The following is a 115,343-nucleotide window of genomic DNA, read 5'->3' on the forward strand; positions in this document are numbered from 1 at the left end:
CAGAAGCTCCTTTAAATTTAAGCTTGTCACTACCTGCTTTTTTCTTGAATTCTTTAATCAGCTGTGCAGGAACTTTACCTGACTCCGGGTGAAACATTACTCCGGAAAAACCTTTCAAAACTGTGTCGAAAGAAGAATAATCCGTATCTAGTGTTTCTAATGCTTTCTTAATCAGAGTATTCTTTACAACACGATACTCGATACCGCGCTCGAAGCACAGGCTTCTAAGTACGTTAACCTCACTTACAGTCATTCCTGCAGCACTGGTGATATAGAAGTATGGCGTGTTCGAGAATTTCTGACTTAGCTCGTCAATAATTACTGCTTTCTCTTCCCGTGTCATATTATAATCCTGGAATCGTGTTTTTGTCAATAGTCACACCCGGGCTCATCGTAGACGACAAGTGAATGCTTTTTACGTAAGTACCTTTTGCCGATGAAGGCTTAAGGCGGATCAAGGTATTAATAACCTCAGTCGCGTTCTGTGCAAGTTGGTCTGGTCCAAAAGAAACCTTTCCTACGCTTGTATGAATAATTCCCGATTTGTCAACCTTGAAATCAATCTTACCTGCTTTAACTTCTTTCACAGCTTTAGCTACATCTGGTGTAACTGTACCTGATTTAGGGTTTGGCATCAGACCACGAGGACCCAATACTTTACCTAACTTACCAACTTTTGCCATTACACTAGGCATTGTGATAATCACGTCGATGTCAGTCCAGCCTTGTTCTATCTTTGTGATAAACTCGTCAAGACCAACGAAATCTGCTCCTGCTTCTTTCGCTTCGGCTTCCTTATCAGGAGTACACAAAACCAATACACGAACATCCTTTCCGGTTCCGTGTGGCAATGTTACCACGCCACGTACCATTTGATCAGCTTTACGAGGATCAACGCCCAAACGAACGTCAATATCAACAGATGAATCAAATTTAGTATAAGAAATCGTCTTTAGGACCTCCGCTGCTTGTTCCAAGGTATAAGCCTGGGTTGCGTCGTATTTCGAAAGAGCGTCTTTTTGCTTTTTGGTCAATTTTCCCATGTTCTTTGTTTCTTTAGCGTATTTAAACTACGCTTAGTTGTTTTCTTCCCACGGGGCTTTGCCAGCTACGGTAATACCCATACTACGAGCCGTTCCCGCGATCATTTTCATAGCAGAATCAATTGTAAAGCAGTTTAGATCAGGCATTTTAGTCTCAGCGATCGTACGAACCTGATCCCAAGTAACTGAACCAACTTTAAGACGGTTTGGCTGAGCCGAACCAACTTTTACTTTTGATGCTTCCAGAAGAAGATTTGCGGCCGGGGGAGTCTTAATGACGAAGTCAAAAGACTTATCCTTGTAGTACGTAATAACTACCGGCAATACCACACCAGGTTTATCCTGAGTACGGCCATTGAATTGCTTACAAAACTCCATGATATTCAAACCTTTCGAACCTAATGCAGGCCCGATTGGAGGTGAAGGGTTGGCTGAGCCACCTTTTACCTGTAGTTTGACGTATCCACCTATTTCTTTTGCCATTGTTTTGGAATTTGTTCGGTTTACTGATCAATTAAACGGTTTACATGCAAGTGGAAGCTTACCCTGCCCGTTCTTTCAATCAATTATCCTTTTCTACTTGTGCGTAACTTAATTCAACGGGTGTATTACGCCCGAATATTTTTACAACTACATTGAGTTTTTTCTTCTCATCGAATACTTCTTCAACCAAACCGATAAATCCGCTGAACGGTCCATCTACCACCTTTACGGTTTCGCCTTTCATGAAAGACATGTTTGGTGCTTCTTCGTGGTGTTCTGCTTCGTCAACTCTACCAAGAATCCGGTTGATTTCTGACTGGCGCAAAGGCACCGGTACTTTTGAATTCCCTTCTGCGTTCCCTAAAAAACCGATCACTCCGGGAATACTTGTAATAATGTGTAAAACCTCACCTTTTGACAGATCAGCGGAAATGATAATGTATCCCGGGAAAAAGTTTTTTTCCCTAACCCGCTTTTTTCCATTACGCATTTCATATATCTTCTCAGAAGGAATAAGAATCTGCGGAACGAATTCTGTGAGTTTCTGCCGTGTTATTTCATTCTCGATGTAGGACTTGATCTTTTTCTCTTGTCCTGACACAGCACGTAATACAAACCAATTTAATCCACTCATACCATTCAGGGGGTGTCGCTAAAAAATAACCTTAGAAAGACTGATAAAACAGTCTGAGTGCGTTTTCAAAAACAAAGTCCATTACTCCTACCACAAAGGCAAAAATAAGTGATCCAACAAGCACTAATGTTGTGTTCGCCTGAAGCTCGTTAAAGGGAGGCCACGTAACATGCTCGGTCATTTCTTCCCAAGACGCTTTTAGAAACGAAGTAAATTTATCCATTTTTGCTTTTTGCTTATGCACGGGTGGAGAGATTCGAACTCCCATCAACGGTTTTGGAGACCGCTATTCTACCCTTGAACTACACCCGTATTTCGTGCTACCCAATCTTTCGGGCTGCAAAGATACAAATTTAATGTTATAAAAAACAAGTGCATTTCAAAAGAAATGCACTTGTTTTAAATCATTTATCTTGATTAGTCAAGAATTTCAGTTACCTGACCTGCACCTACGGTACGTCCACCTTCACGAATCGCGAAACGAAGACCTTTTTCCATAGCAATCTTGCTGATCAATTTCACTTCGATTGTGATGTTGTCACCTGGCATAACCATTTCAACACCAGCTGGAAGCGTGATTTCACCAGTTACGTCCGTGGTACGGAAGTAGAACTGAGGACGGTATTTGTTAAAGAATGGAGTGTGACGTCCACCTTCTTCTTTTGAAAGTACATAAACTTCACCTTTGAAAGATGCGTGAGGTTTTACTGAACCTGGCTTACAAATTACCATACCACGACGGATATCTTCTTTGTTAATACCACGAAGCAATAGACCTACGTTATCACCAGCTTCTCCACGGTCAAGGATTTTACGGAACATCTCAACACCAGTTACGGTTGATTTAAGACCTTCTGCACCCATACCTAAGATATCAACAGGCTCACCAGAGTTGATTACTCCTCTTTCGATACGACCAGTTGCAACAGTACCACGACCAGTGATCGAGAATACGTCTTCAACAGGCATAAGGAAAGGAAGATCAGTCATACGTGGAGGAATTGGAATGTAGCTGTCAACAGCGTCCATCAATTCTTCGATTGTTTTAACCCATTTGTCTTCGCCATTCAATCCACCCAAAGCAGAACCCTGGATTACAGGAATGTTGTCTCCATCGTAATCGTAGAAGCTAAGAAGCTCACGGATTTCCATTTCAACAAGTTCAAGTAGTTCTGGATCATCAACCATATCCACTTTGTTCATGAATACTACTAGTTGAGGAACACCTACCTGACGAGCCAAAAGAATGTGCTCGCGAGTTTGTGGCATAGGTCCATCAGTTGCAGCAACTACAATGATAGCTCCATCCATCTGAGCAGCACCAGTAACCATGTTCTTCACATAATCCGCGTGACCTGGACAGTCAACGTGAGCATAGTGACGGTTTGCTGTTGCGTATTCTACGTGCGATGTATTAATTGTGATACCACGTTCTTTCTCTTCAGGTGCATTATCAATTGATGAGAAATCACGCAATACTGCTAAACCCTTTTTTGCCAATACAGTTGTAATTGCCGCTGTAAGAGTAGTTTTACCGTGGTCAACGTGCCCGATAGTACCAATATTCACGTGGGGTTTCGAGCGGTCATACGTCTCTTTTGCCATGTCCTAAGTACGCTTAAAATTTGAAGTTATTACGAATTTATTAAACACTATTGATTGATCCCTTTTAGCTTACATTTACCAAGCCCTTCAAAATCAAAAAAACTAAATGCAAGGATCAAAATCTTTACGGATCATCTGAGAATTTCATTTCAAATCTATCCGATCAAATGCTATTTCTAAGCATTCTCCGAGCTATTGAGGGGATTTGAACCCCTGACCTCTTCCTTACCAAGGAAGTGCTCTACCCCTGAGCTACAACAGCAAAATTTCAATTTTTTCGAAATGCTACGTTTAGCACATTCGCGTGAGAAATTAATCTCAGTTTAAACCACAGCCAAAAGCGACCAGCGAAAGGGCTTCAAAATGAATGTTTTCGCTAGTCGCTTGACGTGTCTTAAAAATGAGCGAAAGACGAGGTTCGAACTCGCGACCTATAGCTTGGAAGGCTATCGCTCTACCAGCTGAGCTACTTTCGCATTTGTTATAAACCTATCTTTATACTGGTAAACATAAAGAAAACCCTGGTTTAAACTGTGGGGGCGGATGGATTCGAACCACCGTAGGCGTACACCAGCAGATTTACAGTCTGCCCCATTTGGCCACTCTGGTACACCCCCTTTCAACATTTCAATACAACCGTGAGAACCTCTTGTCTCACTTTTGGAGCTGCAAAATTATGATCTTTTTAAATCTCCTGCAACTTATTTGGAAAAATATTTTTAAAAAAATTTCGTGCCTGTCAGAAAGTCCATTCTAGCAGGCACGAAATCAATAGGTTAGTATTAAAACAATTTTATACCAAAACTTAACATTTTCACTGCCGGGCCACGATTTGTCTCGTAAAGATTGTTTAAATCATAGTTGACGAACAAATCAGGAAATCTTCGTATACCCAATTCAAAACCCAGACCATACCTGAAATCATTGACAAAAAAATTGGTGCGGTTAAATTTCTTATCCTTGCTACCCTCGGCAATTGTCTTTGAATAACTACCTAGGCGATATCCGCCGTAAGCACCCGCACTCACATGTGAAATGAACGATCTACGAAAACTCAGCGTAGGCATAAAGCTTAGATTGACGTATGGTACGGTGAATTTACTTTTCTTTAAATTAATATAATTTCCTGCGTCTTGTGGTTGTGCAAAATAGGTCATATCCGTAGATTTCTCGATTTTCTTGCTATCCTGAAACATCAGATTGTACCAGGAAAAATCAATTCCAAAATCCAGATGAAGTCTTGCTTTTTGTCCTGTTGCTATGGTGGTAGAAGCCACGTATCCAAGACTTACATATCTTGACCCCCATGGTTTTAAATCCGGCATGGCGTTTTCAGTAGATGGATTGGTACTGCTCATCATCGGCGTATTGCTCCCATAAGCATTTAATCCAAGGCTGACATTGAACCCTTTCCTCGGGCTCGATCCCCAGGATGGCACATACATCTTGGCTGCTCTTCCTATCTTTTCAATACTTCCATTCTCCCCCTCATCAATAACCGTTACCGTACCCTGATCAATGCTTACGCTTTTATTACCATTTTTTATATGTAATCCTCTCCCACCAATTCGGACATAATTTTTATCATCTGCCAAATCAGGCTTGTTTTTCAGATAATCAGTCCCGCTGAATTCCTCAACAATCAGCGTTGTGTCCTGTTGCGAGCTATCAAGCCTCACTTTCAAGTCTTTCAAAAGTGTGTTAAGATCATATTTCAGGATTTTTTCCAATTCCCGTTTATTCTCCCCATAGATCACCATTCTGGTTTTGTTACCAAAACGCACAATAATCGAATCGTTTAAACTTCCCTTATTCAGCGATGGTTTCACATCACTTCCCGCCCATACTCGTGTGAGCGACAGAAGTATCATAAATACTCCGATAAATTTAATTTTCATGGCTAATAGCGTTACCGTTAATTTTTTCTTTCACGTTTACCTGATACTTTTTCATCGTTAGTGTTAGGTCGGTCATCTACTCTTGCAAGAATATTTTTTGGATTAAAACCAACATCGTCCCAATCAACCGGCTCAGCTTCACGAACATTTTTCAGCTGGCGGAAAACTCTGGCCAAACGCGATGGCTTTTTATCTTTAAATTCATTTTTAGGCTCTTCAATTTCAACAACGATTGTACGATCGGCCTTTTTATCTTCCACTTGCGCCACTTCAACAGATTTTGTATTTACCTTTTCGGAAAGTACGGGCTGCTGAATATCAGTTTTGGTTTCTTCCGGTTTTGTCGTTTTAATAACCGTAACCTGTATGATATCCGCATCTTTTTCCCTGATCTCCTTTATTTCCTGATCCTGCGCTTTCCTAACTACCTCACGTATTTTCCGATCCGCAGGTAATTTTGAATTTTGCACAACCTTAACAGAAGATTTATTTAACAAAACTTCTCCTTCCTTATCCGCCCGGGCAATAGTCTTATTCGTCTTGCCAGCCTCAGGTATTTCCGGCAATCCCGTTTCAGGGATAGTTTTCTCCACCATAGCCATTTCTGTCTGATTCGATGGTTTTCCGGAATTCTCAGACTGATTTTGCCAAACAGCATATCCCGAAATCAAAGCCATACTCACACTCGCAGCGGCATACCAAACCCAGGCGGCAATTCGCCGGGATTTATTTTTCTGTCCTTGCTGTATCCGCTCCCACGCTAATTCCGAAGGTTGTTTTTCCAACGAATTAAGTCTCTTCTTAAAAAGATCATCAACTGGATGCTTTTTCATAATTTAGTTTTTTTTTTGAATCATTTTCCCACGCTCCAACCATCTTCTGCAACATTGCACGCGCCCTGTGCAGCTGGGATTTTGATGTACTTTCTGTTATTCCTAATGCTTCTGCTATTTCGCTATGGGCGTAACCCTCGATAGCATACAAATTGAAAACCGTCCGATAACCCACTGGTAATTGTTCGATAAGATCCAGTAATTCCTGTGTATCAAGATGCTGATCTGCATAATTATAATCAGGAATATTGGCCGCCTCATCTGACAAAATATCCTCAGGCATTTTTCTTTTCTTCCTCAACAATCCTAACGCCTCGTTCACCATAATGCGCCTCATCCACCCTTCAAAACTTCCCTCACTGTTAAACTGGTCAATTTTACCAAATACTTTCAAAAAACCTTCCACCATCACATCCTCTGCCGTCATTTCATCACCTACATACCGGAAGCATACGCCCAACATACGCGGACCGTATTTTTCGTACACCTGCCGCTGCGCCTTTGCATCTCCGTGCTTAAGGGCTTTGACGAGCTGTGCCTCCTGATTGAAAAATGATAAAATTCGACCCATTCCTAATGTTGTTTCAATGGTAAGATGTTAAAAGGTATAGCTGAGGTTGCATATATCTTATGGCTTTTGATAAATTTTCTGCTTTTAGTATTATAAATCCACTTCAGCTAAATTCAAATATTTGATAATCAATGTATTATAAATTTATTATTTTTTAAATTTATTGTTCCAAATAATATTCTTTCATTTCAACAGGAATATTTAAACGGTTCATTTAGCTTTATGACATTTTAGTACAAATCTGATTTACCGAATGTTTGACTCATCAGCTCCCATAGGAATATTTGACAGCGGCATTGGCGGTATGACTGTTGCCAGTGCGGTGACACGTCTTCTGCCTAATGAAAATACCATTTATTTTGGAGATACCGCCCATTTGCCATACGGGGATAAATCAACGGCGTCTATTCAGGCATATTCCATCAAAATATGCAATATGCTTTTGCAGCAGAATTGTAAATTAATTCTAATTGCCTGTAATTCTGCCTCGGCGGCAGCTTTTGAACTTGTACGCGAATATGTAGGGAGTAAAGCGAAAGTTTTAAATGTAATTGATCCGGTTGTTGACTATATCAAGGAACATTATGATGGTAAAACGGTTGGGCTTATTGGTACCAAACAAACAGTTTTGTCTAATGTTTATAAAAAGAAGGTTGATGCCCTGGACAAAAATATTCAGTTAAAATCCTTGGCCACGCCATTATTGGCTCCAATGATTGAAGAAGGTTTTTTTGATAATAATATCAGTGAAAGTATTATTGACAGTTATCTTTCGGATCCTTCCCTGGATGGTATTGAAGCATTAATTCTGGGCTGTACGCATTATCCTTTGATCAAAAATCAGATCTGTAAATATTATGAAAATGATGTGGAAATCCTTGATACGTCTGAAATCGTAGCACATTCACTCCGGGCATGGCTTGAACAACATTATCTGGTGAATGAAAAAGGTACAGGAAAACGTCAGTTTTATGTCTCAGATTATACGCTTTCCTTTGAACAGTCAACCAATATATTCTTCGGACAAAAAATTCAACTGGAACATTATCCGCTTTGGGAATAGTTATTGTTGAAATCCAGGAGACTCCGATGGAGTCCTGATTGGTGTTTAGAATTCGATTGCTATAAACAGGATGCTCCAATGGAGCCGGATTTATCTCTTGAAACAATTCTCAGATGTTAAATTAATTTCTTTTTATTTCTCTTGTATTATAGCCACAGCGTGGCTTCCTGTTTATAGCAAGAAACTTGAAATATCAAAAGTGTTAGCTCCATTGGAGCCTCTTGGGTCAATGAAAAACTTGTTTTACCAATCAACCAATATATTCTTCGGACAAAAAATTCAACTGGAACATTACCCGCTTTGGGAATAGTTATCGTTGAAATCCAGGAGACTCCGATGGAGTCCTGATTGCTGTTTAAAATTCGATTTCTATAAACAGGATGCTCCAATGGAGCGGGATTTATCTCTTGAAGCAATTCTCAGATATTAAATTAATTTCTTTCTGTTTCTCTTGAATTATAGCCACAGCGTGGCTTCCTGTTTATAGCAAGAAACTTGAAATATCTAAGGTGCTGGCTCCATTGGAGCCTCCTGCGTCAATGAAAAAACTTGTTTTACCAAAAAAACCAATATATTCTTCGGACAAAAAATTCAACTGGAACCTTATCCGCTTTGAGAATATTTATTGTTGAAATCCAAGAGACTCCCATGAAGTCCTGATTGGTGTTTAGAATTCGATTGCTGTAAACAGGATGCTCCAATGGAGCGGGATTTATCTCTTGAAACAATTCTCATATGTTAAATTAATTTCTTTCTGTTTCTCCTGAATTATAGCCACATCGTGGCTTCCTGTTTATAGCAAGGAACTTGAAATATCAAAAGTGTTAGCTCCATTGGAGCCTCCTGGGTCAATGAAAAAACTTGTTTTACCAATCAACCAATATATTCTTTATACAAAAAATTCAATTGGAACCTTACCCGCTTTGGGAATAGTTATTGTTCAAATCCAGGAGACTCCGATGGTGTCCTGATTGATGTTTAAAATTCGATTGCTGTAAACAGGATGCTCCAATGGAGCGGGATTTATCTCTTGAAACAATTCTCAGATGTTAAAATAATTTCTTTCTGTTTCTCCTGAATTATAGCCACAGCGTGGCTTCCTGTTTGTAGCAAGAAACTTGAAATATCAAAAGTGCTGGCTCCATTGGAGCCTCCTGGAATTCTTGAGAATCTGTCTGTATTTCAATATAAAAATCTAACCGGCCCTAATAGACCCGAAGGCATAGGCTGCCATCCCGCCGCATCGAATTTTTTGTATGTTATATCGACAATGTTGATGTCATAAAATTTCTTCCAGTCTGGTAATTTTTTATCCCTATGCCGCATATAATTCGCAGAAAGATTGGTTACCTCTATTTCCAGCTTATTTCCCCTTTCTTTTAATAACTCCGGGGTAATATTTAATTGAAAAGGAATTGACCAGACAATACCGACCTCTTTTCCATTCAGTTTCACAGCAGCAACTTCTCGAACATCTCCTAAATCCAATGTAATATTTTTTGAATCACGAACTTCAGCTGTCAGATCAAAAGTAACTGAGTAACGAGCAGTTCCCGAGAAATATCGTGCAGTATCGGAAAGCGTCACCCATGAGGCCGGTTTTAGAAGTTTTCCAGAAGCAGGAATGGAAGGACGGCCTTTTAAAAAATCAACTTTCCAGGTTCCTGAAATCTGTTGTTGTTTTGTTGAAATAAATACCGGAACTGCCTCACTTTTGCTAGCCGACTCTCTTAAAAAACAAGACTGCCCGGGTTTAAGTGATAGAAAAATTTCATTGTTATTATTTTCATTACGCTGTGATAAATTGGCGGACATATCTGTAAGTGGATCATATCGTTCCACATTGCCGGCAATTTTGCCCAGACTTATCCAGCCTTCCTGAAAAGTATTTCCAACATTTGCAATGAAATAAACTGGTTTGCCATTCTGAGATTTTCTGATAAAAGTTAAACCAAGTTTAGCCCATTTTTCCTGAACAACGCCTTGTTTAGCCAAAGCAGATTCCCAAGCTTTATCTACCAATACATTTTGTTTCTGATTTGTTAATTCTGCAAGTTTTATATCAAACTCTTTTTGTCTTGCTTCATTTACATTGTAGCCAGTAACCTTAACGGGTACATGATCCGCAAAAACAATTTTTGCCCCTTCCTTGGCTAGTTTCAAAAGCTGAGAAAGTGTTTCATCCGGCATGTAGGTTGACGGCGGAATAACAATAGTTTTATAAGTTGCCGATCCCGAACTAAGATTTCCTTCTTTGTTCACAGATAAGCGCATCAATTGACGATCCGATACGTAGTCAAAAGTGTATCCTTCCTGCCAGAGTTTTGTCGTAAGCTGTCCAAATGGTAATTGTAAAAGCCAACGATCCACATGATGAACTTCTAATAAATGTACACCACCCGCAGATTTGGCCGGCGTTGACCACAAGTCATGGATTGGGAAGTAAACCAGAATATCGTTGTCGGGCTTACTTTCCTGCAACAACGTCTGGCAGCGCTCTACATATTGATTTAATAAATTAAAATGCTCAGCAAAATGTGAAGATGGACCAAAATTGGTAGAAGCATAAAATAACCAGCCGGGATAGATTTCGGCGACTGGTGAATAGGTTGTCCCGTGATAAAAAATGTGATTGATCCCGGCTGTAAAAAGTTCGTCAATCTGTGGCTTTACCTGTGACAAAGAAACTTTGAAATGGTTTGCAAGCCAGGTGCCGGTTTCGGAGCTTACCAGTTTTTTTCCTGAGAAATCAGCTGCGGAAGATGCAAATTTCATTGCCAGTGGATTTGGCGTACCAAATTGTTTCTCGGAATAATCCGGATCCACTCTTAATCCCGGAATGGAAAAACGGCTGGTTCCAAAAGATTCAGTTTCCGGAATGTCCGCTTCGTCATATAAGTCCAACAGATTGCCCGGAGAACCGTGGGCCTGATATCGTGTCAGAAAACCCTGTTCCTTGCTCCACTGCGTCCAGACATGCGCGTATCGTTCACGCAACAATTCAGCCAGGGTTTGATGATAATCTATTTTCACCAAGACAGATTCTGGCTTTCCTGAACTATCTGTTAAAAGCTCAGGAGTATCCTGGAGCGCATAACCTCTTCGCGATTTAAATTCTTTCAAAAAATCATCCGTCCAATTAGCACCATAAGCCTCATATGAATCCATATACATGGATCTTGGTTTCTCCTTGGCATGGACAAAAGCCGCTTCAAATCTTAGAAGATAATTTGACATAGCCGTTGGATGAAACGGATCAAAAACCAATCCTTCTCCCCCGGGCGCAGCACGTTTCACTTCCTGTTTTGTTGGAACAACGACCCATTTATTGTCTTTAAAACTTATTGCTTTGGCCCCCATTTGTTTGCTTACATTAGGCCCGCCAAATGGCCAGCCTGTGCCGGTAGTCATGTCAACACCAAGTCCCAGACGTTTCCCTTCTGAAACGGTATGTTGCATAACATCCAGCCAGTGATCCGTTAAAAATGGAATAAAATCAGATTCATAACCCTTCACTCCATAGATAGGAATGATATGCACACCGCCCAATCCTGATTTAGCAAATTCCTCCAGTTGTGCGGTGATATCCTCTCTGGTTACCGCACTTCCCATCCACCACCAATAAGTCCAGGGTTTGGCTGTGGAAATGATCTGGGCGCTACCGGATAAACTTATAAATATTAAAACTGCTAAGATGAATAACCGCATAAAAGTCTGTTTACCATTAAAAGACTGTAACCTTCATTTCTACACCTACCTGTAAGCACTTTTTAACAAATAATTATTTTCATACACAACAACATAATTGTAATGAAGTCCATAAAAAAAGGCGAAACCGATAACGATTCCGCCTTTTTCAAAATGATATATTCTATTGACGATTCAACGCCTGACTGACTCTTGCATTTATAAACTGACGTTCCTGTTGTGCTTTTTTACTGTGGCGATACCACATATATCCAATCACGGCAACCAATAAATAAGGCATCATGAATAAATACATAATACCGGTATTCAAACCAACGCCAACATTATTCCTGCCATTTCCCATTGAACTTTCAACGGTTCCTCTGCACATAGCACATTGTGCCATCGACGAAGGAATTGTCAGGATAAAAAAAGCTATAAAACATCCAAAAATCACCAGAAACTTTTTCATGTGTAATAAGGACTGATAAGTAAATAAACAATTACACCGCTCACACTGACATATAACCAGATTGGAAACGCCCACTTCACGGCTTTTTTATGTTCTGCAAGCTGATTACTATAACCAAAATACACGGCTCTTAATACAAACCAAACGACCACAACCGATAATACGATATGTGAGATCAAAAGGAAATAATAAATTGGCCGGATAAACCCGGAACCCCCGAAAGGTGTAGATTCATTTGAAATGTGATACAGAATATAACAAACCAAAAAAACAGCACCCAAAACAAATGCAACGGTCATAATTAACCGGTGCGCATTACGGTTATTGACTTTGATAAAATAAAATCCCAGTATTAATAGAATAGCTGTAGCTGTATTCAGCATCCCGATAACATGCGGCAGAACTTTTGTCCATGGACCCAAATCGATTTTCTGACGGATACCGATAAGAACGGCTACTGCAACGGGGATTGCAATAGCCAGGACATTAATTATTTTTCTATACTTTTTATTTTCTTCAAGCAAAACAGTTGCCATAACTATTTGTAGTTTTCCTTTTTCTCGTAATCCAAAATCTTAATTTCAGCCATCAACCTATTGGTCTCTTCCGAATCAGATGCATTGTAATAGCCTCGTATATGTCCTTCGGCATCTATCAGTACTAACTTCGTTTCCAAAGAATTAGTTTTCGAACCAGGGATTTCAGTGAGCAACTTCAATTTAGAATCCCAGGTATCTTTAATTTCCTCCTCCGATCCGGTCAACACTTTCCATCCGTTTGTGCCAAGCTCCTGCGGATAATTTTGTTTCTTTCCTGTCCACTTATCTGCCAGCGTAATTAAATTCAGGTATGGAATGGTTTCTCTTAGCGCGAAAACACGTTCAACCTGACCAAAGACAATTTCGCATCTATCCATACAATGCTCCGGCAAGTATCCAACCACAGTTACCTGTCCCTTACCAAATTCTTCTGAAATTGCTCTGCCATTTGTATCCTTCAGGCTTATAACAGGAACCTTGTAAAAAGCAGTATCACCATCAATTACAATAACTTTCCCTGATAGATCTTTCACTGGAAAGTAGTGCTGAAGATCATAATGATTAGTCGCGAAGAATTTTAAAAATGTAAAAACTAAAGCCGGAATTACTAATGTGACAATCAGTAACCCGGCTTTACGGAAGTTTATCATAACGTTTTATCTACTTGAATACTGCCTCAAAAATAGCATTTCCTTCAAGAAGAAGTGCGAGGATCAACCAGGCAATAAATATTATAGGAACAAGTATCGACCAGATCAGCGTTTTGGTTTCATGCTTAAGGTGCATAAATTCACCTACGATATAAAATGCTTTCACAATTGTCATAATGATGAAAATCGAAACCTTCAAAACTCCATGAGGAACTGTAAAAGCGATAAGGAATTCAAGTGACGTCAGGACTAGAAGAATCCAGAATGTTTTCCAGATTGCTTTGCGTTGTTCTGCACCTGCGTGAGGATCCTGCTCGTGTATATGATGTACTTCTGACATATGATTTAGAATTATATAAGCTCCTGTTGATTAAACCAGATAAAAGAATGTAAATACAAATACCCAAACAAGGTCTACAAAGTGCCAGTAAAGACCAACTTTTTCAACCATTTCATAACTTCCGCGTTTGTCATAAAAACCAGTCGCAGAACGGAAGAAAATAAGAATATTCAATATAACTCCACTAAATACGTGCGTTCCGTGAAACCCGGTGATGAAGAAGAAGAAATCAGCAAATGCGGGAGGACCATACTGGTTTTGTGTAAGATTTGCTCCGTAGATCACTTTCTCCACATATGATCCGTTTTCAAAAACTCTCATCATTGAACCAGCATCTGTTCCATGGATAAAGTGACTCCATTCCCAAGCCTGGCATCCAAGAAATGTGAAACCTCCAAGAATTGTCCAAAGCATATATTTTTCAACATTCGCACGGTCCATACGGTGGCCGGCTTCTACTGCAAGTACCATTGTAACACTACTTGCAATAAGAATAAATGTCATAATCCCTACAAAAACCAATGGCAACGATGTTCCATGCAAGAAAGGAACAGATTCATATACTTTTTCAGGTATAGGCCAGTATAGGTCGGAGAATTTAAAATCTGCTGCTTTTCCGGCAAAGGCAGGAAAACTAAAACGTGCAGTTCCATAAGCCACCAGCAAGGCGGAGAAAGTAAAAGTATCTGAGATGAGGAAAAACCACATCATCAATTTCCCGTAACTTGCTTTCATAGGCTCGATCCCGCCCATCCACATTTTGGGTTCTACCGTGCCAGGTGTTGTTACATGTGCAGCCATTGGTGAAAAATTATCAATTAAAAGTCAATAAAAAAACAAAAAGGTATAACCAAAGTAAATCCAGAAAATGCCAGTAAGTAGCACAGATCTGTATCTGTCTCAAACTCTTGGAATGCACTTTAAAACGGAATACCGCTCTCAATGCATATAGCAGCACAATAAGACCGCTGATAATATGAAATCCGTGTAATCCTGTAAACACATAAAAAAACGAACCAGATGGGTTTCCTACAAAATAAACATTTGCTGCTACCAGATCTTTCCATCCTTCAAACTGCATCCAAAGGAATGCGATTCCAAGTGCAAAAGTAACATAAATTGCTATTTTCAAAGTCTTGAAATCATCTTTTTTTGCAGCAAAATAAGCCCATTGCATAGAAAGACTGCTAACTACCAGAACTGCTGAGCTATACCAGAAAATTTTTGGCATTGCAAATTCCAGCCAATTACCTTCTGCCCTTCTTACAAGGTATGCACTTGTCTGAGACGCGAAGAGCATGATGATACTTACCAGAAACAACCAAAGAATGAACTTCATTGGATCCATGGCAAGCGTTTCCTTCGGCTCTTTATCTACTTTTAACTGCTGAATATTTTCCATTTCACTTAAATACTATATCACAATTTATCCAACAAAAACGCAATCTGAACAATAGGCAAATATACAAAGGAACCAAACATCAATTGGCGGGCCGTTTTATCAGAGCATTTCCTCATCAAATGAAAGGTCTGAGCAAGGAACAAAACGCCAAAAACTGTTGCTATGAAAGCTGAATTGATTCCAGTCATACCCAACTTGTAAGGTAACCAACCTATTGGAAGCAAAAATAACGTGTAAATCATGATTTGCATCGTTGTATCTGCATCTTTCAAACCGTTTGCTGGTAATAATTTAAACCCTGCACGTTTGTAATCGTCATCCAAAACCCAGGCAATAGCCCAAAAATGCGGGAACTGCCAGAAAAATTGGATCGCAAATAAAATCCCTGGTTCAAGACCGAAATGATTTGTAGCTGCTACCCAGCCTATCATTGGAGGAAATGCTCCGGGAAAAGCTCCCACAAAAACAGCAATCGGACCGACGCGTTTCAAAGGAGTGTAGACAAATCCATATAAAACCAGCGATAATAAGGCCAGTAATCCACTTATGAGATTGCAATATATAATGAAAATGAAAAGAGAGGAAATACCAAGAAATACAGCCCAGATGATCGCCTGTTCAACCGTTACCCTGCCACTTGGCAAAGGACGATTCTCTGTTCTTTTCATCATTTTATCCAGATCAATTTCCAGGATCTGGTTAATGATATTCGCAGCACCGGTGATTCCAATAGAAGCAATACAGAAAAGAACGATTTTAACCCAACTAATGCTACTGGCTCCTAAACTATATCCCATCGCACCAGAAAAAGCGATCAAAAATGCCAGTCTGAATTTCAACAATTCAAACAAAGCCTTTACTTTATCTCCAACTTTTAAATTCAAACCTTCCTGTGCTGATGTCATTATTCTGCTCAATTTCCAACTACACTAAATCCTTACTCAATTTAACAATATCTCTGCTCCACGATAACTGATTTGCATTCATCAGCAGCCACATCATGAATTGAAATCCGATCATAATTATTGCCAGCGTCAAGTGAATTGGCTGCGCAAATGCCGGTACTCCAAAATATGCCATTATCACGCCTGTCAATATTTCCAGTCCTAAAATCACCAGACAAACTTTTCCCATTTGTTTGATTCTGGATTCTCCTTCAATCGAGTGATTTATTTTATTCACCCAAAATACATTTGAAACAAGTACCAGTATAGAGAAAGAACGATGAATATAAAAAGGCACTCCCAGTGTTTCGATCCATTGTGCACGCCCGGAGTATCCCAACGCCCGAATAACTTCATCCATTACCTCACGAACCTGGGTCCCTAATAAAATCTGGATAAGTGATAATACAAGAACAATGACAGACAATTTATCAATCAAGCCTTTGTTGGCGATCTGCTTACCATCTTTTTCTGATGAATAGGAAGATCTGATAAACAGGTAAATCAAAATGAAAACAATAACAATTGCTAAAAGCATATGAACTGTAATCATCACAGGATGTAACTCGGAAGATACTACCTTAGATCCTAACCAACCCTGAAACCCTACCAAAACAAAAGCTAACAGACTGAATCCAAACAAGCTTTTTCTGTTTGTTTTTAAGTAAGGAGTGGACGCTACAAGTGTTATGAAAATCATAATACCTGTAAAAGCTCCGAAAAGACGGTTTACATATTCTATCCAGGTTTTTACCGGGTTGAATATTACTTCGCCTTTGAGTTTAGCTCCGTATATCTCCTTATAATCTAATGGTAGCTGTGAGGCCTCCGTTGGAGGAATCCAGCTACCAAAGCATTTAGGCCAATCAGGACATCCCATACCAGCTCCGGTACTTCTTACTACCCCACCAACCATGATAAGGATGTAAAGGACAATAACTGTATTCAGTGTTAACCGCCGAAAACGACGGTTAACACGTGAATCAATGAGCTTGGTTAAACTGGTCATTAAAATTCTGAGCCGCTATTTCTTTTTCGGTCGCAATCAACTCATTCTCATGTGGGAAATTAGATTCCAATGTTTGAGAATAAGGTATATTCTGAGGTATAAAATCCTCCGTTGCACCAGGTTTGCTATAATCATATGACCAACGATACACTGCTGGTATTTCGCCTTCCCAGTTACCATGACCAGGAACAATTGGCGTAGTCCATTCCAGTGTATTAGATCTCCATGGATTTTGAGGAGCTGTTTTGCCTCTGAAAATGCTGCTGAAGAAATTATAAAGGAATATAAACTGAGCAAGGAATGACAGAATCGCTGCTACTGTTATGAACATATTCATGTCCATAAATTTATGCGTAAAGTCGTAGCTTGTGAATTGATAATAACGACGTGGGAAACCTGCGATACCAACATAATGCATTGGAATAAAGATCAGGTAAATTCCTACAAACGTAAACCAGAAGTGAATCTGACCTAATGTCCGGTTCATCATTTTACCGAACATCTTAGGGAACCAGTGATAAACACCTGCAAACAAACCAAAAGCTGAAGCTGCACCCATTACAAGGTGAAAGTGAGCTACTACGAAATAAGTATCATGAAGCTGAATATCCAAAGCACTGTTTCCAAGTATAATACCTGTCAAACCACCTGATACGAATAAGGATACCATACCAATCGCAAACAACATACCTGGTGTAAATACGATGTTACCCTTCCATAAGGTTGTGATGTAGTTAAACCCTTTTACTGCAGATGGTACCGCAATAATCAAAGTAAGGAACATAAATACAGATCCAAGGAACGGATTCATACCTGTTACAAACATATGGTGAGCCCATACAATAAAGGCAAGGAATGCAATACCTAACATGGATGCGATCATCGCACGGTAACCAAAGATTGGCTTACGTGAATTTGTCGCAATAACTTCTGACGTGATACCAAGACCAGGAAGAAGTACAATATATACCTCAGGGTGACCAAGGAACCAGAACAAATGCTGGAAAAGGATTGGGCTACCACCGACATTTGGAAGTGCTTCACCATTAATATAGATCTCAGAAAGATAGAAACTCGTTCCAAAGTGACGATCAAAGATCAAAAGCAATACAGACGAGAACAATACTGGGAAAGATATAAGCCCCAAAATTGCCGTAATCAGGAAAGACCAGATTGTCAAAGGAAGACGGTCAAATGACATACCCCGGGTACGTAAATTAATTACAGTCGTGATATAGTTGATACCTCCTAATAATTGTGACACAATGAAAAGAGCCATACTTACCAACCAAAGCGTCATCCCCATTCCTGAACCTGGATGCGCTTGCGGTAATGCACTCAATGGAGGATAAATTACCCACCCACCCGCAGCAGGACCAGTTTGTAAGAATAAAGAGGCGAACATGATAACGCTGGCCAGGAAGAAGAACCAGTATGATAACATGTTCATAAATCCTGATGCCATATCTCTTGCACCAATTTGCAGAGGGATCAGGAAGTTACTGAAAGTACCACTCAAACCTGCTGTAAGTACAAAGAATACCATAATGGTACCGTGCATTGTAACCAAAGCCAGGTAAAAGTTAGGATCCAGTTTACCAGTTTCGCTAATCCAGTTTCCAAACAAAGGTCTCAACCATGACAAGTTAGAGTCTGGCATACCAAGTTGGATACGGAAGATTACGGACATAGAAATCCCAATCACCGCCCAGAGAATACCCGTGATCAGGTATTGCTTTGCTATAACCTTGTGATCCTCAGAAAATACGTATTTCTGCCAAAAGCTTTGTGCCTCGTGATGGTGCGCATGTTCCTCATGGTGTACAGCGGCTTCCATTCCTTCAATAGCTGACATATGCCTGTTTTGTATTTAAATTAATAAAATTAGCGAAGTGCTGCACTTGTTCCCATTCCACCACCAACCGAAGCTGTTTTAGCAGTATCTGCCGGTGTTGTGGTTTCAGCTGGCAAACCTTTCATTGCCTTGGCTTTCAAGTTATCAGGTACTTTCGCAAGATATTCCGGGTATGTCTGAAGAAAAGTTGTTTGTTCAGCACACCATTTTTTATATGAAGCTTCGTCTTCAACAACAAGGTTCAATTTCATAGAGAAATGGCCTTGACCACAAACCTCTGTACAAGCAATTTCATATTTGAAATTCGGATCATTCAGATCAGCACGCATTTGAGCAGTTGTCTTGTCCGGAACAAACCAAAATTTAGTTGGCATGCCTGGTACTGCATCCATTTTCACACGCATGTGAGGAATGAATACACTATGCAAAACGTCACGCGCACGAATTTTCAAAAGTACGGGTCTGTTAACAGGAATGTGCATTTCCGTAGGGTTAAGGAAATCGTCAAATGAATTTTCATCAGACAGATCTATACCTACTTCATTTTGCGCATCAATCAACTTGTAATTGTAGTTACCAAGTTTATTATCGCTAACACCACCATAACGAACAATCCAGTTAAACTGCTTTCCTGTGATTTCAATAACTTCCGCATCAGCAGGAGCATCTGAGGTAATATCAGACCAAGCTTTCCAACCTGTAAAAACCAACATGGCCATTACAATGGCAGGAATGATCGTCCAGATAAGTTCCAACTTATGGTTATCTGGATAAAAGGATGCTTTATTTCCTTTTTTGTACTGATATTTCCAGGCAAAGAAGAAAATCAAAAAGTTAACAAAGGCAAACGGAATTGTCAGAATACCCATTGAAAACCAAAACAGATCATCCGTTCTTCTACCGTGTACAGACGAAGCAATCGGTAAAAAATGTTCTCTTGCATGCAGGTAAGACCAAGTAATCCCGATTACCGCAGCTACAAGGATAACGATAAACATGGCCCCATTCCAGCTATTACCTTCCGGCACAGCATCAGCAGATTCTGGCTTCTTAACACTTGTGAGAACGCCTTGCAACCTGGAAATCACAACACCGGTGAGAACCACAAAAACTAAGGCAACTATTGCAATGATAAAATACATGATAATAACAGGTTAAGCAAATTAGGCGATATCGTGATGCAATGATTCTTCCAACATTGGGTGGTGCTTTGGAATCAAATTTGCCTTTTCCAACTGAGTCGCCATTGACCAAACAAATCCACAAATGAAGACTAAGAAAAATCCCCATTCCAACGGTCCAAATCCCGCTGTATCCCCGGCGCTACCAGGCATAATGTTCGTGTAAAAATCCATATAATGTCCGATGATTACACTCCAGCATGCCACTTTAAGAATTGAATGCGTAAACTTAGAATCTCTTGTCATCAAAACCAGGAATGGCAAGAAGAAATTAAGGAACAAAGTTATGAAGAATGGAGCTTTGAAAATACTTCCATGTCCTCTGAAACGCTCAATGAAATAAATAATTTCTTCCGGCTGGTTAGCATAATAGATCAAAAGGAACTGAGCAAACCATACATAGGTCCAGAAAATACTAAATGCAAAAACGAATTTCCCTAAATCTCTAAGGTGACTTGAATTTACAGCTTTAAGATATCCTCTTTCTCTCAGCATAACAACTGTCAAAGTGATAACTGCCAATCCGGCTACGTGCCAGCTTGCCAAAGTATACCACCCAAACATCGTACTGAACCAGTGCGGGTCAATTGACATAACAAAGTCCCAGGCAGATGTAGAAGATGTTACTCCAAAAATTACAAGAAATGCTGTTCCTAGACGTATTGATTTATCATATAATTCTGTTCCACCGATTTGATCCTCTTCCAAAGAAAACTGACGTATCTTTCTCCACATGAAATACCATGCAACAAAATAAAATATTAATCTGCCTACAAAAAATGGTGTATTCAGATATCCGTGTTTTCCTGCCAATACTTCATCATATTCGGGACCACCTACTTCATACACTTCGCTGTGTGTCCAGTGAAATAAATCATGACCTCCAAAAATGAATACCAAAAGCATGATAACGCCGGTTATTGGCAAAAATGCAGGCATTGCTTCCGGAACTCTTTTAAATACTGCTGACCATCCTGCTTGTGCAAGATAGTTGTAGGAAATGAAAAACATACCTACAACCGATATACCAGTAAAATATACTGCATTTACCCAAATATTAGCCCAGATACGTGTAAGCCAGCTAACATGATGTTCTTCAACAGCATGACCCGCTGCTTCATGACTAGCCGCCGCAGCATGTCCGGTTATTGCATTAACTGCACCATGTGCCGCTTCTGCTTCATGATGTCCTCCCGGTTGCGCCGCAAGATAAATCCCTACTACCACTAAAGCCGCTCCAATAGCTCCTCCAATGATAAGGTTTCTTTTAGCTCCCGAAGTGAATTCAAACCGTTCTTCAATAGAAGGAATCGAATGTGCTGATGCCATTATTCAAATATTATTTCTCAGTTATCAAAAATAAATTATGCTCCTTTTTGCAGCTTTTGTACATAATGTACAATTTTCCAGCGCTCCTCAGGATTAATTTGTGAACCGTGTGGCCACATCCGTGCTTTACCGTAAGTAATAACATGGAAAATATGTCCTTCGTTTAAGTTCTTGTAAGCATCACTTGCGTAATTCGGAACCCCCTTGTAAACAGCTGCGACTTTACCATCACCTGCTCCCGTAGCTCCATGACAATGCTGGCAATATCTCTCAAATAAAACTTTACCTTCTGCAAGGCTTTTTTCATTAAGAGGTACCGGATTTTTCAATACTCTTTCAGAAATAGAAATACTATCTGCCGGAATGTTGTAAACCATAAGATCTACTTGTGAGGAATCTCCCTTACCAAAAGATGTGTTGTAGTTACGACGCGCTACTGTTCCTTCAACTGGCAAACGCATTGTTAAACCCATCGGGTTAATCGGATTTGCTTTTTCCTGTCTGTATGGTTCGTATCCAACCGGCAGGTACATATTTGGCGCATATTGCTTACCTGGGTTATTTGGGTCACGCGTGCAACTGAATGCAGCGGTCATGATAACAGCCAGGGCCAGGGAATATCTATATAAACTTTTCAATTTCATCGATCCAAGCACATTAAAATTGTTTGATGTTAACCTCTTCTGCACCGCTATCTCTTAGTGCACGGGATATTTCATCTTCACTCATTGAATTTCTACCTACGTTAATCGCCATAATAAATTTGTTGTCCGTAGCACGAACATCAAATCTTTCGTGGTTATGAGCCGCAGGACTCAACCCATTGGATATGAAAAACGTAGTTACCATACCAAATGCTGTAAAAAGAACAGTTAATTCAAACGTTATAGGAATATAGTTAGGCAAAGAAATTGAATCCTTACCACCAACAATCATTGGCCAGTCAATCCCCATCGTCCAGATCATCAGGGTCAACGCAACACAACATCCGGTAACACCAAACATAAATGCCGCAATACCGATTCTTGTACGTGGATGACCCAGTGCGTCATCCATTCCGTGAATTGGAAAAGGAGAATATACTTCCTGTATTTTCACTCCTGCCTTTCTGAGTCTTGGTACTGCATGTAATACAGTATCGTCATCGTCGTAGACTCCAACTAAATATTTACCAGATAATTCTGCCATATTTATACTAATGTTAAATATTATTCTTCGCTCTGAGCGATTTACTTATTCTATATCCTTGTTGAATAACGGAGCAGCAGCTTCGCGTTGTCTTACTTTTGCAACACCTGCAATTTTCTTAGGCAAGTTTGCAGAAGTAGATCTGATTACCGCTTTTACTTCTGCCATGTTTACAACAGGCAAGTATTTAGAGAAAAGCAGGAATAACGTGAAGAACAATCCGAAAGAGAAAATATAATCCCCAATATCATAACGGGTAGGGGAGAACATAGCCCAGCTCGAAGGAATGTAGTCACGGTGAAGTGATGTAACAATAATTACAAAACGTTCGAACCACATACCGATGTTTACAATAACAGAGATAAAGAATGTAAATGTAATGCTGCGACGAAGTTTTCTTGACCAGAACAACTGTGGAGAGATTACGTTACAAGTCATCATCGCCCAGTATGCCCACCAGTAAGGTCCGGTAGCACGGTTGATAAATGCATAACTTTCATATTCCACTCCTGAATACCAGGCAATAAAGAATTCAGTAATATAAGCAACCCCTACAACAGAACCAGTCAAGGTGATTACCTTATTCATGGTTTCAATATGTTCAAGGGTGATATAATCTTCCAATTTGTAAACCACACGTGTGATCAACATCAGGTTCTGCACCATCGCAAATCCGGAGAAAATCGCACCCGCTACGAAGTATGGAGGGAAAATTGTTGTGTGCCATCCCGGAATTACCGAGGTAGCAAAGTCCATACTTACAATCGTGTGTACCGAAAGTACCAGTGGTGTTGATAAACCTGCAAGAATTAAGCTGATATATTCGTAACGAGACCAGGTTTTTGCTGATCCGTCCCATCCCATTGCGAAAGTTCCATACATAAAACGGGACACTTTGCTTGTTGCACGGTCACGAATTGTAGCTAAATCAGGAATAAGACCGATATACCAGAAAACAAGGGATACCGAGAAATAAGTACTGATCGCGAAAACGTCCCAAACCAAAGGAGAGTTGAAGTTAACCCAAAGAGAACCAAATGCGTTAGGTAATGGTAAAGCCCAATATGCCATCCACGGACGACCCATGTGCATCAGGATAAAGGATGCAGCACAAATTACAGCGAAAATTGTCATCGCTTCTGCCGCACGGTTAATGGATGTTCTCCATTTCTGACGGAATAGTAAAAGAATCGCAGAGATCAATGTACCCGCGTGACCAATACCAACCCACCAAACGAAGTTGGTGATATCCCATGCCCAACCTACGGTTTTATTTAATCCCCACACGCCCAGACCTTCCCACCAGGTCCATGCAAGACAACAAGATCCATATGCCAAAACAACAAGAGAAATCCCGAAAGCAATTTTCCATTCCTTTGTAGGCTTTCCTTCGACATGTCGGCAAATATCTTCCGTTACGTCTGCATACGTTTTCCCGCCTTGAATAAGGGGCTCTCTTACGGGTGAAGTAACATGCATACTACTGTAATTTATAATGATTTAATCTTCAAACAAATACAAAACTTTCAACCAGACTTAGGCGTGTTCCTTTTCAGTTTCTGCCTTTGGTGCTGCTGCTACATCCTTATTTCTAACCTTCGTAAGATATGAAATCTGTGGACGTACGTTAATTTCTTCCAGCATGTGGAAAGCACGGCCTTCTTTTTCAACTTCCAGCATTTTAGAAATTCTGCTTTCAGGATCATTCATATCACCAAAAGTGATCGCATCCGTTGGGCATGAAGAAGCACAAGCTACGTTAATTTCTCCGTCGATCACGCGTCTTCTTTCTTTCTTAGCAGTCAACTTACCTTCCTGAATTCTATGAACACACATTGAACATTTCTCAATTACACCACGTGAACGTACTGTAACCTCAGGATTGATAACCATTTTACCCAGATCGTTATTGAAGTGGTAATCAAAGTTATCGTTGTCAAAATATTTGAACCAGTTGAAACGACGTACTTTATATGGGCAGTTATTTGCGCAATAACGAGTACCTACGCAACGGTTATAAGTCATTTGGTTCAAACCCTCAGAACTGTGGGTTGTCGCTAATACCGGACAAACCGTTTCACAAGGTGCATTGTTGCAATGCTGACACAACATCGGCTGGAATGTAACTTCCGGATTTTCCGAAGCAACTTCCATTGCTGTGTAATCACCTACTTCTGCATCACTGCTATAATAACGGTCAATACGCAACCAGTGCATTTCGCGACTGTTAATAACTTCCTGACGTCCTACAACCGGAATGTTATTTTCAGACTGGCAGCTAATTACACAAGATCCGCAACCAAAACATGTATTAAGGTCAATAACCATACCCCATGAGTGGTTTGGATATTTATGTCCATTCCAAAGAGAAAGGTCCGTAGCATCTACTGATCCTTCGGAAGTTTCAATTTTTGGAACAAAACGTCCCGCCAAAGGATCTTTCTGGAAATGAGCTAATACCGTTTCCTGAAGAACCGACTTACGGCCCATTACCGTATTGTGTGTTTGCGTTTGAGCGATTTCGCGGGTTGCTCCTGTTTTAGTAACAGTAACTTCTCCTGGTGCGAAAGTTAAATATCCTGCTGAGAACGAAGCTAATGGATAAACATTTTTACCAACGCCATTTGCAGATTTTCCTGCTTTTTCACGACCATAACCGATTGTGATTGCAACAGTTCCATTTGCCTGACCTGGCTGGATAATAACAGGTACTTCAACAGATTTACCTTTAAGATCCACTTTCACCACATCACCCTGGTCAAGACCAAGATCCTTAGCAGTCTTTTGCGATATACTCGCGTGGTTATCCCAGGTTGCTTTTGTAACCGGATCAGGTAATTCCTGTAACCATGGATTGTTAGCCGCAGATCCATTACCTACGCCAACATTTTCATACAACGCCAGTTCAATGCCTGTCGAAGATGCTTTATATTTTTTACCAATTGCTGATGCTGCTTCGTCAACATTTCCTGTGAAAGTTGCACCTGCGGCAGAAGCAGTACGGTTTGTTTTGAAGAAACCATCATGTAGAGACTGTACCCAGAATTTATCAAAACTGTCTGTACCTCCTTGTGTATAAATGTTTTTTCTCCAGTAAGCTTTTACATATTCATGGTAGTCTGATGGCTGGCCTGCCCATTTCAATAAACTGGCCTGCGCCTGACGAGTACTGAAAATCAAACTGATTGTAGGCTGAGTCAAGCTGTAAAAACCTGCCATCGGCTCTGCGTCATTCCATGATTCAAGGTAATGAGGTGCAGGCGTAATAAATTTCACTAATGATGCAGTTTCATCCGCACGGTCATTAAATGAAATACTCAAAGCTACTTTTGGAAGAGCAGTTGCCAATTCAGAACCACGTGGGTGATCGTAAACCGGGTTAGCTGCATAGAAAATTACTGCTTCAACTTTTCCACCTTTAACTTCGTCAATGAATTCATTCATTGCGATGTCATTTCCCTGACGGTAATTAACAGGTGTATCTAAATCTATTGTTGCGCCGTAACTTCCAAGTAAACTATTTAAAGCATTAACTACAACCTGAACAGAAGGATCATTGATACCAGAAACTACCAAAGCACTTCCTTTTGCAGCTACAAGATCAGCAGCAGCTTTATCAAGGTGTGTTGCATCCAAAGCAGGAGCAGCGATTGACTTTCCACCAAGTTTTGCTGCAACTTTATTGTAAAGCGAAGTAACAACCAGGCCCAATTGAGATGGTTTTACCGCTGAACGATAATCTGCATTTGAACCAGTCATGGAAAGAACTGATTCGAATTGATAATGACGGGACATATCCTTTTTGCCATCTTTCGCACTGCCCAATCTGCGTGTATCAGCATATTGGCGTGAAAAATCTTCCGGCGAAAGCCAGGCACCTAAAAAGTCAGCATCAATAGCAACAATAACTTTTGCCTTATCAAATGCGTATGAAGGAATTACAGCCTTTCCGAAAGAAAGCTCATTTCCTTTTACGATTGCAGAAGAACTGTTTGCGTCATAAACGATGTGACGCGTTGTTGGATATTTTGTGGTGAAATCCGCAATAACGGATTTCGTAGAAGGACTTAAAAGAGTAGAAGAAACAATGCGAATTGCTCCTCCCTTTGCAGCGATCGAAGAAAGCTGACTTGTTATGTCTTTATCAACAGCATCCCAGGTAACTTTTAAATCTTCACCTTTTTTAGGACCTCTTAATTTTTCGTTGTCATAAAGGCCTAGCAAAGAAGCATGTGCTCTTGAACTAACCCCTTTTGTAATACCTGAAAGCGTATTTGGCTCAATTTTAATTGGTCGGCCTTCACGTGTTTTTACAAGAATACTTGCATAATCTCCTCCTTCTGCATAAGTAGAAGCGTACCAGTTAGCAATTGTAGGAAATTCCCCCTCAGGCTTGTTAACGTAAGGAATTGCTTTTTTAACAGGCGTTTCGCAAGCTGCCAAAGAAACAGCAGCCATACCAAATCCTAAAACTTTTAAGAAATCGCGACGGTGTGTACCTGCTCCGTCAACCAGACTTTCATATTGATTTTCTGTTGGTGCATCAGCGAACTCTGAACCTGCGTTTTTAATGAATTTTTCGTCATTACGCAGCTCTTCAAGTCCTCTCCAATATCTTTTATTAGTATTTTCCATAAAACTGTTAATACAATGAGTTGTATTCTAGTATCTATTTGCAGTGATTAGTAATGGCACTTAGAACATTCAAGACCACCGATATCAGCTACTTTTAAAGCTTCTTTACTATCTGATGCGTGTAATTGTACCATTTTGTCGTAATACTCGTTTCCTTTTGTATTTACGTCAGTTTTGCGGTGACAATCGATACACCAACCCATTGTTAATGAAGAGCGCTGCTGGATAACTTCCATTTTAGCGATATCTCCGTGGCAATTTTCACATTCCAATCCAGCAACATTAACATGTTGGGAGTGATTGAAATAAGCAAGATCAGGAAGGTTATGTACACGTACCCATTCAATAGGGGTGTTATTCTCTATTGAAGTGTATATTTTTTGAATTTCAGGTGATTCTTTTTTAATAACACCGTGACAGTTCATACAAATATTCGCAGATGGAATATGTGCAGATTTACCTCTGTTCACACCTGTGTGGCAATAATTACAATCAATTTTATACTCTCCTGCATGAAGTTTGTGCGAGAAAGAAATTGGTTGCTTAGGAGCATATCCCTGCTGAACACCTACACTGTAGGCTCCGTCGATGGTAACTTTCATCACTAAAAGAATGAAAATCCAGATGGTTGCAGAACGAATCGCAGGATCACCGGCAATACCTTTAAGAGAATTACCAAGGCGTGACATGAAGTCTCCTTTTGTCGCAGTTTCTGCATCTCCACCGCTAACGGCTTTCGAAAGGATCGTTACAATGACAAGTAAAACCCCTAATACTAAGAGCATTACAACCACCAATGCAACAAGAACAATCATGAAAAGATCAGAAGGTCCGCCAGATTGTGCAGCACCTGCGGCAGGAGCAGCTCCACCAGCAGCAGCAGCGGCAGGAGCCGGAGCGGCACCCGCTTTATCAACATATGCAAAAATCCCTTTGATGTCATCTGCCGTTAAATTCGGGAAAGCTGTCATCTGAGCTTTGCTGTATTCGTTGTAAATTTTCACAGCGTAAGGATCACCGGAGGCGATAACCGCTTGTGAATTGTGAACCCATTTCGTAATCCACTCAATGCTGTTACGGGTAGTTGCACCTTTCAAACCGGGACCTACAATTCTTTCGTCAGTAGGTGCGTGGCATTGAGCACAATTGTTTTTAAATAACGTTTCACCCTTAGCAGCATCTCCGCCACCAGCAGCGGCCGCGGGGGCAGCACCGGCAGCAGCCGTACTATCCTGAGCCCATGATAAGCTACAGGTACTTAAGAGAATAGCTACAATAATAGCCAGAAACGATTTTGAGCTGGGAAAGAAGGAACAAAACTTAGAGTCTTCTCGGAATGGTATTTTCATAATCAACTATTCATAATACTTCAACAGACAAATCTAGTGTACGATTTTTTATCCACAAAAGTATTTGGGGGATATTTTAAAGTACTCACTTATTTATAATTCTTCTAATTTGATTATTCGTGTCAGAATAACGCAAGTCACTGGTATCCATTGACTTTCAATGTTTTAGCAAAAAAATACCATTTGAAAGAAAGCTAAAAAACGCCTTTTTCAAATGGTATTTTCTCAAGATATTTATGACGAGGTTCCGAGCGGATTCGAACCGCTGTACGAGGTTTTGCAGACCTCTGCCTAGCCGCTCGGCCACGGAACCAGATCGGGTTAGCAGAAGAAATTACCCGCTTACTGCTAACCCGGGTGCAAAAGTATTAAAAAAATTGACTACTCCTCAGTTTCGTCGTCTTTTTTAGTTACTTTTTTTCCTTTTCTTTCAGTTTCTTCAAATTGCTCCTTTAAAGCTGAAAGTACACTTAGGTCACCAAAGGTAGATTTCTCTCCTTCTTTGGCAGAACTTTCTGTGTTATTAGATGTATTTTTTGCGGGGCTTGCAGTTGCAGGCTTAGCAGCTTTTTCTTCTTTTTTCTCCTCAGCAGCAGGTGCAGCAGAAGGTTTCACTTTTGAGTGCGTAAGAACGATTTTCTTTTCGTCTTTCAAGAACTCAAGAACAGTGAAGTCTAGGCTTTCTCCAACTTCAGCAAAAGTACCATCTTCTTTCGTAAGGTTTTTCACAGCTGCGATTCCTTCGATACCGTATGGCAATTCCAAAGTTGCGAATTTGTCTCCTTTTGCTACGATTGTAGAACGGTGAACAGATCCAACAGCAAAGATTGTTTCAAAAGTATCCCATGGATTTTCTTCAAGTTGTTTGTGTCCAAGTGCAAGACGACGGTTGTCAGCGTCAAGTTCAAGAACAACAACTTCAAGTTCGTCGTTAACTTTTACGAAATCCGAAGGATGTTTGATTTTCTTAGTCCATGATAAGTCAGAAACGTGAACCAGTCCGTCAATACCTTCTTCAAGTTCGATAAACAAACCGAAGTTGGTAAGGTTACGTACCACACCTTTGTGACGCGTACCAATTGCATACTTTTCTTTCAATGAACCCTGAGTCCAAGGATCTTCAGTAAGTTGTTTGATACCAAGAGACATTTTGCGTTCCTGACGGTCAAGTGTCAATACAACTGCATTGATCTCATCGTTTACGTTCATAAACTCCTGAGGATTGCGCAGGTGCTGAGACCATGACATTTCAGATACGTGGATCAAACCTTCAACACCTGGCTTGATTTCAAGGAAAGCGCCGTAATCAGCAACGTTAACAATACGTCCTGTAACTTTCGATCCAACCTGAATATCTTCTGACAACGAATCCCATGGGTGAGACTGAAGTTGTTTCAAGCCAAGAGAGATACGTTTTTTCTCTTCGTCAAAATCAAGAACCACAACGTTAAGCTTCTGGTCAAGTGCCAAAAGATCTGACGGGTGGTTGATACGACCCCAGGAAATATCTGTGATGTGCAACAAACCGTCAACACCTCCAAGATCGATGAACACACCGAAGTTTGTCATGTTCTTAATAACACCTTCAAGAACTTGTCCTTTTTCCAGGTTATTAAGAATTTGCTGACGTTGTGCTTCAAGATCTTTTTCGATCAATATTTTATGAGAAACTACAACGTTATCATTTGCGTAGTTAATCTTAACAACTTTCACTTCCATACGTTTTCCAACGAAAATGTCGAAATCACGAATTGGTTTCACGTCAATTTGTGAACCTGGCAAGAAAGCTTCGATACCAAATATATCTACAATAAGACCACCTTTGGTTCTTCTCTTTACGTTAGCATCGATTACTACATCCTCGTCAAACGATTTCTGGATGTTATCCCATGCAGTAATTACTTTTGCTTTTTTACGTGAAAGAACAAGCTGACCTTGTGCGTCTTCCTGGTTTTCTACATAAACTTCCACTTCGTCACCAATTTTCAAAGCTGGCAAGTCACGGAATTCATTGAATGAAACGATACCATCAGATTTGAAACCGATGTTAAGAATCACCTCGCGGTCTGTAATACCTACAACCACACCTTTAACAACTTCTTTTTCCTGAACAGGAGAAATTGTTGTTTCGTACATTTCTTCAAAACGAGTACGGTCAGCAGCTGAATAGCCTGTACCGAATCCTTTGTCTTCTGCTTTTTCCCAATCGAAATCAGGCAATACTTGTGTTTGTTTTTCCTTAGACATAAATAGGAATTAAAGCTCTCGATTACATCAACTGGCGAGCCACGCAGTCGAAAATTAGTTTGACTTGTTATTTAAAAAGAGGACGCAAAGGTAGGTATTTTCTAAATAAAAATCCAGTTCTCTAGGATTTGATTTAGAAAAAAATTATAAGTTGCCAAAACAGGCGAAGTGGGGGAGTTTCAATCAGTTAACTGCTCTTTCTTTTACGCCAAGATAAGGCAGCCATTCTGCATCTGTAAATCCTGAGAAATCGCGGATGAACATTAAAAAAGATGGCCTGAACGGACGCTGTCGTAAATGCATCCCGGCTTCTTCCGGAGTATAATCCCCTTTTTTTGAATTACACCGCTTACAGGCCGTAGCTAAATTATCCCAGGTTGTTTTTCCTCCTCTCGATTTTGGCATAACATGATCCAGCGTCAGATGGTCATGCGTCCCACAGTACTGACATCGGTTTCCGTCCCTTTTAAAAATATTGTGACGGGTCATGACCACACCGCGATAAGGAAGATGAATGTAGCTATTCAGCCGGATGACGACCGGCATTGGATAATTATCCCTTACAGTCCTGAGAAAATGAGTCGGCGACTCAGCCAGCAATTCTGCTTTGTTTAAATAAACTAAGAGAAATGCTTTTGGCACTGTGCAAACGCTAAGCGCGCTATAATCTTGATTAAGAACCAGAACTTTACCCATGAGTCTTTACGGCAATTAATTCCCACAATATAGGAAATTTACCTAAAAAAACGTTTCGTAAAATTCAATTATTGTTAAAAAAGACTTCTCTGTTCCGCCTGAGATTTAAATATACGGAAATTTTCCGGGCAAGTCATTAAATAGCTAACTCTCAGCGGCGAGCGGTTAATAGTCTGAGCGGTCACTTTCCCGTTTCAGATCCTTTTCCTTAATACTATCCCTTTTGTCATAAAGCTTTTTACCTTTTGCTAAAGCAATATGTAATTTGGCAAAACCACGATCGGTTGTGAAAAGCTTAACCGGAACAATCGTTAATCCCTGATCTTTCAGATTTTCACTTAGTTTTCTCATTTCCCGTTTTGTAAGCAAAAGCTTACGATCACGCAAAGGATCATGATTCCAGTGCGTTCCTTCCGTATAAACGGAAATGTGCATGCTGCGAACATACAATTCCCCATCCATAAAAAGACAATATGCATCAGTAAGATTTACTTTACCCTGACGTATTGATTTTATTTCAGTTCCTGTCAGTGACAAGCCTGCTGTAAACTCTTCAAGAAAAAAATATTCGAACGACGCACGTCTGTTTCGGATATCAACTTTTTTTACTAATTTTTCTGACATATTATATTCCTAACACAAAAAGGTCTGCAAAATTACGGTTTTGCTAAAACTATACCAACAAATGAAAAAAACGAGTTATATGCATCGATTTAAATTTCTCCTTTTTGTGGTTGTTTTAATTTTTTCGAAACAAATCGTAAAGGCTCAGTCGCAGGATGCTGCTGTAAGAGCTTCGGTTGATAAATTATTTGATGGAATGCGATCCGGCGATTCTTCTACTGTCAGAAGTGTTTTTATTCCACAATCCACTTTAACTTCTGTTTCAACAAATGCAAAAGATTCGGTGATGACGCATGTTAGCAAAACCGATGATTTTGTTGCTGCGATTGGAAAACCACACACCGAAAAATGGGATGAAAGAATTTATGATGTAAAAATTTCGGTGGACGGACCGATGGCCATTGTCTGGGCGCCTTACAAATTTTACCGCGGCGATACGTTTTCTCATTGTGGTGTTAACGTGTTCACCATGATCAAAACAAAAAACGGCTGGAAAATCAATACGATTACTGATACCAGAAGAAAAACAAATTGCCTGTAACTAGATTTTTAACATTTGCTTCCAGGTGCCTTTGATACGATTATACTTGATCGTACTTGGCAAAGCCTTCCACCAATATTTATTCACTTCAACGGCGAAAGAGGGCTGCATGTAACAATTGATTGCGCAACCTTCGCAAGCAGGCAATTTTCCTTCCAAAGCAACCAGTTTCTGAACCTCGTCAGAATGATAGAGGTCATAAAGATTCCCTTCAATCGGAAAGTCTTTTAAACCAAGATGATAACAGGGAAGAACAAGTTTATTTTCAGGAGAAATAACGATGGTGGTACTGGCGGCTTTGCAGATCGGGTCATCTACGTGATTTCCTCCGTCCAGCCTTAACTGAATAAAAGCTTCGTTAAGATAAATATTTTTCTGTTTTCCCCACCAGAGTAATTCTTTCAAGGTCTGTTCTGAAAGATTACCGCCTACGCCATTGTATTCAAAAACCGGATTTAAAATCAGGATCAGATTATTAGGCAGGCAGATTTCTTCCCACATCCGTTTTATCTGATCAACATTATCTTCAAAAACTGTAAAAATGATATCCGGCCTTTCACCCATCGCCCGCGCAATCTGAATCGACTCCATCACTTTATCGAAACATTTTACATTCCTGGACTTATCATGTTCATCACGATCCGGAGAATCAAGAGAAAAATGAAGCATATCAACCAGTCCACGCAGTTTTTCTGCATATTTTGGATAAAGCAATCCGTTGCTCGTAACGGTGGTAATCATCCCCTGCTCTTTTGCTTCCCGAAGTAAAACATCAAGCTGCCGGTGGAGCAAAGGCTCTCCACCTGTGAAGTCTATAACTTTCACACCCAATCTTTTCAGATCGCGGATATTTTCTCTAAGATTTTCAACCGTAATATAAGGCGAAGGTTTCTCCCATATGTCGCAAAAACCACAGGACGCATTGCAGCGATACGTTACGTAGTAGTTACACAGGACAGGATGGGAGATTAAACGCATATTATTTCAGCATCGTTAACAGACTGCTTAGTTTATCTTTTAAATCTTTACGGTCAACAATAAAATCGAGGAATCCGTGCTCCAAAACAAATTCAGCACTTTGAAATCCTTTTGGAAGATCTTTACCAATTGTTTCACGGATAACACGCGGACCGGCAAAACCGATCAAAGCTTCCGGCTCTGAAATATTAAAATCGCCCAACATGGCATAGGATGCTGTCACACCACCAGTGGTTGGATCTGTTAATAATGATATATAAGGAATTTTCGCTTCGGATAATAAAGCAAGTCTTGCAGAAGTTTTTGCCATTTGCATCAATGAAAAACCAGCTTCCATCATACGCGCACCACCAGATTTGGAAATCATTAAAAATGGCTGCTTGTGTTTGATTGAATAGTTGATTGCACGAGCGATTTTCTCTCCAACCACAGAACCCATTGAACCACCGATGAAATTGAAATCCATACAGGCGATCACAACTTTCACGTCGTTCATTTTTCCGTGACCTGTACGCACGGCATCCTTTAGTCCCGTTTTTGCCTGGGTTGCTTTAATACGGTCAGGGTAAGCTTTGGTATCTACAAAATGCAAAGGATCACCGGAAGTCATATCCGCATCAAGCTCGGTATATTTATTATCATCAAACAATAATTCAAAATAAACATCAGAGCCCACCTTTTCGTGGTAGTTACAATGCGGACAAGTGTAAGCGTTTAATTTGTGCTCTCTTGTAGCAGTAATTTTCTTACAATTTGAACATTGATACCACAACCCATCCGGCGCTTCGCGCTTCATTTCCGTAGGTGTATTGATGCCTTTTTCTTTCCGAATAAACCAGGACATATTTTTAGTGGGTTAATATCTTTTGATGTAGTCTGTAAACAAACTTTTTATCTAACATTCATGATGAAATCAGGGCGCAAATATACTAATAAATGTTTGGTATCATCAAGCAGGGATTGCGCATTGAATTTCAGTGCTTTGATATAACACTTGATATTGGCGGTTGGTTACGAACAAAAAATACTTTTAACTTGTTGCCAATTCAATTCATCAACACTTACAACGACTTAACCAAACGATTTCAATTCGTATATTATAAAGTATGTCAGCGATTCCCCCCATTGTGATTATTGTTGGTACCAACCGGCCAAACTCCAGGTCACGAAGTGTTGCAGAATATTATCAGAAGCTTCTCGCCCAATCCAACACTCCAAGCACAATTCTTGATCTGGTTGATTTACCACATGATTTTACTGTTAGCGCGCTTTATGGTAACAGTGGTAAAAATGACGCTTTCAATAATTTAAAAAGACATATTGACGAAGCTGAGAAGTTCATTTTTATTATACCGGAATATAACGGATCCTATCCGGGCGTGTTAAAGGCTTTTATCGACGGACTTCCTTATCCAAATAGTTTTACAAATAAAAAAGCAGCACTGGTTGGTTTATCCTCTAACATGCATGGAGCGATTCTAGCATTAAGCCATATGAATGATATTTTTAGTTATCTTGGAATGAATACGCTGGCCCTGAGAGTAAAATTAGCCCAGATACAATCTCATTTTGTTGACAACGAAATTACCAATCCATTATACAAAGAATTGCTTGAAATTCAGGCCGAACAAATTATCCGGTTTTAAAAAGAAAAGGAGCCTAATGGCTCCTCTCTTATTTATTTTAACCAATGTTGTTCCATTTCATTTGCAGGAATTGAAGGTCGTTTCCACAATTCAATGTGGCTGCGACGGTAAGCAGGTCCTTCAAGATCTCCCCATTTCACCAAACCTCCCTGGAAAGATTTGATCATGGCTTCCAATTTTGCAGTCTCTTCATTAGACCATTCATTGCTATCTTCCAGATCAACGTAAGAAACATGTGTGTAAGCTCTGTTATCCATAGCGATCACATCAGGATCCACCATGAAATCAATTGAACTCGTGGCTGTGTTTTCTTCAAGTTCCTGTGTAAGAATCATTTCCTGAACGGATTCTTCAACGTACGGAGCTTCAACAACTACTTCCTGAGGTTGCGTTCTACCGGTAAATCCATTTTTTAATTCAATGCCTGGAATTGGTGATTCAATACTGTCAAAACCAGCAGCTACAATCGTAACACGTAATTTATCTCCAAGAGAATCATCCGTGATTGTACCCAGCTTAAACATTCTTGCTTCACCACCTACCTGTGAAAGCACATAACGCCAGATTTCACGCTGTTCTTTCATCGTAGCCTCGCGTTTCTTGCTGGTTGCAAGCGTAACAAGGATACGTTTTGCACCTCGGATATCGCGGTCGTTCAGAAGAGGCGAATCCAATGCTTCTTTAATGGCAAGCTGCGCGCGATCAACACCCGTCGCTTCGGCAGTACCCATTACAGATTGTCCGGCGTTTTTCAGAACTTTCTCAACGTCCTTAAAATCCGTATTTATATTCCCGTTGGTCGTAATGATCTCAGAAATACTTTTTACAGCATTTAGAAGAATTCCATCCGCCTCGGCAAAAGCCTGGGTCAATGTCATGTCTTCGTAAAGCTCTTCCAGTTTATCATTCAATACAACCAGTACAGTATCACTAAATTCTTTCAGCTGCTCAATACCTTCAAGTGCCTGCTCCTTTTTGTCAAGCCCCTCCCAGGTATAAGGTGCGGTTACAACGGCCACTGTAAGTTTACCCATTTCCTTTGCAAGCTGTGCAATCACAGGCGCTGCTCCGGTTCCGGTTCCACCGCCCATACCAGCCGTAATAAAAACCATCTGCGTGGAACCTCCAAGCAAAGCTTTTATTTCTTCGATTGTTTCAAGGGCAGCCTCTTTTCCTTTTGTTGCATCAGTTCCTGCCCCCAGTCCCTGGGTTAAGGTAGCACCAAGTTGTATCTTTACGGGTACCGGGCTATTGGCCAATGCCTGCCTGTCGGTATTACAAACGGCGAATTCCACATCTTTGATTTTCTTTTCAAACATGTAGTTGACTGCATTGCTTCCTCCGCCTCCAACACCTATCACCTTAATGATAGCAGGTTCGGACATGACTCCGTTGGTTTCCTTGACGATTTCGTTCACAATGTAGTCCTGGTCTAAAGAGTGCAACAAATTTTTATTCATAGTCCGGGGTTGTTGATATTAGTGCAATTTCTTCCTTTACTTTCAATAGTCTCCTATACTGTCATCCTTGCGGCCAATGATGCGGTCCCAAAACGAACCATCATCTTTTGGTACTTTTTTCAATTCCTTTGGTTTAGTCTGTGTAATGGGTTCTCTTAACGGGGCACTTAGATTTACAGGAGGTTTACATATTGATTTTATGCGCGGATCAATTGACTTAATACCAGCCCAGGCTAATCCTATCGCAGTGGAGTAGGAGGTATTGCTTACAGCATCGGCTTTGGCAGTATGTGCCAGACGTTCGGGCAATCCAACCCGAACAGGCATATTGGTAACTTTTTCAAATAAAATTTCAATTTCAGGAATATTGGCCGTTCCGCCTGTCAGAACGATTCCGCCAATAAGATTCTCTTCATATCCGGATTTAAGGATTTCAGCATAAACCATCGCTGCAATTTCCTTAAGTCTTTCTTCAATAATCAGAGCAACATTTTTCTTTAAAACCTGCTTAGGTGCACGGCCGGCCAGGAAATTGACCAAAACTTCAATATTCAGCGGAACATCCGCAGAAATTGCTACGCCGTGTTCTTTTTTTAATTTTTCAGCATTGCCTAACTGAATTCCGCAACCGGTACGCAGATCAGCCGTAATATGCCTGCCCGCAATCGGGAAAGATGCGATATGACGAATAATGCCATCATAATAAATAACCAGATCAGTAGTATGGTCACCAATATCGACCATGGCAATACCCGCTTTCATTTCACCCTCATCCAAAACAGCAAGGCTGGTTGCAAGAGGAGCGTATATCATTTTGTCAAATTTCAGATGAGAATCTGCTTCCAAAAGACTTTTCTTCGTACGCTGAATAGATTGATTGTTTGCTGAAACAATAAGAAAATGCCCTCCGAGTTTTATTCCGGTTCTGCCCACAGGCTGACGGACACCCATCGAACTATCTACTACAAATTCCATAGGTAAAACATGAAGCACGTCATAATTTGCTTCTGTTTTTGCCCGGTACATATCATCAACCAACTGATCTACATCCTTTTGGGTAACTTCATCACCTGTGGATGATGTAGGCCTTATAACGCCATCACTCTGTGCAGAAACCCTGACATGTGATCCGCTGAAACTTACATTAACAACTCCTATATCCAAATCAGAACGCGACGACGCTTCATGTAATGCTTCACGAATTGCGTCACCAACCTGCATTATATTTTCAACCGAACCATTAATCACGGCTCCTTCAGGCACAAGAACCTCACTAAATCCCAAAATCTCAATATTGTCAAAACGAGATCCCGTTGATGTGCCTTGCGCTGCTACTACGGTAATTTTCGTGCTTCCAATATCTACTCCTACTACAATATTATCCTGTGCCATGCTGATGGTGAATTATTATTCACAAACTATTTGATCTTGAAACTTAACACTAATTTTTGAATATCTACTCCAGTCTTTACTAAGTACTTTATCATAAAAAATACTAAGTTTACTGAATTTCGATTCAAAATCTTCTGCCATACCCAACTCCACCCGCTGATCACCTAAAACTGTGGTTAACAGGACTTCCCCGTCTTTGTCCACATACATTTCAGCAACCTGCGCTTTCCAAAATTCATTTGTATTCAAAAAACGAATCAAATCCATTACCATCATTCCCTTTTTTGTTTTCATTTCTTTCGAACTGGTAAAAAAAGGTCCTGAAACCAACAGCGTTCTCGCTGAAAAACTTTCTGATAAAGGAAAAAAAACGCCTTCATCATTAATATAGTATCCCGAGGTATTACGCCACTCTCCACTTTTGGAAGTATTGATCCATCTTGCAAGTGGTTTTTCCTGCTCAACTTCTACGACGACATTACCCTTTAGGTCACGAAAAACCTGACATTTTTTTACAAGTTTATTCTTTCGCACCCTGTTTTCCAGGTCCGAAAGATGAACATCTCTTAATCTGCTACCCAATAATGGGTCTCCTCCATTTTCGGTAAGCAGCATCTGAATATCTGTTTTATCCAGAAAACGCATTCCCGAATCGCCATCAATTGTGATGACAATGTTGTTACACCGCTGATTACCAAGGCGACTTTCCGCCATTCCAATTCCGGCAATAGGCAAAATGAGCCACAAGCTACGTTTAATCCAATGCCAGGAATTGTCAAATTTACGTAACATCTTAGTAATTTTAAAAATGCGGTGACTAATTATTACTAAATGGGTTTTGTAGTAGAATTTTTATAGGCTCCACAAGTGTGTCAATATCACCTGCGCCAATTGTCACTACAATATCAGTATTTAATTTCGGTAAAAGGTCCAAAACATCTTTTTTGGTTACCAAATTTTTATCTGAGATTGTTATTTTGTCTAATAACATATCGGAATTTACACCTTCAATTGGTAATTCTCTTGCCGGATAAATTTCTAAAAGTAGCAGCCTGTCTACCATTGAAAGACTTTCTGCAAATCCATCAGCAAAATCCCGTGTTCTTGTAAACAAATGTGGTTGAAAAATTCCCGTCACGTGTCTTCCCGGATATAGTGCTTTTATGGATGACAAAAATGCCTCAATCTCTGCCGGATGGTGAGCGTAGTCATCAATGTAAACTTTGGACGGTAATTCAACCTGATACTCAAAACGTCTTTTTACACCTTTATAACTTTCCAGTGCACCTTTTATATTTTCAGAAGAAACACCGAGATACAATGCTACGGCACTGGCCGCAAGTGAATTTTCAATGTTATGATATCCCGGAATTTTCATGGCCACATTTTCAATTATGCCCTCCGGATAAACAATATCAAAAACGAATCGTGCATTCTCAATGCGAATATTATCAGCGTAATAATCACCTTCTGTTAATGAATAAGTGAAAACTTTTGCCTTTGTACTTGACGCCAGATCAAGCCCTTTTTTCATAAATAAGGCTCCGTCTTCATCAATCTGACCCACAAACTCCCTGAAAGATTCCAGCACATTTTCATGTTTTCCGTAAATATCAAGGTGATCTGCATCGGTGGAAGTTACAATTGCGATCTCAGGAAAAAGTGTTAAGAACGAACGATCAAATTCATCAGCCTCCACAACACAGACTACTTCACTAAGATTTTCAGTCGGGGCATTAAGCAACAAATTGGTACCATAATTCTGAGTTATTCCACCCAAAAAAGCAGTTGTATTTACATCTGCATATCGTAAAATGTGGGCAACGATAGAAGAAGTTGTCGTTTTTCCGTGTGTACCGGCCACTCCTACTGTTTTCAAATTCTTTGTAAGCAAACCTAAAACCTGTGATCTTTTCAGGATCATAAAATTTTCCTGCCTGAAGTAATTCATCTGTTTATGCTGAACCGGAACGGCAGGGGTATAAACAATGAGCGTTTGCGAAGGATCGGCAATAAATTCTGCCGGAATGTTTTCAATTTCGTCTTCCAGATTAACAGGAATACCTTCCGAAATCAGCGTTTTTACAAGTGGTGTCAAAGTTTTGTCATATCCCGCCACCTGAAACGAATTGGCTTTGAACCACCGGGCCAAAGCGCTCATCCCAATTCCGCCAATGCCAACAAAATAGATGTATTTCCAGTCATTCATAAAATCCTTGGTAATATTTTATAATTATAATTTTGAAGACTACTTAATTAATTTCAGCACTTCTGCTGCGATATCATAAGCAGCAGTTGGTTTAGCCAATTTTTTAATATTTATTTTCAGCTCCTCCTGACGTTTTTCATCACCCAGCAAGGTCAAAGCTCCTGGTATTAATTCTTCGGCAGCACTGGAATCTTTGATAAAAACAGCCGCATCCTGCTCCACCAGATTCATCGCATTTTTGGTTTGGTGATCTTCCGAAGCGAAAGGAAATGGTATCAAAATCGTTGGTTTTACTGCTAAACACAATTCTGAAACCGATAGGGCTCCTGCACGTGAAACGACAACATCTGCAACAGCATAAGCCAGGTCCATTTCGTATATAAATTCAAAAACCTTTGCCGAATTCGATTTTAAAGCCGAAACTGTTGCCTGTGCGGTACTGATAAATCCTTTTCCAGTTTGCCACAAAACCTGATAGCCGGCTTTTACCAAATCAGCAATACCTGCATTTAAACTTTCATTAATGGATTTTGCACCCAGGCTTCCTCCCATGACAAAAAGCGTTTTACGATCTTCCTGAAAACCGAAATAAGCCAGCGCTTCTGACCTTTTTGAAGTAACGTCAACAATATCGCTTCTGACAGGATTTCCGTAAACCTTTATCTTTTCTTTTGGAAAAAAAGCTTCCATACCCGGATAAGCCACACAAATCCGGCTCGCTCTTTTTGCTAAAAGTTTATTCGTTATTCCTGCATAGGAATTTTGTTCCTGAATAAGCGTCGGTATTCCAAGCAAAGATGCAATCATCAGCAAAGGTCCGCTGGCAAAACCACCAACGCCAATGGCGACGTCCGGTTTAAAATCTTTTATAACGGATCTTGCTTTCCATAAACTGCGGGTCAGCTTCATAGGAAAAGCCAGATTATCGATGGAAATTTCTCTTTTGATTCCTACGATGGGCAAACCAATAATATTATATCCGGCACGGGGGACTTTCTCCATTTCCATCTTGCCCAATGCTCCTACAAACAAAATTTCGATACCTGGTTCAATCTCCTTCAAAGCATTGGCAATCGCGATGGCAGGATAAATATGTCCGCCAGTACCGCCTCCGCTAATAATTACTCTTTTTGACATACAAATTGTTAAATCTTTTGCTCATCCATTTTTTCTCCTCTGCTGACACTTAGGATCATGCCCATGGCAACACCTGTAAATAACAGAGAAGTCCCGCCCTGACTAAAAAATGGCAGTGTCTGACCGGTTACCGGCACTAACCCTACCGTTACCGCCATGGCAGAAAATGCCTGACTTACTACAACAAAGGTTAATCCGGCGGATAACAAGCCACCGAAAGGCCGTTTGGTAGCTTCAATTGCTTTTAAACCGCGGAATAGTAAAATGAGATATAGTATCATGAGGGCAGTTCCACCCAGTGTTCCATATTCCTCAACCACCACGGCAAAAATAAAATCCTTTTGCGGTTCAGGAAGAAACCTTCTTTGCCGGCTTTTTGCAACGCCTTCGCCATACAATCCGCCCCGGGCCATAGCCATATAGGATTGCTGCGATTGATAAACAACCACATCTTTATCCAGAAAAGAACTAATCCTGTTTTGCGCCGTATTTGACCTTTGTGTCGAATTCAGCAAAATCGCAACACCCGCAAAAAATACCAGTCCCAACGCTGTAAAGAGCAAATAGTGAATGGGCACTTTACCAACAAACATTAACAAAAAGCATATACCGGCAAGCATGAAAGCCGTAGAAACATTACTTGTAAAAATCAGCCCGCAGACCACACCGACCAGCGCCAGCGGCTCCATGAATAATTCTCTGGTATTCCATCCGCCTTTGATATGCCTTGCAAGAATCAATGATAAATGCGCGATCAATGCAACCTTCGCCCACTCGGATGGTTGGAAACGCTGACCGATAATGGGTATTTCAATCCAGCGTGAGGCTTCATTAACAGACCGACCAAAAAACATGGCAAAAATGAGCAGCAGTATAGAACTCCAAACTGCCATACGTGTCACGTACACAAATTTGATGTAGGGTATGCGATGTACAAAAAACATAATCAGCAGTGAAAGAAAACACAAAACAGAATGTTTGAATAAATAATATTCAGTATTTCCCTGTTTTACGCTATATGCATCCTTTACACTAGCACTATAAACCACGACGATACTCGAAAGTAACATGCCGATACAAATACCCCAGATCCAGGGATCTCCTTTGAGATTTCTGGAAAACCATGCCTGTGTTTCTTCCCTTACTTTTTGAAAACCATCCATGATGCTTGCGCTAGCTTATTAAGTTCTTAACGGCTTGTTTGAATTTATCGCCACGGTCTTCATAATTTTTGAATAAATCGAAACTGGCGCAGGCAGGTGAAAGTAATACGACATCTCCTGCAACGCTCCATTTCTGAGCCTGACTTACGGCATCCTGAACATCCTCTGTTACGTAAATTTCAGGAACAATTTCGCCAAAATATTCCTGTAATTTTTTAAAATCAGGTGTTAAAATGATCAGTGCTTTCACTTTTTTTCTTACAAGATCTGCTATCTGACTATAATCATTTCCTTTATCAACGCCGCCGGCAATCAGCACGATCGGTTGTTCAAAACTTCCCAAAGCATAAAAAACAGAATCAACATTGGTCGCTTTCGAATCATTTACAAAAGTGACGCCATCCAGCACAGCCACCTGTTCCAAACGATGGGGTGCATTTACAAATGACATCAGGCCACTTTTTATTACATCAGAACTCAGCCCAACCGACTGTGCGACGAGAATTGCCGCCAAAGCATTAACCGCATTATGCGGCCCTTTTATTGGAAGTTCTGAAAAATCCTGTTCGTAATGTTCACCGTCTCTTTGTGAAACGAGTTTTTGGTTGGCCAGATATCCGCCTTTCGAAAGATTATCGTTTAATGAAATGGCCCATTTTCTGGCAAGAACATTTCTTTTCAGAAGTTCAGATGTAATTACCTCACTATCTGAAAAGTATATGAAATCATCATCAGTGGTCTGATTCTGAATGATATTAAATTTCGAATTTACGTAATTCTGAAAATCGTAATTATAACGGTCGAGATGATCTGGTGTGATATTTAGAATTACGGAAATATTAGGATGAAAATCAATGATATTGTCTAACTGAAAACTACTGATTTCCAACACATAATAATCAAAATCCTTTTCCGCCACCTGCAAAGCAAAGCTCTCACCGATATTTCCGGCAAGACCGACATTCAGTTTGGCTTCCCGTAAAAGATGATAAGTAAGTAACGAAGTGGTCGTTTTTCCATTGCTTCCCGTAATCGCTATCAGCTTGGCATTGGTGTACCGGGAAGCAAATTCTATTTCAGAAATAATGGATATTCCCTTATCTACCAATGCTTTAACAATAGGTGCTTTATCAGGGATCCCCGGACTTTTCACTACTTCATCAGCATCAAGAATTAATAATTCTGTATGAAAACCTTCTTCAAAATTTATATTTTCGCGAAGTAACACTTCACGGTATTTATCACTGATTGGACTCCGATCCGATAAAAAAACATCAAATCCCTTTAATTTACCAAGTATTGCCGCTCCTATTCCGCTTTCTCCACCACCTAATACGACGAGTTTTTTCTGCAACATATTTTCAAATTTTAACTAAGAAGTAAAGTACGCAGTTTAATCTCTTTCAATGAAGAATTTTTTACGCTTTCTTTTAAAATAGGTCTCACAAAAAAAGGGGCATGAAATCATACCCCTTAAATTATATGTCGTATCTGAAATTTATTCTGGCTTTTTTTGAGATTCAGATAATCTTAAACGATTTGCGGCTTTTACAATCATAAAAATAACCAATGCAATAATCACAAACTGGATAAGCGTCTGGATGAAATTACCATACTTAATGGAAACTTCCGGTGTTTTGTCAACCGCTTCTTTTAGTACGATTTTTAATTGTGTGAAATCAACACCGCCAATGATTAGCCCCAAAATAGGATTGATGATGTCTTCAACCAGCGAAGTTGTGATTTTCCCGAAAGCTGCGCCGATAACAACACCGACAGCCAGATCAAGCACATTTCCTTGCGCAATAAACGTTTTAAATTCCTTCAGCATATAATAAGTCTTAGGTTAAATGTATGTGGGATAAATCTACTTAAAATGTATATAAAAACCCAATACTCAATCCCTGCGCAAACTGAATATCATCAACCTGCGATTTGTTATAGATTACAATCGCTCCCAGGTTGACGTTAAAGTATTTAGCAATTTTTGCAGTTACCATAGCGTCCAGTCTGTGGTCATTTTTAAATTCCCTTTTATCTGTAATCTGGTTCTTGTTATATGCAGTAAATAATTGATACCTGAATTTCAGATTCAAATCCTTCACAACTTCCTTATCAAAATTGGCTACTAATTGTACTATACCGACTTCATTATGAAATCTTTTTCCAATTTTTACGCCATAATTTAATGGAATATTCAGATATAAATTTTTGTCTGAAACAATAGTCTGCCGTACTGCACCGGGAGCGATATCAATAAAAAAGTAAGGTGCAGGACGATACTCAATACCTATTGCTTCTGTGAGATAGGCAGGTGCAAATAGTCCGGAAACCTTTTTTCTGAATCCAACAGAATCTACTGAATTGGATGATGGATAGGTATATCCGTTTGCGAATTGCGACAAAAGGTTGAAGTTGGCAAACAAACTCCATTTATCAGTTAACTCGTAATTGTATTTGGTGTCAAAAAAGATGCGGTCAAGATTTTTTCGGCTTCCCTGGGATTTATTTTTGACAATACCGTACTGAGACTGAAAATCATTTCTCCATGAATGTCTGCCAGTTCTCTTTTCGCTAAGTGCGTTAAATAATGCACCAAATGCAATGGAGCTAACACCACCGCCTGTCCAGTTTGAGCTAAAAGATCCCTGTGTAAGATTGACTCCAAATTCTACTTTTTTCCAGGTCGTATCACCTTTAACTTTCAGCCTCGTACCGCTCAGAGAATTGGTGAGATCAACTTTTTTTGTGATATCATCCTGTGCAGAAGCGCCCCTGGATGCGATGAATAATAAACAAATAATTAGTGTGCGGAAGGTAATTTTCAAACTCATGCTTATTCAAAATTTAACGATTTAATTAAAAATTTCAACCTGCCGGGTCTGAAAAAACTGTAATGGCAGTATTGTAGTGGTGGTATCGTTCACAATGGTTACCGTAGTATTATCAATCTTGGTGATGACTCCTTTAACATCATCAATTTTGATAACCTGGCCTTCTCTAAAATTTTTACGACTGTAAAATGAAGAAATGATATTTGATAGAACATCTTTTGAGGCAATTCCATAACCCAATGAAAAAGAAAGGATTACACCGCCTATTACAAGAATAAAACTGGATTCAAGCAAGGTGGTTTCTATCCCGATTTGCCCTAACGCACTAATAAACGTGATGATCAGAAAGAAGACAAATGCAATATTTCCAATGAGCTTGGAGGATGGAATATTAAAAGATTTACAGGTAGCAACAACAGCGCCTTTAATGGCATCCGAAATCATAATTCCGATCTGGAGCATAACAGCCGCAGCAATTAATTTCGGAATAAAATTAACTAACGATAGGACCATACTTGTGATGGCATCTACCCCTAATGTTTCGGTAGCAGCAGTAAGGAAAATTAACAGAATGAAGTAGTAAACAACTTTTGCAACGATGTTGCTCAGCCTGATTTCCGTTTTAAGCTGTTTGATCAGTCCAATTTCATTCAATTTATCCCCGATACGATCGAATCCAATTGAACTCAGTACTTTTCTAATGACAATTGTAATGCCCTTCGCTACCAGATAGCCGATTGCTATGATAATAAAACAGCCAATTACCCGCGGGACAAAAATGACAAACTGATTGATTAATGTATTAAAAGTGTTAATTAAAATTTCTGAAATGTTAGGAAGGTTGTTCATATTGAGAGAGTAAAATGTGTGTTCTGAGTGGTAATCCTGATATTACTGGTTTTATTAATCTGTACCGTCAATGGAAAGACTGACAATCAGCGTGTTTATAAAATGCTCTGTAAAGTGTTCAACAACATGCATCGTATCCCTGATTGTGTTGACCTCTGAAACCAAGGCTCTTTTTAGGTAGGCTGGTACTTCCTCAGTAGACTCTAAATCTTTAAAAACTGTATTTCCTGAGGACATAATTTTCAACTGTTTATAAAATACCTGATTAATTCTACCATTTTGACGAAGAATATACCCAGGAAGATAATGGTCTCCAGGTATTTCTTGCGGAGTTTTTCCCGTGATCTGAGAAGGCGCATTTTTACAGCGCTTTCCGTTATTTTAAATATATCTGCAATGTCTCTGATACTAAGATCATCGGTGTATTTCATAAATAAAATACCTTTTTCATCCACTGTGAGATGATCCAGTGCAGTTTTAAGATTTCTCGCTTCGATATCATCCCCATCAAAAAGATTATTAAGATCTATATCATCAGGCACTTCCATGGGCTCATCCTGATATACTTCTCCTCTTTTTTTGTTGGAACGAAGCTGATCCATACAATGGTTGTACGTAATAGAATACAACCAGGTTGAGAATTTGGCGTCTTCTTTGAAGGTACCCAACTTGAATATCAGTTTTAAAAAGATATCATGTGTGAGATCCTCAGCTTTCGCCGAATCTTTGATAAAAGACAGGCACTTATGATAAACCTTATCAGCATACCGCGAGTACAATTTTTCGAAATAGTGGTTACGCTGCGTATCCACAAATAACTTTACCAACTCTTCGTCGGTATAATTATTTTCTTTCAGTTCTTCTTTAAACGTTTTGACTGCCATACATGTAAAAAGTAACAGAGCAAGCCTTATTTAGTGTGTAAAAAATATTTTTATGACGGCAAATAACAAAAACAACGCCTGGTATACAAGTATACGTCAGGCGTTGTTTTAATTTTTTAAATATTTTTTTTACTTATGCTCCAATTGCTACTCTTTTGAATGACTTTACAGTCAAACCCTTAGCAGTTTTCTCAACCAATTGGCGGATTGTAAGTGAAGAATCTTTAACAAATTCCTGGTTCAACAAAGTATTGTCTTTGTAGAATTTCTGCAATTTGCCCTGAGCGATTTTTTCAAGCATAGCTTCTGGCTTGCCTTCTGCACGCGCTTGTTCTTTACCAACTTCGATTTCGCGTTCAACTGTTGCTGAATCAACACCGTCTTTGTCAAGAGCAACCGGCTTCATTGCAGCAATCTGCATAGCAACGTCTTTTCCAAGTTCGCTAACGTCTGTTCCGTTAACGCCTTCGAACGCTACCAGTACACCAAGTTTTCCATTTGAGTGGATGTAAGAAACAACCTGATCAGCCGTTACATTTTCGTAAGCAGCGATAACCAGTTTCTCTCCTAGTTTACCAACAAGGTCAACGATGTTTTCACTTACCGGACGGCCATCAGCCAAAGTCGCAGCAAGTAAAGATTCTTTATCCTGGATATCGTCAGCAACGGCTTTATCCAAAATGCTTTGTGCAAGCGTTTTGAAATCTTCAACGTTAGAAACTGGTTCAGTTTCGCAAGCGAAAGCAACAAGTTTCCCGTTAGTACCGTCAGCGCTGATCGCTACCAATACGGTTCCTTCTGCTACTTCGTTGTCAGCACGTTTTGCAGCAACTTTTTGACCTTGTTTACGTAGAATATCAACAGCATTGTCAAAATCACCATCAGCTTCCTGAAGTGCTTTTTTACAATCCATCATACCTGCACCAGTCATCTGGCGAAGTTTATTTACATCTTGAGCGGTAATTGCCATGACTTATTTCTAAATGGTTAAAAACTTTTTACAAAACAGTTCAATTCCTTTGATTAACAGATTAAGCAAATGTTAACGATAGGAGGTTAACTATTTTTCAATTTGAATTTTAAAAAACTGTAGCCCATAGCAAATGGCTATGGGCTACTTTATCTATCAGAAAGAACAAGAGCAATTAAAAAACCCTGTTCATATCGCCCTGACTATTCTTCGTCACTTTCAATTGCCGGAACTTCCGCACGAGGTGCAGCAGCAGCTTCTTCACCACCTTTGTCAACCTGACGTTTGGCTTCTTCTTCCTCTACAAGACGCTGATCGTCTTTATCCTGCTTGCGTTCCATAAGACCTTCTTCGATTGCCTTACCAATTGCCAAAGTAATCAATGAGATCGCTTTGTAAGCATCATCATTACTTGGAATTGGGAAATCAACCAATTCAGGGTTTGAGTTTGTATCACAGATAGCAAAAATAGGGATGTTCAATCTTTTTGCTTCTGAAACCGCAATATGTTCACGTTTCACATCAACGATGAAAAGTGCAGCAGGAAGGCGCGTTAAGTCAGCTACACCACCTAACACTCTTTCCAATTTGTCCTTTTCACGTGTAAGCATCAGGCGTTCTCTTTTCGCGATATTGCTAACCGTGGTTTCGTCTTTAAGCATCTTCTCAAGAGTCTGCATTTTTTTCAAAGACTTGCGAATTGTGCCAAAGTTTGTAAGCATACCACCTAACCAACGATCAGTTACGTAAGGCATTTTAAGGCGTTTTGCCTCTTCCGTTACGATTTCCTGCGCTTGTTTTTTAGTAGCCACAAACATGATCTTACGTCCTGAACGAACGATCTGTTTCAAAGCAGCTTCAGCTGATTCTACGCAGCTAAGTGTTTTGTTCAGGTCAATGATGTGAATACCGTTTTTTTCCATAAAGATATATGGAGCCATACGGGGATCCCACTTGCGGGTAAGGTGACCAAAATGCACACCTGCATCCAATAGGTCTTTATATTCTATTTGTGCCATTGCCAAATTTGAATTTATAAGATTAATAATTTTTTACGCAGCACAGCACATCGGGCACGATAAGTACTGTCTGGACATCTTTTTGTCAAGGGTTGTCATTTGTTGAAAGGGATTGTCATTTATTGTTGTGCTTCTCAGCCGAAACGATACCTGACTATTTCCTGACTATTCCTGACAAAGAAAGTATTAACGTTTCGAGAACTGGAATCTCTTACGAGCCTTCGCACGACCATATTTCTTACGTTCAACCATACGAGGGTCACGAGTAAGGAATCCTTCTTTCTTCAACGCTCCACGGAATTCTCCGTTGTATTCAACCAATGCACGTGAAATTGCCATACGAACAGCCTCAGCTTGTCCTGAAATTCCACCGCCTCTTACGTTTACTTTCACATCGTAACCATTGTTACCACTGATCGTAGCGAAAGGCATTTGCAAAACGATCTGGTGAACTTCGAAAGGGAAGTACTCCTTAAAATCGCGGCCGTTTACTTTGATTTCTCCTTTACCTGGCGTAAGGTAGATGCGCGCCACAGCTGTTTTTCTTCTACCAATTGTGTTGATAACTTCCATGTATTGCTTTTGCGTTATCAGTTCTAGACCTCAGAGGCTTAAAACTGTATTTCTTTAGGTTGTTGAGCACTATGCGGATGTTCCGCAGCGGCATAAACGAACAAATTAGTAAACAAACGACGTCCCAAACGACTTTTTGGAAGCATACCTCTCACGGCTTTCTCGATCACACGTTCAGGGTGTTTTTCAAGCAATTCGCGAGGAGTTTGAAAACGCTGACCTCCTGGGTAACCCGTGTGACGAACATAAATTTTGTCTGTCAACTTCTTACCTGTCAACTTTACTTTATCGGCGTTGATAATGATAACATTATCACCACAGTCTACATGAGGAGTATAACTTGCTTTGTGCTTGCCTCTGATAATTTTAGCAACTTCACTGGCCAAACGACCAAGAATTGCACCTTTGGCATCCACAACAACCCACTCCTTGTTCACTGTGTTTTTGTTCGCCGAGATGGTTTTGTAGCTTAACGTATCCACGATTAACAAAAATTTTAATTGATTTTCAATAAATTACACTGTTATAGAACAGTCCCATCGCAAAATGGGAGTGCAAATATAGAGTTTAACAAATTGAATTACAAGTATGTTTGTAATTTTTCCCAGACGACCGGATTTTTACAATACTTATGATAAGGGTGACCAATTCAGAAAATTGCATTTCCAAGACCATCTGCCGAGTTTTTTGGTGACTGTGAGCTGCTAAGCAAGTATTACACAAACCAAAGTCACTTTAATAAAATAATTCCCAGGATAATTTTTATTCCAAAAAAACCTAAACTGTATTACATGCAAATTCAAAATTTTACCCTAAAAAACATTTTTTTGAACAATCAGATTGTCCGGATTATCATCTTAATGCTGTTTTTAATCCATGCAGGTCATGCGCAGCAATCTGATGCGCTGGCTTTCCGTCCGCTTTTTAATGGGAAAAATCTGGACGGATGGGTCGATGTCAACACTTCCAAAGAAACCTGGAAAGTAAAAAACGGAACGCTGATCTGTTCGGGATTACCAATCGGCGTAATGCGCTCGGATAAACAATATGAAAATTTTATTTTGGAAGTGGAGTGGAAACATATGACAGCTGGCGGCAATTCCGGGATTTTTGTATGGAGCGAAGGAACGCAATTCAAAGACGATCCGCTGACAAAAGCGATAGAAGTGCAAATGCTGGAACTGGATTATGCCAGACAAAATAATGCTACGGATGATTATGTGCACGGCGAATTATTCCCAACCATGGGTATGACTGCCATTCCGGATAATCCGCGGGGCATTCGCAGCAAATCCCTGGAAAAACGCTGTAAAGGAAAAGGGGAGTGGAATAAATATGTGGTCGTTTGCGTGGACGGAACGGTTAAGTTATCTGTCAATGGAAAATTTGTAAACGGACTTCGTGCTTCAGAAAGGAAGAAAGGATATATATGTCTTGAAGCGGAAGGCGCTGAAATTCACTTTCGTAATATGCGTATTATGGAGCTGCCTTCCGGTATAACATCCGCAGAACAAACCGCACCAATCGTAAACTGATTTGTGAAGTTGACTATGCCTTAATAACTTACGCAGGATATTACAATGTTCAATAAAAAATGAAAATCTCCTTTATCGGCGCCGGAAATGTAGCGTGGCATCTTTCTCAGGCTTTTGAAGATGCCGGCCATATTATTTGTGAAGTTTACAGTCGCGATACGCAGAAGGCCAGGCAACTGGTATCGCTGTTGTATGATTCGGAAATTCAGCCGGATCTTAACTTTTCGGAAAGCGAAACACAGATTATTTTTATTACAGTTTCAGACGATGCGCTGAAATCTGTCATTGAACGCATTGTTTTACCAGAAGGCGTTATTGTTGTGCATACTTCCGGCACAAGATCACTAGCCGAACTTCAAAATTTGCTGGAAATTTACAGTGATGTTCCGGTGCAGACAGGTGTTTTTTATCCGTTGCAAACTTTCACAAAGGAAGTCCCGATGGATTACAAAACGTTGCCGATTTGTGTGGAAGGAACAAGCGACATTGTTGAAACGCGGCTCACAAATCTGGCCGACAGTATCAGTAAGTATGTTCGCCATGTGGATTCTGACGAGCGGTTTATTCTGCATGTTGCGGCTGTTTTTGCAAGTAATTTTACCAATCATTTATTAAGTGTTTCGCATGATCTGCTTGCTCGTGAGCAAATGAGCTTTGATTTGTTAAAGCCGCTTATCAATACCACCATCAATAAAGCACTGCAATCGGAAGATCCGGCGTTAGGTCAAACAGGTCCGGCAAGGCGGGGCGACTGGGCAACAACTGGCCGTCATCTTGAATATTTACAGGAAATAAATCCCGAGTGGACCGATATTTATCGATTAATGACCGAGCGAATCCGGACACGTCATATAGGAAATGAATAGGCGGTACTTCGCCGGGAAAAAAGTTAGACTATCTTTGCACACAATTCCAATCTTGAAATTTTATGAGTTCAGCCTTAGAAGAGCGTTTCAAACAGATTACAACATTCATTTTTGATGTCGACGGCGTTATGACTGACGGCAGTGTTATCGCACTGGAAAGCGGAGAACAGCCCCGGATATTTAATGTTCGTGACGGTTATGGTATCAACCGCGCCGTCAAACTTGGGTATAATGTTGCCATTCTTTCTGCACAAAATCAGGTTGGCGTTCGTAAAAGGCTGGAATATTTAGGGGTAAAAGACATTTTTATTGGTACTACGCCAGACGGAAAGTTACCAATCTTTAAAAAATATCTCCAGGAACGCGGTCTTACCGAAAATGAAATTGTATTCATGGGCGACGACTTGCCGGATTACGAAGTCATGAAAACTTCCGTTTTAGGTGCTTGTCCTGCCGATTCCGACCAGGAAATTCTTGCGATAGCAGATTATGTATCTCCTGCAAAAGGCGGTTACGGAGCAGTTCGCGATGTAATTGAGCAGGTGATGCGCGCGCAGGGGAAATGGATGTCGTGGTTTGAATCGAAGTAAGAATTATTATACGTGGCACACTCGGAAAACAAACGTTACTTCCCCAATTTAAATGGTATCCGCTGCATTGCAGCACTTTTGGTGGTTTTTCATCATTTGGAGCAGGCCAAACACGCTTTTGGTATTGATAATTTTTATGATGTAACAATCATAAAACATGCCGGAAGACTGGGTGTAGGATTGTTTTTCGTATTGAGCGGATTTTTAATTACCTATTTACTACTGGAAGAAAAAGGCCGTTTCGGTGATGTTGACGCCAGGAAATTTTACCTGCGCCGGGTTTTCAGAATATGGCCGATTTATTTTCTGATCATCGGCCTTTCATTTTTTGTTTTTCCACATATTGATCTGCTGTATTTTCCGGGTGCAAATGAAAAATTAGCGCATGATGTCGCGCCACGGCTCGCACTGTTACTTTTAGTACTTCCCAATTATGCTTTTGTATTATATGATCTTCCTTACTGGTGCGCACAAACCTGGTCAATTGGTGTAGAAGAGCAATTTTATTATCTATGGCCCTGGATTATCAAGTATCCAAAAAAGAGCGGGCGCATTGTTTTTCTTTTCCTCTTAGTAACTGCGGTTTTGCTATTCGGTGGCGTTTATCTTTTGGATAAAACGGATGAAGAAAAAATGTCAGCAGTTATTACTTTTTTAGGACAATTCCGGATTCAAACAATGGCTTTGGGAGGTCTTTGTGCTTATCTTGTTTATTCACAAAAAACCAAGATTCTGGATTTTGTTTTCAGAAAAGATGTGCAAATTGTAGTTTATAGTTTGTTATTCATTCTGTTTTTTTCCGGCGTTCACTTCACCGGATTTCTGGAATTGTACGCGCTCTTTTTCAGCTTTTTTGTGTTGAATGTTTCTTGTAACAAAAACACAATTATCAGTCTGGAAAATAAGGTGATGAGTTATCTCGGGAAGATTTCTTACGGCCTTTATATTTATCACGTTTTTGTGATAGTTTTTATAATCAATGCATTAAGAACTTTTGCACCCCAGATTTCCGGGACTGCATACCATATTATTCTCTACATTCTGACTTTCGTTTTGTCAGTAGCAGTGACGGCGCTTTCTTATAATTATTTCGAAAAACCTTTATTGGCTTTCAAGGATCGGCATTTCGGACGGTAGTTTTTTAAACGCAGAGTTTTTGGAGCGGTCCGCGGCGCGGGTTTACGCAGAGTTTATTTTGAGACCGGGAGTTCGGACATGGTGTAAAATCTCAGGTTTTGGGCTTTTGCTTCTTTCAGGATTGTTTCTAAAAAGGCCACACTGAATCCATATTCGCCGTTTTTTGGTTTTTCGTATAATGGCTGATGACCAAAAAGCATGATGGCGGTGTTTGTATCTTTTCCCTTTTTTATTGCTTCCTTGATTTCCTTTTCACTGATATTTGTTCCTTCATCAATCATCAGCGCATCGACAATTTGTCCTTTGTTGAATGGATAATAAATCCAGTTCATGATTCTTGGAGCAAAATGATAAATTGATATTCCAAACAATTTTCGTTCGGCCTGCGCCACGTCTCTGAGAATTTTAAAACCATTTACCAGTAATATAGAATCTGCCTGATCCGTATGGTTTCCTCCCGGATGGGCGTAGGAAGTTGGTTTTATTCCAATTTTTGCCAGATTTTCAAGTCCTGGTTTTAGTTCGGTTTCAATATATTTCTGCGCACCCTGGGATTTCAACATTTCTGTTGCATTTCCATGTATCGTTCCATGAAAACCAATTTCATGTCCGTCCTTTTGCAGCTGTTTTATTTTGACAATTTCGTCGGAAGTCAGTGTATCCGGACAGGTGAGAAAAAAAGTGACGCGGGCGTTATATTTTTGAAATAGTGGTCTTAATGCATACCAATCGTTTATAAAATGATCGTCGAATGAAATTGCGATACCGGCTTTTTCTGAGCTTGCTGGTTTTTCTTTACAGGATGATAAAGTGAAAATGATAAGAAAGAAACTTAAAAACGACCATATCTGCCCGATCCCATTTAGATTCTCACTTGCCCAATTTCTTAATTTCCTTATCAAAATCAGATATTATTTTTTGTGTCTTATTAAATTTATCATATTCTGCAATTGCCCTTTTCCCTGCTTGCAGTCTGGAAACCTTTCCATTTCCATCTAATATTTTATATTCATTAAACGTAAGGAATTTGTTAACACTTTCCGCCAACCCTTCCATATTAAAGGTTGTTTGACGTTCAATTAACCCCTCGATATAATCAAAATATCCGGTGACAGTTCGTTCCAGCTGCTTAATATCTTTCTCTGATAAATAATTTTTGGCAATTGTCACATCTGATCTTAATACTCTTCCATCCGGCGCATTTTTCCAGGTAGTCAGCCCCATACTCTCTTTACTACTATCCGCTGTTTTAAATACGATTTCAGCTGCGGTTTTCCCGGTAATTGCAAAATGAAACTTATTCTGAACCGTAGCATAAAAATGTTTGGTTATTTCCGAATTCCTGTCGTAATCAATACTGCATTCTGCAAAAATATCTGTAACCTGTTGATAAATCCTACGTTCACTCGCTCGTATCGAACGAACTCTTTGTAATAATTCTTTAAAATAATCTTTTCCAAATACAGCTTGCCCCTGTTTCAAACGAGTGTCGTCAAGAACAAATCCTTTAAGGATAAATTCCTTAAGCGTTTGTGTTGCCCATATTCTAAACTGCGTCGCTTTTGAAGAATTTACCCGATAACCAACGGAAATTATTACGTCAAGATTATAATATTTTTGACTTCTTTCTACGAATCTGCCACCTTCATTTCGAACTTGTAAGAAATCCTTACAAGTTGCTATTTCTACCAATTCTTCTTGCTCATAGATATTTTTTATGTGCATAGTAATATTTTGAGGAGTTGTATCAAACAGTGCTGCCATTGCCTTTTGAGTCAGCCATATCGTTTCCTCTTCCAAAAAAACATCAACTCGTACCTCGCCTGAAGGAGTAGTATATATAATAAATTTATTTTCCGGTTCCATTAGTTAATCGATGAAGGTAATATTTTCTATACGAGAAGTTTGTCGTAATGTAACAAAACAATCCATCCAATAATATAATCCAGATTTCAGAAATACCCGCTAATACCATCCAAAGTATTAATTTCGCTAAAATTATTACCCAAAAATGAAAATTCTCCACACCGCAGACTGGCATATTGGAAAAAAACTTGACAACTTTTCCAGAATGGAAGAGCAAAGGCTGGTTTTAGATGAAATCTGTGAAATTGCAGATCGCGAAGCGGTTGATGCAGTCGTTGTAGCCGGAGACTTGTTCGATAATTTCAATCCGTCGTCTGAGGCCACGGAATTGTTATATCGTACACTTCATTGTCTTTCAGCAAATGGAAGTCGCGCTGTGATTGCTATTGCTGGAAATCATGATTCTCCCGAACGCATAGAAGTGCCGGATGCTTTGGCAAAAGTTTGCGGGATTATTTTTGTTGGTTTTCCCAATGCAGAAGTAAAACCTTTCCGCACGCAAGCCGGACTTGAAATTACAAAATCAGACAAAGGGTTTATTGAAATTAAACTTCCAAATTCAGATGTTCCGCTTCGTGTTTTACATACGCCTTATGCAAATGAACAGCGTTTAAAAACGTTCTTAGGCCTGGAAGATTCGGAAGAAAATTTACGGACGCATTTGCAAAAACACTGGCAGGAACTGGCTGACAAATATCTGGATGATAAAGGTTTCAATTTGCTGGTAACGCATTTGTATGTCATGAAGAAAGGCGATCCTGCACCGGAAGAAGAACCGGATGAGGAGCGTCCGATTTTACATATCGGTGGTGCGCAGGCGATTTATACAGAAAATTTCCCGGAACAAATCCATTATATCGCACTCGGTCATTTGCACCGATATCACCGCGTAGACAAAATCCCGGCGCCATCCGTTTATTCAAGCAGTCCGCTGGCATATAGTTTTTCGGAAGCAAATCAGACGAAGTATGTCATTATCCTTGACGCAGAAGCTGGGAAATTAAATAATTACCGCGCTATCGAACTGACGACGGGCAAGAAACTTCGCCGTGGAAAGTTTGATTCCATTGATGAAGCCATAATCTGGCTACACGAGCATTCAGAAGATTTAGTTGAACTCACAATCGTTTCGGATAACTATCTGGAAGCTGCCGACAAAAAACGCCTGAATGAAGCACATTCCGGACTGGTCCAAATTATTCCACAGATCAAAAAAATTACAGAAGAAGGAAGTGCTTCAACCATCGATCTTACTTTGAGTATGGAAAGTCTTTTTCAGGAATATTTCAAAAGTAAAAATAAAGGCCAGGAGCCTTCGGAAGGATTGCTGAATGTTTTCCGGGAGGTGTTGGGTGCAGAAGAATAATCCAGGAATTGATAAACGCAAAAAGGCAAGCTTACTAAAAAGTAAGCCTGCCTTTAATTTTTTGTATAGTAACGGAGTAAAGTTTTTTCAGATGAAATTATTAGTTTACCCGTTTCAATTTTGCTTCAATCGTTTGCTGCGTGTGAGGTACAATGCGTAACCGTTCTTTTGGGATCAATTTTCCGGAATCTATACAAACGCCGTAAGTTCCGTTTTTAATACGAACAAGTGCGTTTTCAAGCTGAATAGAATATTTCTGCAACCTGGCAGCTAATTGCGTCAGATTTTCACGTTCGCTCGCATCCGCACCGTCTTCGATCGACTTGGCTGTGCTTGCTGTGTTATCTGTACCGCTATCATTTTTTTTGCTCAAACCTCCCTTAATATAGTTAAGTTCTTCGAGTGTACCTTCCAATTTGCCGCGAATCAATACCTCAAATTCCTTTAATTCCTCCTCAGAATATCTAGTCCTTTCTTCTTGCATAGTCTTAATTGATTTGAATCCGTATTAAGGTCCTGTAAAAAACAAAAATAATCAACTTCCTTTTTAACAATAAATTCCGGAAAAAGCTCCCTGCTGACCTGATTTTACTCAAAGAGGAAAGTACTGGCAAGACAAGGCACTCACATTTTAAATAACAAAGCCACAACCTGCGGCGGGAAATGGCTTTGTTATTTTTGTATTATTTTATTTGTACAAAACGCTTTTTACTGCTTCAACAACACGTTTTACACTTGGTAAAATTTCTTCAATCAGCGTTGGCGCATACGGAAGCGGCACATCGCGGTTGGTAACGCGGATCACCGGTGCATCCATATAATCAAACGCATGACGCTGGATATGGTAAGCAATTTCAGTGGAGATAGATGCCAATGGCCATGCTTCTTCAACCACAACACAGCGGTTTGTTTTCTTAACAGACTCAATAACCGTAGCGTAATCGATTGGTTTAACGGTTCTCAAATCGATCAATTCAACGTCAATTCCTTCTTTTTCCAATTGAATAATCGCAGGCATCACCACGCGTGGGATCATTTTACCAAAAGAAACAATGGTAACATCTTTTCCCTGGCGTTTCACATCTGCTTTTCCAATCGGAATAAGATATTCTTCCTCAGGAACCATCATTTTGTCACCGTACATAACTTCCGATTCCATAAAGATCACCGGGTTGTTATCACGAATGGCAGATTTTAAAAGTCCTTTGGCGTCGTATGGATTTGAAGGCACAACCACTTTCAAACCTGGCGTGTTCGCGAACCAGTTTTCAAAGTTTTGAGAGTGCTGAGCACCCAATTGACCTGCATTTCCAGTTGGTCCGCGGAATACGATAGGAGCACCGTACTGTCCGGCAGACATAGAAAGAATTTTCGCTGCGCTGTTAATAATCTGATCGATCGCAACCAACGAAAAGTTGAATGTCATAAATTCAATGATCGGACGAAGACCGTTTCCGGCAGCTCCAACCCCAATTCCTGCAAAACCCAATTCGGCGATCGGTGTATCAATCACACGTTCCGGTCCAAATTCATCAAGCATTCCCTGACTGGCTTTATAGGCGCCATTATATTCTGCAACTTCCTCGCCCATCAGGAATACACTTTGATCCCGGCGCATCTCTTCCGACATGGCGTCGCGAATGGCATCTCTAAATGCTATTTCTTTCATCCGTAATTTTATGATTATTTAATGTTCCGTGGTTCCCCACCGGGATGTTACCAGGCAAATTTGTCCAAAGAGGGTAAAATTCTGTAACGCCTGCTTTCATCAAAATAAGGTTATCAATACTGGTTTCGAAAATGATGTGGTAAAATTAGAGAAACAAGGTCAATTCTCAAATTGTTTAAACAACCATTATCAGAAAAGTAAAGATATATTACAATTTTAAGTCTCAATCCATCGGAATTACATCAACCATAACCGATAATGTATGTTTACCTGAACTGAAAATAATTCCTTTCAACGGAGGCACGTCGCTGTAATCTCTTCCCCAGGCCGTAATAATGTGACGCTCACCGGGAACAACATTATTGGTCGGGTCGAAATCGCACCAGCCATAATCCGGTATAAAAACCGAAATCCATGCATGGGAAGCATCCGATCCCTGCAACTTTTGCTTGCCCGGAGGCGGCAGCGTTTCCAGATATCCGCTTACATAACGCGCCGCAAAACCAAAACTGCGGATACAGGCGATGGCCAGATGTGAAAAATCCTGACAAACTCCTTTTTTCGCCGCCAGCACTTCTCTGATCGGCGTATGGATGGTCGTAAAATCAGGAACGAAATCAAATTCAGTAAATATTTTCCGGCTCAAAGCATGAACACATTCATACAGCGGTCGGTCATCCTGAAAACAATCCTCGGCGAAATGGATAATGGCCGGATCCCATTTAATCAACGGACTTGGCAGCAAATATTCCAGTAATGAAACTTTCAGGGAACGGTCATTCATAAAACGTGACCGCGCTTCTGCACAGGTAATATCAGAGCGTATCGGTGCACCGGTTGTTTCTGTCAGACATTCAACGATGCTGGTCGTTTTCACCGTTAGCTTTTTATGCGGTGAATGCAGTGAAAAGTAATGCGTCGTGTTTCCATAATAATCAACCCGCTCCTCAATTTCAGCCGGTGTTGGCGTCACTTCTATTGTAAAATCCTGACAAAGCTGTTTGGGCAAAGTCCTTGGTGTAAGGCATACCAGACTGTGATAAGTGCTCACAGGCTCAACGTAGCGATATTCAGTTAAATGGGTCAGCTTATATTTCATCGTTCTCTATCGGTTTAAAAAACGAATGTTGCATGATTGTATGGCTGAAATACATATTCGTCAGCGCCATGGATACCGACGAAATTAATCCGGAAACTTCTGACATCAGATTGAATAATGCTTCTCTTTCCAGCGTCACCGTATTATATTGACTTAGCTCCTGAACACTAGCCAGTTTTATTAAAGTTGATGCTTTCAAAACAGATTTTTGCGCCTCGTTCATTCTTTCACCGGAAGTTCCAGGCAAAGATTCAAGATTTGTTTTGAGCGAATCGAGCAAATAAACAATTGAATAAGGCAAAGTCTTTTCCAGCAAAACCATATCCAGCATCGCTTCAACGCTCAACTGTGACTTATAGATCTGGCGATAATTGACCAGTAAATGATGATTTAGCAACGTCGCTTCAATCAATTCATTTTCAACATTTGCTTCATTTTTTACGCCAAAATTCGACTGGATAATACTCACTTTGGAAAGAATACGTTCAATGATTTTTCCGGTATCAAGCAGCAAATAACTATTATCCCGCGGCATCGTTTCGGACATCACACCCAGAAAAGTCAGCATGCTGTTGTATAGCTTATCCAGCGTTTTCTGGATATTGCTGCTGTTCATCGTTGCAGCGTTTTTTATCTCATGAAAACTGTTTTCAATCAGATCAACAATCCGCCAGATTTCAATATCCCACTGATTTCTGACTGCGCTGACAGCGTGCAGAAATGACGAAACGTTGGAAGCAATGGTACCTGGCCGATAAACATCCGAAGCCAGTTTAATAATTTCAATGTAAGGTTTTTGCAATAATTCCTGGTTCTCTTCACCCAAAAATCCGGGATACGTTGAGGACAAGTGTGTCAGTGACTGAAGCAATATTTTAATATGTTCCTGCTTGGAAGAGCCGCCGAAATTCCGGTCAATATTAAGTACATTGATCACAATGTTCATAAACTTGGTAACCGCCATCGTCCGCTCACAATAACGCCCCACCCAGAAAAGATTTTCCGCGCTCCGGCTTGGCACAGAAACCTGTTTTTTATAAGATGGTGTAACCGGAAGAATTATTTTCTCCTGAGGCTGATCTGTTTTATCAGAAACAATCCAGGTATCCTTTGATAAACCGCCATACTGATTGGAAATCACAAAACGGTCTTTCACCGGAGAACTTCTCGTCAATCCGCCCTGCATGACATGGTATCCTTTTTCATCTGAAACAAGAAACGCACGGATGGCCGCATAACGCGGTTCAATCAAACCATTAACAAGCGAAGGCGTTGTACTCAGACTTACTTCTTCCTGCGCAATATATTCGTGAGGCCGCTGCATCAGCGCCTTTTTGAGGTCTTCCTTATCTTTTGGCGTAAGCAAACGACCATAAACCGACCGGAATTTGGATTTCCGGTTTGCTTTTTTAATAATCAGTTTGTCAATATTATTTAAAACAAAATTCAGCTCTTTCGGCTGTCCGCACCACCAGGTTGCAACCGAAGGCATGATCAGATCTTCACCTAAAAAGTAGCGGCAGATATTGTGCATGAAAGCCAAAAACGCATGGTTTTCCAAAACGCTGGTACCTGGCGGATTCAGCACTTTTACATTTCCTTTACGAATGGCATGAAGCAAACCCGGAACGCCTAAACGAGAATCTTCTCGAAGTTCAAGCGGATCACACCAGTCGTCATCAATACGGCGAATAATGACGTCCACACGCTGCAAACCTTCAATGGATTTCAGCCAGACATAGCCGTCGCGAACCAGCAGATCGTCTCCCTGCGCCAGAGTATATCCCAGATAAGACGCCAGATAAGCGTGTTCAAAATAGGATTCATTATTTGGTCCGGGCGTCAGATAGACGATGTTCGGTGCTTCTTTTGTTTTTCCTGATAATCTTAAAACGGTACTCTGGATGTTATTAAAAAACGGTGATAATTTGCTCACGTACATTCCATCTGCAAGCTCCGGAAGCAGCTTACTCATCACCACACGGTTTTCCAAAGTATAACCGGAGCCCGAGGGAGCCTGGGTGCGGTTATCCACAATCCACATTTGTCCGTCCGGGCCACGCGCCATATCAGCGGCGTAAAGCACCAATTGGTTAGGAGCCGGAAGTATCAAATCGGCACAGGGACGTGAAAATCCTACATTGTCGAACACAAGTTCCGCCGGAATAATCGCGTCCCTGACCAGATTTCTAGGGCCATAAATGTCCCGAAGTATTAAATCAAGCAATAGGGCTCGCTGCTGCAAACCTTTTGCTATGGTGTTCCATTCTTTTTGTTCAATTAAAAAAGGAATCGGATCCAGCTGCCACGGACGGTTCAGTCCGTCGACACCATCATAGACATTATAGGTAACCCCGTTTTCACGCAGTTTATCAATAATTTCCTGATTCCTGGTTTTTAATTCATCAATACCAAGTTTTTCCAGCGTGGCAAAAAGGGCTTGCCAGTGTGGTTTCACACGACCTTTTACATCCAGAATTTCATCGTACGAATTTAACCCGCTGCGATAGGTTTGTAAAAGATTCACGGAAGCTTCAGTAAGCATAATAATTCAACTAAATAATTTATCACAGGGCGCGAATTATTTCGCTTTCCAGTATCTTCTCAAATCCAGTGTGTTTGGATATTCCGGATCAATCAATTCAACCGGCGTATCACTTCTCAGGTCCTTCTTCGTTTCTGCAACAAAACGGGAAACGGCTGGTGATGATTTGTCCAGAATAGGCACTTCCTGACCAAAAGAAGGCGTATGTCCAAAACCCTGGAACAAACTAATCTTTCTTGATTCGGCTTCGAAACTGTTCACAGGATGTGTATCAAAACTGCGACCGCCCGGATGCGAAACAAAATAAGTACAACCACCCAAAATGCGGTTATTCCAGGTATCAACAATATCAAAAACCAATGGCGCATCGGCTCCGATGGTTGGATGTAACGCAGACGGCGGATTCCATGCCTTGTAACGTATACCGGCCACAAATTCTCCCTTAATCCCGGAGCTTCTGAGTGGTACCCGACAGCTATTACAAACCAGAATATGACGGCCTTCGATAAACCCGCTCACTTTTACCTGAACTCTTTCAAGCGAAGAATCCACGAAACGGGAAGTTCCGGAGTTGGTTAATTCTTCACCCAAAACATGCCACGGTTCAATTCCCAGGCGGATTTCGAGCTGAATATTATCAACCGTAATTCCACCATAAAAAGGGAAACGGAACTCGAAGAACGGATCGAACCAGGAAATGTCAAAGTTATAACCGGCATCTTTCAGATCGTTCACCACATCAACCATGTCCATGTATGCGAAATGCGGCAACAGGAAACGGTCGTGTAATTCGGTGCCCCAACGGATTAATTTATGCTTGTAAGGTTGTTTCCAGAATTTAGCAATCAGCGCACGAACGAGCAAGGTTTGAACCAGATTCATGTGTTTGTGCGGCGGCATATCAAAGGCACGGAATTCCAGAATTCCCAATCGGCCCGTTGAAGAATCCGGAGAATATAATTTATCCATACAGAATTCCGAGCGGTGGGTATTACCGGTAATATCTACCAGCAAATTCCTGAAAATCCTATCGACCATCCAGAACGGAATTTCTTCGCCATCCGGAATTTGCTCAAACGCAATTTCAACCTCATACAATTTTTCATCCCGACCTTCATCAATACGCGGCGCCTGACTTGTAGGACCAATAAACGGACCGGCAAACAAATAACTCAGTGCCGGATGATGCTGCCAATAGGTTATCAAACTTCTCAGCAAATCAGGCCGACGCAGAATCGGACTATCAGCAGGTTTTGCTCCACCAATGGTTACGTGATTTCCTCCACCCGTTCCGGTATGGCGACCGTCAACCATGAATTTATCCGTACCCAAACGAGAGAAAAATGCTTCCTCGTACAATGCACTGATGTTATCCACCAACTCCGTCCAGTTTTTAGCCGGATGAATATTTACTTCAATCACACCCGGATCTGGTGTAACAATTAATTTCTGAACACGGTGATCAGAAGGTGAAGGATATCCTTCAATCCTGATCGGCATTTGCAGTTTTTCAGCAGTCGCCTCGATGGACGCCATCAGATCCAGATAATGTTCCAGATAATCCGTTGGAGGCAGATAAACGTAAATGATTCCGTCACGTTCTTCGACGCAAAGTGCCGTTTTAATAATCGGAACTTCAAAAAGCAATGCTTGTTCTGCTGCTTTTTCTTTTACTTTCTTATCAGCTTCCTCATCTTCAATTACCTTATTATCTGGCGCAACATAAGCCGGTGAAACCGTTCCGTATCTCGCTTCCACAACAGGTTTATAATCTCCAAGTGGCGGCAAATATTCAAACGGACTGCGCTCAATCGGCTGCTCTCTTTTATCTTTTGCAACTTCCGGCAATGAATCAAGCGGAAGCCTGAAACCCATGGCCGAATTTCCAGGAATCAGGAAGCAGTTTTTACGACGGAATTCCCAGGCACAGCTCGACCAGTTTTCGTCTTTTACATTATATTTCAAAGGCAGAACATATCCGGTCGGATTGTTAAGGCCTTTTTGCAGCAATTGCGCTAATGTTCTTCTTTCAATAGAATCTTTGAGATTGACCTGCAACGGATCAATATTAACCGGCAATTTTCCTTCTTCCATCGCCCAATAAACCGGATCTTCATATGCCGGCGTGATATTATTGGTATCGATTCCTAAATATTTCGTCAGCTCGGTTGTGAAAATCTCGGCATCACGAAAAGTGTATTTTGTTTCACCTTCTTTCGCAACCAGCGCATCGTTTTTCCACATCGGCAAACCGTCGTTTCTCCAGTAAAGCGCATATTGCCAGCGTGGAAATAATTCGCCCGGATACCATTTTCCTTGTCCGAAGTGAAGCAAACCACCATGTGCAAAACGGTTTTTTAACCGCAATGCAAGATCATAAGCAAGCTGTCTTTTTAAAGGACCATCGGCAGCGGTGTTCCATTCTGCACCTTCAAAATCATCGATAGAAATAAAGGTAGGTTCCCCACCCATGGTCATACGCACGTCACCGTCCTGCAAATCTTTTTCCACATCGTGCCCGACCTGCATGATTTTATTCCATTGCTCTTCGGTATATGGTTTTGTTACCCGCGGATCCTCATGGATACGGAAAACGCTGTTATCAAATTCAAAAGTCACCTCGCACCTGTCCGTCGCTCCGGAAACCGGGGCAGCGCTGGCATAATCAGGCGTACAGCAAAGTGGAATATGGCCTTCACCGGCTAAAAGGCCGGACGTCGCATCCAGTCCGATCCAGCCTGCACCGGGTACATATGCCTCAGCCCATGCATGCAAATCTGTGAAATCTTCCTCCGGACCAGACGGACCATCCAATGATTTGATATCAGAAGCAAGCTGAACAAGGTAACCAGAAACAAATCTTGCTGCAATTCCTAAATGTCTTAAAAACTGAACTAACATCCACGCAGAATCCCGGCAGGATCCACTTCTGGTCGTCAGCGTATCTTCGCAGGTCTGCACACCGGCTTCCATCCGGATGTTATAACCAATAGAATTAAAAACCCGCTGATTTACATGCACCAGAAAGTCTACTATTTTGATCCCATCCGCAGGTTTATTTTCTTCAATCCATTGCATCAGCTTTGGACCCGACTCTCTTGGTTCCAGGTATGGGCCGAGCTCCTTATTTAAGCCCTGCTCGTATTTAAAGGGGAAATGTTCGGCATATTCTTCAACAAAAAAGTCAAACGGATTGATTACCTGCAATTTAGCAATTACCTCCACCTCAATACTCAGTTCTGTCGCCTTTTCAGGAAAAACAACCCTTGCCTGGTAATTCCCAAACGGGTCTTGCTGCCAGTTTATAAAATGATTTTCGGGTGTGATCTTAAATGAATATCCTTCGATGGCCGTACGGGAATGCGGCGCAGGACGTAATCTGAAAACATGCGGTGACAATGCAACACTCCTATCAAACTTATACTTGGTCTTATGTGAAATAGCAACTTTTATAGCCATAGTTGGAGAATTACAATAATCTATGATAATTTGGCAGCAATGAATCTTGCTCGCTCTAAAAAAATGTATAATACGTATTTTTCAAAATATATCTTCACAAGAATTTATTTTAGCAGAATTTCCTGTGATTCTATTTTATTAAATACAACTTTTTCGAATTCGAACCCGAAGGTAAGAAGATAAACTACGAATTCGGCTGTCGGCAATCGGTAGTCGGCCAAAAAGTCGCTCTTTCTATGTTTGACAGCCGAAAGCCGAGCGGCGAAAGCCTTATGATATTCAACCAAAAGTTGCGTAATTCGTCGTGGCTAATGCATAATCCTGGGATGATTCTCCGGTATATCTTTTCCCAAATTTTCTTTGTACCCTGAATTTAATACCAAATACTTTTATTAAAATGAAAATTGCAATCATTGGCTGCGGAAACATGGGACTTGCCTTCGCCCGCGCATTCCTGAAATTTGATCTTGTCAAAAAAGAAGATTTTTTACTGGTTGAAAAAAGTGACGACCGCATGGAAAAGCTCAGCAGCTTCCAGCCCGGCGTAATTACCGGTTCCATTGGGCCACAGATCGGAACATATGATCTGATCATTTTATCCGTAAAACCACAGGATTTTGCTTCTGTTCAGGAAGCGTTAAGCGCCGTGATCACACCAAATCAGGTTGTATTATCCATCATGGCCGGTGTCACCATTGCCAATATTCAGACGGTACTGGATCATAAAGCCGTGATCCGCGCCATGCCCAATACGCCAGCCATGCTTGGTATGGGTATTACTGCGTATACGGCTTCACCGGAAGTTGATATGACCCAGCTTCGCAAAGTCGAAAACCTGATCAACGCGACCGGCCGTTCTGTGTTTTTGGAAGAAGAAGAACAATTAAACGCCGTCACCGCATTAAGCGGCAGCGGACCAGCGTATTTTTTCTACGTAGTAAAAGCAATGATCGAAGCAGGTAAAAAAATGGGTTTCGAAGAATCCGTGGCCGCACTTTTGGTAAAACAAACGATGCTGGGTTCTTTCCATTTAATTAACACGGCTGACAAATCTTTGGACGAATTGATTAAAGCAGTTGCTTCGAAAGGTGGTACTACGGAGGCTGCTTTGAAAGAATTTGAAGCTGGGAATTTGGATGGAGCTTTGATTGGGGGGATTTTGGCGGCGCGGGAGAGGTCGGAGGAATTGTCGAAGGGGTGAGGGAGAAAATCTATAGGCTATATGCTTCTAAACTTTATAGGCAGAGTTAAACGAAGGCAAAAGAATATGGAAGTTTGAAATACTCAAAAAGCGCAATACTTCAGACAGACATTTCCAACAATTGCATTATGAAACGAACAACATTGACAAATCACATTGATGCTTTTAAAACTGAGGCTTTAATGCTATTAAGGTTTCAGCTAGCATACAATAGAATTATTAAATTTGATGATTTCGGTAATTTTTCAAGGTCTGACTTTGTTGACAAACTAATTTCTTTGAAAGCAATTGAAAATGACTTATTAATTCGGGTTTGTAAATTTGACGATGATACAACAGGTGTTCATTCATTTAAAAATGCCGTTAATGAAATTTCTACAACCCATAAAAACAAGGCTAAAATTGAAGAGAAATTGAAATCTTTTAGCAAACTTATTGACAAGTTAAAGAAGGAAAGACGGCATATACAGTTAGCACACCTTAAAATTGGTACGACGGATGAGGAATATGATATTCGCTACGAATTAACACCCGCAATAAAAGTCATTATAGATATCATTGACTTGATGAACCTAGAAAATATTTCATATACATGGAGTGATGGCAAATATGAGAAATTTGATTTGCGAAAAGAAGTATTAAGTGAACCCGCTAGTATAGAAAAATAAGTAGCCTTTAATATAGCATTGTAGTAGGCGATATGAAGTACAATATAAATGCGTTTATTCGATTGAATTTTAGTAATATATTGGTCTTTTTACATCTTTTCTTCGCACAAATGCAAAGTAAAATAACGTTAACTTTAACACATTATGGATCAACTCAATAATTATGCTGATGATCGATTGATTCATGGATGCATTTATTGTGGTGGTGTTGCGGAAACACGCGACCATGTACCATCTAAATGCCTTCTTGAAAAACCCTACCCTCCAAATTTACCCGTTGTCGGATGCTGTAAAGCATGCAATCAGGACTTCTCAAAAGATGAGCAGTATCTCGTGTGCCTGATAGAAAGTGCTCTTTGCGGTTCAACCGACCCCAAAATGATTGGTCGTCCGTCGGTAGCTAGAATTATGCAAAATTCACGAACCTTGCGAGAACGTATTGAAACCTCAAGAACTGAAGTTGATGGTCAAATCGCTTTTATTCCTGAGATTGAACGAGTTTACAATGTAATGCTTAAGCTTGCTCGAGGGCACGCAGCCTTTGAACTCAGCCAACCCTGTCAAACAGAGCCATTTCATTTCTGGTGTGGCCCCCTTTTTTCGCTACCTCAAGAAAATCGTGAAGCATTCGATTCTGTTCACTTTCAACAAATTTTGGGCGAGGTTGGATCACGTAACATGCAACGCTTTCTAGTCACTCAATTAACTCTGCATTCCGAGAATAGCGAGCAAAACAATATTGCAGTGCTTATAAACGATTGGATTGATGTTCAGGATGGTAAGTATCGATATTTAGCAATAGATGATATGGGTGAATTAGTAATTAGAATTGTTGTTGCAGAATACTTGGCTTGTGAAGTTGCTTGGCGACTCTGAGTTGTAAAATGTGAGTAAAGCAGGCTGGAAGTGGTTGCAATACAATTTTCGAGCTAGTAGGGTAAGATGATACATTGGGTTGTGTCAATAATCAGTCACTTCTCCAAACTTAAAACTGGAAGAAATAAAGGTTAAAAACTGGTTTCGACTAAAAAAAACAGAAATTAAAAGCATATAAACCCACATGAACAATCGATTTACGGACATTATTCAACTCATTAAACATTCCCGTACGAATGCAATTAGAGCCGTAAATGCTGAAATGATTAACCTTTATTGGAATATTGGTGAATATATAAGTAAAAAGATTGAACAAGCTGAATGGGGCGATTCGGTGGTAAGTGAATTAGCAAAACATATTCAAAAAAATGAACCCGAAATAAAAGGTTTCTCCGATAAAAATATTTGGAGAATGAAGCAGTTTTTTGAAACGTACAGAGACTTTCCAAAACTCTCACCAGTGGTGAGAGAAATAAGTTGGACTCATAACATGCTTATATTTTCAAGGTGCAAGACAATTGAAGAAAAGGAATTTTACCTTAAAATTGTTAAACAAGAAAATTATAGCAAAAGAGAACTTGACCGGCAAATTTCTGCCAGCCTTTTCGAGCGAACAATAATAGGAAACTCAAAACTCTCAGCAGTGTTGAGAGAAAGTAGCCACAACCTTACAAACACTTTCAAAGACAGTTATGTATTTGAGTTTTTAAACTTACCTGAGCCACATAGCGAAAATGATTTGCAAAGTGGACTTGTAAGACAAATGAAGAACTTCATACTTGAACTTGGAAAAGACTTCTTGTTTATAGGCGAAGAATACAAATTACAAGTTGGAAACAGCGATTTTTACATTGACTTGCTTTTCTATCATCGTGGACTGCAATGCCTGGTTGCTTTTGAACTCAAAACCGACAAATTTAAACCCGACCATTTAGGACAACTGAATTTCTACCTGGAAGCATTAGACCGGGACGTGAAAAAACCGAATGAAAATCCGAGTATCGGAGTTTTGTTGTGCAAGGACAAAGACAGCGAGGTTGTCGAATATGCACTAAGCAGAAGCCTCTCTCCAACAATGGTTTCAGAGTATAAAACACAGCTGCCTGACAAAAAGCTATTACAACAAAAACTGCACGAACTCTTTGACAACGAAGCGGACGAAAAATAAAGCAATATAACTAAGAAGGTATTGCTAAAAGCGCAGCTAAAAAAGCTCCGATTAATATTGTAAACCACGAAAAATTCAACCTTTTAAAAAAATATTATGACGCCAAATGAAATACATATTGACGAAAAGAATAAAATTTTAAAAGGACTTGAAAAAGTCTACGAGAAATTAATTGAGTTTAAAAAAATGAAGAATAGCGAACTCGTAATAATGCGTGACAATAAAATTGTCAGGATAAAACCTGAATAAATCAAAAAGCTAATTTCATTCCTTACGTAGAATTCAATCCCATGCCCACCGGTGTGGGATTTTTTATTTTTCAGCATAACCAACCTCATTTCTGCCTTTCAATTCTCTAAACTAAGCTTTGCCAGACAGATACCCTAGAAAAGAATTCGCTAACAAACTTTTTTAGAAAATAATTACACTTAATAAATATTTGCAAACATATTACCACACTTAAAAAGACAATGTACTGGAAAACAATATATTATAATTATTTTCTGAAAACTTTTAAAAATTTAATGTTTAGAAAACTTAACAAATAATTAACTTTGACAAATAGATAAATCATCAAAGAGACTAAAAATATATAAAATGGAAATAACGAAACCATCTGAAAACAAAACCACTTACACATCAGATGAAGCCTATCAGCAATCGCTGGAATATTTTAAAGGCGACGATCTTGCAGCCCGGGTCTGGGTTAATAAATATGCATTAAAGGATTCTTACGGAGCGATTTTCGAGGCGACACCAAACGATATGCATCGCCGTATCGCCAGCGAAATTGCTCGTATTGAAGTTCGCTATCCAAATCCGATGACGGAAGACGAAGTTTTTGATCTGATCAAAGATTTCAAATATATCATTCCACAGGGAAGTCCGATGACCGGGATCGGTAATCCATACCAGATTGCTTCGCTTTCCAATTGTTTCGTGATTGGAAATAACGGCGATTCAGATTCTTACGGCGGGATCATGAAAATTGACCAGGAGCAGGTTCAGTTAATGAAAAGACGTGGAGGTGTTGGCCATGATTTGTCACATATCCGTCCAAAAGGTTCTCCGGTTAAAAATTCTGCACTAACTTCTACGGGAATTGTTCCGTTCATGGAGCGTTTTTCAAATTCTACGCGTGAAGTGGCGCAGGATGGAAGAAGAGGCGCTTTGATGCTTTCGGTTGCCATAAAACATCCGGATTCGGGCGATTTTATCAATGCTAAACTGGAACAAGGCAAAGTGACCGGCGCCAATGTTTCGGTAAGAATTGACGACGCTTTCATGCGCGCGGTTGAAGCGCAACAGCCTTATAAACAACAATATCCTATCGATAGTGAAAATCCGGTTTATACAAAAGAAATCGATCCCACTGCGCTTTGGAAAAAAATCGTTCATAACGCATGGCAATCAGCTGAACCTGGGATTTTGTTCTGGGATACTATTATCCGGGAATCTTTGCCGGATTGTTATGCTGATTTAGGATACAAAACGGTTTCGACAAATCCGTGCGGCGAAATTCCGTTATGCCCGTATGATTCGTGTCGTTTGCTGGCGATCAATTTATTTTCTTACGTTGAAAATCCTTTTACCAAAAAGGCAGCTTTCAACTGGGAGCTTTTCAAAAAACACATCAACGCGGCTCAGCGTATGATGGATGATATTATCGATCTGGAACTTGAAAAAATCGATGCGATTTTGCAAAAAATAGATGAGGATCCGGAAGACGAAGAAATCAAACGTACAGAAAGAAATCTTTGGCTGAATATCCAGACCAAAGCAAGAGAAGGCAGAAGAACCGGAATCGGTATAACAGCCGAAGGTGATATGCTGGCTGCTCTTGGCCTGCGTTACGGAAGTGATGAAGGATCTGAATTTTCTGTTGAAATACATAAAACGATTGCGCTGGAAGCTTACCGTGCATCGGTGAATACGGCAAAAGAGCGTGGTGCATTTAGCATTTTCGACGCAGACAGAGAGAAAAATAATCCGTTTATGCTACGTTTGAAAGAAGCGGATGGACAGCTATATTACGAAATGCTGGAACATGGCCGTCGAAATATTGCGCTTCTGACGATCGCTCCAACGGGTACAACCAGTTTGATGTCTCAGACAAGTTCTGGTATCGAGCCGGTATTTATGCCGGTTTACAAAAGAAGAAGAAAAGTAAATCCGAATGATCAGGACGCACGTGTTGATTTTGTGGATGAAGTGGGTGATTCATGGGAAGAATATGTTGTTTTCCACCATCGTTTCAAACAATGGATGGAACTGAATGGTCATGATCTGACAAAAAATTATGGTCAGAAAGAACTGGATGATCTGGTAAAACAGTCTCCATATTATAAAGCAACTTCGAATGATGTAGATTACCTGAAAAAGGTGAAAATGCAGGGCGCAATCCAGAAATGGGTGGATCATTCGATCAGTGTTACGATCAATATGCCGAATGATGTAACCGAGGAATTGGTTGGTGAATGTTACCTGGAAGCCTGGAAAGCGGGATGTAAAGGAGTTACGGTTTACAGAGACGGTTCGCGTTCGGGGGTCTTGATTTCAAATGAGGAGAAAAAAGAAGAAGACAAAATCACCAACACGCCGTTCCCAACGATAAGACCGCAGATTCTGGAAGCCGAAATTGTTCGTTTCCAGAATAAAAAAGATAAGTGGATTGCCTTTATTGGTTTGATCGACGACAGACCATATGAAATTTTCACCGGTTTTGCTGATGATGAGGACGGAATTCTGATACCAAGATGGGTAAATGAAGGTTTGATTATCAAAAACCGCGAAGCTGACGGAAGTTCACGTTACGATTTTCAATATAAGAACATGCGTGGCTACAAAACCACGATTGAAGGATTATCACACAAATTCAATCCTGAATACTGGAACTACGCGAAATTGCTTTCCAGCACCTTACGCCACGGTATGCCGATTGAAAAAGTAGTAGATCTGATCAGCAGTTTACAACTGGACGAATCGATCAATACCTGGAAAAATGGTGTGGCACGTGCGCTGAAACGGTATGTTCCGGATGGGACGGAGGTTAAAAAGCAAAAATGCCAGAATTGTAATTCTACGAATCTGCTTTATCAGGAAGGTTGTCTGACTTGTAAGGATTGTGGTTCTTCGAAGTGCGGATGAGATTTCAATAAATTATAGTACTCTGTAAAATCAGAGAAGTCAACCTTGTGGGTTGACTTCTTTTGTTGTTATTGATTATATCTTTTTTGTATTCGATTTTATAAACTCAATCTTCGCATCAAATGGATGTTGCTTCAAATAATCTATCCAAAAAGTTAGCACCGCAATGGTTGGGGAATTTAACTTTTTAAACTCTTTAAAAAGTTTTTGAAAATCAACGGAATGTAAATCTTCATCTTCACTTTTTGATGTTTTAGTAATTTTGGATAATTTTTTAAAATCATGTGGAAGATTATAATTAGTCAAAGAAATGTTATTTTCGTCAGCACAAGATATAATCCATTTTTCCATCGCTGGGCAAATAAATATTAGATAGTGATTTTTACGTTGATGTTTGAACAGTTGTAAATTATTGGGCAATTCAACTACTAAATCAAATTCATCTACATATTCAAGTTTTCTTTTATCCCGGTCAACAATTCCAAGAGCAAAAGTATCAGGAAATTTTTCCCGCATCTTTTTCGTGACAGACGAACAACCTTTTGTGTGATTATACCGGGTTTTAGGAGGATTTAAGCCTTTAATCAATTTCGTATCAATAAAGCACTCTGGAATGATATGTTCGTCCATACTTAAGAGTGGGAATATGATTCGCTGTTAAAAAATAAATCTATCCCATATTTAAAAACCTCCTGAATTTCCGTTTCACTTAGAGATCTAGACACCGTCTGCCCCTCCTTAAAGTCTATCATAAAAATTGCTAGGTCCTCTATTGCATTTTCTAAAAAATCATCAACAATAATTGGGCTGTGAGTTGCAATAAAGAATTGATTGCTGTCCGAATGAATTACTTCCTGTGTAAATTCAGCTATATACGGAGGAAAAGAATGTGCTTCGGGTTCTTCAAAAACCAAAATTGAGTCAGTATTTGATACTACCGCTGTTTTAAAAAAAATAATTCTTTGTAAAGTATCTGCTATTAGTGAATATGGAATAATGAAGACATCCAATCCATTATCCTTCATTATTTTAAGTGAATTAGTTGCTTTATCTAAAACTAACCTTAATCCATATTGCTTAAACCAATGAGTAAATACCTCTCTTAATTCTGGTAGCAATTCTAGTACATACATTAGATTGTTTCCATAGGGAGGATTTAAAAATGACAATCGCGTTTTCTTGCCTAGCCTTGAATCAATATTAAATGCGTATCTTTTTACCTTCCCAGGATTAGAATTATTTTTACCACTTGACTTTAGATTCAAATTACTAAAAAAGAAATCAGACATTTCAGGAGGGTTTCCATTAAAAGTTAACTCTCTAAATGAAAACAGTAATTGGTCCGCTTCCTTCTTAAAAGTAAGAGTAGATCTAAATTTCTTGTCGCTCGAAAAATTTAGTTCTACAAATGTTTCCTTGTTAAAATTTCCCTCATAAAATATTTGCGTAGATTCCTCCAACCGAATTAAGTCAGTTAACTTCTTCGAAAGATTATTTTTCAAATATGGAATAGTGAATATGGAAAGTGCCTCCAAAATATTTGATTTACCAACATTTGGCTTGCCAATAAAAAGGTTAATTCTTTTAAATCCATCTATTTCAAGATGACGAATTGATTTGAAATTCTTAATTTCTATATGATTGATAAATGAATCCATAAGTCAACTTATTAATGGCATAAAACTTCCCAATATACAAAGAAGTCAACATTAGAAAGCGATTTGCTCAATGTTGACTTCTTAAATTCTTACCAAAATTAGAATTCTCAATTACTTCGTCTCCTCAACAACCCCCAAATAATTAAACGGAGTAATTTGTCTCAGCTCTTCACGAATACTTTCTGCCACATCTAATGTCTCAATGAAGTGCGAAATAGATTCGTGTGTAATTTTTGCGTTGGTACGTGTTAACGATTTCAGTGCTTCGTATGGTTTTGGATATCCTTCACGACGAAGAATGGTTTGGATTGCTTCTGAAACCACTGCCCAGTTATCTTCCAGTTCAGATTTCAGCATATCCTCGTTAAGTTCAAGCTTACCCAATCCTTTGATCAAAGAATTAAGCGCGATAGCCTGATGTGCCAAAGGAACGCCTATGTTCCGTAGCACCGTAGAATCTGTTAAATCTCTTTGCAAACGGGAAATTGGCAATTTCTGTGCAAAATGCTCGAACAAGGCCGAAGCTAATCCAAGATTTCCTTCCGAGTTTTCAAAATCGATCGGATTTACTTTATGTGGCATCGCAGACGAACCTACTTCACCCGCCTTAATTTTTTGTTTGAAATAACCCATGGAAATGTAAGTCCACATATCCCGGTTAAGATCTGTCAGGATTGTATTGAGTCTTTTCAGGTTATCAAAAATCGCTGCCAGGTTATCATAATGCTCAATTTGTGTGGTATGGCGACTGCGTTTTAAACCCAATCCATCAACGAAATGATTACCAAAAGCCATCCAGTCCTGTTTTGGATACGCTACATGATGGGCGTTAAAATTTCCTGTCGCGCCACCAAATTTCGCGGAATGCGGGATTTTGTCCAACATTTCAAGCTGACGTTCCAGACGCTCAACAAATACCAGAAATTCCTTTCCAACACGCGTCGGTGAAGCTGGCTGCCCGTGGGTGAAAGCAAGCATTGGAATATTTTTCCACTCAATTGACATTCTTTTCAATACAAAAAGAACCTGGCGAAACAACGGTTTGATCGTTCTTTCCAACGCGTCTTTCAATGAAAGCGGAATGGCCGTGTTATTTATATCCTGAGAAGTAAGACCAAAATGGATAAATTCCGAGTATGCATCAATGCCTAGTTTTTCAAATTCTTCTTTGATAAAATACTCAACTGCTTTTACATCATGATTGGTTTCTTTCTCAATATCCTTGATGTGCAGCGCGTCTTCTTCATTAAAATCTTCGTAAATCTTACGTAAAGAAGAATAAAGTTTCTTATCAAATTCTGAAAGCTGAGGAAGCGGGATTTCGCAAAGCGCGATGAAATATTCTACCTCAACATATACTCTGTAATAGATTAAGGCATATTCAGAAAAATAAGAAGAAAGCTCAGATACTTGCTTATAATAGCGACCGTCGACCGGCGAGATAGCCGTAAGTTGATTTAATGACATGATTTACAATGCAGAAAGATAAATTTTGATGCAAAGTTAGTAGAAATCACGAGGAGAAACTTGTATAACAGGTATGAATATTCTTTTTGGTATTTGTCTAGGTTATTTTAATACTATTTACATATTTGCTAAACAATCTTAATTCCATAATCCATCCCATGCAGCAAACCCCATTTATCGGAGAATTAGTCGGTACAATGATCATCATTTTACTAGGGAACGGCGTCGTTGCCAACGTCGTTTTGAAGCAAACAAAAGGGGAAAATGGAGGATGGATCGTAATTACTGCGGGATGGGCATTTGCAGTGATGTTTGGCGTATTTATTGCCAACGCTTTTGGAAGTCCCGGAGCGCATTTGAATCCTGCTGTAACAATAGCTTTCGCTGTTTTAAAAAATGATTATGGTAATGTTCTTAGTTTTATAACTGCTCAGTTAATCGGTGCATTTCTTGGCGCGGTACTCGTTTATTTTCAATATCTGCCTCATTGGAAAGCCACCGAAGATCCGGGCAGCAAACTCGCCTGTTTTTCTACAAATCCTGCCATCAAATCACCAGGAGCTAACTTTTTAAGTGAATTTATTGCTACAATCATTCTGATTATTGGTATTGCTGCTATTGGTTTTTCCGGAACTTCCGATGTACAAAGAGGACCGATTCCTTCCGGCGTTGCGCCATATCTTGTCGGTATGCTCGTTTGGAGTATTGGACTGTCCTTGGGCGGAACAACCGGTTATGCCATCAATCCTGTGCGGGATTTGGGGCCAAGAATTGCTCATGCCATTTTACCAATTGACAAAAAAGGATCTTCTGAGTGGGGTTATGCGTGGGTTCCCATTGCCGGACCTATTTTAGGCGCCATTGTAGGAGCTTTTATTTTACGTATCTTTTCATTTTAACAGATATACCCTTAATCAATATGGCGAAGAAAATATTAATCGGTCTGTTGGTCATTTTTATTTTGATGCAGTTTATCAGACCCGCGCGTAATGAATCCACAGCGATGTCGCCCAACGACATAGAAAAACATTACGAAACGCCCGAAAATGTGAAGTTGATATTAAATAAAGCCTGCCGCGACTGCCATTCCAATAATACAGTTTACCCGTGGTATGCTCAATTTCAACCGGGCGCATGGTTTATGAATGACCATATCGTTGATGGAAAAAGACATTTTAATTTGTCCGAGTTTGCTGCATATGAACCCAAAAAAGCCGATCATAAACTGGATGAATTTTCGGAAGAAATTGAAGAACACGGTATGCCGCTTGAATCTTATCTATGGCTGCATTCAGATGCAAAACTTACCGACACAGAAATAAAGGAAGTTACGGATTGGGCAAAGGGAATCCGGAAAGAAATCCAGGCGAAAAATCCGCAGGCTTTTGTAAAGAAAGACAAAGAGTAATAAAATAAATATAATTCCTGTAACATTCTATCTTTCTGAAAGATAACGTTACAGGAATTTTTAATTTACAAATACCTCGTCCATGAAAACCCAGGCTTTCTGACCTTTTCCCGGATGCCATGACGGAAGTTTTGCAAGAGGTTTCGCTACAACTTTCAGACAACTTATTTCCTGAGCAGGAAATGAAAAATCGTAAACGAGGTTTTCAGAATTCTTTGTCGCTTTAATTGGCATTTCCGGTGTTATGACTTTCAGCAATTTCATCTGTTTTTCATCAGTCCCGCCCCAGACTTCAAGACGTACAGGCGGGAAAATATAACTGCCGATATTTCGCAGCATACTGAGCGTTACGCTTTGCGCTTTCACAGGTTTCCTGAAATACAAATATGCCTGTAAATCATGATTCAGGTATCCTAGCCATTTCCCGCTTGATGTTGACTCATCACTTTTCACACCGTCGTTCAAAGTTTTATTTCCCTGCGCCGGATATTTCAAATCAGCTTTTGTAATCAACCTCACACTGTCGGGTCGATAGGTAGATTTAAAGAAAAATTTCTCGACCGGCTTACTTCCATACCAACCTTTTTTGAAAGCTTTTGCAATTAATTTTGTATTTTGAGTTACTGGAAAAGGTTTGTTATAAATTTGCGAAGTCGTACTATCCGGCTCCTTTCCATCCAGTGAATACCGGATAACAGTACCGGGAATCTGATGCTTCATACGAATTAAGGTATTTCCGGCAAGAATTGGATCTTCATTTTCGACAATTGGAGGATTCAGATTCAGCACCACGGTGTCGCCTGCAAAGCCCGTTTCGTAACTGATTTTAGAAGACTTTTTCAAAGTGAGCATTTCCTGCTTTGTCAGATCTGTATTCCAGACAAAGACATTTTTCAAAGCCGGAATTTCTGAAAGTGCCTGAATTTGCGGCAGTTTTACCTTCGTACCACTTATCGACAAACTTTTTAGTTTTGTTAACTTTTTCAATTCTGGTAAGGAAGAGCCGGTAATATCTGTAAAATTCAGGATCAGTTTCCGCAACTCGGTAAACTGGGAAATTTTTTTCAGATCTTCATCTTTCACAGGCATTTTACTCAGATCCATCGCGATAATCTGTTCTTTCAATGGTGATAACGCAGCAATATCTTCACTTTTAAAATTGGCGCGGTTATAAAAATTTACAGCTAACGCAGGAGATTCAGCTGCAACAGACTTTATCAGACGATAAGTTGAATTCAGCTCTTTAATTTTATCCGGACTTGCGGCACTGAAATCATATTTTTCTTCCGCCTCAGAACCTGCCAGAACATTTTGCGCATAACTATAAATCGGGTTTTGCGGACTGACTGATTTTACCATTTCATCAAACCGTGAACCGCCTTTTATCCACGCTTCCAGTAAAGCAATTTCATCATCGGTAAGCGGTGCTTTTCCTCTCGGCGGCATATGTTTTTTGTCGTCCAGAGGCAAATGAACGCGGGTTAACAAAACTCCCAGATCCGCTTTTGTAGTATCCCAGGGCGTTCCTTCCTTACCACCTTTTGCAAACAATTCTTTTGTCTGCATCTGAAGATTTCCTTTTGCTTTTTGTTCATTATGGCAAGAAATACATTTTTGTTCCAAAATCGGCTCAACCAGGTCGGTATAAACGTTGGCTTCTTCAAAAGTTACTTTATCGTTTTCAACAACGGCCAACTGCATCGGCGCAGTCAGGAAATCTTCACCATGTGTGATATTTCCACCTAGATGTCCGCCGATTAGAAGCATCAGAAGCAGGGAAACTGATATCAGTTTTGCAGGAAGTTTCCAGGGCGGCAAATATTTTTTGTAGCTATACCAAATGATACTGCATAGCGAAATCGCAATTCCAAGCCATTTATGCCATAAAAGCGCGTCTTTTTCGCAACCGTCTTCACGCGATAATACAAAACCGGAGAAAGCTGCAATTGCCGCCGTAACTATTCCGATCAGCAAAAGTATATCTGCCAAATCTTCATTCCATCTGCTCGATTCTTTCTTTTCAACAAGGAGTATCCAAAAGGAATAAAGCATTAAAACGACCAATGGAAAATGCAAAACCAAGGGATGCATACGCCCCAAAGATTGCATCCACACGGGCACTACAAATCGGTTTTCAAATAATAAAAGAAAAATTAAAAGGCCGTTCAGGAAGAAGGCAAAATTGTAAATCCATACCTTCCAACGGCCACTAGGTTGTGATGCTGACTCCATTTAAGCAATAATTCCTTTTACCAATTTGCCAGCAACATCGGTAAGCCTGTAACGGCGTCCCTGATGTTTATAAACTAATTTCTCGTGATCCAAACCCAATTGATTTAAAATCGTAGCATGGAAATCATGCACATGGACAGGATCTTTTACAATATTATACCCAAATTCATCGGTTTCTCCATACACAATCCCAGGTTTCACGCCACCTCCCGCCATCCAGACTGTAAATGCCCTCGGATGATGATCACGGCCATAATTATCTTTTGTTAAAGTACCTTGGCAATAATTCGTCCTGCCAAATTCACCACCCCAGATTACGAGTGTTTCATCCAGCAATCCTCGTTGCTTCAAATCTGTTATAAGTGCGGCAGAAGATTGGTCAACATCCATACACTGGCCTTTAATCTCATTCGGTAAACCTCCATGACTATCCCAGCCCTGATGATAAAGTTGAATAAAGCGAACGCCTTGTTCGGAAAGCTTTCTTGCTAAAAGACAATTTGCAGCATAGGTACCGGGCACCAGACATTCCGGCCCGTACATTTTCACGATAGACTCCGGTTCTTTGGTCATATCCGTAATTTCCGGAACGGCAGTTTGCATCCGATAGGCCATTTCATACTGCTGAATTTTTGCGGTCACTTCCGGATCTGCGAACTCGTCGAATGTATTTTGGTTTAATTGTGAAAGTTTATCCAGCATTTTTCGCCTTTCTTCCCGGTTCATTCCATCCGGATCATTCAAATAAAGCACAGGATTTTCTCCGCTACTGAATTGTACGCCCTGATGAACCGAATCCAGAAATCCATTTGTCCACAATTTGGAATAAACGCCTTGTCCATTTCCCTTTCCTCGCGACAAAAGCACGCAAAATCCAGGCAAATTCTGGTTTTCACTCCCCAAACCATAACTCAACCAGGAACCCATACTCGGACGATTTCCGACCTGTGCGCCGGTTTGGAAAAAGGTCAATGCAGGATCATGGTTAATTGCTTCTGTATTAAGTGATTTTATAATACAAAGATCGTCGACGATCTTGGACATATGCGGCAACAACTCGCTCATCCACGCTCCCGATTTTCCATATTGGGCAAAGTTAAAAACTGAACCAGCAAGCGGAAATTTGGCCTGATTGGCTGTCATACCTGTTAGCCTTTGACCGGCACGAATGGATTCCGGCAAATCCTGTCCGTGCATTTTGTTCAGCATCGGTTTGTAATCAAACAAATCAAGCTGGGACGGTGCGCCGTTTTGAAATAGATATATCACCCGTTTTGCTTTGGGAGCAAAATGTGGCAATCCAGCCATGAGCTCATTTACATCGCTTTCGCCGCCGCCTTTAAACATGTCAGGTATCAGCAAAGAACCCAGGGCTGCACTTCCCAATCCCAAACTAAGTTTGGATAAGAAATGCCGGCGGTTCGTATTTAAACCAAAATCAAAAATCGGTTTTTCCATCTTCGGTTTCTTTTCTAACCGCAATAGTCGCTATGGGTTTCGCAATGGACGCAAGACAGGACTTCAATCGCGTCCATTGCGTAAAACCATTGCGCCTATTGCGGTTAAGTTTAGGTCTTAGGATTTAGTGATCGTCTCTTCCATATTATACAACGTGTTAATCACCCGCATCAACGCCGCTGCTTCATTTTCTTTCACTTTCAATTCATGTGGATATTCTCCCACATTCAAAATCTTATGCGCCTGATTCTTATTTTTCCCAATCGATGACAACTCGTCGTTATAATACTCCGTCAGCAATTTCATTTCCTTATCCGATGGTTTTCTGCAAACAATCCTCTGGAATGATTCTATAATTTTTTGCTCAGCAGATAAAGATTTCAGTGTCATTTTTTCCGCCAAAACTCTGGATGCCTCCAAAACAGCCGGATCATTCAGCATCACCAAAGCCTGCAAAGGTGTATTCGTCTTTGAACGTTTCACTTCACAATGATCCCGGTTACTAGCATCGAAAATGATCATAGACGGCGGCGGAACGGTAAGTTTGATAAATGTGTACATTCCCCGACTGTATAGCGCGTCATTGTGGTCCTGGTTATATTTTGCCAGCTGTCCGCGCCCGGAAGTCGCTGCTTCCCATAATCCCTTGGGTTGATACGGTTTCACACTTGGTCCGCCGATTTTTGAATTTAACAATCCACTGCTGGATAAAACTATATCACGAACTGATTCTGCTGGTAGACGGTAACGAGGTCCACGGGACAAATAAATATTATCAGGATCGAGTTTCTCCTTTTCTTTCGTCAGTTTAGCAGATTGTTTATAAGTGCTGGAAGTCACAATTTGTTTTACCAACCGTTTGATATCCCAGCCATGATTCATAAAATCTACGGCCATCCAGTCGAGCAGGGCAGGATGGGTTGGCAATTCGCCCTGCATCCCAAAATCACCGGTACTTTTCACAATTCCCCGTCCAAAGAATTCCTGCCAGATTTGGTTTACAAAAACCCTGGCCGTTAATGGATTTTGTTTGCTTGTTGTCCAAGTCGCCAATCCTAACCTGTTTTGAGGAATTTTGGTGGTATCAAATTTCATCACAGACGGAAGTCCGGAAGCGGTAACAACTTTTCCGGGCGCGTCGTAAACTCCCCGGTTCAAAATGTGCGTCGCTCGTAAAGTATCCCGTTCTCCCATGACCGAAACCATTAATTTGCTGGTATCAGGCCGGTTTATAAATGTCAGTATGCTTTTAGCTTCCGCATCAGAAATCGTCATGATCGGATTTTTGGCTGGTTTTGTTTGAGAAATGTCTCCCTCGTAGCCCACTTCTTTTGTATTGTTAAAAAATGCAAAAAGCCTGTAATAATCCTCCTGAGAAATCGGGTCGTATTTGTGATCGTGGCACTGGGCACATTCTACCGAAAGGCCCAGAATTCCCATCCCGTATGTTTTCGTTTTGTCAATATTATATTCAATCCGGTACTCCTCCGGAATCACCCCACCTTCTTCGGTGTATTTATGATTTCTGAAAAAGGCTGTGGCAAGAATTTGTTCTTTGCTTGCATTCGGAAGCATATCACCTGCAATTTGCCAGGTCAGGAATTTATCATAGGAAAGATTTTTATTGAAGGCACTGATCACCCAATCCCGCCATGGCCATTGTGTACGAATTTCGTCATCCTGATAACCATATGAATCGGCATACCGGGCAACATCCAGCCAATGAAGCGCCATTTTTTCACCATAAGTTTTTTGGCTGAGCAATTCATCAACCACTTTTTCATAAGCATTGGCACTGTTGTCGGCAGCAAATTTGTTTTGTAGCTCAATAGAAGGAGGCAGGCCAGTCAGATCGAGTGCTACCCGCTTTAACAAATGACTTTTATCCGCTTCTTCATTAGGCGTTATGCCCAGACTTTCCATTTTGGCAAGCGCGAAATAATCGATCTCGTTTTTTGGCCAGTCCTTTTTATCAATTTCAGGTATTTTTGGCAGAACAGGTGCAGCAAACGCCCAATGTTTTTCATATTTTGCACCCTGCTCAATCCACTTTTTCACCAACCCGATTTCCGATTCATTTAATAACCCCAGATGCGATTCCGGTGTCGGCATCTGTATTTCAGGATCTAGGGAAGTTATTCTTTTATATAATTCAGATTGCTCAGGTTTACCCGGAAAAATGGCAACGGCTCCTTTTCCATCTTTCAGTTTTGCATATGCACTTTCCGCCATATCCAGCCGTAACCCTGCCTCCCTTTTATTTGCATCAGGACCGTGACAGGCAAAACATTTATCTGATAGGATCGGGCGAATATGAAAGTTATAACTGACAACTTCTTCAGAAGATTTTTTGGTGGCACTACCGTTTTTTTGAAAACAGGAAACAACACCAACAACTGTGGTAAGAATAATTCCAGCCAATAAGAGGAGTCGCTTCTTCATTTATTATTACCTTAATTGTTTAAAATTCTGGTACAGCATTACCAAATAAAATATTCCAGGTTATAATTATACTCTAAATATTTTAAATTATTTTAATAAAACGAATAAAATGTCAGTTATGTTTTTGTTTATGAAAGTTATTCATAAACATTATACGTTGTTGACTTAAAAACGACTATGAATATTTACATAAATAGTTAATTCAACATTATTTTATATGTCATTCCCTGATCAAAATACAATTACATTGGATGTTGTTTTAGAAGGACTTATGCGTCGTTATCAAGACCGGGTGCCGGATGTTAATATAATCCTGACCGCTATGGTCTCGGAGGGGATTATTGAAAGCGAATCGGCCATCGAGAATGATCATATTGCTTTCAGGACCATGGGCGTTCCACAGCTTGGAATCAGCTCTTTTGAAAAAATATTTCAGCATTACGGATATGAAAAACGGGACCATTATTTTTTTGAAGGGAAAAAACTGGATGCCTGGTGGTACAGTCCGCCAAGAGAAACGGATCCAAGGATTTTTGTAAGTGAACTTCGGGTCGGCGATCTTTCAGAGGAAAGTCAGCGCATTATCAAAAGTTATACTGATGAGGTTATCAATGATCCGGCTGATGATCTTGATTTGAATGATGGAAAAGCCGTTGATGCATTTCTGCACACACCGCTTTGGCGAACGCCCACAATAAGTGATTACCTGACTTTGTTAAAAGAAAGCGAGTATGCCGCCTGGGTGATTTACAACCGCTATTATCTCAATCATTTCACGATCAGCGTGCACAACTTGCCGAAAGGATATAATACAGTCGCTGATTTCAATACTTTTCTGGAAAAACACGGAATCATACTTAACACAGCCGGAGGAAAAATAAAAACCAGTCCGGATGGCGATTTAATACAAAGCGCAACCGTCGCACAGATGATCGAAGCCGAATTTGAAGGCGGCGAAACGTATGAAATTTCTGGTTCCTATGTAGAATTTGCGGAAAGAAGAGTTTTGCCGGAATTTGCAAACCTGCCAGCGGATCAAATTTCAAGAAAAAATCGCCGGGATGGCTTTGAAGCTGCAAATGCAGATAAGATTTTTGAGAGTACTTATACTACGCAAACCGGGAAATAAGTCAATCCAACAAAACGGATTTATCAAACAGAACATCTGGACAAAAATCCAGTGGTGCAGGAATTAATTTGCCATCAGTATCCAACATTTCAGCTACATTTTCCCAATATACGGTACGACCATCGGTTTTTGCTTTGGAAAAAGTATTCTCGTTTAAAATTTTATAATAAATACTGTCCTTCTTATCGAAATATTCTGATAGAAATTTTGAGAAATCGGTTAACCTGACTTGATCATCACTCCATAACGCTTTTATGGAAAAATTATCAATCAATATAATTTTTTGGACTCGTGGATTCATTACTGTAATGGTTTGATTTCGTATTGATCAATGTATTCAATTTATACATATGTTACACCGTTGTTCATGGAGATAAGATTTTCGAGAGTACTTATACTACGCAAACCGGGAAATACTAACTATTTTAATCGAAGTAGTGGTACGGGCCTCTAACTTATTGCTAATCAAAAGCGAATGCGTAAATTAGTATTAAATTAAATAATTTAAAAAATTATCTTATCCAGTCATGGTTGTAGTTATTAAGAAAGATTCCCCGCCCACGGCAATTAAAGATGCTATGAAAGCAATTGAGGAAGACAGAGCTACCCGAAAAGGTTTTGATGCAAAAAAGTATGCAGGAAAAATCAAATTCCCAGTGGATGGTCTTACTTATCAAAAGCAAATAAGAGATGAATGGGAATAGAGTTTTAATTGATACGAATGCCCTGATCTATTTTTTCAATGGCCATCCAAAAGCAATAGAAGCTTTGGACCGAAATATTTTATACTTATCCGTAATCACTGAAATTGAACTTCTAAGTTACAATGGGCTTACCGAAGAAAGTATCAAAGGAATTAAGAAATTTTTGAAGGAGTGCTCAGTTATTGACGTGATTCCCAAAATCAAAGAATTCACAATTGACCTTAAAAAGGCGAAGAAAATTAAACTTCCTGATGCCATCATCGCCGCTACGGCTCAATTTCTCAAAATTGAGTTTGTAACTTTTGAAAAAGGATTTGTCAATGTTCCTAATCTGGATTTGGTGTTACTGGATTTTTGATCGAGGATAAAATTCAAAATCACTCATTCACCAAAAAATAAACCACCCGGCAAGCATTTCCATTACTCTTCTCATTTTTCTCCTGAGCAATATTTACCTTTAAAGTATGCTTTCCCGACGAAAGCTCATCCGCCAACATCAAATACCAGGGCAAATGCAGTTGCGTACTCCACTGAGTGAATAAATCCAGTGTCTGCGTTTTTTTACCATCAATTGAATACGAAATTTTTCCGGCATCCGGGCCAGCGATAATTGCAATTCCTACTGCACGACCTTGAAAATCAAATTCGAACGATGCTTTTGCAGTTTCTCCAACCAGCATCGGAACATCAACAAAACCGGGTCTTGTAGAAACCTTATCAGCAGGTTTCCAATCCGGATCAATCTTAAAACCATCTAATTTTTTGGCTTCCGCCACAGGATGATAACTTGCTCTTTCGTAAGAAAACTTGTCAATAGCAACGGGTAGCTTCGTAATTTCTGTGGTTGCATTTCCCGGATTCAGTTTTAATAATTCCTTAATCGTTTGAAAATAAACTTCTTGTCCATAAGGCGACGGGTGCAGATCTTTGAAATCATATTTCCATGAAAACTCATCGGCCTTTATCCTTTCATAAACTTCCCGCGCCAGATTGATGTAAGCAGCACCGTAATATTTAGCAATTCTTTGATGAACAGCAACTTCCACTGGTTCTTTCCCCGCATCATAATCGGCATTTTTAGCTGGTTCAGCAAAGGCCATCAGCACAACATTTGCCTTTGGATTTTTGGCATACATCTGGCGAATAATTCCTTCCAGACCCTTTATCTGTGCTTTTTCACTAAAACCATTTCCTCTGTCGTTAACCGCCGCTTCAAGAAAAAGCAGATCGGGCATACCTTTTTCCAAAACATCACGCTGAAAACGGAAAGCATGCGGAGTACTTCCTAACGATGGAATTCCGGCCGCAATGAAGGTAAACTCAGTTTCAGGAAAATGTTCCTGTAAATACTTTGCCGTTTTATTTCTCCATCCCGGATTATGCGTGATAGAACCGCCCAGAAATGCTACAGTACCTTTTTTTGTAGTTTTGAATTTTTCGTAGGCGTTGGCTAAACCGCGATTGACTTCGATATATGGCGTATGCGCGAGTGGTTTTAAAACGGGCACACTGTTGTCGTATATAAAATTAGCCAGTTTTTCGGGATGCTCAATTGTAAAATGGTGGCCTTCCAGCGCTTGTTCTCCGCGCGTCATGGGAATAACAGCGGCTGGTCCTCCAAGTTTTATGTAGTTAGTAATTAAAATATCCGAGTTTTCCGTCGGCGGAACGATCTTGTCATTTAATCCGATTACATGTAAAACCGGCACTTTGAAAGATGCCAGACCGGCCAGATCATTGAGCGGAATATCATCAAATGTTTTTGCAGTTTCTTCCGTAAGTTTATTCAGTTCAAGCCAGCTTGTCCAGTCTTTTGGCGAACCTTGTCCTTTGCCTTTTCCACCTGGCCAGCTTTTCGGATCACAAACCGGTGCTTCGGCATAGATGCAGCTAACTTTATCAGGATTTCTTTTCGCCCAGCCATAGACATACAAACCTCCGCGACTGACACCTTCCAATGCCACTTTTGGTGCAAATTGTTTTTCCTTCACCAGATAATCATAAAAAGCATCCCAAACCTGCATCGCTTTGGGATGTGCGAAAAGATCATTGGTATTAACATAGGCCACATGAAACCCCCTTGTCAGCAAAACACTGTCCATTTCTGTGTGCCAGGTTGGGAAGTGCGCGCGCCAGACCCATGGATTTCCAGGTAATGCCTGCCTAGGTTTTACATACCAGGCTTTTGTATTTTGGAATGAAAATTCAACCTTGTCAAAACCTTTCCAAACGGACTTCTGCTCATCAGCTTGCGCCAATAAATTGCCGGAAAAGCTTAAAAGGATAAAGATGAAAAGAGCGCCGGAAAAATTTTTTATCTGTTTCATAATGGTACAAAGACGGGAACGGCCTGTCTCTAACATATAAGCACACACCTTATTTAATTTTACAATCAACATTTATTATATTGTTCAATCATCTACCTAACTTCATTAATGCCAATGTCCAGGACTTCTCCTATTCTATTGATTTTTCTATTTACTTTTCTCTTCTCAAATAACACATTTTCGCAGTCTGTCCCGATCATTCTTAACGAAAGAGAACGCGCCATTGCCGTCGATGATATTCTGGAAGACAGGATTGAAAATTTGCTTCCAACTTTGATGCGACGGGAGGGAATTGATATGTGGGTGATTATTTCGAGAGAATATAATGAAGATCCGGTAATGAAAACGATGCTTCCCAGCACATGGCTTTCGGCCCGAAGACGGACGGTTATGGTATTTTTCGATCCGGGGGCCGGGAAACCGCTTGATAAACTGGCGATTGCGCGATATGATGTTGGAACATTATTGAAAGGGGAATGGGACATCAGTTCAAATCCGGATCAGTGGGATGCGCTGGCAAAAGTGATTAAACAAAAAAATCCGAAGAAAATCGGGCTCAATTTCTCCAAAAATTACGGACATGCGGACGGTCTGACTTATAACGAACACGAAGAATTCCTTCAAAAACTTCCAAAAGAATTTCAGTCAAAGATTGTTTCAGCAGAAAAACTGGCCGTTGGCTGGCTGGAAACCAGAACAGAGAAGGAAATGGTCATATACCCAATGATCTGCCGGATTTCTCATGAAATTATTGAAGAGGCATTTTCAGAAAAAGTGATCCAGCCTGGATTAACTACGATTGATGATGTTGTCTGGTTTTTGAGACAACGTGTTACGGACCTGGGATTGGAAACCTGGTTTCATCCGACTATCGATATTCAGCGCGCAGATGACCAGAAATTTGACCATTTAAGAACATTTTCAAAACGCCCGGGAAATCAGGTGATTTTGCCAGGAGATTTGCTGCACTGTGATTTTGGGATAACATACCTGCGCCTTAATACTGATCAGCAGCAACATGCTTATATTCTTAAACCGTACGAAACGGCAGTTCCTGAATATTTAAGAAAGGCGTTTGCTACTGGAAATCGTCTTCAGGATATTCTGGTCTCACAGTTTAAATCCGGAAAAACGGGTAACCAGATTCTTCTGGATGCCTTAGCCCAGGCAGAAAAAGAGGCAATTAACGGGTCAATTTACACCCATCCCATCGGGTCACATGGCCATGCTGCCGGACCGACGATCGGTTTGTGGGATCAGCAAAAAGGTGTGAAAGGTCCCGGCGATTATCCATTATATGAGAACACTGCTTACTCGATTGAGTTAAATGCAGCAGTTAAAATTGACGAGTGGAATAAGTCCATACGCGTGATGCTTGAAGAAGATGGTTATTTTGATAAAACCGGTTTCAGATTTATCAATGGCAGGCAGAAAGAAATTTTTGTTATTCCAAGATTAACGACTAATGTGGGGAAATAACCATTTCCCCGATTTAGGTTTGGTACGATAATTTTAAAGATATCACTATCAAACAATAACTTGCGAATTATGGATAAGATTGAGAAGTATAAAGCAATGGAAAAAATTCTTCGTGAAATCGAAGATTTGAAAAATAGTGAAACGGCCGTTATCAAAAAAATTGGCCAGGTAGAAACCGAAAATATGAATGTCAACGCTGATGGCCTGGATGCCTCACTGACTGAAATTTATGACGGTGCCTACAAAAATCTGGAAAATATTGAAGCGTTACACGTTTCATTTACTGAGAAAGTTTCAGACTTTAAAGAAACTAATAAAATTACAGATGATATGCTTCTTGAAATCAGAGAACAATCATAGGTTAATTGAAAAATAGCCGTTACGGCATAATGGTGAGGTCAGCTTTTAAATGAGCTGACCTCTCTTTTTGTCCTATAAAGTTATTTTTTTAAACCTGAATAATCCCAACATTAAAAGTCTCTCTGATAGGCGCGTGATTCGCAGCTTCAATACCGATTGAAATTATTTTCCGGGTTTCAACCGGGTCAATAATTCCATCAACCCAGAGCCTGGCTGCGGCGTAGTATGGCGATAATTCCTCATTATAACGATCCGTAATCTGACTCAATAATTCCTGTTCTGCTTCCGGTGTAATTTCTTTACCTTGTGATTTCAGCGTTGCCGTTTGAATTTGTACCAATGTTTTTGCAGCCGTAGCACCACTCATAACCGCCATTTGTGCCGTCGGCCAGGAATAAATTAATCTGGGGTCATATGCTTTTCCACACATAGCATAATTGCCGGCTCCATAGGAATTGCCAACGATGAACGTGAATTTTGGCACCACAGAATTCGCCACAGCGTTGACCATTTTTGCCCCATCTTTAATTATTCCACCTTGTTCCGCCCGGCTTCCGACCATAAAACCGGTCACGTCATGAAAGAAAACCAATGGGATTTTCTTTTGATTACAATTCATAATAAATCTTGCAGCCTTATCCGCAGACTCTCCATAGATCACGCCGCCCATCTGCATTTCACCTTTTCCGGATTTTACCATTTTCCGCTGATTTGCTACAATGCCAACGGCCCAACCTTCAATCCTAGCATAGGCGCAGATAATCGTTTTCCCATAATCAGGCTTATATTCGTCCAGCTCGGAAGCATCCACTAAGCATTCCAGAATCTGTTTCATGTCGTAGGGTTTCAGCCTGTCGACAGGGAGAATGTCATAAATATCTTCGGGGAATCGGGCGGGAGTTTCAGCTATTTTTCTATCGAAACCGGCTATTGCTGACTGTCCGATTTTATCAATATGTCTTTTGATGGCATCCAGGCAAGATTTATCATCCGGATATTTGTTATCAGTAACACCCGAAATTTCACAATGCATCGCTGCCCCGCCTAATGTTTCTGCGTCCACATCTTCTCCAACAGATGATTTTACCAGATAAGGCCCGGCAAGAAACACGGATCCGGTTCCTTCCACGATCATAGCCTCATCGGACATAATCGGCAAATAAGCCCCACCGGCAACACAGCTCCCCATAATCGCGGAAATCTGCACAATTCCCATGGCCGACATTTTTGCATTATTTCTGAAAATTCTTCCAAAATGTTCTTTATCTGCAAATACTTCGGCTTGCATAGGAAGGTATACTCCCGCGCTGTCGACCAGATAAATGATCGGCAACAGATTTTCCATTGAGATTTCCTGCGCCCGTAAATTTTTCTTCGCAGTAATGGGAAACCAGGCTCCGGCTTTAACAGTGGCATCATTGGCCACAATCACACATTGTTTGCCAGAAATATACCCGATCCCGGCCACAACACCACCCGATGGACAACCACCGTCTTCTTCATACATTCCGTCACCTACAAAAGCACCGATTTCCAGGAAGTATGAATCTTCATCAATTAAATAATCTATCCGCTCCCGCGCTGTAAGTTTTCCTTTTTTATGATGAGCCTCAATCTTTTTCAGTCCTCCGCCCAGTTTTACTTTTTCATACCGCTCATTAAGATTTTCAATAAGCTGCCGTGTGTTTTCCTGAATTGCCATAACCTGATGAAATGTATTTGAAACATCATTATTTCAATTTCAAGATAGAGATTTCTTGGAACCTTTGCTATCAAAAGCAAAAAAGTCGTCTGCTGACGCAAACGACTTTCTCTATATTTGAACCTTAACCTGTAACTTCTATTTAATTTTTGTTGTCGTATCTAACAGCGATTCAGACGGACCTTTGTCTTTTTTACCAAAAACTGATAAATGGACATAACGTTTTGGATATTCCCGGAAATTAGTCAAAAGTTTATTAAGACTAACAATTGTACTGTTCATATTATTATACAATGTCTCATCTTTTATCAATTTGCCGGCTGTTCCTTTTCCTGATTCAACCTCAGCCAATAAATGACGCAACTCCAAAATCGTCTGATTTGCACTTTGAACCGTAGCGCCTAATCTTAAAGCCTGGAGTGAATCCGCAAATGATCCTGTTCTGGCAAGAATCGGCTTCAATTCTTTTTCGGTTTCAACAAGCGATTCAGACAGTTTGTTAAGATTGGAAGTCATAACCAAAAGATTTTTACGATTTTCAGTAACCATTCCCTGCACAGCATTTCCTGTCTGATCGTAGTTTTTTATCATTTGGTTTAAAATCTTGCCGGTTTCTTTAAACCCATCCGCCACCGCTGCCAGATTTTGAATTAACGAATCTGCATGTGTTACCAGAGGCAATGCTTTTTCCTGTAATATGGCCGAAATACCAGACTCCTTTTTTCCAAGCAAAGTATCATTATCCTGCAAATTGACAGAGGAAGCTCCCATTGAGAGGTGAATCACTTTTCCGCCAAGCAATCCGCCATCGGCTAATAAAGCAGCGGTTCCTTTTGGCAAAACAATACCTTTTTGAATATCAAGTGAAACCAGAAGACGGTTTTGCTGATTTTGCAGTAATTTTATTTCCTGAACCCGTCCAACATTTAATCCATTGAGCAGCACAGGATTGGAAGCAGTCAACCCGTCAATATTATCGTAAATAACGTAGTACTTATATGTTCGCGAAAATACGTCCGAGCCTTTAAGAATATGGAAGCCGAAATATAATAAGACCATCGCCATAACCGCCATTAACCCGACTTTGACTTCTTTTGTTAGCTTCATGAAGTTAATAGTAAATGGCTTTCAACTTTTGTCGAAAGCTTAAAAATTAATGTATACAAATTTCCCTTATTGATAAATGACAACTGATCAATAAAAAACCCTATGACAAATGCTTAATTATCCATTTGTTTTTTGTAAACCTTGAACGCCTGAAGAATCGATTCAGCCACTTCGTCCTGGCCATCTTCGGAATTCAAATATTCTTCCTCTTCCGGTGTCGACAAAAATCCAGTTTCAATCAGTACACTGGGCATTGTGGTTCTCCATAATACAAGAAATCCTGCTTGCTTAACTCCACGGCTATCACGGTCCGATACCGAGCGAAATTTCTTTTCAACATGATCCGCAAAACGCAGACTGCTTGAAATAAATGCGCTTTGATAGTTGGCAAGCATAATGGCCGCCAGCGGAGAATCCGGATCAAAACCCTTATATTTTTGTTTATAATTCGTTTCTTTAAGAATTACCGAGTTCTCACGCTTTGCAACTTCAAGGTTACCATTTGTCTTGTGTAACCCCATCACGTACGTCTCAGTTCCTCTAACACTGTGTGAATTGGGCGTCGAGTTGCAATGAATGGATATAAAAAGATCAGCATTATTACGGTTAGCGAAAGCGGAACGTTCTCCAAGCTCAATAAATTCGTCCGTATCACGGGTATATAGTACTCTGACGTCAGGAGAATCTGCCTTGATTTTACGGCCCAGGGCAAGGGCAATTCTCAGGGCTACATTAGATTCCCTCGCCTTTTTTCCTCTTGTCCCGATATCATGACCACCGTGGCCGGCATCAATAACCACAACATTTACCTTACTTTGCAAACGATTTGGAGCGGGGTTGTTACGAAAAGCAAACGCCAGACTTAAAGCCAGACAACTCGTTGCAATTACGATTTTAAGAACTTTTAACATTATTTTTTAGTTACGGCGTTATTCTTTAGGAGTTTCTCTGCTAATTTTGACATTCGTTATGCAAAAATACTCCTTTTGTTAGAACTGAAAAAAAAGGCGATTATTATATCGCTGGGACTTGTTGCGTTTCTTCTGCTTGGGACGATGGCTTGTGTGAAGCAAAGCACTAAGAAATCTGGAAAAGATCTTCTGACATCGAAAGCCAAAACTAAAAATTCTGCACCTTCGGTAGCAGACAAATCTGCTTTGGCTACATTACCAGACGGAAAAATCGCCAGAATTGATACACTACCTTTAACGGATTCAACCCTGGCAGACTCTGCGATCATCAAGGCAAATATGGCCATTGCCGATTCTCTGGCAGCCGATTCCTTATCCAACCCTGACGATCTTCAAAACGATGTCAAGTATACCGCCGAAGATTCTACCATCATGGATGTCGTGCTTAAACAAGTACATCTTTACGGAAACGCGGAGGTAAATTATGGCACGATAAATCTAAAAGCAAATTATATACGTCTGAACTGGGTAACAAATGAAGTGCTGGCGCATGGCACTTATGACTCAACTTCCCAGAAAACGATCGGTGAGCCTATTTTTCAGGACGGACCAGAAACTTATAATACCAAAGAAATCCGCTATAATTTTAAATCCAAAAAAGCCATTATCAGAGGAATTGTCACCCAGCAAGGGGACGGAAATGTACGTGGCGACCGGGTAAAAAAGGATACGGAAGGTAATTTTTATATACAAAAATCAATTTATACAACCTGTAATCTCACCCATCCGCATTATTACATCAATGCTCCGAAGATTAAAATGGTTAATAAAAAACAGGTTATTTCCGGGCCGTTCAATCTCGTGATTGCAGATGTTCCTTTGCCTATTGTTATTCCATTTGGGTTTTTTCCTTTTCCAAAAAAGAAAGAAGCAGGAACTTCCGGTATTATTTTCCCAACCTACGGACAGGAGCCAAACGGGCGTGGATTTTATCTTCGCGACGGCGGCTATTATTTTGCAATCAGTGAATATATCAATGCATCGGTAACCGGACAAATTTATTCAACGGGAAGCTGGGGGCTTGGCGTAGCTACAACTTATTCAAAGCGTTACCAGTATTCAGGTAACTTTTCTTTACGATACAATAAAAACAGGTCCAGTGATGAGGTTTTAAACCTTCGGGGTCTGGGTGGCACTTCCGATTTCAACCTCGTTTGGTCACATGCGCCAAAACCGAGGGGCAGCTCAACATTTTCTGCAAACGTAAATATTGCCAGTAATAACTACAACTCGTTACAAGAGACAAATGCCGCGAAGTATACCGCAAACGTAGCGAGTTCTTCCATTCAATATAACAAAACGATGGGGCAGTATCTGAGGGCTGCTGCCAGTTTACGAGTAAACCAGAATTTTGGACAAAGAGTTGGTACCAGCAATGTTAAAGTGGGCGGAAAAACCAATATCTCATCCGATTTCAGTTTTGGTGTAAACCAGATTGCTCCGTTTGCATTGAACGGGGGCCGTTCAAGATGGTATGACAGTTTTCGTTTAGGAATGGATTTTAGCGGAAATTATACATTGACAAACTCAATCACTTTGATTGACACCTCCTACACACGACTTGGTTTCAGGGTTGATAATAAAATAAGAAAAGCGACAGATTCGACAGGGGCGACGATACCGCTTACTCTGCCATTTAATATTGCAAACCTGCCGGAATTCGCGAAAGATGCTCAATTTACAGGTACTTACAGCATCCCGATTTCGCTGCCAAACTTTAAGATTTTCCGCTTTATCAATTTAACGCCAAGCATGTCCTTGTCTGGCCAGATTTATACCAAGCAATATCAATACACATTTAAGGGAGGTAATACGGTTCACATTGATACGCTGAACAAAATTGGAAATCAATATTCCTACAACTTCGGGGCGGGCGTTAACACGCGTTTTTACGGAACATTTTTTGTCCGGGGAAAACGGCTTGAAGCTATCCGGCATACGGTTATCCCAACCTTATCCTATACCTATACGCCGGATTTTACGGGTGATAATTATGGTTTTTACCAGACAGTTCAGATTAATGAATTGGGAGAAACAAAAAAATTATCCCGTTACAATGGCATTGGCACGGGGGTAAGCAATGGCAGAGCTACGAGTGTCATTTCATTCAGTTTGAATAACTCTTTCGAGATGAAGCTTAAATCCAAAAGTGATACTGCGGCTGCCCAGTTTACAAAAGTTTCTTTGCTGGATAATTTAAGTTTCGGTGGAAATTATAACCTGATGGCAGATTCCCTCAAATTATCCAATATCACGGTGAATGCTAACGGGCGTATAGGTAAGAATTTAAACATCAACTTCAATGCCAACCTGGATCCTTACGCCTATATCGCAGATCCGGTTTACAGAACCAATACAACCGGTATACGGGTCAACCAGTATGCAGTTACAAAAGGACAGGGACTGGCCAATTTACAAAACCTTGGATTTACATTAGGGACCAGTTTTTCTCCAAAAAAATCGGACAAAACAAAACCGGCCGCCACGACAACCGGATTGCCTGATGCAAATGTGACCGAAGAACAGCGGGAATTTATAAGGCGTAATGCAGATATGTATGTCGATTTTAATGTGCCCTGGAATTTGTCACTGAACTATAACTTTGGGTTGACCAAACCGGGTCTGTCTAATGCTACGCTGATTCAGGCGATTAATGCTACGGGAGATTTGAGTTTGTCGACCAATTTTAAAATCAGCGTTACGACCGGTTTCGATTTTACAGCCTTCAAACCAACCATTACGACCTTGACATTATACCGTGATCTGCATTGCTGGGATATGAGTTTCAGCTGGACGCCTTTTGCGGGAAGTGCTTCGCGTGTAAGTAATTATAATTTTATCCTGAAAGTAAAATCAAGTATTCTTCAGGATTTGAAACTGACCAGAAGACGGTCGTTCCAGGATAGAGCAGCATATTAGCTTTTAGCTGTTGGCCGCGCGACGGACCGCTTTAAGCTTTGATGGGTGAGCTTATTCATCCACTTTGCTTGAAATATTACTAATTAATTCTATTTCGTCATAAAAGAAAAGCCGACCTTTTGGGCCAGCTTTATCAATAATTTTTTTAAGATAAATTACTTTGACGAAGCTTTTGCTGCCTCTTTTGCAACAACTTCTCCATTAAGGTATAAAGTAATAGATCCGCCTTCTGTATTACTGAAAACAGTAACAGGCTTGTTGAAAGAACCGGCCGCAGCAGCGTTAAATGTTGCTTTGATGATACCTGTTTTTCCTGGCAATACTGGCGCCTTTGACCATACAGGTGTAGTACATCCGCATGATACTGTTACGTTTGAAATAACAACCGGATCAGTACCTGTGTTTGTGAATACAAATTCATTTGTAACTGGTGTTCCCTGAGGAACTTTACCAAATTTGTGTGTTTCTTCTTTAAATTTCAAAACACCTTTTTGTGCAAAACTGACAGTGGTTAAACCAACTAGTAAAACCAACGCGGAAAAGAATACTTTCATAGTTGTAGTGGTAACGTTTTTGTGTAAAATTGATTTAAATAACAAGATTAAAGTTTAATAACGAAATTTAGTAAACATTAACTTATGTTAACAATGCATTTAAACTTATTATGATTCATTGTTATGATTATTATTTTCCTGCATAATTTTGGCGTGCATTATAAAAAAATGTAACTTAACTACGGTTTCAACCCGTAACGTTTGCTTATGCTTCTAAATGATAGTTTGACCGGTTCCAGTGTTTTGAATAAAGAAAATATAACAGACGATTATCGCCTGGCTTGTGAAAGTCGGCAAGTCAGCTTATTGGGAAGAAAGGATACCATGGGAGGCCGGTCCAAATTCGGAATTTTTGGAGATGGGAAAGAAGTAGCACAAATCGCTTTGGCAAGAGCCTTTCGTTTAGGTGATTTTCGCTCAGGGTATTACAGAGATCAAACGATTGAAGCTTCTTTGGGCAATCTGACATGGCAGCAATTTTTTGCCCAGATGTATGCTCATGCAGATCTTGAACATGAACCGCATACCGGCGGCCGCTCCATGAACGGACATTTTTCTACACGGTGGCTTGATGAGAATGGGAAATGGCTGGACCAGACAAAATTATATAATTCAGTATGTGATATTTCACCAACGGCCGGACAAATTCCCCGTGCCGTAGGTTTGGCCTATGCTTCAAAACTTTACAGAGGAAATAAAGAAATTCAATATTTAGATACTTTTTCTAAAAAGGGAAACGAGATTGTTTTTGCAACAATCGGTGACGCATCAACCTCGCAGGGTATGTTTTGGGAATCAATGAACGCAGCCGGTGTTTTACAGATTCCACTACTCATGTCGGTTTGGGACGATGGATATGGCATTTCAGTTCCGGTTGAATACCAAACTACGAAATCAAGTATTTCAAAAGCACTTGCAGGGTTACAACGCAATGAAGAGGAAAGCGGCTTTGAAATCATCACTGTAAATGGCTGGGATTATCCTGCGCTGATTGAAACCTATCAAAAAGCAGCAGATTTATGCCGGAATGAACAGGTTCCTGTTCTCGTTCACGTTACACAACTTACGCAGCCGCAAGGGCATTCATCTTCCGGGTCGCATGAAAGATATAAATCCAAACAGCGCCTTCAATGGGAAAATGAGCGGGACTGCAACCTGCGTTTTCGGGAATGGATTTTAAATAACGGGTATGCAACCGACGAGGAATTGGAACGTATTGAAGCAGATGCCAAAGAAACCGCAAGAGACGCCCGTAATCATGCATGGAAAGCTTACCGGAAAGATCTTGACAAAGAGCATCTTGAAACCGTAGAACTGATTCAAAAAACGGCAAAAGAAAGTATTTTTTCCGAGGAGCTATCGGCTATTGCCACTGAACTAAGTAAAACATATTATCCCGTCCGCCGTGATAATGCCGTTAGTGTCAGAAAAGCACTTCGGCTTATCAGGAATGAAAATACACCTTCGCGCGTGGTTTTGCAGCAATGGCTTCAAAATACTTTAAAAGAAAATGCGCTTCGCTACAATTCTCAGCTATATAGTGAATCGGACGAATCTCCGCTGCTGGTTGAACCTGTAAATCCGGTATACTCCGATGATAGTATTACGGTCGACGGCCGTGAAGTTATTCGCTCATATTTCAATTCCTTATTCGCTCAGGATCCGCGTGTAGTGGCTATTGGTGAAGATGTTGGTATGATCGGTGATGTGAATCAGGGCTTGGCCGGGTTGCAGGAAAAATATGGCGAGTTGAGAATCACAGATACCGGCATTCGCGAAACGACAATTATTGGACAGGGAATTGGAATGGCCATGAGAGGTCTGCGTCCTATCGTTGAAATTCAGTATTTTGACTATATCTATTACGCCCTGGCAACACTAACCGATGACCTTGCAAGTCTGCGGTATAGAACTGCCGGCGGCCAGAAAGCACCTCTGATTATCCGTACACGGGGGCATCGTCTGGAAGGAATCTGGCACTCAGGTTCTCCCATGGGCACAATGCTTAGCAGTGTCCGGGGTATGCATATTATTGTTCCAAGAAATTTTACGCAAGCAGCAGGTTTTTACAATACACTGATAAAAGGCGATGATCCGGCTCTGGTTGTTGAGCCGCTTAATGCTTACCGTCAAAAAGAATTACTGGCTGATAATATCGGAGAAATCTGCATTCCACTTGGCCAGCCGGAAATCCTGAAAGAAGGAAAAGATGTGACCATCGTTACTTATGGCTCTATGTGCCGTATAGTGATGGAGGCAGCAACGCAGTTACATAATCTGGGAATTGAAGCTGAGGTAATTGATGTACAGACATTGTTACCATTTGACGTGGATCACCGGATTTTGGAATCAATCAAGAAAACGAACAGGGTGATTTTTGCAGATGAAGATGTGCCGGGCAGCGCTTCGGCATACATGATGCAGCAAGTTTTGGAAGCACAAAATGCTTATCGCTGGCTTGACTCATCACCTGTTACGATTTCAGCAAAACCACATCGTCCTCCTTACGGTTCTGATGGAGATTATTTCACCAAGCCAAATATGGATGATGTGATTGAAGTGGCTTACAAAATGATGCAGGAAACGGATCCAACGCATTTTCCTGCTTTGTATTAGCAGATTGATCAGAGTTGCTTGTCTGAAATTTATTAGTTGATTTTAATAAATGAAGACATGTACAAAAGTTTCGGCAAAAGATTTTTTGATATCATATCAGCGGCGGCGGGATTAATCATCCTGTCGCCGCTTTTTCTTTTTCTGAAACTGCTATTATTTTTTTTAAATAAAGGAAAACCATTCTTTTTTCAACCCCGGCCAGGATTATTCTGTAAGATTTTCGTGATTGTAAAATTCAAAACGATGACAGATTCAAACGAAAATCCGATATCCGACAATGACAGAATAACACCAATTGGAAAGTTTCTGCGCCGCACTTCTCTGGATGAAATTCCTCAACTATGGAATGTTTTAAAAGGTGATATGAGTTTGGTAGGACCGAGACCATTATTAACCGAATATTTAACCGGATACGACCAGAATCAACTACGGCGTCATAACGTAAAACCTGGAATAACAGGCTGGGCCCAAATCAACGGTCGGAATGAAATTAGCTGGGAAGAAAAATTCAGTTTGGATTTATATTATGTTGATAATCTGTCCTTCAACCTCGACTTAAAGATTTTGTTGATAACATTAAAAAAGCTGTTTTTACAGAGGAACCGTACATTTTATTCCGATAAAATGATGGAAAAATTTACCGGATCTAAATCCGTGATGAATTAATTTTCAAAATAACACACACTTAAAAATATGCTTATTTACGGTGCCGGCGGACATGCCAAAGTGGTCATTTCCAGTATTCTCGCCAATCAAAACAAGATTGATTCGATTTTTGATGATAATCCTAATAAGAAAGAAATTTATGCCCTGACAGTATCCGGATCATACAATCCGGATACTTTTCCTGATAAAGAATTGATTATTGCAATTGGCGATAACTTGACCAGAAGAAAGATTTCCGATCAGGTTAAACATACTTTTGGAATAACAATCCATCCTTCCAGTATCATTGACAAAACCGTAAAAATCGGTGAAGGTACTGTTGTTTTGCATAACGCAACAATCCAGGCCGACTCTGTCATTGGGCGGCAGGTCATTATCAATACATCTGTTTCGGTTGATCATGACTGTATCATCAGTGATTATGTCCATCTGGCTCCTGGCGTTATTCTGTCCGGAAGTGTTTGTGTGGGTGAAAATACTTTAATCGGTGTAGGAAGTATAGTTGCACCAGGGTTAACGATTGGGAAAAACTGTTTTGTTGCTGCCGGAAGTGTTGTAACGCACAACATTCCCGATGGCGTAATTGTCCGCGGCAATCCTGCGAGAATAATTTCCCGACACGCATGAAAAAAATCTGGCTTTCTCCGCCACATATGAGCGGAAAGGAATTGAAATACATTCAGGAAGCGTTTGACTCAAACTGGATTGCGCCATTGGGACCGAACGTCGATGCGTTTGAGGAAGCGCTTGCCCATTACGTTGGAATGAATCATTCGGTGGCACTTTCATCCGGCACGGCGGCGTTACATCTGGCATTAATTATGGCAGACGTAGGTCCGGGAGATATTGTCATTTGTCCCACTTTTACATTTGCAGCCAGCGCCAATCCCATCGTTTATCTTAAAGCAACACCTGTATTTATTGATAGTGAAAACTTAACCTGGAATCTTTGCCCGGATGTTTTGGAAGAAGCCATAAAGCATTATATCAAAAAAGGAAAGAAGCCGAAAGCAATCATTGGTGTCCACATTTACGGAATGCCAATGCAGTTAACCAAAATATTATCACTCTGCGAAAAATATGAAATCACATTTATCGAAGACGCCGCCGAAGCGTTAGGATCTTCTTATCATGGCAAAAAACTGGGCTCATTTGGGCAAATGAGTATTATCTCTTTCAATGGAAATAAAATTATAACCACATCCGGTGGCGGTGCCTTATTTTCGAATGATCCCGCTATAATAAAAAAAGCAAAATTTCTGGCATCTCAGGCAAAAGACGACGCGCCACATTATCAGCATTCTGAAATTGGCTATAATTATCGTCTAAGTAACATTAGTGCAGGCATAGGAAGAGCACAGCTTGAAGTAATTGAAGAGCGTGTAAAAAGCAGACGTCTCAATTTTGATTTCTATAAAAAAGAACTGGAAAAATTACCAGGTATTTCTTTTCAGAATGAACCTTCCGGTTTCATTTCTAATCGCTGGCTGACTTGCATTTTAATTGATCCAAAATTATCGTCAGGAATTAGTCCTGATAAAATCCGGTTGCATTTAGAAACAAAAAATATTGAATCACGGCCCTTGTGGAAACCGTTGCATTTGCAGCCGGTTTTTAAAGATGCGCCTTATTTTGGAGGAAATTTGGCGGAAAAGCTTTTTGAGAGAGGGATTTGTTTACCCTCTGGATCAAGTTTAAGCAAGGAAGACTTGTTATTTATTTGTGAAAACATTCGGGATTTATTGCATAAACTATAAAAAAGCCTTCCGAAGTTATGATCGGAAGGCTTTCAACTCTTACTGGAATTATTTACAACACCTCGACATCAAATCGTATTGGTGAATAAGGATAGACAAGATAAACACCTGATGACTGAACACCAGTTTTACCATAACCTAATGCGGACGGAAATATTATAGTAGCCTTTTCTCCTCTACGCAACTTGCGCATAGCACGATCAAAACCCGGAACGTATTTACCATCGCCAGTTGTGATTGAAAGAGTGTTGGCTCCATTATCAAATATGGCTCCTGTCAACAACTTAGCTTTATAAGTAAAACTAACAGTTTTACCAATTCCGATTGAATCTCCTGTGACTGTATTATTTCTTACAATGACCAGGTTGTCAGTAGACCTATCTGAAACTGTTAATTTATTTTCAGCAATGAAATCATTAATTTGCTGAACTTCAGAACGGCTGTTAACAACCTCTATATTCATTTTAATTACTGAATAAGCAGGAACATTATCAGATGAATATGATCCGAAAGCAAGATAAAAGGGCATGTACAAAGTTGCAGATTCCCCTACGCGAAGGATATTAAGAGCACGTTCCATCCCACCAAGTAAAAACCCAAGGTTATAAGGCCGTACAAAAGGAATTTTTTCAGTGTTTTCAGAAGAAGCCACTTTTTTACCATCCAATGTATAAGCATTGAAATTTAGTCGTACGCCTTCCTCAGCTTTTGGTTTTGCCCCGGTAGGGTTTGCTTTTTTCAAAACATAATACATACCGGATGAATCCTTTGTAGCCGTAATGGAGCTGTCCGCCAAATACTTTTCTATTGATTGCTGATTCTCAATCGCCTTTGCCTCATCGTCGTATTCCATCCCTTTGTTACAGGATATCATGCCCACAAGCCCCGCCAAAATCACGCCTAGTGTTAAAATTTTACGCTTCATTTCGTTCCTTTTAATGTTTTTCAAAATGGGTTAATCATTAATATTTTTTCGATCCTATTTGTACAGACTTCATTGAAGCCGGAATGGTTGGAATACTTATTAAAATATTTTAAATTTTCATCTTCTCGTAATACAGGCAAAATGAGGTAAGCGGGCATATGTTACACTTTGGTGTACGGGCCAGACAAATATATCGTCCGTGTAAAATAAGCCAGTGATGCGCTTTTGGAACAAGTGCTGTGGGAATATGCCGCATCAAACCTTTTTCAACAGCAAGTGGAGTGGTAGCGGTGGATGGTACCAATCCCAGACGGCGTGAAACCCGATAAACGTGTGTATCAACCGCCATTGCCGGCTGATTAAAAATTACTGAGGCGATAACATTGGCAGTCTTTCTGCCCACGCCGGGCAGTTCCTGAAGCTCCGGAATAGATGCCGGAATTTCTGATCCGAATTTCTCGACAAGCATTCTCGCCATTCCGACAAGATGTTTGCTTTTATTGTTGGGATAAGAAACAGACCGGATATACGTAAATACTTCATCTGCATTAGAGGCAGCCAGGGATTCAGGATCCGGAAAACGATCAAATAAAGCGGGCGTTACCTGATTAATACGCTTGTCTGTACATTGTGCGGACAGGATAACAGCAACGAGCAACTCATAAGGATTACCATAATGAAGCTCAGTTTCAGGTTCGGGAAAATTTGTTGTGAAATATGTTAAAAATAATTGAAAGCGCTCTTTCCTGTTCATAAACCTGACCAAACGTGATTATAATTATTTATTTTGGCAAGAATATCCGGCCGTCGACAAATTTAGTAATTAAGGAATTACTGCCTTGGATAATTAAAATACAGCGTGACAAATTCAATCAGAAAGCAGGAAGATAATATAGCTGATCAGTCAGCTTCATCTAAGCACAAACCTTTCAGGCTTTCTCTTCATGAAGAGAAAACGCAATTCATACGTGTCTGAATAGGTATCAGACACGTATGAAAACAAAAAACAACCTATTGAGCTTTCTAACAAGAAAGGGCAGTAGATTGTTTGACTGTTTGTTGAAGTGAATAATGAATAATTTTCTGGACAGAACGATCCGAAGGAGTCCGGACAATTTTGTTCATCTGTTCCTTCATTTCAAGGGAATCCAGATAAAAATTCATCAAATCGTCGTCAAGTGCAAGTGCCTCAACGATCTGGTCATTTTCATTTAGTGTTGTTTCGGCATATAAATACCTGATAACATCATCGTAGGTAAAAGTTTTTGTCATATTGCGGGGTACGTTGGCTGAATTGCTTGCGCAAATTTATCAACGCGTAACGCATCCTTCCCAATGCCGTATTAATACTCACACCTGTGGCATCAGCAATCTCCTGAAAGCTCATGTCCTCATAATGGCGCATGATCAGAACCTGCTTCTGCACATCCGGCAGCCGTTGGATCATTTCCCTCAGCTGCTCGTGCGTTTCTTGCCGAATCTGGATTGATTCAACGGAATCCTCCGCGAAATCCAGTGTATTAAATACGCTGCTTCCATCTTCGAACACTACATTGGGGTAGCGTTTATCGCGTCTGAAATAATCAATGGCTAGGTTGTGTGCGATCCGTATAATCCACGGCAAAAACTTACCTTCGTCGTTATATCTGCCTGACTTAATTGTGTCTACTGCCTTTATAAATGTGTCCTGTAATAAATCTTCGGCTACATATTGGTCCTTGACAATCAGGTAAATAGTCGTGTAAATTCTTGACTTATGGCGTTGAACAAGCTTTTCGAAAGCCTTCTCATTGCCACGAATATACAATGTTACCAACTCACTGTCGCTAACTTGGACTTTCTCCATTTTACTATTCGATTTAGTTAACGTAGAGCAGTTCGTCTATATTGTTTCTCCTTTCTTTAGTAAGTGTGAAAATGATGATACTTTGGCAGTTTTTGAATTATATTAATCAAAGAAATAGATTTGACAATTGATTTGCAAATCTTTGCACTCCTTTTTTTTCTAATTTTATTCTAATTAACACATATTAACAAGTAAATAACACAAGTGCCCGTTTTTACCACAATTTTCTTACGTGTATACCTATTGGTGCAATTAATTGAATTTATCAAATAATATACGATAAAATATAGGACTTTGGATCGAATCCGGAATATTTAAATTAAAAACTTCAACCCAAATTTTAATGTTTTATTTCAAAACAAACAATAATTTTAGCGCATGAAATACAAACATCTTTTTTTTGACTTGGATCATACTTTATGGGATTTTGAAAAGAATTCTTCTGAGTCGCTTGAAGAAATTTATTATAATTCTAACCTGAAACAGCATGGAGTTTCTTCCATGGAGCATTTTATCCAGTCTTTCTTAAAAATTAATACAGCGCTTTGGGACGCCTTTGACAAAGGAAATCTGCACCATACCTATATACGTGAAAATCGTTTCAAAATGGTTTTTGATGAGATTGGTGTTGCATGCCCTCCAAATCACGAGGAAATTGGTGAGCTTTATTTGAACACCCTTCCCAGGAAAAAACATTTACTTGACGGCGCATTGGACTTGCTCAATTATGTTACCGAAAAAGGCTATGCTGTTCATATTGTCACAAACGGATTTAATGACATCCAGGCAAAAAAGATTTCAAGTTCGGGCATATCACACTTTTTTAAAAATGTGATAACATTTGAAAATGCAAGTGCAAAAAAACCTGATCCAAGGATTTTTGCCTATGCACTGGAAATAGCAAAGGCATCGCCGGAGGAAAGTATCATGATAGGAGATAACTGGATTGCCGATGTTATGGGCGCAAAACAATTTGGCCTGGACACCGTTTATCTTAATCCGGCCGGACTTTCTTTTGACGAATCGCCGACATATGATATTCGCCGACTGGAAGAATTAAAATTAATCTTTTAATTATTTGCCATCTTCTGCTTCATGAAATGATATTTTCAACTCGCGCAGATAGTTTTTGATTACATCCACGTGAACACATTGTCCTACATTCAGGAACGGGAAATTTGAGACCCGTTTCCTTTGCCCCTCTGTGATCACTTCCCTGTTAACCTGATCAAATCCCAGGTGCAGATGCCTGGTTGCGCTCTGCATGCCATAAATTGTACCATTACGATCAAAGAGCGGGCCACCGCTTTGTCCACGAAGTCCGGGAGTACTCATTTCTATCCCGACTATACTATTGCTTTCTCCAATATGTCTCGTTATAATTCCATCAATAGGAAAACTTGGTGTGTTAATACGGCCTTCCTTGATCCACTCAATATCATTTGTGTTTTTGTTGAGCTGATAATTTGTGAACTCAGGGAAAGGATAGCCAAGCCTGCAAAGATATTTACCCTGTTTGACGTCTCTGGTATCTTTCAGGAAAGTTGCATATCCCTGATAGAATTTTGTTTCATAATCCCTGAACTGAATGACGGCAAGGTCTTGTGTAGGATGCAGATGAATGGTTAAACTTTTATAAGCATTCACACAATTAATAAAGTTGGAAAGTATCCTGATCGGTGTTTCAGAATTGATCTTATACTTGCCTTCCAAAAACTGCTTTTGGGTTTCAAACCCCGGATCACGCTCAAATCTTCTCAGCTCACCTTTAAATTTAAGGTAATTTTCGTAAATCTGATTGGCATAAAGAATTTGCCTGGCGATGTGCCGACATGTAATGGCAAAACCGTCTTCATTGATAAAAAATAACGTTCCGGTTCCGGGGATGATATCACTCCCTCCGTAATAGCGGGCAATAAAATGAATAGGACGGGTGAACTGGTCGACCCTTTCAATGGCTTCAACAAACATAATTATTAAGGAGGTTAGGAATTTACTGAAGTTTGATTGGAATAATCGCTTCCGTTTGATCCCAGCTTAAAATCATGTTCACGCCAGAAGGCTGCTCTTCAAAGTAAATTTTAAATAATTCTTCAACCCGCCTGTTAATTCTGATTGGCACATCGGCTTTCAGGAAATCCTGACCGTCGTTATAATTGGTACCCCATTGCCCGGTTTCTTTGTTTAGAATAACTTTCCACCCAGATTGTCCCGGAATTGTCCAGACGGAATAGGTGCCGGGCTTCACAGGTTTTCCTGCAAAAACTATGTTCTCACCAATTTTAATTATCGTAGCTTCATTAGCTCCTGTTCTCCATACTTTGTCATAAGGCACCAGTGCCTTATCCTGTTCTCTTCCAAAAATAAATCTTTTTTTCTTCGAAGGACGGCTGTAATTTACTTCTATATCAATTCCGTTTTGATGAAACTCAGCAACAGCGGCAGGGCTGGAAGATTTGGTGTATTTTTTAAAAATAAAAAAACCGATAACTAAAAGGGCAATAACGATTAAAAAGATTAGGAGAGTTTTTTTCATAAGAGTCAGGGGCAAACAATTCGGTAAAAAGTATAGCTTACAGACAGCCGGATATAATAATAGGCATCCTTTCTGGAAGGATCTCCTTGTTGAAGCTTGTCATTATTTTTTGGATCACCTCCCAGATTATCAATATAATCACTAAATGTTTTTCGGGTACCATATTCCAGACCAATATTCCATGGACGTTTGATCTGATATTTTATTCCAACACCATAAGGGATAATAAATGTGTTGGTTTTATAATTATCCGTAACCACGTCAGGTTTAAATTTTGAATATCCTATCCCCCCAAATACATAAGGTGTCCAGTTTACGGCATAGCGCTTTTCCTGATAATCAAGAAAGTTATATTCTGCTACCGTGCTGATCTCTGTTATTCTGGATCGAAAAGATAAGTTTCTGGCCTTCTGAAAAGGATCCTTGCTGTATTGATCCGCAGCGCCAACCAGACCGGCGGCTACTTCCGCTCTGAGCGATAATGCCTGATTTGGATTGTAACGAAAAAACAAACTCCCCGCCGGTTTGACAAACCGGAATTTGAATGATGGCGAGATATCACCTTTATAATTAAAAACACCTAAACCCGCTCCAACCTCAATTTTTTGGGCTTCGGCTACAAATCCCAGTAAAACCAGACTGGTTATTAAGAAAAGGTTTACCAAAAATTTTACACGCAACTGTTTCAATGTATTTAATATTGATTCTGTTATTTCAATGGAGGGCATTTGATCTGTGTAGGCAGCACATAATTGACATGAATCGTACCTATCAGATAATTATCTTTAAGTTTCGGGCTATTACCACGAGGAGACCCTGCAGACGCATAAGGTGAATTTTTTATAAACGTGATAGGATCTTCTGTTATTGGGCCATAAACAGACTCTACATATTTTTTCACACCCTCAGTTCTGTCGTGCCCTTTTCTGGCTGTGTATCTTTCTCCAGATCTGTTAGCCATTTGTAATGCTAACGGATTGTCTGCAAAAACCGCAGGATCCGCATAATTTCCGGCAACATCATCCAAATAGTCCGTAAATGTTTTCCTGAATCCAAGCTCAGCACTTATATCAAATCTATCAGTAATTTTATATCTTACTCCAATACCAACCGGTATTGCAAATTGGATAAGTGAATAAGGTTTAGCATAACCAGGACGTCCTTGGCCTTCCGTACCCAATGATTGTAGTTTCACCCATTTACCCCCAAGCGTATCCAGTGCCTTTGGATTATGAGCCACAACAGCAATTCCTCCAAATAGATAAGCACTAAATTGTGGTCTTCGGTCATAACTTCGGTTGTCCGGAGTTAATTTGTAAATACCTTGCACTGAGAATTCTTTCAAATCATTCCGAAAACTCAAATTTCGGGGGAACCGTAAATTTGTCGGGTCATTTTTGTTCATTTTATAATCATCACCAACAATCCTGGCGTAGGTAAAAGACGCTCTGGCGGCCAGTCGCGGTGTAAAATGTCTTGTATAATTTCCTGCTACACTCCATCGCATCATACCAAAAGTTGACCTCAATGGCGTTGTGTACGAAGCCATATCCCCATAATAATTTGAAGTTCCAACTCCAAATCCCACGGTCGAGTAAGGAATAAAAGTACCGCGTCTTACCTGTGCCTCAGCATTATAGGCAACAACCAACAATCCAAGCATTGAAAGAAATGACAATCTTTTGCTTATCGGTCTCATTTTAAAAGTTTTAACCATTTTAGATCAATTTTTTGCAAAAATAGAACAGTTGTCGGTTTTCATAAGGATATATCTCCTTTTGAACGTATTTCTCTAAATTTTATTTGTAGGGCAAGAATAAAATAAATTCATTAAAAGTCATCCAGTCCGGATAGAGTACCGTTTAAAGCCGCAAAAGTAACTTGAATACAATTTATATTATACTCTTTCTCAATCAGAAACCGTAAATTTACTATTATTGTATAATTGAAATAAGATCTGCGCAATGATTACCAGTAAAAACCTGACGTTCTCCTACTCACCACAAAAACGATTCAATTTCCCGGATATAGCCTGTAATGATAAAGAAGCATTGCTGATTCTTGGACAATCCGGCAGGGGAAAAACCACTTTTTTACATTTGCTTGCACTTTTATTACAACCGGATGCAGGTGAAATTCAGATATCCGTTCATAATTTGTCGGGCTTGTCTGCCATAGAGAGAACCAAAATAAGGGCGAAAAATCTGGGAATCATTTATCAGCGTGCACATTTTGTCAGTGCATTATCTGTAATGGATAATATTTTGCTATCTACCTACCTTGCAGGAAGTAAACAAGATAAAGAAAAGGCCTCATACCTGGCCGACGAGTTAGGTTTTGCAGATCATCTTAACAAAAAAACCACTCAGCTAAGCCAGGGAGAGCAGCAACGTGTGAGTATTGCCAGAGCATTAATGAACAATCCAAATGTAATCCTGGCAGATGAGCCTACGTCCAATCTTGATGATAACAATTGTCAGAAAGTAATAGAACTTCTCAAAAAACAATCATCACTCATTGGGGCCAGCCTGGTGGTGGTAACGCATGATCAGCGATTAAAAGATGAATTCCCAAACCAGGTTTTTTTATAGTTTTAATAAGACCTTTTGAGTTTACAAAAAAGTAAACTTCAACATATAGAAAACGACCGTAATGAATCTCTTTAAAATAAGTATTGCCAATCTTAAAGAAAAAAAATTAAACAGCTTTTTAAGTGCGTTGCTGCTTACGCTGGGCATAGGAATGATTTCGTTATTATTGCTTTTAAACAAACAGCTCGACGAGCAATTCAGGAGGAATATCAGAGGAATTGATATGGTGGTGGGAGCTAAGGGAAGTCCTTTGCAGCTGATACTTTCAAGCATTTATCAGATTGATTCTCCAACCGGCAACATTCCACTAAGCGAAGTAAATGCTTTAAAAAGAAATCCATTTGTAAAAAATATCATCCCGTTATCAATGGGTGATAATTATCATGGATTCAGAATTGTGGGTACAACCCCAAAATATGTAGGACATTTTCAGGCAAAAATAAAGGAAGGCACCTTGTTTAGTAAACCGATGGACGTCACCCTGGGAAGCAAAGTCGCCAAAAATGTTGAACTCAAGATCGGAGATACTTTTGCCAGTTCACACGGACTGGATTCTGATGGTGATGCACATAATGACAAAAAATATAAGGTTACCGGTATTTTTGAACCCACTGGTTCTGTGGTTGATCAATTGGTTTTGACAAATCTGGAAAGTGTGTGGGAAATTCACGAACACGCAGAAATGCCCGCTTCCGATATCAAAGAAAACGATCCTGCACATGAAGAAGAAATGGGCGAAACGCATCATGAAGCTGAAAAACAGGTTACAAGCGCACTAATACAGTTTCGTAACCCGATGGGATTGTTGACAATTCCACGCCAGATCAATCAAAATACCTCTATGCAAGCCGCTTTGCCCAGCATTGAGATAAACAGACTTTTTTCACTTTTAGGTGTTGGGATTGATACTTTGAGAGCACTTGCGCTTGTTATTATTATAATTGCCGGTGTGAGCGTTTTCATTTCTCTTTACAATTCTCTTAAAGAAAGGAAATATGAAATGGCATTGATGCTTTCCATGGGCGCGACAAGAACAAAACTGTTTTTAATGCTTTTGTTAGAGGGTCTTATTTTAGCTGTCACGGGATATCTTTCCGGAGTGCTTTTGAGCAGGGTTGGCTTATTACTTTTTAGCAGAGCTGCCGAGCAGGATTTTCATTATTCAATCCGGGAATTTAGTCTTTTACCTGAAGAGCTTTATTTATTGGCAGGAGCGCTCGTTCTTGGCTTATTGGCAGCAGCTTTACCTTCTTTGGGTATTTACAGGTTGAATATTTCCCGGACATTGGCAGAGGAATGATATTAATTGTATTTTTGTTTTAAAACCTGAATCCCTTTTTTACTAAAAAATATATCCCATGAAATCTATTCGTTTCATAACACTTGCTTTGCTACTTACTTCTTTATTTTCCTTTACACCCGCTTCTGCGCCGGCAAAGCTGACCTGGGAAACTTTGCGTGATGTTACGTTTAAGAAAAAATGGTACGCAGAAGAATCCATTTATATGCTGCATCCAACTTTTGGCCCTAGTGTTCAGAAGTTAAAAAATCAGCCAGTAACGATTACAGGATATATTCTTCCGGTTGATCTGGATGCGAATTTATATGTTCTGTCAGCATTTCCATTCAGTGCCTGTTTTTTCTGCGGGGGAGCCGGACCTGAAACGGTTATGACTTTAAACTTTAAAAAAGGAACCAGAAAATTCAAAACTGACGAAAGGCTGACTTTCCAAGGAACGCTGCAATTAAATGCTGACGATATTTACAAGATGAATTATATTCTGGATGGTGCTGAAATAGTTGATTAATTGGAAAGTTTAAATCCCCAATAATCTCCAGACTCCGGAAATAAAGAATAAAACCAGTCCGACCGGAATCAATACTTTCCATCCTAAATACATAAGCTGGTCAACGCGAAGACGGGGAAGTGTCCAGCGTGCCCACATTTGGACAAGAATGCCCATCAACGCCTTTCCCAATAACCAGAACGCACCTGTCAGGTAACCAAACCAGGTTCCGGGCTCACCACTTGTCCAGTCGGCAAGTTTTATCGGGCCAATATTGGGAAATGGTGTATTCCAGCTCCCAAGAAAAAGAATGGCTCCAAGTAACGAAACGAGCAGCATCATGCCATATTCGGATAACATGAATAAGGCCCAGCGCATGCCTGAATATTCGGTATGGAAACCTGCAACCAATTCGGATTCTCCTTCGGGTAAGTCGAATGGAGCACGGTTACATTCGGCAAGTGAAGCAATGAAAAAGATAACGTATGCGAGTAGTAAAAATGGGTTTCTAATGATGTTCCAGGATAGAAATCCACCTACGGCCGTTACATCGATACCAAATCTTCTCATGCCAAAAAGATAAACGGTTTCTCCCGAGTAAATTCCCTGTTGAAAACTGATAATCTGTAAATCAAGCGTTTGGGACAACATCACCACACAAAGAATTGATAATCCTAAAGGCACTTCGTAAGAAATAATTTGTGCCACGGCGCGCATCGCACCATATAAGGCGAACTTATTATTGGATCCCCAACCCGCCATCAACAGGCCGATTACGTCCACAGAAACAATGGTCAATAAGAAAAAAACACCAACCGCGGCGCCTGAACCGGCCAGGTCCGGAGCCAGTGGAACTACTGCAAAACCTGTGAAAACGGATGCAAAAATAACAATGGGTGCAATGAGAAAAAGCCAGCGGTCAGCAGCTTTTGGTACAATATCTTCCTTTTGAAGCAACTTCAAAAGATCCGCGAAAAGCTGTAACAAACCCCACTTACCCACTTCCATAGGTCCCAGCCGGTCCTGAATAAAAGCAGAAACTTTCCGTTCAAGATATACGCCGACGACTACGAAGCCGGGAACAATTGCCAGGAAAATAAAAAGGGTTATAGGCATTATTTAGTAAAAGTTGAGAGTTGAAAGTTTTGAGCGCTCTTCAATTTTTCGCTTCTACTAACCAACTTCTATATTTTAGTACTGGCAAAAGTAAACAAAAAAGTTACTCCTCCTCATCCTTTTGTCCTTTATAACCGGACGCTTGCAGGATATTCGCAGCATTATCATTTTTCATGAGCTCCGGCAGCGTTACGTTTGGATTTTCGGTCACGTACCGGCTTACGATCCGCCAGCCTATCCAACGTCCGATACCTCCCGGAACTTCATTCCCAATTTCGGTTGTAAATGGTCGCTCACCTATGAACTTCTGTTTTTTAAGATCTGTGTTTTCGTACAATAATTTATTTGACACAAAAAATGACCAGATAGCTTCCTGACTGTTGTATGTTCTTGTAAGACTTTCTTCTGAATATCCTAAAATCAAACTGTCGGGTGTATTTGGCATTACTTGTTTTACAAATTCGTAGCCTTTCCCATAACCGATCATGTCCGCTAAAAGCGTGCGGTCGGATGCGTTGACAAGGTTATATTTATTTGACATAAAGAAAATGATCGAAGGAACGATGTATTCCTTTTGGTAACGTTTTAACTGATAATCGTACACGTCAGGACGATACATAGCTTTCGGCCCGCCAAAATAATCCAGTCCGATAACGATCAGCGAATCAGAAATATACAGATCGTTTCCTGCAAAACCGGTTACCATAAACTTTACTTCCGGTGCTTTAAACTGCGGATAGAATTTCGCGATTTGTCCAAACGCTTCTTTCAGTGGATTAATGATCGACACATTTCTATCGCCGATGATTGAATCAAGCTGTACTTTGAATGCTCTAAAATCATTATTTTGCAGAATCTGAAAAAGATGGGCCGGCAACTCAGCTTTGGCGACTGGCGCATCGGTAAAATACCAATCAGACAAATACGGATGTTTATCCAGAAAACTTTGTACGTCTGTTACAGACTTACAGGCAAACAGTTCTTCATACAGATTTTCTGTGCGTACCGTAACCTGCAACGAACCGGAATCAGAAACCGATTCTTTTTTAGTATCGGTTTTGCAGGATAAGAAACCCAATGCAAGACAGCTGACAATAATTAAAGTGCGTATATAAAACATTCGAAGAAACGAATTATCATGATTGATCAAAATACAAAAGTAGAAAAAAAACGGATAAGCATTTTAGGTTGTGGATGGCTGGGCTTTCCCTTAGCTCAACGATTGATAGGTGACGATATTTCATCACAGGTCAAAGGAAGTACAACTTCTGCGGATAAGATTGAAACATTTAAAGCATCAGGAATTGAAGGATTTTTGTTCAATCTGAACCCGGAAATTTCGGGGAATGGTGATGATATAAAGTCTTTTTTTGACTGTGATACTTTAATTATTTCTATCCCTCCAAGATTATCAAAAAATGAACCTGACTTTCATCCAAGACAAATTCTGTCGGTTATTGAACATATAAAAAATTCTACAATTACAGAGATTTTATATATCAGTTCAACCAGTATTTATCCTGATTTAAACCGTATCGTTATAGAAAGTGATGTAGTTTCACCGGAACAATCTCCTTCACCGGCCATGGTTGAAGCTGAAAATCTATTGATAAATCTTCGGGGAAAAATTAATGTTTCAATTTTACGTCACGGAGGGTTATTGGGCTATAATCGGATTCCGGGAAAATATGTGAAAGGACAAAAAGATATGACAACCGGCTCAATCCCGGTCAATTATATTCACCGGGATGATTCGGTAGAAATCATTACAGCCATTCTAAAAAAGGGTGTGGTCAATGAAACTTTCAACATTGTAGCTCCTCTACATCCCATCAGAAAGGAAATCTATATTAAATCATGCACACAATTTGGCTGGGAAGCACCAACGTTTCAGGAGCCGGAAAACAGGCCCGATTTTAAAATTATATCTGCTGAAAAATTAAATTTATTCTATGATATTAATTTTAAATTTCCAGATCCTTTGCAGTTTTTTTATGAAGAGTAAATAATAAAAACCAACCAGTTTTTCAATAAAAAATCCGTGAGAAACGTCCCACAGATTTTTTATTTACCAATATTTTCAATCAACTACTGCATCCCCAAAAGCTCCGTCAGTTTGGCTTCCAGCGCAGGTCCGCGAAGATTTTTTGCTATAACTTTTCCTTCTTTATCCAACAAATAAGTCTGCGGAATTGCACTTACACCATAAGTCTGGGCTACAACAGAATTCCAGAATTTAAGGTCTGAACCGTGAATCCACGTCAGGTTATCTTTCTTAATAGCCGCTTTCCAGGCATTTGCTTCTTTGTCAAGCGAAACGCCGTAAATATCAAAACCTTTGCTTTTGAACTTGTCATACATACGAACCACATTCGGGTTTTCCATACGACAAGGGCCACACCAGGAGGCCCAAAAATCAATTAAAACAAATTTTCCGCGCAGGGAAGAAAGTGCAACTGGTT

Annotated in this window: 107 protein-coding genes and 5 tRNA genes (2 of these 112 only partly in view); 30 read left to right on the top strand and 82 right to left on the bottom strand. The window is 40.1% G+C overall.

The features are described from left to right. From rplJ to LXL81_RS18145, 13 genes are all read right to left on the bottom strand, one after another. Positions 1-343, bottom strand: partial view of a 50S ribosomal protein L10 gene (rplJ, locus tag LXL81_RS18085; protein ID WP_194123883.1) — the 5' portion only. It extends 188 nt beyond the left edge of the window; 343 of the gene's 531 nt are visible here — the first part of the coding sequence; its start codon is at positions 341-343; its stop codon lies beyond the left edge, outside the window. 1 nt (position 344) lies between these two features. Next, entirely contained in the window at positions 345-1,043 is a 699-nt protein-coding gene (rplA, locus tag LXL81_RS18090) for a 50S ribosomal protein L1 (RefSeq protein ID WP_234648178.1), read from the bottom strand. Positions 1,044-1,076: 33 nt separating this feature from the next. Continuing rightward, complete coding sequence (gene rplK, locus LXL81_RS18095; protein WP_090339956.1) at positions 1,077-1,526, bottom strand: 50S ribosomal protein L11; 450 nt, start codon at positions 1,524-1,526, stop codon at positions 1,077-1,079. Between the two features lie 79 nt (positions 1,527-1,605). After that, positions 1,606-2,160: a transcription termination/antitermination protein NusG gene (gene nusG / locus LXL81_RS18100; RefSeq protein ID WP_090339958.1), complete on the bottom strand. Its 555-nt coding sequence runs from the start codon at positions 2,158-2,160 to the stop codon at positions 1,606-1,608. Positions 2,161-2,191: 31 nt separating this feature from the next. After that, a complete protein-coding gene (secE, locus tag LXL81_RS18105; protein WP_137341234.1) occupies positions 2,192-2,383 on the bottom strand; it encodes a preprotein translocase subunit SecE in 192 nt (63 codons plus the stop codon). An 18-nt stretch (positions 2,384-2,401) separates the two neighbouring features. Further along, positions 2,402-2,472 (bottom strand) — tRNA-Trp (locus LXL81_RS18110). Between the two features lie 105 nt (positions 2,473-2,577). Next, positions 2,578-3,765: an elongation factor Tu gene (tuf, locus tag LXL81_RS18115; RefSeq protein WP_234648179.1), complete on the bottom strand. Its 1,188-nt coding sequence runs from the start codon at positions 3,763-3,765 to the stop codon at positions 2,578-2,580. A gap of 190 nt (positions 3,766-3,955) precedes the next feature. After that, a tRNA-Thr gene (locus LXL81_RS18120) sits at positions 3,956-4,027 on the bottom strand. Positions 4,028-4,168: 141 nt separating this feature from the next. Further along, a tRNA-Gly gene (locus LXL81_RS18125) sits at positions 4,169-4,241 on the bottom strand. A 58-nt stretch (positions 4,242-4,299) separates the two neighbouring features. After that, a tRNA-Tyr gene (locus LXL81_RS18130) sits at positions 4,300-4,382 on the bottom strand. 165 nt (positions 4,383-4,547) lie between these two features. After that, positions 4,548-5,663 carry an outer membrane beta-barrel protein gene (locus LXL81_RS18135; RefSeq protein WP_234648180.1) on the bottom strand — a complete coding sequence of 372 codons (1,116 nt, stop codon included), beginning with the start codon at positions 5,661-5,663 and terminating at the stop codon, positions 4,548-4,550. A gap of 17 nt (positions 5,664-5,680) precedes the next feature. Further along, on the bottom strand, positions 5,681-6,496 hold the full coding sequence (locus LXL81_RS18140; RefSeq protein ID WP_234648181.1) for a hypothetical protein: 816 nt from the start codon (positions 6,494-6,496) through the stop codon (positions 5,681-5,683). After that, positions 6,477-7,067, bottom strand: a complete 591-nt coding sequence (locus LXL81_RS18145; RefSeq protein WP_234648182.1) for an RNA polymerase sigma factor — start codon at positions 7,065-7,067, stop codon at positions 6,477-6,479. Before LXL81_RS18145 ends, LXL81_RS18140 begins: the two co-directional genes overlap by 20 nt. A 253-nt stretch (positions 7,068-7,320) precedes the next feature. Between LXL81_RS18145 and murI the strand changes: the two genes are divergently transcribed. Beyond that, positions 7,321-8,130, top strand: a complete 810-nt coding sequence (gene murI / locus LXL81_RS18150) for a glutamate racemase (protein WP_234648183.1) — start codon at positions 7,321-7,323, stop codon at positions 8,128-8,130. Positions 8,131-9,312: 1,182 nt separating this feature from the next. Here murI and LXL81_RS18155 read toward each other — a convergent pair. From LXL81_RS18155 to smpB, 21 genes are all read right to left on the bottom strand, one after another. Continuing rightward, positions 9,313-11,838 carry a glycosyl hydrolase gene (locus LXL81_RS18155; RefSeq protein ID WP_234648184.1) on the bottom strand — a complete coding sequence of 842 codons (2,526 nt, stop codon included), beginning with the start codon at positions 11,836-11,838 and terminating at the stop codon, positions 9,313-9,315. Between the two features lie 163 nt (positions 11,839-12,001). Next, positions 12,002-12,289: a hypothetical protein gene (locus LXL81_RS18160; RefSeq protein WP_234648185.1), complete on the bottom strand. Its 288-nt coding sequence runs from the start codon at positions 12,287-12,289 to the stop codon at positions 12,002-12,004. Then, positions 12,286-12,825 (bottom strand): DUF420 domain-containing protein, encoded by a 540-nt coding sequence (locus LXL81_RS18165; protein ID WP_234648186.1) that lies wholly within the window; start codon positions 12,823-12,825, stop codon positions 12,286-12,288. Before LXL81_RS18165 ends, LXL81_RS18160 begins: the two co-directional genes overlap by 4 nt. A 2-nt stretch (positions 12,826-12,827) precedes the next feature. Further along, positions 12,828-13,478, bottom strand: coding sequence for a hypothetical protein (locus tag LXL81_RS18170; protein ID WP_234648187.1), 651 nt, complete (start codon positions 13,476-13,478; stop codon positions 12,828-12,830). 10 nt (positions 13,479-13,488) lie between these two features. After that, positions 13,489-13,818: a cytochrome C oxidase subunit IV family protein gene (locus tag LXL81_RS18175; protein ID WP_234648188.1), complete on the bottom strand. Its 330-nt coding sequence runs from the start codon at positions 13,816-13,818 to the stop codon at positions 13,489-13,491. Positions 13,819-13,848: 30 nt separating this feature from the next. Beyond that, the gene (locus LXL81_RS18180) at positions 13,849-14,619 is read right to left on the bottom strand and encodes a cytochrome c oxidase subunit 3 (protein ID WP_234648189.1); all 771 of its coding nucleotides are present in this window, start codon (positions 14,617-14,619) and stop codon (positions 13,849-13,851) included. Positions 14,620-14,632: 13 nt separating this feature from the next. Beyond that, positions 14,633-15,220, bottom strand: a complete 588-nt coding sequence (locus LXL81_RS18185; RefSeq protein ID WP_234648190.1) for a cytochrome c oxidase subunit 3 — start codon at positions 15,218-15,220, stop codon at positions 14,633-14,635. A gap of 17 nt (positions 15,221-15,237) precedes the next feature. Then, complete coding sequence (gene cyoE, locus LXL81_RS18190) at positions 15,238-16,125, bottom strand: heme o synthase (RefSeq protein ID WP_234648191.1); 888 nt, start codon at positions 16,123-16,125, stop codon at positions 15,238-15,240. Positions 16,126-16,144: 19 nt separating this feature from the next. Beyond that, a complete protein-coding gene (locus LXL81_RS18195) occupies positions 16,145-17,173 on the bottom strand; it encodes a heme A synthase (RefSeq protein ID WP_234648192.1) in 1,029 nt (342 codons plus the stop codon). Further along, entirely contained in the window at positions 17,148-19,028 is a 1,881-nt protein-coding gene (locus tag LXL81_RS18200) for a cbb3-type cytochrome c oxidase subunit I (protein ID WP_234648193.1), read from the bottom strand. Before LXL81_RS18200 ends, LXL81_RS18195 begins: the two co-directional genes overlap by 26 nt. A gap of 29 nt (positions 19,029-19,057) precedes the next feature. Beyond that, on the bottom strand, positions 19,058-20,170 hold the full coding sequence (locus tag LXL81_RS18205) for a cytochrome c oxidase subunit II (protein ID WP_234648194.1): 1,113 nt from the start codon (positions 20,168-20,170) through the stop codon (positions 19,058-19,060). A gap of 21 nt (positions 20,171-20,191) precedes the next feature. Beyond that, positions 20,192-21,538 carry a quinol:cytochrome C oxidoreductase gene (locus LXL81_RS18210; RefSeq protein WP_234648195.1) on the bottom strand — a complete coding sequence of 449 codons (1,347 nt, stop codon included), beginning with the start codon at positions 21,536-21,538 and terminating at the stop codon, positions 20,192-20,194. Between the two features lie 35 nt (positions 21,539-21,573). Beyond that, the gene (locus tag LXL81_RS18215; RefSeq protein ID WP_234648196.1) at positions 21,574-22,182 is read right to left on the bottom strand and encodes a cytochrome c; all 609 of its coding nucleotides are present in this window, start codon (positions 22,180-22,182) and stop codon (positions 21,574-21,576) included. Between the two features lie 13 nt (positions 22,183-22,195). After that, positions 22,196-22,726 carry a DUF3341 domain-containing protein gene (locus LXL81_RS18220; protein WP_137340950.1) on the bottom strand — a complete coding sequence of 177 codons (531 nt, stop codon included), beginning with the start codon at positions 22,724-22,726 and terminating at the stop codon, positions 22,196-22,198. Positions 22,727-22,771: 45 nt separating this feature from the next. Further along, a complete protein-coding gene (gene nrfD / locus LXL81_RS18225) occupies positions 22,772-24,205 on the bottom strand; it encodes an NrfD/PsrC family molybdoenzyme membrane anchor subunit (RefSeq protein WP_234648197.1) in 1,434 nt (477 codons plus the stop codon). A gap of 57 nt (positions 24,206-24,262) precedes the next feature. Then, the gene (locus tag LXL81_RS18230) at positions 24,263-27,361 is read right to left on the bottom strand and encodes a TAT-variant-translocated molybdopterin oxidoreductase (RefSeq protein WP_234648198.1); all 3,099 of its coding nucleotides are present in this window, start codon (positions 27,359-27,361) and stop codon (positions 24,263-24,265) included. Between the two features lie 47 nt (positions 27,362-27,408). After that, on the bottom strand, positions 27,409-28,710 hold the full coding sequence (locus LXL81_RS18235; protein WP_234648199.1) for a c-type cytochrome: 1,302 nt from the start codon (positions 28,708-28,710) through the stop codon (positions 27,409-27,411). A 242-nt stretch (positions 28,711-28,952) separates the two neighbouring features. Next, positions 28,953-29,023, bottom strand: a tRNA-Cys gene (locus tag LXL81_RS18240). Between the two features lie 68 nt (positions 29,024-29,091). Continuing rightward, positions 29,092-30,957 carry a 30S ribosomal protein S1 gene (gene rpsA, locus LXL81_RS18245; RefSeq protein WP_234648200.1) on the bottom strand — a complete coding sequence of 622 codons (1,866 nt, stop codon included), beginning with the start codon at positions 30,955-30,957 and terminating at the stop codon, positions 29,092-29,094. 183 nt (positions 30,958-31,140) lie between these two features. Then, the gene (locus LXL81_RS18250; protein WP_234648201.1) at positions 31,141-31,653 is read right to left on the bottom strand and encodes an HNH endonuclease; all 513 of its coding nucleotides are present in this window, start codon (positions 31,651-31,653) and stop codon (positions 31,141-31,143) included. Positions 31,654-31,818: 165 nt separating this feature from the next. After that, complete coding sequence (smpB, locus tag LXL81_RS18255) at positions 31,819-32,277, bottom strand: SsrA-binding protein SmpB (RefSeq protein WP_194123907.1); 459 nt, start codon at positions 32,275-32,277, stop codon at positions 31,819-31,821. Positions 32,278-32,338: 61 nt separating this feature from the next. Between smpB and LXL81_RS18260 the strand changes: the two genes are divergently transcribed. Continuing rightward, a complete protein-coding gene (locus LXL81_RS18260) occupies positions 32,339-32,818 on the top strand; it encodes a nuclear transport factor 2 family protein (RefSeq protein WP_234648202.1) in 480 nt (159 codons plus the stop codon). Here LXL81_RS18260 and LXL81_RS18265 read toward each other — a convergent pair whose 3' ends face one another. Beyond that, positions 32,819-33,796 (bottom strand): radical SAM protein, encoded by a 978-nt coding sequence (locus tag LXL81_RS18265; protein ID WP_234648203.1) that lies wholly within the window; start codon positions 33,794-33,796, stop codon positions 32,819-32,821. It lies immediately after the preceding gene. 1 nt (position 33,797) lies between these two features. After that, on the bottom strand, positions 33,798-34,640 hold the full coding sequence (gene accD / locus LXL81_RS18270) for an acetyl-CoA carboxylase, carboxyltransferase subunit beta (RefSeq protein WP_234648204.1): 843 nt from the start codon (positions 34,638-34,640) through the stop codon (positions 33,798-33,800). A 262-nt stretch (positions 34,641-34,902) separates the two neighbouring features. Here accD and LXL81_RS18275 point away from each other — a divergent pair, with 262 nt between their 5' ends. Then, positions 34,903-35,442 carry an NADPH-dependent FMN reductase gene (locus tag LXL81_RS18275; protein ID WP_234648205.1) on the top strand — a complete coding sequence of 180 codons (540 nt, stop codon included), beginning with the start codon at positions 34,903-34,905 and terminating at the stop codon, positions 35,440-35,442. Positions 35,443-35,474: 32 nt separating this feature from the next. On the opposite strand, the gene ftsZ is transcribed toward LXL81_RS18275, so the two are convergent. The 16 genes from ftsZ to rplM all read right to left on the bottom strand — a co-directional run bounded on the left by ftsZ (position 35,475) and on the right by rplM (position 50,414). Next, positions 35,475-36,902 carry a cell division protein FtsZ gene (gene ftsZ, locus LXL81_RS18280; RefSeq protein ID WP_234648206.1) on the bottom strand — a complete coding sequence of 476 codons (1,428 nt, stop codon included), beginning with the start codon at positions 36,900-36,902 and terminating at the stop codon, positions 35,475-35,477. 42 nt (positions 36,903-36,944) lie between these two features. After that, positions 36,945-38,294, bottom strand: a complete 1,350-nt coding sequence (gene ftsA / locus LXL81_RS18285) for a cell division protein FtsA (protein ID WP_234648207.1) — start codon at positions 38,292-38,294, stop codon at positions 36,945-36,947. A 15-nt stretch (positions 38,295-38,309) separates the two neighbouring features. Further along, positions 38,310-39,086, bottom strand: a complete 777-nt coding sequence (locus LXL81_RS18290; protein WP_234648208.1) for a cell division protein FtsQ/DivIB — start codon at positions 39,084-39,086, stop codon at positions 38,310-38,312. 25 nt (positions 39,087-39,111) lie between these two features. After that, entirely contained in the window at positions 39,112-40,503 is a 1,392-nt protein-coding gene (gene murC / locus LXL81_RS18295) for a UDP-N-acetylmuramate--L-alanine ligase (RefSeq protein ID WP_234648209.1), read from the bottom strand. Positions 40,504-40,542: 39 nt separating this feature from the next. Continuing rightward, positions 40,543-41,640 carry an undecaprenyldiphospho-muramoylpentapeptide beta-N-acetylglucosaminyltransferase gene (murG, locus tag LXL81_RS18300; protein ID WP_234648210.1) on the bottom strand — a complete coding sequence of 366 codons (1,098 nt, stop codon included), beginning with the start codon at positions 41,638-41,640 and terminating at the stop codon, positions 40,543-40,545. A gap of 8 nt (positions 41,641-41,648) precedes the next feature. After that, positions 41,649-42,803 (bottom strand): FtsW/RodA/SpoVE family cell cycle protein, encoded by a 1,155-nt coding sequence (locus LXL81_RS18305; RefSeq protein ID WP_234648211.1) that lies wholly within the window; start codon positions 42,801-42,803, stop codon positions 41,649-41,651. Between the two features lie 10 nt (positions 42,804-42,813). Next, the gene (gene murD / locus LXL81_RS18310) at positions 42,814-44,160 is read right to left on the bottom strand and encodes a UDP-N-acetylmuramoyl-L-alanine--D-glutamate ligase (protein ID WP_234648212.1); all 1,347 of its coding nucleotides are present in this window, start codon (positions 44,158-44,160) and stop codon (positions 42,814-42,816) included. A 141-nt stretch (positions 44,161-44,301) separates the two neighbouring features. Further along, complete coding sequence (gene mscL / locus LXL81_RS18315; RefSeq protein WP_234648213.1) at positions 44,302-44,634, bottom strand: large-conductance mechanosensitive channel protein MscL; 333 nt, start codon at positions 44,632-44,634, stop codon at positions 44,302-44,304. 40 nt (positions 44,635-44,674) lie between these two features. Further along, positions 44,675-45,637: a DUF3078 domain-containing protein gene (locus LXL81_RS18320; RefSeq protein ID WP_234648214.1), complete on the bottom strand. Its 963-nt coding sequence runs from the start codon at positions 45,635-45,637 to the stop codon at positions 44,675-44,677. Positions 45,638-45,658: 21 nt separating this feature from the next. Beyond that, on the bottom strand, positions 45,659-46,486 hold the full coding sequence (locus tag LXL81_RS18325) for a mechanosensitive ion channel family protein (protein ID WP_234648215.1): 828 nt from the start codon (positions 46,484-46,486) through the stop codon (positions 45,659-45,661). A gap of 54 nt (positions 46,487-46,540) precedes the next feature. Next, entirely contained in the window at positions 46,541-46,723 is a 183-nt protein-coding gene (locus LXL81_RS18330; protein WP_234648216.1) for a hypothetical protein, read from the bottom strand. A gap of 5 nt (positions 46,724-46,728) precedes the next feature. Continuing rightward, on the bottom strand, positions 46,729-47,370 hold the full coding sequence (locus tag LXL81_RS18335) for an RNA polymerase sigma factor (RefSeq protein WP_234648217.1): 642 nt from the start codon (positions 47,368-47,370) through the stop codon (positions 46,729-46,731). A gap of 133 nt (positions 47,371-47,503) precedes the next feature. Beyond that, the gene (gene tsf, locus LXL81_RS18340; protein WP_234648218.1) at positions 47,504-48,340 is read right to left on the bottom strand and encodes a translation elongation factor Ts; all 837 of its coding nucleotides are present in this window, start codon (positions 48,338-48,340) and stop codon (positions 47,504-47,506) included. A gap of 203 nt (positions 48,341-48,543) precedes the next feature. Further along, positions 48,544-49,359: a 30S ribosomal protein S2 gene (gene rpsB, locus LXL81_RS18345; RefSeq protein ID WP_234648219.1), complete on the bottom strand. Its 816-nt coding sequence runs from the start codon at positions 49,357-49,359 to the stop codon at positions 48,544-48,546. Positions 49,360-49,545: 186 nt separating this feature from the next. Then, entirely contained in the window at positions 49,546-49,932 is a 387-nt protein-coding gene (rpsI, locus tag LXL81_RS18350; RefSeq protein ID WP_234648220.1) for a 30S ribosomal protein S9, read from the bottom strand. Positions 49,933-49,970: 38 nt separating this feature from the next. Continuing rightward, positions 49,971-50,414, bottom strand: a complete 444-nt coding sequence (gene rplM / locus LXL81_RS18355) for a 50S ribosomal protein L13 (RefSeq protein ID WP_159469155.1) — start codon at positions 50,412-50,414, stop codon at positions 49,971-49,973. A 345-nt stretch (positions 50,415-50,759) separates the two neighbouring features. Here rplM and LXL81_RS18360 point away from each other — a divergent pair, with 345 nt between their 5' ends. The 4 genes from LXL81_RS18360 (at position 50,760) to LXL81_RS18375 (ending at position 54,060) form a co-directional block, all read left to right on the top strand. Then, positions 50,760-51,467 carry a DUF1080 domain-containing protein gene (locus LXL81_RS18360; protein WP_234648221.1) on the top strand — a complete coding sequence of 236 codons (708 nt, stop codon included), beginning with the start codon at positions 50,760-50,762 and terminating at the stop codon, positions 51,465-51,467. Positions 51,468-51,526: 59 nt separating this feature from the next. Continuing rightward, the gene (locus LXL81_RS18365) at positions 51,527-52,333 is read left to right on the top strand and encodes a Rossmann-like and DUF2520 domain-containing protein (protein ID WP_234648222.1); all 807 of its coding nucleotides are present in this window, start codon (positions 51,527-51,529) and stop codon (positions 52,331-52,333) included. A gap of 62 nt (positions 52,334-52,395) precedes the next feature. Then, complete coding sequence (locus LXL81_RS18370; protein WP_159469148.1) at positions 52,396-52,923, top strand: HAD family hydrolase; 528 nt, start codon at positions 52,396-52,398, stop codon at positions 52,921-52,923. 12 nt (positions 52,924-52,935) lie between these two features. Continuing rightward, positions 52,936-54,060, top strand: a complete 1,125-nt coding sequence (locus LXL81_RS18375; protein WP_234648223.1) for an acyltransferase — start codon at positions 52,936-52,938, stop codon at positions 54,058-54,060. Between the two features lie 53 nt (positions 54,061-54,113). Here the strand turns inward: LXL81_RS18375 and LXL81_RS18380 are convergent, their stop codons facing one another. Together LXL81_RS18380 and LXL81_RS18385 are read right to left on the bottom strand one after the other, a co-directional pair. After that, positions 54,114-54,962, bottom strand: coding sequence for a polysaccharide deacetylase family protein (locus LXL81_RS18380; protein ID WP_234648224.1), 849 nt, complete (start codon positions 54,960-54,962; stop codon positions 54,114-54,116). Then, positions 54,931-55,926: a virulence RhuM family protein gene (locus LXL81_RS18385; RefSeq protein WP_234648225.1), complete on the bottom strand. Its 996-nt coding sequence runs from the start codon at positions 55,924-55,926 to the stop codon at positions 54,931-54,933. The genes LXL81_RS18380 and LXL81_RS18385 overlap by 32 nt, the downstream gene beginning before the upstream one ends. A 145-nt stretch (positions 55,927-56,071) precedes the next feature. Between LXL81_RS18385 and LXL81_RS18390 the strand changes: the two genes are divergently transcribed. Further along, complete coding sequence (locus LXL81_RS18390; RefSeq protein WP_234648226.1) at positions 56,072-57,292, top strand: exonuclease subunit SbcD; 1,221 nt, start codon at positions 56,072-56,074, stop codon at positions 57,290-57,292. A 100-nt stretch (positions 57,293-57,392) separates the two neighbouring features. Here LXL81_RS18390 and LXL81_RS18395 read toward each other — a convergent pair whose 3' ends face one another. From LXL81_RS18395 to LXL81_RS18415, 5 genes are all read right to left on the bottom strand, one after another. Further along, positions 57,393-57,776: a TraR/DksA C4-type zinc finger protein gene (locus LXL81_RS18395; RefSeq protein ID WP_234648227.1), complete on the bottom strand. Its 384-nt coding sequence runs from the start codon at positions 57,774-57,776 to the stop codon at positions 57,393-57,395. Between the two features lie 204 nt (positions 57,777-57,980). Beyond that, positions 57,981-58,961 (bottom strand): pyruvate dehydrogenase complex E1 component subunit beta, encoded by a 981-nt coding sequence (locus LXL81_RS18400; RefSeq protein WP_234648228.1) that lies wholly within the window; start codon positions 58,959-58,961, stop codon positions 57,981-57,983. Positions 58,962-59,184: 223 nt separating this feature from the next. Continuing rightward, positions 59,185-60,060 carry a transglutaminase family protein gene (locus tag LXL81_RS18405; RefSeq protein ID WP_234648229.1) on the bottom strand — a complete coding sequence of 292 codons (876 nt, stop codon included), beginning with the start codon at positions 60,058-60,060 and terminating at the stop codon, positions 59,185-59,187. Next, positions 60,050-62,605 (bottom strand): circularly permuted type 2 ATP-grasp protein, encoded by a 2,556-nt coding sequence (locus LXL81_RS18410; RefSeq protein ID WP_234648230.1) that lies wholly within the window; start codon positions 62,603-62,605, stop codon positions 60,050-60,052. Before LXL81_RS18410 ends, LXL81_RS18405 begins: the two co-directional genes overlap by 11 nt. Before the next feature lie 36 nt (positions 62,606-62,641). Further along, positions 62,642-66,064 (bottom strand): DUF2126 domain-containing protein, encoded by a 3,423-nt coding sequence (locus LXL81_RS18415; RefSeq protein WP_234648231.1) that lies wholly within the window; start codon positions 66,062-66,064, stop codon positions 62,642-62,644. Positions 66,065-66,461: 397 nt separating this feature from the next. Here LXL81_RS18415 and proC point away from each other — a divergent pair, with 397 nt between their 5' ends. From proC to LXL81_RS18440, 5 genes are all read left to right on the top strand, one after another. Further along, positions 66,462-67,265: a pyrroline-5-carboxylate reductase gene (gene proC / locus LXL81_RS18420; RefSeq protein ID WP_234648232.1), complete on the top strand. Its 804-nt coding sequence runs from the start codon at positions 66,462-66,464 to the stop codon at positions 67,263-67,265. Positions 67,266-67,393: 128 nt separating this feature from the next. Further along, positions 67,394-67,933, top strand: coding sequence for a hypothetical protein (locus LXL81_RS18425; RefSeq protein ID WP_234648233.1), 540 nt, complete (start codon positions 67,394-67,396; stop codon positions 67,931-67,933). A gap of 144 nt (positions 67,934-68,077) precedes the next feature. Further along, positions 68,078-68,809, top strand: a complete 732-nt coding sequence (locus tag LXL81_RS18430) for a hypothetical protein (protein ID WP_234648234.1) — start codon at positions 68,078-68,080, stop codon at positions 68,807-68,809. 184 nt (positions 68,810-68,993) lie between these two features. Then, positions 68,994-69,977, top strand: coding sequence for a YhcG family protein (locus LXL81_RS18435; protein WP_234648235.1), 984 nt, complete (start codon positions 68,994-68,996; stop codon positions 69,975-69,977). Positions 69,978-70,574: 597 nt separating this feature from the next. Next, positions 70,575-73,124, top strand: a complete 2,550-nt coding sequence (locus tag LXL81_RS18440) for an adenosylcobalamin-dependent ribonucleoside-diphosphate reductase (RefSeq protein ID WP_234648236.1) — start codon at positions 70,575-70,577, stop codon at positions 73,122-73,124. Between the two features lie 75 nt (positions 73,125-73,199). On the opposite strand, the gene LXL81_RS18445 is transcribed toward LXL81_RS18440, so the two are convergent. The 3 genes from LXL81_RS18445 to purB all read right to left on the bottom strand — a co-directional run bounded on the left by LXL81_RS18445 (position 73,200) and on the right by purB (position 76,249). Beyond that, positions 73,200-73,754: a hypothetical protein gene (locus LXL81_RS18445; RefSeq protein ID WP_234648237.1), complete on the bottom strand. Its 555-nt coding sequence runs from the start codon at positions 73,752-73,754 to the stop codon at positions 73,200-73,202. A gap of 2 nt (positions 73,755-73,756) precedes the next feature. Continuing rightward, entirely contained in the window at positions 73,757-74,782 is a 1,026-nt protein-coding gene (locus LXL81_RS18450) for an AAA family ATPase (protein ID WP_234648238.1), read from the bottom strand. A 111-nt stretch (positions 74,783-74,893) separates the two neighbouring features. Beyond that, positions 74,894-76,249 carry an adenylosuccinate lyase gene (gene purB / locus LXL81_RS18455; protein ID WP_234648239.1) on the bottom strand — a complete coding sequence of 452 codons (1,356 nt, stop codon included), beginning with the start codon at positions 76,247-76,249 and terminating at the stop codon, positions 74,894-74,896. A 158-nt stretch (positions 76,250-76,407) separates the two neighbouring features. Here purB and LXL81_RS18460 point away from each other — a divergent pair, with 158 nt between their 5' ends. Continuing rightward, complete coding sequence (locus tag LXL81_RS18460) at positions 76,408-77,148, top strand: MIP/aquaporin family protein (RefSeq protein WP_234648240.1); 741 nt, start codon at positions 76,408-76,410, stop codon at positions 77,146-77,148. A gap of 20 nt (positions 77,149-77,168) precedes the next feature. After that, positions 77,169-77,657 (top strand): heme-binding domain-containing protein, encoded by a 489-nt coding sequence (locus LXL81_RS18465; RefSeq protein WP_234648241.1) that lies wholly within the window; start codon positions 77,169-77,171, stop codon positions 77,655-77,657. 60 nt (positions 77,658-77,717) lie between these two features. On the opposite strand, the gene LXL81_RS18470 is transcribed toward LXL81_RS18465, so the two are convergent. The 3 genes from LXL81_RS18470 to LXL81_RS18480 form a co-directional block, all read right to left on the bottom strand. Next, entirely contained in the window at positions 77,718-79,889 is a 2,172-nt protein-coding gene (locus LXL81_RS18470; protein ID WP_234648242.1) for a DUF2231 domain-containing protein, read from the bottom strand. Next, complete coding sequence (locus tag LXL81_RS18475; RefSeq protein WP_234648243.1) at positions 79,890-81,347, bottom strand: DUF1501 domain-containing protein; 1,458 nt, start codon at positions 81,345-81,347, stop codon at positions 79,890-79,892. A gap of 117 nt (positions 81,348-81,464) precedes the next feature. Next, positions 81,465-83,789, bottom strand: coding sequence for a PSD1 and planctomycete cytochrome C domain-containing protein (locus tag LXL81_RS18480; protein ID WP_234648244.1), 2,325 nt, complete (start codon positions 83,787-83,789; stop codon positions 81,465-81,467). Positions 83,790-84,006: 217 nt separating this feature from the next. Here LXL81_RS18480 and LXL81_RS18485 point away from each other — a divergent pair, with 217 nt between their 5' ends. After that, positions 84,007-84,918, top strand: coding sequence for a DUF1338 domain-containing protein (locus tag LXL81_RS18485; protein ID WP_234648245.1), 912 nt, complete (start codon positions 84,007-84,009; stop codon positions 84,916-84,918). Position 84,919: 1 nt separating this feature from the next. On the opposite strand, the gene LXL81_RS18490 is transcribed toward LXL81_RS18485, so the two are convergent. Next, entirely contained in the window at positions 84,920-85,192 is a 273-nt protein-coding gene (locus LXL81_RS18490) for a hypothetical protein (RefSeq protein ID WP_234648246.1), read from the bottom strand. Between the two features lie 253 nt (positions 85,193-85,445). Between LXL81_RS18490 and LXL81_RS18495 the strand changes: the two genes are divergently transcribed. Beyond that, positions 85,446-85,622: a hypothetical protein gene (locus tag LXL81_RS18495; protein ID WP_234648247.1), complete on the top strand. Its 177-nt coding sequence runs from the start codon at positions 85,446-85,448 to the stop codon at positions 85,620-85,622. Beyond that, positions 85,609-85,980 (top strand): type II toxin-antitoxin system VapC family toxin, encoded by a 372-nt coding sequence (locus LXL81_RS18500; RefSeq protein WP_234648248.1) that lies wholly within the window; start codon positions 85,609-85,611, stop codon positions 85,978-85,980. Before LXL81_RS18495 ends, LXL81_RS18500 begins: the two co-directional genes overlap by 14 nt. 19 nt (positions 85,981-85,999) lie before the next feature. Here the strand turns inward: LXL81_RS18500 and LXL81_RS18505 are convergent, their stop codons facing one another. Further along, positions 86,000-87,949, bottom strand: a complete 1,950-nt coding sequence (locus LXL81_RS18505) for an SGNH/GDSL hydrolase family protein (protein WP_234648249.1) — start codon at positions 87,947-87,949, stop codon at positions 86,000-86,002. Positions 87,950-88,063: 114 nt separating this feature from the next. Between LXL81_RS18505 and LXL81_RS18510 the strand changes: the two genes are divergently transcribed. Then, positions 88,064-89,428, top strand: coding sequence for a M24 family metallopeptidase (locus LXL81_RS18510; protein WP_234648250.1), 1,365 nt, complete (start codon positions 88,064-88,066; stop codon positions 89,426-89,428). Positions 89,429-89,497: 69 nt separating this feature from the next. Continuing rightward, positions 89,498-89,788: a hypothetical protein gene (locus LXL81_RS18515; RefSeq protein WP_234648251.1), complete on the top strand. Its 291-nt coding sequence runs from the start codon at positions 89,498-89,500 to the stop codon at positions 89,786-89,788. An 88-nt stretch (positions 89,789-89,876) separates the two neighbouring features. On the opposite strand, the gene LXL81_RS18520 is transcribed toward LXL81_RS18515, so the two are convergent. The 3 genes from LXL81_RS18520 to LXL81_RS18530 form a co-directional block, all read right to left on the bottom strand. Next, positions 89,877-91,490, bottom strand: a complete 1,614-nt coding sequence (locus LXL81_RS18520; protein ID WP_234648252.1) for an acyl-CoA carboxylase subunit beta — start codon at positions 91,488-91,490, stop codon at positions 89,877-89,879. Between the two features lie 138 nt (positions 91,491-91,628). Further along, on the bottom strand, positions 91,629-92,597 hold the full coding sequence (locus tag LXL81_RS18525) for an MlaD family protein (RefSeq protein WP_234648253.1): 969 nt from the start codon (positions 92,595-92,597) through the stop codon (positions 91,629-91,631). 113 nt (positions 92,598-92,710) lie between these two features. Further along, positions 92,711-93,508, bottom strand: coding sequence for an N-acetylmuramoyl-L-alanine amidase (locus tag LXL81_RS18530; protein ID WP_234648254.1), 798 nt, complete (start codon positions 93,506-93,508; stop codon positions 92,711-92,713). 75 nt (positions 93,509-93,583) lie between these two features. Between LXL81_RS18530 and LXL81_RS18535 the strand changes: the two genes are divergently transcribed. Continuing rightward, the gene (locus LXL81_RS18535; protein ID WP_234648255.1) at positions 93,584-96,487 is read left to right on the top strand and encodes a putative LPS assembly protein LptD; all 2,904 of its coding nucleotides are present in this window, start codon (positions 93,584-93,586) and stop codon (positions 96,485-96,487) included. 155 nt (positions 96,488-96,642) lie between these two features. On the opposite strand, the gene LXL81_RS18540 is transcribed toward LXL81_RS18535, so the two are convergent. Beyond that, complete coding sequence (locus LXL81_RS18540; protein ID WP_137341009.1) at positions 96,643-97,041, bottom strand: DUF1573 domain-containing protein; 399 nt, start codon at positions 97,039-97,041, stop codon at positions 96,643-96,645. A 207-nt stretch (positions 97,042-97,248) separates the two neighbouring features. On the opposite strand from LXL81_RS18540, the gene LXL81_RS18545 reads away from it, so the two are divergent. Genes LXL81_RS18545 through LXL81_RS18560 form a run of 4 tightly spaced genes read left to right on the top strand, consistent with a single transcriptional unit; the run spans position 97,249 to position 102,080 of the window. Then, a complete protein-coding gene (locus LXL81_RS18545; protein WP_234648256.1) occupies positions 97,249-99,657 on the top strand; it encodes a thiamine pyrophosphate-dependent enzyme in 2,409 nt (802 codons plus the stop codon). A gap of 57 nt (positions 99,658-99,714) precedes the next feature. Beyond that, a complete protein-coding gene (locus LXL81_RS18550; protein ID WP_234648257.1) occupies positions 99,715-100,323 on the top strand; it encodes a sugar transferase in 609 nt (202 codons plus the stop codon). 27 nt (positions 100,324-100,350) lie between these two features. Next, positions 100,351-100,950: an acetyltransferase gene (locus LXL81_RS18555; protein ID WP_234648258.1), complete on the top strand. Its 600-nt coding sequence runs from the start codon at positions 100,351-100,353 to the stop codon at positions 100,948-100,950. Continuing rightward, positions 100,947-102,080, top strand: a complete 1,134-nt coding sequence (locus LXL81_RS18560) for a DegT/DnrJ/EryC1/StrS aminotransferase family protein (RefSeq protein ID WP_234648259.1) — start codon at positions 100,947-100,949, stop codon at positions 102,078-102,080. The genes LXL81_RS18555 and LXL81_RS18560 overlap by 4 nt, the downstream gene beginning before the upstream one ends. A gap of 52 nt (positions 102,081-102,132) precedes the next feature. Here LXL81_RS18560 and LXL81_RS18565 read toward each other — a convergent pair whose 3' ends face one another. The 4 genes from LXL81_RS18565 to LXL81_RS18580 form a co-directional block, all read right to left on the bottom strand. Next, positions 102,133-103,005, bottom strand: a complete 873-nt coding sequence (locus LXL81_RS18565; protein WP_234648260.1) for an FKBP-type peptidyl-prolyl cis-trans isomerase — start codon at positions 103,003-103,005, stop codon at positions 102,133-102,135. Between the two features lie 109 nt (positions 103,006-103,114). Next, positions 103,115-103,759: an endonuclease III gene (gene nth, locus LXL81_RS18570; protein WP_234648261.1), complete on the bottom strand. Its 645-nt coding sequence runs from the start codon at positions 103,757-103,759 to the stop codon at positions 103,115-103,117. Between the two features lie 269 nt (positions 103,760-104,028). After that, complete coding sequence (locus LXL81_RS18575) at positions 104,029-104,277, bottom strand: hypothetical protein (protein WP_234648262.1); 249 nt, start codon at positions 104,275-104,277, stop codon at positions 104,029-104,031. After that, positions 104,252-104,851, bottom strand: coding sequence for an RNA polymerase sigma factor (locus tag LXL81_RS18580; RefSeq protein ID WP_137341017.1), 600 nt, complete (start codon positions 104,849-104,851; stop codon positions 104,252-104,254). Before LXL81_RS18580 ends, LXL81_RS18575 begins: the two co-directional genes overlap by 26 nt. Before the next feature lie 378 nt (positions 104,852-105,229). Here LXL81_RS18580 and LXL81_RS18585 point away from each other — a divergent pair, with 378 nt between their 5' ends. After that, positions 105,230-105,925 (top strand): YjjG family noncanonical pyrimidine nucleotidase, encoded by a 696-nt coding sequence (locus LXL81_RS18585; RefSeq protein ID WP_234648263.1) that lies wholly within the window; start codon positions 105,230-105,232, stop codon positions 105,923-105,925. Here LXL81_RS18585 and LXL81_RS18590 read toward each other — a convergent pair whose 3' ends face one another. From LXL81_RS18590 to LXL81_RS18605, 4 genes are read right to left on the bottom strand one after another with little or no spacing between them, the layout of a single operon-like run. Then, positions 105,926-106,822, bottom strand: a complete 897-nt coding sequence (locus tag LXL81_RS18590; RefSeq protein ID WP_234648264.1) for a serine protease — start codon at positions 106,820-106,822, stop codon at positions 105,926-105,928. A gap of 22 nt (positions 106,823-106,844) precedes the next feature. Further along, entirely contained in the window at positions 106,845-107,387 is a 543-nt protein-coding gene (locus LXL81_RS18595) for a DUF2911 domain-containing protein (RefSeq protein ID WP_234648265.1), read from the bottom strand. A gap of 5 nt (positions 107,388-107,392) precedes the next feature. Continuing rightward, complete coding sequence (locus LXL81_RS18600) at positions 107,393-108,115, bottom strand: DUF6089 family protein (RefSeq protein WP_234648266.1); 723 nt, start codon at positions 108,113-108,115, stop codon at positions 107,393-107,395. Next, positions 108,097-109,086 (bottom strand): DUF6089 family protein, encoded by a 990-nt coding sequence (locus LXL81_RS18605; RefSeq protein WP_234648267.1) that lies wholly within the window; start codon positions 109,084-109,086, stop codon positions 108,097-108,099. Before LXL81_RS18605 ends, LXL81_RS18600 begins: the two co-directional genes overlap by 19 nt. Before the next feature lie 265 nt (positions 109,087-109,351). Between LXL81_RS18605 and LXL81_RS18610 the strand changes: the two genes are divergently transcribed. The 3 genes from LXL81_RS18610 (at position 109,352) to LXL81_RS18620 (ending at position 111,786) form a co-directional block, all read left to right on the top strand. After that, on the top strand, positions 109,352-109,978 hold the full coding sequence (locus LXL81_RS18610) for an ABC transporter ATP-binding protein (protein WP_234648268.1): 627 nt from the start codon (positions 109,352-109,354) through the stop codon (positions 109,976-109,978). A gap of 61 nt (positions 109,979-110,039) precedes the next feature. Next, complete coding sequence (locus LXL81_RS18615; protein WP_234648269.1) at positions 110,040-111,278, top strand: FtsX-like permease family protein; 1,239 nt, start codon at positions 110,040-110,042, stop codon at positions 111,276-111,278. Between the two features lie 58 nt (positions 111,279-111,336). Then, entirely contained in the window at positions 111,337-111,786 is a 450-nt protein-coding gene (locus LXL81_RS18620) for a DUF3299 domain-containing protein (protein WP_234648270.1), read from the top strand. A gap of 9 nt (positions 111,787-111,795) precedes the next feature. Here the strand turns inward: LXL81_RS18620 and LXL81_RS18625 are convergent, their stop codons facing one another. Together LXL81_RS18625 and LXL81_RS18630 are read right to left on the bottom strand one after the other, a co-directional pair. Next, positions 111,796-112,881 carry a complex I subunit 1 family protein gene (locus LXL81_RS18625; RefSeq protein ID WP_234648271.1) on the bottom strand — a complete coding sequence of 362 codons (1,086 nt, stop codon included), beginning with the start codon at positions 112,879-112,881 and terminating at the stop codon, positions 111,796-111,798. 103 nt (positions 112,882-112,984) lie between these two features. Continuing rightward, positions 112,985-114,001, bottom strand: coding sequence for a gliding motility protein (locus tag LXL81_RS18630; protein ID WP_234648272.1), 1,017 nt, complete (start codon positions 113,999-114,001; stop codon positions 112,985-112,987). Between the two features lie 18 nt (positions 114,002-114,019). Here LXL81_RS18630 and LXL81_RS18635 point away from each other — a divergent pair, with 18 nt between their 5' ends. Next, the gene (locus LXL81_RS18635; RefSeq protein ID WP_234648273.1) at positions 114,020-114,886 is read left to right on the top strand and encodes an NAD-dependent dehydratase; all 867 of its coding nucleotides are present in this window, start codon (positions 114,020-114,022) and stop codon (positions 114,884-114,886) included. A gap of 83 nt (positions 114,887-114,969) precedes the next feature. On the opposite strand, the gene LXL81_RS18640 is transcribed toward LXL81_RS18635, so the two are convergent. Next, on the bottom strand, positions 114,970-115,343 hold the final stretch of the coding sequence (locus tag LXL81_RS18640) for a TlpA disulfide reductase family protein (RefSeq protein WP_234648274.1). 778 nt of this gene lie beyond the right edge of the window; 374 of the gene's 1,152 nt are visible here — the last part of the coding sequence; the start codon falls outside the window, past its right edge; its stop codon occupies positions 114,970-114,972.

The sequence above is a fragment of the Dyadobacter sp. CY356 genome (genome assembly GCF_021440195.1).
Taxonomy (GTDB): domain Bacteria; phylum Bacteroidota; class Bacteroidia; order Cytophagales; family Spirosomataceae; genus Dyadobacter.

What these genes read in the sequence shown, in the direction of transcription:
- LXL81_RS18305 (WP_234648211.1), bottom strand. Translation starts at nt 42,803, where the DNA reads ATGGATGGTTTTCAAAAAGTAAGGGAAGAAACACAGGCATGGTTTTCC.
- LXL81_RS18210 (WP_234648195.1), bottom strand. Translation starts at nt 21,538, where the DNA reads ATGGCATCAGCACATTCGATTCCTTCTATTGAAGAACGGTTTGAATTC.
- LXL81_RS18505 (WP_234648249.1), bottom strand. Translation starts at nt 87,949, where the DNA reads ATGAAACAGATAAAAAATTTTTCCGGCGCTCTTTTCATCTTTATCCTT.
- rpsI (WP_234648220.1), bottom strand. Translation starts at nt 49,932, where the DNA reads ATGGAAGTTATCAACACAATTGGTAGAAGAAAAACAGCTGTGGCGCGC.
- LXL81_RS18170 (WP_234648187.1), bottom strand. Translation starts at nt 13,478, where the DNA reads ATGATAAACTTCCGTAAAGCCGGGTTACTGATTGTCACATTAGTAATT.
- LXL81_RS18430 (WP_234648234.1), top strand. Translation starts at nt 68,078, where the DNA reads ATGGATCAACTCAATAATTATGCTGATGATCGATTGATTCATGGATGC.
- nrfD (WP_234648197.1), bottom strand. Translation starts at nt 24,205, where the DNA reads ATGCATGTTACTTCACCCGTAAGAGAGCCCCTTATTCAAGGCGGGAAA.
- LXL81_RS18425 (WP_234648233.1), top strand. Translation starts at nt 67,394, where the DNA reads ATGAAACGAACAACATTGACAAATCACATTGATGCTTTTAAAACTGAG.
- tuf (WP_234648179.1), bottom strand. Translation starts at nt 3,765, where the DNA reads ATGGCAAAAGAGACGTATGACCGCTCGAAACCCCACGTGAATATTGGT.
- rpsA (WP_234648200.1), bottom strand. Translation starts at nt 30,957, where the DNA reads ATGTCTAAGGAAAAACAAACACAAGTATTGCCTGATTTCGATTGGGAA.
- LXL81_RS18175 (WP_234648188.1), bottom strand. Translation starts at nt 13,818, where the DNA reads ATGTCAGAAGTACATCATATACACGAGCAGGATCCTCACGCAGGTGCA.
- LXL81_RS18230 (WP_234648198.1), bottom strand. Translation starts at nt 27,361, where the DNA reads ATGGAAAATACTAATAAAAGATATTGGAGAGGACTTGAAGAGCTGCGT.
- LXL81_RS18485 (WP_234648245.1), top strand. Translation starts at nt 84,007, where the DNA reads ATGTCATTCCCTGATCAAAATACAATTACATTGGATGTTGTTTTAGAA.
- LXL81_RS18515 (WP_234648251.1), top strand. Translation starts at nt 89,498, where the DNA reads ATGGATAAGATTGAGAAGTATAAAGCAATGGAAAAAATTCTTCGTGAA.
- secE (WP_137341234.1), bottom strand. Translation starts at nt 2,383, where the DNA reads ATGGATAAATTTACTTCGTTTCTAAAAGCGTCTTGGGAAGAAATGACC.
- murG (WP_234648210.1), bottom strand. Translation starts at nt 41,640, where the DNA reads ATGTCAAAAAGAGTAATTATTAGCGGAGGCGGTACTGGCGGACATATT.
- LXL81_RS18180 (WP_234648189.1), bottom strand. Translation starts at nt 14,619, where the DNA reads ATGGCTGCACATGTAACAACACCTGGCACGGTAGAACCCAAAATGTGG.
- LXL81_RS18440 (WP_234648236.1), top strand. Translation starts at nt 70,575, where the DNA reads ATGGAAATAACGAAACCATCTGAAAACAAAACCACTTACACATCAGAT.
- mscL (WP_234648213.1), bottom strand. Translation starts at nt 44,634, where the DNA reads ATGCTGAAGGAATTTAAAACGTTTATTGCGCAAGGAAATGTGCTTGAT.
- LXL81_RS18140 (WP_234648181.1), bottom strand. Translation starts at nt 6,496, where the DNA reads ATGAAAAAGCATCCAGTTGATGATCTTTTTAAGAAGAGACTTAATTCG.
- LXL81_RS18365 (WP_234648222.1), top strand. Translation starts at nt 51,527, where the DNA reads ATGAAAATCTCCTTTATCGGCGCCGGAAATGTAGCGTGGCATCTTTCT.
- LXL81_RS18605 (WP_234648267.1), bottom strand. Translation starts at nt 109,086, where the DNA reads ATGAGACCGATAAGCAAAAGATTGTCATTTCTTTCAATGCTTGGATTG.
- ftsZ (WP_234648206.1), bottom strand. Translation starts at nt 36,902, where the DNA reads ATGAATAAAAATTTGTTGCACTCTTTAGACCAGGACTACATTGTGAAC.
- LXL81_RS18495 (WP_234648247.1), top strand. Translation starts at nt 85,446, where the DNA reads ATGGTTGTAGTTATTAAGAAAGATTCCCCGCCCACGGCAATTAAAGAT.
- LXL81_RS18335 (WP_234648217.1), bottom strand. Translation starts at nt 47,370, where the DNA reads ATGGCAGTCAAAACGTTTAAAGAAGAACTGAAAGAAAATAATTATACC.
- LXL81_RS18220 (WP_137340950.1), bottom strand. Translation starts at nt 22,726, where the DNA reads ATGGCAGAATTATCTGGTAAATATTTAGTTGGAGTCTACGACGATGAC.
- rplA (WP_234648178.1), bottom strand. Translation starts at nt 1,043, where the DNA reads ATGGGAAAATTGACCAAAAAGCAAAAAGACGCTCTTTCGAAATACGAC.
- LXL81_RS18325 (WP_234648215.1), bottom strand. Translation starts at nt 46,486, where the DNA reads ATGAACAACCTTCCTAACATTTCAGAAATTTTAATTAACACTTTTAAT.
- LXL81_RS18500 (WP_234648248.1), top strand. Translation starts at nt 85,609, where the DNA reads ATGAATGGGAATAGAGTTTTAATTGATACGAATGCCCTGATCTATTTT.
- LXL81_RS18620 (WP_234648270.1), top strand. Translation starts at nt 111,337, where the DNA reads ATGAAATCTATTCGTTTCATAACACTTGCTTTGCTACTTACTTCTTTA.
- LXL81_RS18545 (WP_234648256.1), top strand. Translation starts at nt 97,249, where the DNA reads ATGCTTCTAAATGATAGTTTGACCGGTTCCAGTGTTTTGAATAAAGAA.
- LXL81_RS18540 (WP_137341009.1), bottom strand. Translation starts at nt 97,041, where the DNA reads ATGAAAGTATTCTTTTCCGCGTTGGTTTTACTAGTTGGTTTAACCACT.
- LXL81_RS18610 (WP_234648268.1), top strand. Translation starts at nt 109,352, where the DNA reads ATGATTACCAGTAAAAACCTGACGTTCTCCTACTCACCACAAAAACGA.
- LXL81_RS18560 (WP_234648259.1), top strand. Translation starts at nt 100,947, where the DNA reads ATGAAAAAAATCTGGCTTTCTCCGCCACATATGAGCGGAAAGGAATTG.
- murI (WP_234648183.1), top strand. Translation starts at nt 7,321, where the DNA reads ATGTTTGACTCATCAGCTCCCATAGGAATATTTGACAGCGGCATTGGC.
- LXL81_RS18530 (WP_234648254.1), bottom strand. Translation starts at nt 93,508, where the DNA reads ATGTTAAAAGTTCTTAAAATCGTAATTGCAACGAGTTGTCTGGCTTTA.
- LXL81_RS18320 (WP_234648214.1), bottom strand. Translation starts at nt 45,637, where the DNA reads ATGAGTTTGAAAATTACCTTCCGCACACTAATTATTTGTTTATTATTC.
- LXL81_RS18410 (WP_234648230.1), bottom strand. Translation starts at nt 62,605, where the DNA reads ATGCTTACTGAAGCTTCCGTGAATCTTTTACAAACCTATCGCAGCGGG.
- tsf (WP_234648218.1), bottom strand. Translation starts at nt 48,340, where the DNA reads ATGGCAATTACCGCTCAAGATGTAAATAAACTTCGCCAGATGACTGGT.
- LXL81_RS18550 (WP_234648257.1), top strand. Translation starts at nt 99,715, where the DNA reads ATGTACAAAAGTTTCGGCAAAAGATTTTTTGATATCATATCAGCGGCG.
- nusG (WP_090339958.1), bottom strand. Translation starts at nt 2,160, where the DNA reads ATGAGTGGATTAAATTGGTTTGTATTACGTGCTGTGTCAGGACAAGAG.
- LXL81_RS18205 (WP_234648194.1), bottom strand. Translation starts at nt 20,170, where the DNA reads ATGTATTTTATCATTGCAATAGTTGCCTTAGTTTTTGTGGTTCTCACC.
- LXL81_RS18395 (WP_234648227.1), bottom strand. Translation starts at nt 57,776, where the DNA reads ATGCAAGAAGAAAGGACTAGATATTCTGAGGAGGAATTAAAGGAATTT.
- LXL81_RS18145 (WP_234648182.1), bottom strand. Translation starts at nt 7,067, where the DNA reads ATGGGTCGAATTTTATCATTTTTCAATCAGGAGGCACAGCTCGTCAAA.
- LXL81_RS18290 (WP_234648208.1), bottom strand. Translation starts at nt 39,086, where the DNA reads ATGTTACGTAAATTTGACAATTCCTGGCATTGGATTAAACGTAGCTTG.
- LXL81_RS18195 (WP_234648192.1), bottom strand. Translation starts at nt 17,173, where the DNA reads ATGACCAGTTTAACCAAGCTCATTGATTCACGTGTTAACCGTCGTTTT.
- cyoE (WP_234648191.1), bottom strand. Translation starts at nt 16,125, where the DNA reads ATGACATCAGCACAGGAAGGTTTGAATTTAAAAGTTGGAGATAAAGTA.
- LXL81_RS18160 (WP_234648185.1), bottom strand. Translation starts at nt 12,289, where the DNA reads ATGAAAAAGTTTCTGGTGATTTTTGGATGTTTTATAGCTTTTTTTATC.
- LXL81_RS18405 (WP_234648229.1), bottom strand. Translation starts at nt 60,060, where the DNA reads ATGAAATATAAGCTGACCCATTTAACTGAATATCGCTACGTTGAGCCT.
- LXL81_RS18525 (WP_234648253.1), bottom strand. Translation starts at nt 92,597, where the DNA reads ATGAAGCTAACAAAAGAAGTCAAAGTCGGGTTAATGGCGGTTATGGCG.
- LXL81_RS18470 (WP_234648242.1), bottom strand. Translation starts at nt 79,889, where the DNA reads ATGGAGTCAGCATCACAACCTAGTGGCCGTTGGAAGGTATGGATTTAC.
- murD (WP_234648212.1), bottom strand. Translation starts at nt 44,160, where the DNA reads ATGTTGCAGAAAAAACTCGTCGTATTAGGTGGTGGAGAAAGCGGAATA.
- LXL81_RS18260 (WP_234648202.1), top strand. Translation starts at nt 32,339, where the DNA reads ATGAAAAAAACGAGTTATATGCATCGATTTAAATTTCTCCTTTTTGTG.
- LXL81_RS18165 (WP_234648186.1), bottom strand. Translation starts at nt 12,825, where the DNA reads ATGGCAACTGTTTTGCTTGAAGAAAATAAAAAGTATAGAAAAATAATT.
- LXL81_RS18435 (WP_234648235.1), top strand. Translation starts at nt 68,994, where the DNA reads ATGAACAATCGATTTACGGACATTATTCAACTCATTAAACATTCCCGT.
- LXL81_RS18565 (WP_234648260.1), bottom strand. Translation starts at nt 103,005, where the DNA reads ATGAAGCGTAAAATTTTAACACTAGGCGTGATTTTGGCGGGGCTTGTG.
- LXL81_RS18575 (WP_234648262.1), bottom strand. Translation starts at nt 104,277, where the DNA reads ATGACAAAAACTTTTACCTACGATGATGTTATCAGGTATTTATATGCC.
- LXL81_RS18275 (WP_234648205.1), top strand. Translation starts at nt 34,903, where the DNA reads ATGTCAGCGATTCCCCCCATTGTGATTATTGTTGGTACCAACCGGCCA.
- murC (WP_234648209.1), bottom strand. Translation starts at nt 40,503, where the DNA reads ATGAATGACTGGAAATACATCTATTTTGTTGGCATTGGCGGAATTGGG.
- LXL81_RS18390 (WP_234648226.1), top strand. Translation starts at nt 56,072, where the DNA reads ATGAAAATTCTCCACACCGCAGACTGGCATATTGGAAAAAAACTTGAC.
- LXL81_RS18580 (WP_137341017.1), bottom strand. Translation starts at nt 104,851, where the DNA reads ATGGAGAAAGTCCAAGTTAGCGACAGTGAGTTGGTAACATTGTATATT.
- LXL81_RS18625 (WP_234648271.1), bottom strand. Translation starts at nt 112,881, where the DNA reads ATGCCTATAACCCTTTTTATTTTCCTGGCAATTGTTCCCGGCTTCGTA.
- LXL81_RS18385 (WP_234648225.1), bottom strand. Translation starts at nt 55,926, where the DNA reads ATGGAACCGGAAAATAAATTTATTATATATACTACTCCTTCAGGCGAG.
- LXL81_RS18585 (WP_234648263.1), top strand. Translation starts at nt 105,230, where the DNA reads ATGAAATACAAACATCTTTTTTTTGACTTGGATCATACTTTATGGGAT.
- LXL81_RS18235 (WP_234648199.1), bottom strand. Translation starts at nt 28,710, where the DNA reads ATGAAAATACCATTCCGAGAAGACTCTAAGTTTTGTTCCTTCTTTCCC.
- LXL81_RS18135 (WP_234648180.1), bottom strand. Translation starts at nt 5,663, where the DNA reads ATGAAAATTAAATTTATCGGAGTATTTATGATACTTCTGTCGCTCACA.
- LXL81_RS18555 (WP_234648258.1), top strand. Translation starts at nt 100,351, where the DNA reads ATGCTTATTTACGGTGCCGGCGGACATGCCAAAGTGGTCATTTCCAGT.
- LXL81_RS18265 (WP_234648203.1), bottom strand. Translation starts at nt 33,796, where the DNA reads ATGCGTTTAATCTCCCATCCTGTCCTGTGTAACTACTACGTAACGTAT.
- LXL81_RS18475 (WP_234648243.1), bottom strand. Translation starts at nt 81,347, where the DNA reads ATGGAAAAACCGATTTTTGATTTTGGTTTAAATACGAACCGCCGGCAT.
- LXL81_RS18615 (WP_234648269.1), top strand. Translation starts at nt 110,040, where the DNA reads ATGAATCTCTTTAAAATAAGTATTGCCAATCTTAAAGAAAAAAAATTA.
- LXL81_RS18520 (WP_234648252.1), bottom strand. Translation starts at nt 91,490, where the DNA reads ATGGCAATTCAGGAAAACACACGGCAGCTTATTGAAAATCTTAATGAG.
- LXL81_RS18600 (WP_234648266.1), bottom strand. Translation starts at nt 108,115, where the DNA reads ATGCCCTCCATTGAAATAACAGAATCAATATTAAATACATTGAAACAG.
- LXL81_RS18155 (WP_234648184.1), bottom strand. Translation starts at nt 11,838, where the DNA reads ATGCGGTTATTCATCTTAGCAGTTTTAATATTTATAAGTTTATCCGGT.
- LXL81_RS18415 (WP_234648231.1), bottom strand. Translation starts at nt 66,064, where the DNA reads ATGGCTATAAAAGTTGCTATTTCACATAAGACCAAGTATAAGTTTGAT.
- smpB (WP_194123907.1), bottom strand. Translation starts at nt 32,277, where the DNA reads ATGTCAGAAAAATTAGTAAAAAAAGTTGATATCCGAAACAGACGTGCG.
- LXL81_RS18630 (WP_234648272.1), bottom strand. Translation starts at nt 114,001, where the DNA reads ATGTTTTATATACGCACTTTAATTATTGTCAGCTGTCTTGCATTGGGT.
- LXL81_RS18595 (WP_234648265.1), bottom strand. Translation starts at nt 107,387, where the DNA reads ATGAAAAAAACTCTCCTAATCTTTTTAATCGTTATTGCCCTTTTAGTT.
- LXL81_RS18370 (WP_159469148.1), top strand. Translation starts at nt 52,396, where the DNA reads ATGAGTTCAGCCTTAGAAGAGCGTTTCAAACAGATTACAACATTCATT.
- nth (WP_234648261.1), bottom strand. Translation starts at nt 103,759, where the DNA reads ATGAACAGGAAAGAGCGCTTTCAATTATTTTTAACATATTTCACAACA.
- LXL81_RS18480 (WP_234648244.1), bottom strand. Translation starts at nt 83,789, where the DNA reads ATGAAGAAGCGACTCCTCTTATTGGCTGGAATTATTCTTACCACAGTT.
- LXL81_RS18250 (WP_234648201.1), bottom strand. Translation starts at nt 31,653, where the DNA reads ATGGGTAAAGTTCTGGTTCTTAATCAAGATTATAGCGCGCTTAGCGTT.
- rpsB (WP_234648219.1), bottom strand. Translation starts at nt 49,359, where the DNA reads ATGGCACAAATAGAATATAAAGACCTATTGGATGCAGGTGTGCATTTT.
- LXL81_RS18465 (WP_234648241.1), top strand. Translation starts at nt 77,169, where the DNA reads ATGGCGAAGAAAATATTAATCGGTCTGTTGGTCATTTTTATTTTGATG.
- LXL81_RS18215 (WP_234648196.1), bottom strand. Translation starts at nt 22,182, where the DNA reads ATGAAATTGAAAAGTTTATATAGATATTCCCTGGCCCTGGCTGTTATC.
- LXL81_RS18450 (WP_234648238.1), bottom strand. Translation starts at nt 74,782, where the DNA reads ATGGATTCATTTATCAATCATATAGAAATTAAGAATTTCAAATCAATT.
- LXL81_RS18510 (WP_234648250.1), top strand. Translation starts at nt 88,064, where the DNA reads ATGTCCAGGACTTCTCCTATTCTATTGATTTTTCTATTTACTTTTCTC.
- LXL81_RS18330 (WP_234648216.1), bottom strand. Translation starts at nt 46,723, where the DNA reads ATGTCCTCAGGAAATACAGTTTTTAAAGATTTAGAGTCTACTGAGGAA.
- LXL81_RS18185 (WP_234648190.1), bottom strand. Translation starts at nt 15,220, where the DNA reads ATGGAAAATATTCAGCAGTTAAAAGTAGATAAAGAGCCGAAGGAAACG.
- accD (WP_234648204.1), bottom strand. Translation starts at nt 34,640, where the DNA reads ATGTCCTGGTTTATTCGGAAAGAAAAAGGCATCAATACACCTACGGAA.
- ftsA (WP_234648207.1), bottom strand. Translation starts at nt 38,294, where the DNA reads ATGGCACAGGATAATATTGTAGTAGGAGTAGATATTGGAAGCACGAAA.
- LXL81_RS18590 (WP_234648264.1), bottom strand. Translation starts at nt 106,822, where the DNA reads ATGTTTGTTGAAGCCATTGAAAGGGTCGACCAGTTCACCCGTCCTATT.
- LXL81_RS18400 (WP_234648228.1), bottom strand. Translation starts at nt 58,961, where the DNA reads ATGAAAGAAATAGCATTTAGAGATGCCATTCGCGACGCCATGTCGGAA.
- rplK (WP_090339956.1), bottom strand. Translation starts at nt 1,526, where the DNA reads ATGGCAAAAGAAATAGGTGGATACGTCAAACTACAGGTAAAAGGTGGC.
- proC (WP_234648232.1), top strand. Translation starts at nt 66,462, where the DNA reads ATGAAAATTGCAATCATTGGCTGCGGAAACATGGGACTTGCCTTCGCC.
- LXL81_RS18460 (WP_234648240.1), top strand. Translation starts at nt 76,408, where the DNA reads ATGCAGCAAACCCCATTTATCGGAGAATTAGTCGGTACAATGATCATC.
- LXL81_RS18200 (WP_234648193.1), bottom strand. Translation starts at nt 19,028, where the DNA reads ATGTCAGCTATTGAAGGAATGGAAGCCGCTGTACACCATGAGGAACAT.
- LXL81_RS18635 (WP_234648273.1), top strand. Translation starts at nt 114,020, where the DNA reads ATGATTGATCAAAATACAAAAGTAGAAAAAAAACGGATAAGCATTTTA.
- LXL81_RS18445 (WP_234648237.1), bottom strand. Translation starts at nt 73,754, where the DNA reads ATGGACGAACATATCATTCCAGAGTGCTTTATTGATACGAAATTGATT.
- purB (WP_234648239.1), bottom strand. Translation starts at nt 76,249, where the DNA reads ATGTCATTAAATCAACTTACGGCTATCTCGCCGGTCGACGGTCGCTAT.